The organism is Novosphingobium sp. SG707, assembly GCF_012275515.1.
Classification (GTDB): domain Bacteria; phylum Pseudomonadota; class Alphaproteobacteria; order Sphingomonadales; family Sphingomonadaceae; genus Novosphingobium.
The window spans coordinates 112,292-201,149 of the sequence record NZ_JAAZQL010000008.1; the positions used below are offsets into that span (position 1 = coordinate 112,292).

83 protein-coding genes and 1 tRNA gene (1 of these 84 only partly in view) are annotated in these 88,858 nt (G+C 63.3%); 44 read left to right on the forward strand and 40 right to left on the reverse strand.

What is annotated here, in order from left to right:
- From ahpF to aroC, 4 genes are all read right to left on the reverse strand, one after another.
- Positions 1–377, reverse strand: partial view of an alkyl hydroperoxide reductase subunit F gene (ahpF, locus tag FHW92_RS19975; RefSeq protein WP_168605043.1) — the 5' portion only. It extends 1,207 nt beyond the left edge of the window; 377 of the gene's 1,584 nt are visible here — the first part of the coding sequence; it begins with the start codon at positions 375–377; its stop codon lies beyond the left edge, outside the window.
- Positions 378–622: 245 nt separating this feature from the next.
- Positions 623–1,186, reverse strand: a complete 564-nt coding sequence (gene ahpC, locus FHW92_RS19980) for an alkyl hydroperoxide reductase subunit C (RefSeq protein ID WP_168605044.1) — start codon at positions 1,184–1,186, stop codon at positions 623–625.
- A 167-nt stretch (positions 1,187–1,353) separates the two neighbouring features.
- Positions 1,354–1,941, reverse strand: a complete 588-nt coding sequence (locus FHW92_RS19985) for a hypothetical protein (RefSeq protein ID WP_168605045.1) — start codon at positions 1,939–1,941, stop codon at positions 1,354–1,356.
- A 55-nt stretch (positions 1,942–1,996) separates the two neighbouring features.
- Positions 1,997–3,079: a chorismate synthase gene (aroC, locus tag FHW92_RS19990; RefSeq protein ID WP_168605046.1), complete on the reverse strand. Its 1,083-nt coding sequence runs from the start codon at positions 3,077–3,079 to the stop codon at positions 1,997–1,999.
- A 60-nt stretch (positions 3,080–3,139) separates the two neighbouring features.
- Between aroC and FHW92_RS19995 the strand changes: the two genes are divergently transcribed.
- The 4 genes from FHW92_RS19995 to FHW92_RS20010 all read left to right on the forward strand — a co-directional run bounded on the left by FHW92_RS19995 (position 3,140) and on the right by FHW92_RS20010 (position 4,953).
- Complete coding sequence (locus FHW92_RS19995; RefSeq protein WP_349237724.1) at positions 3,140–3,433, forward strand: antibiotic biosynthesis monooxygenase; 294 nt, start codon at positions 3,140–3,142, stop codon at positions 3,431–3,433.
- 66 nt (positions 3,434–3,499) lie between these two features.
- Positions 3,500–3,847 carry an arsenate reductase gene (locus tag FHW92_RS20000; protein ID WP_168605048.1) on the forward strand — a complete coding sequence of 116 codons (348 nt, stop codon included), beginning with the start codon at positions 3,500–3,502 and terminating at the stop codon, positions 3,845–3,847.
- Positions 3,848–3,850: 3 nt separating this feature from the next.
- Positions 3,851–4,438 (forward strand): nicotinamide riboside transporter PnuC, encoded by a 588-nt coding sequence (gene pnuC, locus FHW92_RS20005; protein ID WP_168605049.1) that lies wholly within the window; start codon positions 3,851–3,853, stop codon positions 4,436–4,438.
- Positions 4,435–4,953, forward strand: a complete 519-nt coding sequence (locus FHW92_RS20010) for an ATP-binding protein (RefSeq protein ID WP_168605050.1) — start codon at positions 4,435–4,437, stop codon at positions 4,951–4,953. The genes pnuC and FHW92_RS20010 overlap by 4 nt, the downstream gene beginning before the upstream one ends.
- A 185-nt stretch (positions 4,954–5,138) precedes the next feature.
- On the opposite strand, the gene ubiG is transcribed toward FHW92_RS20010, so the two are convergent.
- Positions 5,139–5,867 carry a bifunctional 2-polyprenyl-6-hydroxyphenol methylase/3-demethylubiquinol 3-O-methyltransferase UbiG gene (gene ubiG / locus FHW92_RS20015; protein WP_168605051.1) on the reverse strand — a complete coding sequence of 243 codons (729 nt, stop codon included), beginning with the start codon at positions 5,865–5,867 and terminating at the stop codon, positions 5,139–5,141.
- A gap of 94 nt (positions 5,868–5,961) precedes the next feature.
- Here ubiG and FHW92_RS20020 point away from each other — a divergent pair, with 94 nt between their 5' ends.
- Positions 5,962–7,200: an aspartate kinase gene (locus tag FHW92_RS20020; protein ID WP_172249357.1), complete on the forward strand. Its 1,239-nt coding sequence runs from the start codon at positions 5,962–5,964 to the stop codon at positions 7,198–7,200.
- A 266-nt stretch (positions 7,201–7,466) separates the two neighbouring features.
- Here FHW92_RS20020 and rnhA read toward each other — a convergent pair whose 3' ends face one another.
- The 3 genes from rnhA to ispH are packed head-to-tail and all read right to left on the reverse strand — an operon-like array spanning position 7,467 to position 9,868.
- On the reverse strand, positions 7,467–7,910 hold the full coding sequence (gene rnhA / locus FHW92_RS20025; protein ID WP_168605053.1) for a ribonuclease HI: 444 nt from the start codon (positions 7,908–7,910) through the stop codon (positions 7,467–7,469).
- The gene (thrB, locus tag FHW92_RS20030; RefSeq protein ID WP_168605054.1) at positions 7,907–8,881 is read right to left on the reverse strand and encodes a homoserine kinase; all 975 of its coding nucleotides are present in this window, start codon (positions 8,879–8,881) and stop codon (positions 7,907–7,909) included. The genes rnhA and thrB overlap by 4 nt, the downstream gene beginning before the upstream one ends.
- Before the next feature lie 12 nt (positions 8,882–8,893).
- A complete protein-coding gene (ispH, locus tag FHW92_RS20035; protein WP_168605055.1) occupies positions 8,894–9,868 on the reverse strand; it encodes a 4-hydroxy-3-methylbut-2-enyl diphosphate reductase in 975 nt (324 codons plus the stop codon).
- Positions 9,869–9,962: 94 nt separating this feature from the next.
- Between ispH and FHW92_RS20040 the strand changes: the two genes are divergently transcribed.
- The 9 genes from FHW92_RS20040 to tatC all read left to right on the forward strand — a co-directional run bounded on the left by FHW92_RS20040 (position 9,963) and on the right by tatC (position 17,575).
- Positions 9,963–10,616 (forward strand): hypothetical protein, encoded by a 654-nt coding sequence (locus FHW92_RS20040; protein WP_168605056.1) that lies wholly within the window; start codon positions 9,963–9,965, stop codon positions 10,614–10,616.
- Positions 10,617–10,692: 76 nt separating this feature from the next.
- A complete protein-coding gene (gene argS, locus FHW92_RS20045) occupies positions 10,693–12,450 on the forward strand; it encodes an arginine--tRNA ligase (RefSeq protein ID WP_168605057.1) in 1,758 nt (585 codons plus the stop codon).
- Positions 12,451–12,453: 3 nt separating this feature from the next.
- On the forward strand, positions 12,454–13,500 hold the full coding sequence (locus FHW92_RS20050; protein ID WP_168605058.1) for a hypothetical protein: 1,047 nt from the start codon (positions 12,454–12,456) through the stop codon (positions 13,498–13,500).
- Between the two features lie 44 nt (positions 13,501–13,544).
- Positions 13,545–14,561 (forward strand): beta-N-acetylhexosaminidase, encoded by a 1,017-nt coding sequence (gene nagZ / locus FHW92_RS20055; RefSeq protein WP_168605059.1) that lies wholly within the window; start codon positions 13,545–13,547, stop codon positions 14,559–14,561.
- Complete coding sequence (locus FHW92_RS20060; RefSeq protein WP_168605060.1) at positions 14,558–15,352, forward strand: ScpA family protein; 795 nt, start codon at positions 14,558–14,560, stop codon at positions 15,350–15,352. Before nagZ ends, FHW92_RS20060 begins: the two co-directional genes overlap by 4 nt.
- A complete protein-coding gene (gene scpB / locus FHW92_RS20065) occupies positions 15,349–15,942 on the forward strand; it encodes an SMC-Scp complex subunit ScpB (RefSeq protein ID WP_168605061.1) in 594 nt (197 codons plus the stop codon). The genes FHW92_RS20060 and scpB overlap by 4 nt, the downstream gene beginning before the upstream one ends.
- A gap of 101 nt (positions 15,943–16,043) precedes the next feature.
- Positions 16,044–16,289, forward strand: coding sequence for a twin-arginine translocase TatA/TatE family subunit (locus FHW92_RS20070; protein ID WP_168605062.1), 246 nt, complete (start codon positions 16,044–16,046; stop codon positions 16,287–16,289).
- 44 nt (positions 16,290–16,333) lie between these two features.
- Complete coding sequence (tatB, locus tag FHW92_RS20075; protein ID WP_168605131.1) at positions 16,334–16,780, forward strand: Sec-independent protein translocase protein TatB; 447 nt, start codon at positions 16,334–16,336, stop codon at positions 16,778–16,780.
- 3 nt (positions 16,781–16,783) lie between these two features.
- Positions 16,784–17,575, forward strand: coding sequence for a twin-arginine translocase subunit TatC (gene tatC / locus FHW92_RS20080; RefSeq protein ID WP_168605063.1), 792 nt, complete (start codon positions 16,784–16,786; stop codon positions 17,573–17,575).
- A gap of 232 nt (positions 17,576–17,807) precedes the next feature.
- Here the strand turns inward: tatC and FHW92_RS20085 are convergent, their stop codons facing one another.
- Together FHW92_RS20085 and FHW92_RS20090 are read right to left on the reverse strand one after the other, a co-directional pair.
- The gene (locus tag FHW92_RS20085; RefSeq protein WP_168605064.1) at positions 17,808–19,508 is read right to left on the reverse strand and encodes an amidohydrolase; all 1,701 of its coding nucleotides are present in this window, start codon (positions 19,506–19,508) and stop codon (positions 17,808–17,810) included.
- Entirely contained in the window at positions 19,505–20,413 is a 909-nt protein-coding gene (locus tag FHW92_RS20090; RefSeq protein ID WP_168605065.1) for an NAD(P)-dependent oxidoreductase, read from the reverse strand. Before FHW92_RS20090 ends, FHW92_RS20085 begins: the two co-directional genes overlap by 4 nt.
- A 138-nt stretch (positions 20,414–20,551) precedes the next feature.
- Here FHW92_RS20090 and FHW92_RS20095 point away from each other — a divergent pair, with 138 nt between their 5' ends.
- The 4 genes from FHW92_RS20095 to FHW92_RS20110 all read left to right on the forward strand — a co-directional run bounded on the left by FHW92_RS20095 (position 20,552) and on the right by FHW92_RS20110 (position 29,437).
- Positions 20,552–21,802, forward strand: coding sequence for a threonine ammonia-lyase (locus FHW92_RS20095; RefSeq protein WP_168605066.1), 1,251 nt, complete (start codon positions 20,552–20,554; stop codon positions 21,800–21,802).
- A gap of 213 nt (positions 21,803–22,015) precedes the next feature.
- On the forward strand, positions 22,016–22,927 hold the full coding sequence (locus tag FHW92_RS20100; protein ID WP_168605067.1) for an arginyltransferase: 912 nt from the start codon (positions 22,016–22,018) through the stop codon (positions 22,925–22,927).
- Complete coding sequence (locus FHW92_RS20105) at positions 22,878–25,217, forward strand: BamA/TamA family outer membrane protein (protein ID WP_168604945.1); 2,340 nt, start codon at positions 22,878–22,880, stop codon at positions 25,215–25,217. Before FHW92_RS20100 ends, FHW92_RS20105 begins: the two co-directional genes overlap by 50 nt.
- Complete coding sequence (locus FHW92_RS20110) at positions 25,217–29,437, forward strand: translocation/assembly module TamB domain-containing protein (RefSeq protein WP_168605068.1); 4,221 nt, start codon at positions 25,217–25,219, stop codon at positions 29,435–29,437. Before FHW92_RS20105 ends, FHW92_RS20110 begins: the two co-directional genes overlap by 1 nt.
- 336 nt (positions 29,438–29,773) lie before the next feature.
- Here the strand turns inward: FHW92_RS20110 and glnA are convergent, their stop codons facing one another.
- The 6 genes from glnA to FHW92_RS20140 form a co-directional block, all read right to left on the reverse strand.
- Entirely contained in the window at positions 29,774–31,183 is a 1,410-nt protein-coding gene (gene glnA / locus FHW92_RS20115; RefSeq protein ID WP_168605069.1) for a type I glutamate--ammonia ligase, read from the reverse strand.
- A 140-nt stretch (positions 31,184–31,323) separates the two neighbouring features.
- Entirely contained in the window at positions 31,324–31,662 is a 339-nt protein-coding gene (locus FHW92_RS20120) for a P-II family nitrogen regulator (RefSeq protein ID WP_168605132.1), read from the reverse strand.
- A gap of 340 nt (positions 31,663–32,002) precedes the next feature.
- Entirely contained in the window at positions 32,003–32,929 is a 927-nt protein-coding gene (argC, locus tag FHW92_RS20125) for an N-acetyl-gamma-glutamyl-phosphate reductase (protein WP_168605070.1), read from the reverse strand.
- Positions 32,926–33,258: an SH3 domain-containing protein gene (locus FHW92_RS20130; RefSeq protein ID WP_168605071.1), complete on the reverse strand. Its 333-nt coding sequence runs from the start codon at positions 33,256–33,258 to the stop codon at positions 32,926–32,928. Before FHW92_RS20130 ends, argC begins: the two co-directional genes overlap by 4 nt.
- A 39-nt stretch (positions 33,259–33,297) precedes the next feature.
- Complete coding sequence (locus FHW92_RS20135) at positions 33,298–33,747, reverse strand: hypothetical protein (RefSeq protein WP_168605072.1); 450 nt, start codon at positions 33,745–33,747, stop codon at positions 33,298–33,300.
- Complete coding sequence (locus FHW92_RS20140) at positions 33,744–35,162, reverse strand: leucyl aminopeptidase family protein (RefSeq protein WP_168605073.1); 1,419 nt, start codon at positions 35,160–35,162, stop codon at positions 33,744–33,746. The genes FHW92_RS20135 and FHW92_RS20140 overlap by 4 nt, the downstream gene beginning before the upstream one ends.
- A 110-nt stretch (positions 35,163–35,272) precedes the next feature.
- Here FHW92_RS20140 and FHW92_RS20145 point away from each other — a divergent pair, with 110 nt between their 5' ends.
- Together FHW92_RS20145 and map are read left to right on the forward strand one after the other, a co-directional pair.
- A complete protein-coding gene (locus tag FHW92_RS20145) occupies positions 35,273–36,100 on the forward strand; it encodes a DUF4163 domain-containing protein (RefSeq protein WP_246870307.1) in 828 nt (275 codons plus the stop codon).
- A 75-nt stretch (positions 36,101–36,175) separates the two neighbouring features.
- The gene (gene map / locus FHW92_RS20150; RefSeq protein WP_168605074.1) at positions 36,176–37,000 is read left to right on the forward strand and encodes a type I methionyl aminopeptidase; all 825 of its coding nucleotides are present in this window, start codon (positions 36,176–36,178) and stop codon (positions 36,998–37,000) included.
- 69 nt (positions 37,001–37,069) lie between these two features.
- On the opposite strand, the gene FHW92_RS20155 is transcribed toward map, so the two are convergent.
- Both FHW92_RS20155 and katG read right to left on the reverse strand, forming a co-directional pair.
- Positions 37,070–37,846: a sulfite exporter TauE/SafE family protein gene (locus FHW92_RS20155; protein ID WP_292691326.1), complete on the reverse strand. Its 777-nt coding sequence runs from the start codon at positions 37,844–37,846 to the stop codon at positions 37,070–37,072.
- A gap of 204 nt (positions 37,847–38,050) precedes the next feature.
- Positions 38,051–40,237, reverse strand: a complete 2,187-nt coding sequence (katG, locus tag FHW92_RS20160; RefSeq protein WP_168605075.1) for a catalase/peroxidase HPI — start codon at positions 40,235–40,237, stop codon at positions 38,051–38,053.
- Between the two features lie 195 nt (positions 40,238–40,432).
- Between katG and FHW92_RS20165 the strand changes: the two genes are divergently transcribed.
- Positions 40,433–41,437 carry a nitronate monooxygenase gene (locus FHW92_RS20165; RefSeq protein ID WP_168605076.1) on the forward strand — a complete coding sequence of 335 codons (1,005 nt, stop codon included), beginning with the start codon at positions 40,433–40,435 and terminating at the stop codon, positions 41,435–41,437.
- A complete protein-coding gene (locus tag FHW92_RS20170; RefSeq protein ID WP_168605077.1) occupies positions 41,437–41,772 on the forward strand; it encodes a hypothetical protein in 336 nt (111 codons plus the stop codon). Before FHW92_RS20165 ends, FHW92_RS20170 begins: the two co-directional genes overlap by 1 nt.
- Here the strand turns inward: FHW92_RS20170 and FHW92_RS20175 are convergent.
- The 4 genes from FHW92_RS20175 to FHW92_RS20190 form a co-directional block, all read right to left on the reverse strand.
- On the reverse strand, positions 41,769–42,152 hold the full coding sequence (locus FHW92_RS20175) for a hypothetical protein (protein ID WP_168605078.1): 384 nt from the start codon (positions 42,150–42,152) through the stop codon (positions 41,769–41,771). The two genes, FHW92_RS20170 and FHW92_RS20175, sit on opposite strands and share 4 nt — an antisense overlap.
- On the reverse strand, positions 42,152–42,571 hold the full coding sequence (locus tag FHW92_RS20180) for a cytochrome c (protein WP_168605079.1): 420 nt from the start codon (positions 42,569–42,571) through the stop codon (positions 42,152–42,154). The genes FHW92_RS20175 and FHW92_RS20180 overlap by 1 nt, the downstream gene beginning before the upstream one ends.
- Positions 42,568–44,145: an FAD-dependent oxidoreductase gene (locus FHW92_RS20185; RefSeq protein ID WP_168605080.1), complete on the reverse strand. Its 1,578-nt coding sequence runs from the start codon at positions 44,143–44,145 to the stop codon at positions 42,568–42,570. Before FHW92_RS20185 ends, FHW92_RS20180 begins: the two co-directional genes overlap by 4 nt.
- Positions 44,146–44,288: 143 nt before the next feature.
- A complete protein-coding gene (locus FHW92_RS20190) occupies positions 44,289–46,676 on the reverse strand; it encodes a TonB-dependent receptor (RefSeq protein WP_168605081.1) in 2,388 nt (795 codons plus the stop codon).
- 203 nt (positions 46,677–46,879) lie between these two features.
- Between FHW92_RS20190 and FHW92_RS20195 the strand changes: the two genes are divergently transcribed.
- Positions 46,880–47,413, forward strand: coding sequence for a MarR family winged helix-turn-helix transcriptional regulator (locus FHW92_RS20195; RefSeq protein ID WP_168605082.1), 534 nt, complete (start codon positions 46,880–46,882; stop codon positions 47,411–47,413).
- Here FHW92_RS20195 and FHW92_RS20200 read toward each other — a convergent pair.
- Positions 47,398–48,099, reverse strand: a complete 702-nt coding sequence (locus tag FHW92_RS20200; protein WP_168605083.1) for a nuclear transport factor 2 family protein — start codon at positions 48,097–48,099, stop codon at positions 47,398–47,400. The two genes, FHW92_RS20195 and FHW92_RS20200, sit on opposite strands and share 16 nt — an antisense overlap.
- Positions 48,100–48,187: 88 nt before the next feature.
- Between FHW92_RS20200 and FHW92_RS20205 the strand changes: the two genes are divergently transcribed.
- Positions 48,188–49,117: an SDR family NAD(P)-dependent oxidoreductase gene (locus FHW92_RS20205; RefSeq protein WP_168605084.1), complete on the forward strand. Its 930-nt coding sequence runs from the start codon at positions 48,188–48,190 to the stop codon at positions 49,115–49,117.
- 202 nt (positions 49,118–49,319) lie between these two features.
- Here the strand turns inward: FHW92_RS20205 and FHW92_RS20210 are convergent, their stop codons facing one another.
- Genes FHW92_RS20210 through FHW92_RS20225 form a run of 4 tightly spaced genes read right to left on the reverse strand, consistent with a single transcriptional unit; the run spans position 49,320 to position 53,673 of the window.
- Positions 49,320–50,111 (reverse strand): CmcJ/NvfI family oxidoreductase, encoded by a 792-nt coding sequence (locus FHW92_RS20210; protein WP_168605085.1) that lies wholly within the window; start codon positions 50,109–50,111, stop codon positions 49,320–49,322.
- 11 nt (positions 50,112–50,122) lie between these two features.
- Positions 50,123–50,620 carry a DUF3237 domain-containing protein gene (locus tag FHW92_RS20215; protein ID WP_168605086.1) on the reverse strand — a complete coding sequence of 166 codons (498 nt, stop codon included), beginning with the start codon at positions 50,618–50,620 and terminating at the stop codon, positions 50,123–50,125.
- A gap of 12 nt (positions 50,621–50,632) precedes the next feature.
- Entirely contained in the window at positions 50,633–52,810 is a 2,178-nt protein-coding gene (locus FHW92_RS20220) for a PQQ-binding-like beta-propeller repeat protein (RefSeq protein WP_168605087.1), read from the reverse strand.
- Positions 52,807–53,673, reverse strand: coding sequence for a hypothetical protein (locus FHW92_RS20225; RefSeq protein ID WP_168605088.1), 867 nt, complete (start codon positions 53,671–53,673; stop codon positions 52,807–52,809). Before FHW92_RS20225 ends, FHW92_RS20220 begins: the two co-directional genes overlap by 4 nt.
- Positions 53,674–53,824: 151 nt before the next feature.
- Between FHW92_RS20225 and FHW92_RS20230 the strand changes: the two genes are divergently transcribed.
- The 3 genes from FHW92_RS20230 to FHW92_RS20240 are packed head-to-tail and all read left to right on the forward strand — an operon-like array spanning position 53,825 to position 55,482.
- Positions 53,825–54,217, forward strand: a complete 393-nt coding sequence (locus FHW92_RS20230; protein ID WP_246870308.1) for a nuclear transport factor 2 family protein — start codon at positions 53,825–53,827, stop codon at positions 54,215–54,217.
- A gap of 15 nt (positions 54,218–54,232) precedes the next feature.
- Positions 54,233–54,712, forward strand: a complete 480-nt coding sequence (locus FHW92_RS20235) for a nuclear transport factor 2 family protein (protein ID WP_168605090.1) — start codon at positions 54,233–54,235, stop codon at positions 54,710–54,712.
- A gap of 14 nt (positions 54,713–54,726) precedes the next feature.
- A complete protein-coding gene (locus tag FHW92_RS20240; protein WP_168605091.1) occupies positions 54,727–55,482 on the forward strand; it encodes an SDR family oxidoreductase in 756 nt (251 codons plus the stop codon).
- Between the two features lie 85 nt (positions 55,483–55,567).
- On the opposite strand, the gene FHW92_RS20245 is transcribed toward FHW92_RS20240, so the two are convergent.
- From FHW92_RS20245 to FHW92_RS20255, 3 genes are read right to left on the reverse strand one after another with little or no spacing between them, the layout of a single operon-like run.
- Positions 55,568–57,058: an aldehyde dehydrogenase gene (locus FHW92_RS20245; RefSeq protein ID WP_168605092.1), complete on the reverse strand. Its 1,491-nt coding sequence runs from the start codon at positions 57,056–57,058 to the stop codon at positions 55,568–55,570.
- Positions 57,055–58,011, reverse strand: coding sequence for an SDR family oxidoreductase (locus FHW92_RS20250; protein WP_168605093.1), 957 nt, complete (start codon positions 58,009–58,011; stop codon positions 57,055–57,057). Before FHW92_RS20250 ends, FHW92_RS20245 begins: the two co-directional genes overlap by 4 nt.
- 3 nt (positions 58,012–58,014) lie before the next feature.
- Positions 58,015–59,529 (reverse strand): carotenoid oxygenase family protein, encoded by a 1,515-nt coding sequence (locus tag FHW92_RS20255; protein WP_168605094.1) that lies wholly within the window; start codon positions 59,527–59,529, stop codon positions 58,015–58,017.
- A gap of 194 nt (positions 59,530–59,723) precedes the next feature.
- Between FHW92_RS20255 and FHW92_RS20260 the strand changes: the two genes are divergently transcribed.
- Positions 59,724–60,599: a dienelactone hydrolase family protein gene (locus tag FHW92_RS20260; RefSeq protein ID WP_168605135.1), complete on the forward strand. Its 876-nt coding sequence runs from the start codon at positions 59,724–59,726 to the stop codon at positions 60,597–60,599.
- 41 nt (positions 60,600–60,640) lie between these two features.
- Here the strand turns inward: FHW92_RS20260 and FHW92_RS20265 are convergent, their stop codons facing one another.
- On the reverse strand, positions 60,641–63,151 hold the full coding sequence (locus FHW92_RS20265) for a TonB-dependent receptor (protein WP_246870309.1): 2,511 nt from the start codon (positions 63,149–63,151) through the stop codon (positions 60,641–60,643).
- A 212-nt stretch (positions 63,152–63,363) separates the two neighbouring features.
- Here FHW92_RS20265 and msrB point away from each other — a divergent pair, with 212 nt between their 5' ends.
- Both msrB and FHW92_RS20275 read left to right on the forward strand, forming a co-directional pair.
- A complete protein-coding gene (msrB, locus tag FHW92_RS20270) occupies positions 63,364–63,765 on the forward strand; it encodes a peptide-methionine (R)-S-oxide reductase MsrB (RefSeq protein WP_168605095.1) in 402 nt (133 codons plus the stop codon).
- 288 nt (positions 63,766–64,053) lie between these two features.
- Positions 64,054–65,985: a PBP1A family penicillin-binding protein gene (locus tag FHW92_RS20275; protein ID WP_246870320.1), complete on the forward strand. Its 1,932-nt coding sequence runs from the start codon at positions 64,054–64,056 to the stop codon at positions 65,983–65,985.
- 322 nt (positions 65,986–66,307) lie between these two features.
- Here FHW92_RS20275 and FHW92_RS20280 read toward each other — a convergent pair whose 3' ends face one another.
- The 3 genes from FHW92_RS20280 to FHW92_RS20290 all read right to left on the reverse strand — a co-directional run bounded on the left by FHW92_RS20280 (position 66,308) and on the right by FHW92_RS20290 (position 70,055).
- Entirely contained in the window at positions 66,308–67,837 is a 1,530-nt protein-coding gene (locus FHW92_RS20280) for a Do family serine endopeptidase (protein ID WP_168605097.1), read from the reverse strand.
- A gap of 146 nt (positions 67,838–67,983) precedes the next feature.
- A complete protein-coding gene (locus tag FHW92_RS20285; protein WP_168605098.1) occupies positions 67,984–68,856 on the reverse strand; it encodes a protease modulator HflC in 873 nt (290 codons plus the stop codon).
- The gene (locus tag FHW92_RS20290) at positions 68,853–70,055 is read right to left on the reverse strand and encodes a protease modulator HflK (RefSeq protein WP_246870310.1); all 1,203 of its coding nucleotides are present in this window, start codon (positions 70,053–70,055) and stop codon (positions 68,853–68,855) included. Before FHW92_RS20290 ends, FHW92_RS20285 begins: the two co-directional genes overlap by 4 nt.
- A 193-nt stretch (positions 70,056–70,248) precedes the next feature.
- Here FHW92_RS20290 and FHW92_RS20295 point away from each other — a divergent pair, with 193 nt between their 5' ends.
- From FHW92_RS20295 to hemH, 3 genes are read left to right on the forward strand one after another with little or no spacing between them, the layout of a single operon-like run.
- Positions 70,249–71,259, forward strand: a complete 1,011-nt coding sequence (locus tag FHW92_RS20295) for an Mrp/NBP35 family ATP-binding protein (RefSeq protein ID WP_168605099.1) — start codon at positions 70,249–70,251, stop codon at positions 71,257–71,259.
- Between the two features lie 7 nt (positions 71,260–71,266).
- Positions 71,267–73,534 carry a molybdopterin cofactor-binding domain-containing protein gene (locus FHW92_RS20300; RefSeq protein WP_168605100.1) on the forward strand — a complete coding sequence of 756 codons (2,268 nt, stop codon included), beginning with the start codon at positions 71,267–71,269 and terminating at the stop codon, positions 73,532–73,534.
- Between the two features lie 8 nt (positions 73,535–73,542).
- Positions 73,543–74,556: a ferrochelatase gene (gene hemH, locus FHW92_RS20305; RefSeq protein ID WP_168605101.1), complete on the forward strand. Its 1,014-nt coding sequence runs from the start codon at positions 73,543–73,545 to the stop codon at positions 74,554–74,556.
- Positions 74,557–74,574: 18 nt separating this feature from the next.
- Here hemH and FHW92_RS20310 read toward each other — a convergent pair whose 3' ends face one another.
- On the reverse strand, positions 74,575–74,766 hold the full coding sequence (locus FHW92_RS20310) for a DUF1674 domain-containing protein (RefSeq protein WP_168605102.1): 192 nt from the start codon (positions 74,764–74,766) through the stop codon (positions 74,575–74,577).
- A 54-nt stretch (positions 74,767–74,820) separates the two neighbouring features.
- Here FHW92_RS20310 and FHW92_RS20315 point away from each other — a divergent pair, with 54 nt between their 5' ends.
- Positions 74,821–76,047, forward strand: a complete 1,227-nt coding sequence (locus FHW92_RS20315; protein ID WP_168605103.1) for an RsmB/NOP family class I SAM-dependent RNA methyltransferase — start codon at positions 74,821–74,823, stop codon at positions 76,045–76,047.
- 9 nt (positions 76,048–76,056) lie between these two features.
- Here the strand turns inward: FHW92_RS20315 and FHW92_RS20320 are convergent, their stop codons facing one another.
- Positions 76,057–76,362 (reverse strand): hypothetical protein, encoded by a 306-nt coding sequence (locus FHW92_RS20320; RefSeq protein ID WP_168605104.1) that lies wholly within the window; start codon positions 76,360–76,362, stop codon positions 76,057–76,059.
- Between the two features lie 98 nt (positions 76,363–76,460).
- Positions 76,461–76,991, reverse strand: coding sequence for a peptide-methionine (S)-S-oxide reductase MsrA (gene msrA, locus FHW92_RS20325; protein WP_168605105.1), 531 nt, complete (start codon positions 76,989–76,991; stop codon positions 76,461–76,463).
- Between the two features lie 97 nt (positions 76,992–77,088).
- Here msrA and aguB point away from each other — a divergent pair, with 97 nt between their 5' ends.
- The 7 genes from aguB (at position 77,089) to FHW92_RS20360 (ending at position 81,002) form a co-directional block, all read left to right on the forward strand.
- Entirely contained in the window at positions 77,089–77,961 is an 873-nt protein-coding gene (gene aguB / locus FHW92_RS20330; RefSeq protein WP_168605106.1) for an N-carbamoylputrescine amidase, read from the forward strand.
- Positions 77,945–78,463: a 2-amino-4-hydroxy-6-hydroxymethyldihydropteridine diphosphokinase gene (gene folK, locus FHW92_RS20335; RefSeq protein WP_246870311.1), complete on the forward strand. Its 519-nt coding sequence runs from the start codon at positions 77,945–77,947 to the stop codon at positions 78,461–78,463. Before aguB ends, folK begins: the two co-directional genes overlap by 17 nt.
- Before the next feature lie 26 nt (positions 78,464–78,489).
- Positions 78,490–78,565: transfer RNA gene (locus FHW92_RS20340), tRNA-Lys, on the forward strand.
- A 179-nt stretch (positions 78,566–78,744) separates the two neighbouring features.
- The gene (locus FHW92_RS20345; RefSeq protein WP_168605108.1) at positions 78,745–79,035 is read left to right on the forward strand and encodes a type II toxin-antitoxin system RelE/ParE family toxin; all 291 of its coding nucleotides are present in this window, start codon (positions 78,745–78,747) and stop codon (positions 79,033–79,035) included.
- Positions 79,025–79,327 carry a HigA family addiction module antitoxin gene (locus FHW92_RS20350; RefSeq protein WP_168605109.1) on the forward strand — a complete coding sequence of 101 codons (303 nt, stop codon included), beginning with the start codon at positions 79,025–79,027 and terminating at the stop codon, positions 79,325–79,327. The genes FHW92_RS20345 and FHW92_RS20350 overlap by 11 nt, the downstream gene beginning before the upstream one ends.
- A gap of 110 nt (positions 79,328–79,437) precedes the next feature.
- Entirely contained in the window at positions 79,438–80,433 is a 996-nt protein-coding gene (locus FHW92_RS20355) for a hypothetical protein (protein ID WP_168605110.1), read from the forward strand.
- A 17-nt stretch (positions 80,434–80,450) separates the two neighbouring features.
- Positions 80,451–81,002, forward strand: a complete 552-nt coding sequence (locus FHW92_RS20360) for a hypothetical protein (RefSeq protein ID WP_168605111.1) — start codon at positions 80,451–80,453, stop codon at positions 81,000–81,002.
- Between the two features lie 213 nt (positions 81,003–81,215).
- Here the strand turns inward: FHW92_RS20360 and FHW92_RS20365 are convergent, their stop codons facing one another.
- The gene (locus FHW92_RS20365) at positions 81,216–81,446 is read right to left on the reverse strand and encodes a hypothetical protein (protein WP_168605112.1); all 231 of its coding nucleotides are present in this window, start codon (positions 81,444–81,446) and stop codon (positions 81,216–81,218) included.
- An 82-nt stretch (positions 81,447–81,528) separates the two neighbouring features.
- Between FHW92_RS20365 and FHW92_RS20370 the strand changes: the two genes are divergently transcribed.
- The 3 genes from FHW92_RS20370 to FHW92_RS20385 all read left to right on the forward strand — a co-directional run bounded on the left by FHW92_RS20370 (position 81,529) and on the right by FHW92_RS20385 (position 83,544).
- Positions 81,529–81,801, forward strand: coding sequence for a hypothetical protein (locus FHW92_RS20370; RefSeq protein ID WP_168605113.1), 273 nt, complete (start codon positions 81,529–81,531; stop codon positions 81,799–81,801).
- Positions 81,801–82,367: a hypothetical protein gene (locus FHW92_RS20375; protein ID WP_168605114.1), complete on the forward strand. Its 567-nt coding sequence runs from the start codon at positions 81,801–81,803 to the stop codon at positions 82,365–82,367. Before FHW92_RS20370 ends, FHW92_RS20375 begins: the two co-directional genes overlap by 1 nt.
- 577 nt (positions 82,368–82,944) lie before the next feature.
- On the forward strand, positions 82,945–83,544 hold the full coding sequence (locus tag FHW92_RS20385) for a hypothetical protein (RefSeq protein ID WP_168605116.1): 600 nt from the start codon (positions 82,945–82,947) through the stop codon (positions 83,542–83,544).
- Positions 83,545–83,698: 154 nt separating this feature from the next.
- On the opposite strand, the gene FHW92_RS20390 is transcribed toward FHW92_RS20385, so the two are convergent.
- Together FHW92_RS20390 and FHW92_RS20395 are read right to left on the reverse strand one after the other, a co-directional pair.
- A complete protein-coding gene (locus tag FHW92_RS20390; protein ID WP_168605117.1) occupies positions 83,699–84,799 on the reverse strand; it encodes a P63C domain-containing protein in 1,101 nt (366 codons plus the stop codon).
- Positions 84,800–86,788: 1,989 nt separating this feature from the next.
- Positions 86,789–88,858, reverse strand: a 2,070-nt coding sequence (locus tag FHW92_RS20395) for a hypothetical protein (protein ID WP_168605118.1), incomplete at its 5' end; no start/stop codon positions are given.

Here is an 88,858-nt window from a genome sequence, read left to right on the forward strand (position 1 = left end):
GAGAAATACATCTCGAAATTATGGGTGCTGGTCAGGCTTGTTACCTGATCCAGCACCTCTTGCGACACCTTGGGCGGGTGGCCGCCGGCCCAGAGCAATGCCAGGACCAGCGAAGTAAACTCATGCCCCATCGGCAGACCGGCAAAGCGCACGCGATTATGCGCATTCGCAACGGGGCTGATGGTGAAAGAAGGGACGCGCGCATTGGTTCCATCGAAGCGCGCCGAAACCTTGTCGGACAGCGCGGCGATGGCCTCGATCAATTCGCGGGTCTGAGCCGATTTGGCATCGTCGCCAAGGCTGGCGACAAGCTCAATCGGTTCACGCAGCATCGCGAGATATTGTTTGAGTTGGGCGGACAGGTTGGCGTCGAGCATCGGATTTGATCCTTCGGAATTTAGAAATACGAGGGGCGCGGCCCCTCGCGCTCCCTTTACGTCTCCCGACGAAAGGGCAGCTTATCAGGCAACGCTATGTATAAAAGGCCCCGCGGTGCAGCAGCCATAAAAGCCTCCGGCGGTGCGATCCAGCCGCTCGGGGGCTGCTAATCGCATATCTTTCGCCGGGAGACGTATTGGGGGTGAAGGGGGTGTAACACCCCCTTCGATAACCTACTTCAAAATCAGATCTTGCCGACCAGATCGATCGAGGGAGCCAGCGTTTCGGCGCCTTCTTCCCACTTGGCGGGGCAAACCTGACCGGGGTGTTCCTGCCAGTACTTGGCGGCCTTGATCTTGCGCACCAGTTCGGCAGCGTTGCGGCCCACGCCTTCGGGGGTCACTTCGACGAGCTGCACCACGCCTTCGGGATCGGTCACGAAGGTGCCGCGATCAGCCAGGCCCACGCCTTCGCGCAGGTTGTTGAACTGCTTGGTCAGGTCATGGTTCTGGTCGCCGACCAGGAAATATTCGATCTTGCCGATGGCGGGCGAGGTATCGGCCCATGCCTTGTGGCTGAAGTGGGTGTCGGTCGACACGCCGTACACTTCGACGCCCATGGCCTTGAGGTTGGCATATTCGTTCTGGAGGTCTTCCAGCTCGGTCGGGCACACAAAGGTGAAGTCGGCCGGATAGAAGAAGAACACCGACCACTTGCCCTTGATGTCGGCGTCGGTCACGTCGACGAAAGCGCCGGCCTTGTAGGCGGTGGCGGTGAAGGGCTGGATCGAATAGCCGATAAGCGACATGGGATAAGCTCCGTCGTTTGCCCAGTTTGTATCTGGGGTTGTTGAAACTGTTGAAGCGGAGATAGGCACTGATGGCGCAAATGCGAAGTGCGGATTCCCGATTAATCACATTGGGAATAGCGATAAGTCGGAGGCGATAGGTACGGTTTGATCGATTTATCCGATCATCAATCCTGCTTGCGCAGGTTCAGGTCCCAAGGTTTGTCGCCGCCCGATGCGCATTGCCCGGTCACCATGCGCCCATCGCCCGACAGCATGCCCGAGCAATCGCCGCTCTGGCCGTCGGCATCGACGACATAATGCCATGCGACATGCCTTCCCTCGATCCGGCCCTTGCCTGACCCGGTCCGGGCGCCATTCTCTATCGTGTCATAGGTCAGGGTCTGGCCCGTCTGGGCAAAGCGAAAGCTGAAACCGTCCCCGCTGCTCCACAGGCCGGTCATCGGGGCGGCGGCACCAGGGGATGGGGCCGGGGAGGATGGCAGCAGCGGCTGAGCCGTGGGGGCATTTTCCGGGGCGGGAGTATGATCCGGTTCGGGCGCATTGGCGGATGACTGCCCGGCCATCATCGTAGCCGTGCCAAACCCGACCGCCGAAAGCAGCAGTCCGCCAAACACCACCAATTTGATCGAATCGCCCGACCGCCGAAAAAAGCTGAGCGCGATCATGGCGATCACCAGCACCAGCAGAGAAAGCACGCCCAGCGGGCTGACCGCCGCTGCCGCGATCACTTTGGGAAAATCGAGATTGCCCATGGCGCATACCCCCGGCCCAAGACCGGGGGCAAGCTAACCCAGACAGCAGCCCGGCTCAAGCGCGGGGAGCGGAAACCTGTCCACGGTCGATCAGCTTCTGATCGGCCAACACCAGCGCCATCATCGCCTCGACCACCGGCACGCCGCGAATGCCGACGCAAGGGTCATGGCGGCCCTTGGTGCGGATTTCGGCGGCCTCGCCTTCGTTGTTGATGGTGGGCACCGGGATCAGGATCGAGCTGGTCGGCTTGAAGGCCACGCGCACCACGACCGGCTGGCCAGTGGAAATGCCGCCCGCGATGCCCCCTGCATGGTTGGCCTCGAACACGGGCCGCCCATCGGGGCCGGGGCGCATCGGGTCGGCGTTCTGTTCGCCGCGCAAGGTGGCGGCGGCAAAGCCATCGCCGATTTCCACGCCCTTGACCGCATTGATGCTCATCATCGCGGCGGCCAGTTCAGAATCGAGCTTGGCATAAAGCGGCGCGCCCCATCCGGCGGGCACGCCATAGGCCACGCATTCGACAACAGCGCCGATGGACGAGCCATCCAGCCGCGCCTGATCGACGATCGCTTCCCAGCGCTGGGCCGCTTCGGCATCGGGGCAGAAGAAGGGGTTGGCCCGGATCTGAGCCTCGTCGAAATTACCCATGTCGATACGGTCATCGCCGATCTGGCTGACATAGCCCACGATCCGCACCTCCGGGATCACCAGACGCGCCACGCCGCCCGCCGCCACGCGCGCGGCCGTTTCGCGCGCGCTCGACCGCCCGCCGCCGCGATAGTCGCGGAAGCCATATTTGGCGTCATAGGCATAATCGGCATGGCCGGGGCGGTAGGACTTGGCGACCTCGGAATAGTCCTTCGACCGCTGATCGGTGTTCTCGATCATCAGGCTGATCGGCGTGCCGGTCGTCTTGCCTTCAAACACGCCCGAGAGGATCTTGACCAGATCGGCCTCGTTGCGCTGGGTGGTGAACTTGCTCTGCCCCGGACGGCGCGCGTCGAGGAAGGGCTGTATCCACTCCTCGCTGATCTCCAGCCCCGGAGGGCAGCCGTCAACAACCGCGCCCAGCGCGGGCCCGTGGCTTTCGCCCCAGGTGGTGAATCGAAAAAGGCGGCCAAAGGTGTTCCAGCTCATGGCCGCGCTCTTTGGCGATTGTGGGCGGGAAAGTCCACTGTTACCCATGCGCCCATGTATATGAACGTGTTTCGCAGCCGGAAACGGGCTGATTACGACGCCGCCGCCTATGCCGCCGACGCTGCGCGCATGGACGAGTTGGCGCGGGCGCAGCCGGGCTTCCTCGATTACAAAAGCTTTGCCGCCCCCGATGGCGAGACGGTGACCATCTCGGTCTGGGAAAGCGTCGAGGCTGCGCGAGCATGGGCGCGCCACCCCGAACACCGCGAGGCACAGGCAAGGGGGCGGGAGGCATATTATGCCGAATACACGGTTTATTCCTGCGACGGGGCGGTCGAGCGTCGTTTTCCGTGAAGGAAAGCATTGCCAAACCCGCCGCAACGGTGCTTTGGCCCGGCTCTACTTATCCAAGGAATTTCCATGACCATCACCCTCTACGGTATCCCCAATTGCGATACCGTCAAAAAAGCGCGCAAGTGGCTGGAGGGTAATGGCGTCAGCTATGCTTTCCATGATTACAAGAAGGCGGGCGCCGACAAGGACAAGCTGACCAACTGGATCATCGAGGCCGGGCTGGACAAGATCCTGAACCGCGCGGGGACGACGTTCAAAAAGCTGCCCGAGGAAATCCGCGCGATGGTCGATGAAAATCTGGCTGTCTCGCTGATGGTGGAGAACCCCTCGATGATCAAGCGGCCCATCGTGGAATACAAGGGCGGCCTGCTGGTGGGCTTCAAGGCCAGCGAGTGGGAAACGGCGCTGCGGTAAATTATGGGCGAGAGCTGGTATTCAACCCTTGAATGGGTGGCCGCCGCGCTGGGGCTGGTCAATATCGTGCTGCTCGTCCGGCGCTCGGTATGGAACTATGCCTTTGGCATGGCGATGGTGGCGATCTACGTCTTTGTTTTCCTTGAAAAGCGCCTCTATGCCGAAAGCGGGCTTCAGGTGTTTTTCTTTGCTGCCCAAGGCTGGGGCTGGTGGCTCTGGGCCAAAAGCAGGCGAGCGCACAGCAAGGGGGAGAGGGACGAGGTGCCGGTCGGTTGGCTCAGCCCGTTCAGCCGCATCGTCTGGGCGCTGGTCACGGCCGCGCTCAGCCTCAACCTCGGCTGGGCGATGGCGCGCTTTACCAATGCGGCGATGCCCTTTGCCGATTCGGCGGTGACAGGGGCGAGCGTTGCCGCGCAGATCCTGCTCGGCCTGCGCCGGACCGAAAACTGGGTGCTGTGGATTGCGATTGATGTGGCTTCGGTGGCGCTCTACATCAATCGCGGGCTCTATCCCACGGCGGCGCTCTATGTCGGCTTTCTCGTCCTTTCGGTGCTGGGCCTGCGCGAATGGATGAAGGCCGGGCGGGCATGATCCGCATCTGCTTCCACGGCGCGGAAAGCACGGGCAAATCGGTGCTGGCCGAGAGGCTGCGCCAAAGGTTCGGTTGGCCATGGGTGACCGAATATGGCCGCGAATATGCCGAGACCCACGGCACGGATTTCACCATGGACGACCTGCTCGCCATGGCACGGGGTCAGAACGAAGCCATGCTGCGCGCCAGCGAAGCGCGGCCCCCGGTGCTGATCCTCGACACCGATCCGTTGATGACCGCCGCTTGGGCGCAAATGCTTTTCGGTCGCGCTCCGCAAGAACTCTTCGCCTATCCCAAGGCCGACCTCTACCTCCTCTTCTCGCCCGATGTACCATGGGTGGCCGATGGCACGCGCTTTTTCGGCACCGATGAGGCGCGGGCGCGTTTCGCCGCCGTCGCGGAGGAGATGCTGGTGCGGGCCGGGGTGCCCTATGCCCGGATTGAGGGGGATTGGGAGGAGCGGGAGGCGCAGGTGGTGGAGGCGGTTAAGGTTAGGATGCCTCCGGCGGGTTAAGGGCGGGGCCCTTAACAATCCCGATACTGTCTATGTCGCGCCATGGGTTCGGCCTTGCGCCACGCCGCCGCGCCGCAGGCTATAAAACCGCTTTGCGGAACAGCGCTCCGACGCCAATATGGCGCCACCCAGTAATGGGATTGCAAAGGGATCGAGTCCCTTTGCCCGCCGGAGGCAAAACTCCCTTAAACCGCCTTCTTCGCCGTCAGAATATAATTCAACGCCATATCATCCGACAGATGCAGACCCTTCAAAGGATTCCACGCGATCCCCATCGGCTGGCCCACCTGCATGCCCAGATCTTCCAGCATCAGCGCCAGTTCGGGGGGCGTGATGAAGTCCTCCCAATGGTGGGTCCCGCGCGGGACCATGCCGAGACGCTCGGCCGCCTCGATCATCAGCCATTTGGACTGCGGCGTGCGGTTGGGGGTGGACAGGATCATCAGCCCATCATCCGCCATCGCCCCGATCAGCGCGCGCAGGAAGGCGGGCTTGTCGGCGACATGTTCGATCACCTCCATGCTGGTGACCAGATCATAGCCCGACAGGCCCAGCGCTCCGACATCGCCGCAGACGTATTCGATGGCCAGCCCGCCGCCCGCCGCATGTTCGCGCGCGGCGGCAATATTTTCCGCCGCCGCGTCCACGCCTGTTACGGCCGCGCCCAGCCGGGCCAGCGGCTCGCACAAAAGCCCTGCGCCGCAGCCCACATCGACCGCCCGCCGCCCCGCCAGAGGGCGCACAGAACGCGAATCGGCATGGAAATGCGCATCCACCGCATCGCGGATAAACCGCAGCCGAACCGGGTTCAGCCGGTGCAGCATGGCCGAGGAACCCTTGGGATCCCACCACTGAGCGGCCAATTTGCCGAAATGGGCGGCTTCCTCGGGGCGAATAGTCGTTGCATTGCTCATGGGACCTACCTAAAGCGCCAGCCCCAAGCGGGGCAAGTGCCTCGCGTGTAATTTTGTTTCAATTAAGGAGCCTGTGACCGTGGCCCGGATCGTCATGAAATTCGGCGGCACCTCCATGGCCGGCACCGAGCGCATCCGGCGCGTGGCGGGCATTGTGCGCCGTCAGCAAGAAGCCGGGCATGAGGTGGCGGTGGTGGTGTCGGCCATGTCGGGTGAAACCGACCGACTGGTAAACTTCTGCCGTGAAGCCAACGCGCTGTATGACCCCGCCGAATATGACGTGGTGGTGGCCAGCGGCGAACAGGTGACCAGCGGCCTTTTGGCGCTGACGCTGCAATCCATCGGCGCCAAGGCGCGTTCGTGGCTGGGCTGGCAATTGCCGATCCGCACCGATGACGCGCACGCCAAGGCACGCATCGAATCGATCGACACCGACGAGATCCTGGCCAGCATGGCGCGCGGCGAAATCGCCGTGATCCCCGGCTTTCAGGGCCTGACGGCGGACAATCGCATCACCACGCTGGGTCGTGGCGGTTCGGACACCTCGGCCGTGGCCGTGGCGGCGGCGCTCAAGGCGGATCGCTGCGACATCTACACCGACGTGGACGGCGTTTACACCACCGACCCGCGCATCGTCGCCAAGGCGCGCAAGCTCAAGAATGTCACCTATGAGGAAATGCTGGAATTGGCCAGCGTCGGCTCCAAGGTGCTTCAGACCCGCTCGGTCAGCCTTGCCATGAAGGAAAAGGTGCGCGTTCAGGTGCTCTCCTCCTTCATCGACGAAAACGCTCCTGCTGCTGATACACTGCCCGGCACGATGATCGTGTCCGACGAAGAACTTGAGGGCCTGGATATGGAACGCCAACTCATCACCGGCATCGCCGCCGACAAGAATGACGCCAAGGTTATCCTGACCGCCGTGCCGGATCGCCCGGGCGCCGTGTCGTCGATCTTTGGCCCGCTGGCCGAAGCCAACATCAACGTGGACATGATTATCCAGAACGTTGGCCGCGCCGATACGGACACAGACGTCACCTTCACGGTGCCCGCTGCCGACCTCGACCGCACCGTTGCCGTGCTGGAGGAAAACCGCGAAACCATCCGCTACGAAAAGCTCTCGACCGACCCCAAGGTCGCTAAGATCTCGGTCGTGGGCGTCGGCATGCGCAGCCACGCGGGCGTCGCGGCCATGATGTTCAAGGCTCTGGCCGATCGCGGGATCAACATCCAGGCGATCTCGACCTCGGAAATCAAGGTTTCGGTGCTGATCGATTCGGACGAAACTGAACTGGCCGTGCGTCTGCTGCATACGGCTTACGGGCTGGATGGGTAATCTGGTCGCTATGGGGCATTGATCGCTGCGCGATGGATGCCTCCGGCGGGCAAAGGGTCTTGGTCCCTTTGCAATCCCGTTACTGAAAAGCGCTCCTGCGGAAACGTGGGGGCGTTTTTCGTTGGGGGTAAGCCGCTTCGCGGGAAGAAAAGCGGGCGCCGCAGGCTTTAAAATCGCCACCGTGCGCCCGACACAAAACGCCAAACCACATGCACCCACGCAGACAGTAACGGGAGCGCGAGGGACGAGTCCCTCGCATTCATCCCTTACTTCTTCTTGCTCACCTCAACCGCCGCATCACTGGCCAGCTTATCCACGCGCTCATTTTCCGCATGGCCATTATGCCCGCGCACCCATTGCCAGTCGATCTTATGCGGCTTGGACACCAAAAGCATCTCGCGCCACAGGTCCTCATTGGCCACGGGCTCTTTCTTGGCATTGACCCAGCCGCGTTTCTGCCAGCCAAAGACCCATTGGGTGATGCCGTCGATCACATATTTGCTGTCGGTGCAGAGGCGCACCTCGCAAGGCTGGTTCAAGGCCGCCAGGGCGCGGATCACGGCGGTCATTTCCATGCGATTGTTGGTGGTCTGTGCCTCGGCGCCCACCAGTTCCTTTTCCCGCGCGCCCATGCGCAATAGGGCCGCCCAGCCGCCGGGGCCGGGGTTGCCCTTGCAGGCCCCGTCCGTAAAAATCTCGACTTGCTTCATGCCCCGAACACGCCCGGATTGGCGGCATAGAATTGCAGACGGCGGGCAAAGGCCATCGGGTCCTTCTTCACCACCAGCGCATCGGGCGGGGTGTTGATCCAGTCATAGGCGCGGGTGGACAGGAAGCGCATCGCCGCCCCGCGCGCCAGCACCGGCAAGGCGGCGATTTCGGCATAGGAGAGCGGACGCACCGATTCGTAACCGGCCAGCAGCGCTTCGGAAATGTCCGAGTTGAATTCCCGCCCGTCGCCCGAAAAACACCATGCCGCATGGGTCACCGCCACGTCATAGGCGATGATGTCATGGCACGAGAAATAGAAGTCGATCAGGCCCGTCACCTGATCCCCCAGCATCAGCACATTGTCGGGGAACAGGTCGGCATGGATGATCGAGCGGGGCAGGTCGGTGGGCCACTCGCCCTCGATCACGGCCATTTCGCGCGCCACAAGGCCCGCCAGAGAAGGATCGATCGAGGCCAGCCCCTCGACCCCGCAACCGTCGATCAGCCCGCGCCAACCTGCGAGGCTGAGATCATTGGCGCGGCTTTGCGGAAAATCGGCGGCGGCCAGATGCAGTCCGGCCAGCGCCGCGCCCACCGAGCGAGCCTGTCCGGGCGTGGGCTCGGACACCGAAACGCCGGGCAGGAATTCGATCAGCGTGACGGCCTTGTCGTCGATCCAGCGAAAGCTGGCGCCGCTGCGGTCATGGATCGTGCGCGGCACCGGGCATTTCTTGTCGGCCAGATGGTCGAGCAGGCCCAGGAAGAAGGGCAGTTCGGCCACTTCGGTCCGGCCCTCGAACATGGTCAGGATGAAGCGCTGCGGCCCCGATCCGGTCCCGGTGGTTTCGATCAGCCAGTTTGAATTGGACACGCCCTCGGCAATGCCCTTGGCCGAAACCAGCTCGCCCACGGAAAATTCGCCGATCAGCGCGGCCAGCGCTTCGGCGCCCAATTGTGTATAAACCGCCATTGCCGCCTCTATTCAGCCAGCCAGTTGGCGCGGCAGTTTGAAGATCATGTTTTCTTCGGTGGTGACCACCGTTTCCTCTTCGACCTGACGCCATTGGCCGATGCGGGCGATCACCTCGCGCACCAGTTCCTCAGGCGCGCTGGCGCCCGCCGTCAGGCCCAGCGTGTTCACCCCGTCGAGCCAGGAAACGTCGATTTCATCGGCGCGCTGCACCAGCCGCGAGGGCGTGCCGCTGCGGTCCGAAACTTCGACCAGACGCATCGAATTGGACGAATTGGGCGCGCCGATCACCAGCACCAGATCGCATTGCGGCGCAATCGCCTTGACGGCGGCCTGACGGTTCGATGTGGCGTAGCAGATGTCTTCGGCGCGGGGCGCGTGGATCTGGGGATAGCGGGCCTTGAGCGCCTCGATGATCTCATGCGTGTCATCGACCGAGAGCGTGGTTTGCGTAAGGAAACCAAGCGTGTCCTGCGTGGTGAAGGGCAGCTGCGCCACATCCTCGACCGTTTCGACCAGTGTCATGTGGCCTTCGGGCACCTGACCGAATGTGCCGATCACCTCGGGGTGGCCCTTGTGGCCGATGAAGATGATATGGCGGCCCGCCTCGATCTGGCGTTCGGCCTGACGGTGGACCTTGGATACCAGCGGGCAGGTCGCATCGAGCCATTCCAGCCCGCGCGCATCGGCCGCCGCCGGCACCGCCTTGGGCACGCCATGCGCCGAAAAGATCACCGGCACGCCATCGGGCACTTCGTCGAGTTCCTCGACAAAAATCGCGCCCTTGGCCTTCAGCCCGTCGACCACATAGCGGTTGTGGACGATTTCATGGCGCACATAGACAGGAGCACCATATTTGCGAATCGCCCGCTCGACAATTTCGATTGCGCGATCAACACCGGCGCAAAATCCGCGCGGCGCGGCAATCAACAGCTTGAGCGGCTGCAAAGAAATGGAATCGGCGGGGGCGGGAAAGGCGGTGTTCATACACCCGCCTCTAGCGCTTTGCGCCGCGCGCCGCTAGGGCAGCGAACAGGAATGTTGAAGGAACGAGTCTGTCATGCCCTTTCGTACACGCCGAATGAATGCCAAAGTTGCTTGCGGGGCGGGGCTGCTGGGCGCCATGGCTTTGCTGGCCGGGTGCAAGACGACTGGTGAACTGGTGGTGCAGGATGGCGTGGGCATCACGGCGGTGCGCTCGACCTGCCCGGCGGTGGGCATTGCCGATTACACGGGCGATATCACCACATTCCGTATCGGCGGCGGCCAGACCGCCGGCGCCATCGACCTGACCGGCGCGATCACCGATGTGCGCGGTCATTGCGACCCAAAAAGCAATCCGGTTGAGGCCAATGTGACCTTCAAGGTTCTGGCCACGCGCGCCGATGGGCGGGGCGAACGGGTGGTGAACCTGCCCTATTTCGTCACCGTGGTGCGCGGCGGCAATGTCGTGATCGCCAAGCGTTTGGGCACCGCGACGGTGCATTTCGCCGATGGCCAGACGCGCGGCGAGGTGATGGCCTCGGGCGGGGCGACGATCAACAAGGCCGACGCCACGCTGGACAGCGCGGTGCGCGCGCGTCTGCTCAAACAGCGCAAGGCGGGCGAGGCGGATGCCGCCATCGACCCGCTGACCGATCCCGAAGTACGCGCGGCGGTGGCCAAGGCTACCTTCGAGGTGCTGGTGGGCTTCCAGCTCACGCCTGAACAGCTTCAGTATAACGCCACGCGCTGATTTCCGGGGGGGCTTGGCGGCTCCCCTTATTTTTGCGGCCTTTCGTTTCCGGCGTAAATTCGCTAGGCGCGCTGGCATGACACAGCAAGCCGATAGCCAAGCCCCGATCTTTCACGCCTTTGCGGGCCATGTCGCCGCCGCGCTCGATGCGCTGGTGGCTGCTGGCCAATTGCCGGAGGGGCTGAACCGAGGCGCGGTGACGGTGGAAAGCCCGCGCGATCCGTCGCATGGCGATCTGGCCACCAATGCGGCCATGGTGCTGGCCAAGCCTGCGGGCACCAATCCGCGCGCGCTGGCGACCCTGCTGGTGGCCGAGCTGGAAAAGCTGGAGCAGGTGAAAAGCGCCGAAATCGCCGGGCCGGGCTTTATCAACCTGCGCCTGTCGGATGCGGCATGGCTGGGCGAACTGGCTCTGATCGGGGCGCAGGGCGGCGATTATGGCCGTTCGGCCGTGGGTGCGGGCACGACGGTCAACGTCGAATATGTCTCGGCCAACCCGACTGGTCCCATGCATATGGGCCATTGCCGCGGCGCGGTGGTGGGCGATGCGCTGGCCTCGCTGCTGGAATGGGCCGGGCATAAGGTCATCCGCGAATATTACGTCAATGATGCGGGCGCGCAGGTGCAGGTTCTGGCCCGCTCTGCCCATGTCCGTTACCGCGAGGCGCTGGGCCATCAGGTGGGCGAGATCCCCGAAGGGCTCTATCCGGGCGATTATCTGGTGCCGGTGGGTCAGGCTTTGGCCGAGGAATTCGGCGATAAATACGTCGAGGCGCCCGAAGCCGAGTGGCTGGCACTGTTCCGCGTGCGCGCCGTGGCCAAGATGATGGACATGATCCGCGACGATCTGGCGCTGCTGGGCATCGAACACGATCTTTTCTCATCCGAAGCGGAGCTTCAGGCGGCGGGCAAGCCCGAGGAGGCCGAGGCCTGGCTGCGGTCTGTCGATCTGGTCTATGACGGCGAGCTGGAAGCGCCCAAGGGCAAGCTGCCCGACGATTGGGAGCCGGTGGCGCTGCCCTTGTTCCGCAGCACCAAGTTTGGCGACGATCAGGACCGCCCGATCAAGAAGTCGGACGGTACGTGGACCTATTTCGGCGCCGATCTGGCCTATCACTATCAGAAGGCCCAGACCGCCGATGCGCTGGTCGATATCTGGGGTGCGGACCATGCCGGTACGGTCAAGCGCATCAAGGCCGCCGTGGCCGCGATGACCGGGCGCGATGGCGCGGCCAAGCCCTTCGAGGTCAAGCTGGTGCAGATGGTGCAATTGCTGCGCGATGGCGAACCGGTGAAAATGTCCAAGCGTTCTGGCAATTTCGTCACCCTGCGCGAGGTGGTCGAGGAAGTCGGCAAGGAAGTCGTGCGCTTCACCATGCTGACCCGCAAGCCTGAGGCGATGATGGATTTCGACTTTGCCAAGGTGGTCGAGGCCAGCAAGGACAATCCGGTGTTCTATCTGCAATATGCCCATGCGCGCATCTGTTCGACGCTGCGCAAGGGCGCGGCGGAAGGCTTTGCGCCTGCCGCTGCCGGGCTGGACCTGCTGGGCGAGGAAGAGCTGGCGCTGGTGCGCACGGGGGCGCAGTTCCCGCGTCTGGTCGAGGCCGCCGCGGCGGCGCGCGAGCCGCACCGCATCGCCTTTTTCCTGGCCGATCTGGCCGCCGCCTTTCATGCCTATTGGAATGTCGGCAATGACCGGCCCGACAAGCGGTTTATTGTGTCCGAAAACGGTACGCTTACGGGCGCGAGGCTTTTCTTGGCCTCGCAAATCGGGCAGATCATCCGCAACGGCCTTGCCATCCTTGGCGTGACCGCTGTCGAGGAGATGTAAGTCATGGCGAACGGTCAGGATGGGTTTGGGAGCCGGGGTAACGGGTTTGCCCAGCCGCCAGTCCAGCCATGGACCGATGCGGCGGGCGACGCGCAGGCGCGGGCCAGGGATCTGATCGGCCGCGCGCGCGATGCGGCTCTGGGCGGTGTGGGGCTTGGCGATGGGGCAACGCTGGCGGACAAGGCCGGCGTGCTCTCGCAAGAGGCCAGTGCCCATATGCAGGATGCCGAAACCCGCGCCCGGCAATGGTATCAGGACGCGCGCGAGGCTGTGCCCGGACGCGACGATGCCGCGCTGCATGGCGTGGACGAGGCGCTGGGCAATGCGCATTTTGATGACCATGACCGCCTGCCCTGGCTCGAATCGGACGATGACGAGGAATATGAGGGCGTCGACAGCAAGCGTGTGGCGGTGGCGGTTGCGGCCGGTCTGGCGCTGACGGTGGCGGCGGTCGGCGGCTTTTGGTATTTCACCCATCGCCCCGACAATGGCGTGCCTGTGGCCGATGGCAGCGTGATCGCCGCGCCCGCCGAAAGCTATAAGGAAGCGCCCAAGGATCCGGGCGGCAAGCAATTTGCCGGGACGGGCGATTCCAGCTTTGCCGTTTCGCAGGGGCAGGAACGCCCGGCGCAACTGGCGGGCGGTGATGCTGCGGCAGCAGCAGGCGCCAATGCGGCCGAGGCGGCGGCCTCGACGGCGGCGGCGGCCGGGGCCAGTTTCGCGGGCGGCGCGCCCGTGGCGGGCAAACCGGAAGCTGTGGCGGCGGCCAAGCCCGTGGCCGCGCCCAAGCCTGCGGCGGCGGCTGATAATGGCCCCACCGGCGGCGTGGTCCAGATCGCGGCCTATACCAGCGAGAGCGCGGCGGTGGCCGGGTGGAACCGGCTGGTGCAGGGGCATGAGATCCTGAAGGGCATGAACCACCGCGTGGTTTCGGCCAAGATTGATCTGGGCACGGTCTATCGCCTGCAACTGGTGACCAATGCCGGGGGCGGGGCGGGTCTGTGCGAACGGCTGAAGGCCGATGGTCTGCCCTGTCAGGTAAAGCACTAAGCGGATCTTGCGCGCAGGCGCCGTTACGTGCAACGGATGGCCGCATGATACCGGCGATTTTCGGCCTTTCCGGCCTGACCCTGACTGATGATGAGCGCGCTTTCTTTCGGGATTGCGACCCGGCGGGATACATCCTGTTTGGCCGCAATGTGGAGAGCCGCGCGCAATTGCGGGCGCTGACCGATGAATTGCGCGGCCTGCACGGGCGCGACGATCTGTTCATCAGCATTGATCAGGAAGGTGGACGGGTCGCGCGGATGAAGCCGCCGGTCTGGGCCAAGTATCCGGCCGGTGAGCCTTTTGCGCGGCTCTATGATGCGGCCCCTTCCAGCGCGATTGCCGCCGCGCGCGCCAATGCCGAGGCGCTTGGGCTCGATCTGGCGCAGGCGAGGATTACGGTCGATTGCTGGCCCTGCGTGGATGTGCGCGAACCGGGCGCGCATGATGTGATCGGCGACCGCGCGCTGGGCGAGGAGCCGATGCGGGTGGCCGCGCTGGGCCGCGCGATCCTTGAAGGGCTGGAGGCGGCAGGCGTCGCGGGCGTGATCAAACATATGCCCGGCCATGGCCGCGCCGGGGCCGACAGCCATCAGGAATTGCCCACCGTCCATGCCGATGCCGAGGCGCTGGAGCGCGATATTGCCCCTTTCCGCGCTCTGGCCGCGCGGGCGAAGATCGGGATGACGGGGCATATTCTGTTTCCCGCATGGGACGCTGATGCGCCCGCCACACAATCGCCGCGCATTATTTCGGACATTATCCGGGGGGCGATCGGCTTTGACGGTCTGCTGTTGACCGATGATATCGACATGCAGGCGCTCTCGGGCACGATTCCGGAACGGTCGGCGCGGGCGCTGGCGGCGGGCTGTGATCTGGTGCTCAATTGCTGGGCGCGGATGGACGATATGGTGGGGATCGCGCGGGCCTGCCCGACCATGGGCGAGCAAGGCGCGGCGCGTCTGGCGCGGGCAATGGAGGGGACTTTCCTTTCGCCCGCTTTGGCGCAGGAGCGGCAGGCCGAATGCATCGCCATGCGCGATGCGTTGCTTGGTTTGGTATGAACGAAATCGCGCTCCCGCCGGGCGAGGGCGCAGACTTGTTCACGGCACCGGCACGAGACGCGCTGATGCTGGAAATCGAGGGCTGGGAAGGGCCGCTTGATCTGCTGCTCGATCTGGCGCGACGGCAAAAGGTCGATCTGCGGCGGATATCGATCCTCGAACTGGTCGATCAATATATCGCCTATGTCGAGGCCGCCGAGGCGCTCAAGCTGGAGCTGGCCGCTGATTATCTGGTGATGGCGGCGTGGCTCGCTTATCTCAAATCCGCGCTGCTCTTGCCGAAGGAGGAGCAGGAAGAGCCAAGCCCTGAAGAACTGGCGCTGCGCCTGCAATTGCGGCTGCAACGACTGGCCGCGATGCGCGAGGCGGCGGCTAGACTTTTGGCGCGGGATCGGATCGGACGCGATGTGTTTCTGCGCGGCGCGCCGGAGGGGCTGCGCATTGGGAAAAAGGCCGTTTGGCAGGCCGATCTTTATGATCTCATCGCCGCCTATGGCCAGGTCAAGGCCCGCAACGCGCCGGTGGTCCATATCGTGCGCGACCGCAAGGTGATGACGCTGGATTCGGCGCTGGCGCGTATGTCGGCGATGCTGGGGGTGACGCTGGACTGGGTGGAATTGCGCGAATTCCTGCCCCCCGCGACGCAGGCGGAATGGAGCGATGAGCGCTTGCGCCGTTCCGCTTTGGCCTCCAGCTTTGTCGCCGCGCTCGAGCTGGCGCGGCAGGGGAGGGTGGAGATCGTGCAGGACCACGTGTTCGGCCCCTTGCGTTTGCGGAGTTTGAACGCATGAGCCCGCTGATCCGCGCGCTGGAGGCCGCGCTCTTTGCCGCGACCCAGCCGATGAGCGTCGAGGCGATCGCGCGCCATCTGGGCCAAGGCGAAGCGGCGGTGCGCGAGGGATTGCGGGAACTGGCCGCCCATTATGCCGGGCGCGGGGTCGAGCTGGTCGAGCGCGGCGGGCGCTGGCATTTCCAGACCGCGCCCGATCTGGCCCATCTGCTGCGCCCCATGCATGAGGAACCGCGCCGCCTGACGCGGGCCGCCACCGAATGCCTTGCCATCATCGCCTATCATGAGCCGGTTAGCCGGGCCGAGATCGAGGCGATTCGCGGCGTTCAGACCGCCAAGGGCACGGTGGACGTGCTGATGGAGGCCGGATGGGTGCGCATCGCCGGCCGGCGCGAGGTGCCGGGCCGCCCGGTGATCTATGCCACCACGCCGACCTTCCTTGCCGAGTTCGGTTTGGGCAGCCGACGCGACCTGCCCGGAATCGAGGAATTGCGCGCTACCGGCCTGCTCGATCCGGTCGATGAGGCCTATGACGCCCTGATGGGGCAAGGGGCGGTCGATCCGAACAGTGAGGAAGCGCTACGTCAATAAGCGGATGGGCTGGCGCAGCTGAAAGAAAGGGCCTAGATAGTATACAAATGCCCGCGTCGATGCATGAATCTTGGCTCGGCGGGTCACAAGGAGTTGGTATCATGGGTTTTGGGTCTGTCTGGCACTGGGTCATCGTTTTGCTGGTCGTGCTGGTGCTGTTTGGTCGCGGCCGCGTTTCGGACATCATGGGCGATTTCGGCAAGGGTATCAAAAGCTTCAAGGAAGGCATGGCCGACGAAACCGACCGTCCCGCAACGCCGCCCCCGGCCCAGATCGAAAGCAAGGGCGAGCCGGTCAAGCCTGCTTCGAGCCCGGTTGGCACCGAAGAAAAGACCGGCCAGAACTGAGCCTTTCTTACCTGTTCCTCGCAAGATTGGCCTGACGCACTGTGCTGTTTGACATTGCCCCTTCGGAATTTCTGCTGACGGCGGTGGTCGCCGTGGTGGTGATCGGCCCCAAGGATATGCCCCGCGCCATGCGCACGATCGGCAAATGGATGGGGACGGTGCGCCGTGTCTCGGGCCATTTCCGCTCGGGCATCGAAACCATGATCCGCGAGGCGGAAATGGAGGAGATGGAGAAGAAATGGCGCGAGCAGAATGAGGCGATCATGAAGGCCAATCCGCCAGAGGCTCTGCCCTTGGCGGCTGTGCCGCCCGAAGTGATCGCCCATGCGCCCAGCGAGCCTTTGGCGGAGGGCGAATTGCCGAGCGCCCAATTGCCGGGCGCCGAATTGCCCGTCGATCCCCATTCGGCCAGCGCGCGCGAACATGCCGCGCATCATCCGGCCCAACCCCACGATGGCCATGAACAGGTCGAAAAGGCCAAGGGCGAATAAGCGATGGCGTTTGAAATCAAGGATATCGACGAATCGCAGGCCCCGCTGATCGAGCATCTGGTCGAACTGCGCTCGCGTCTGCTCAAATCCATCGCGGCCCTGTTCGTCGCCTTTGGCATCTGCCTCTATTTCGTGAACCCGATCCTGGCCTTTCTGGTGCAGCCGCTGCGCGATGCGGCGGGCACCGGGGGCAAGCTGATCTATACCAAGCTCTATGAAGCCTTTTTCGTCGATCTGAAGGTCGCGCTGTTCGCCGCCTTCATGCTGGCCTTTCCGGTGATCTCGAACCAGATGTGGGCCTTTATCGCGCCGGGCCTTTATGCCAAGGAAAAGAAGGCTTTTCTGCCCTTTCTGATTGCCACGCCGGTGCTGTTCCTGTCGGGTGCGGCGCTGGCTTATTATGTGGTGATGCCCACAGCCTTCCGCTGGATGCTGGGTTTTCAGGGCAATCGCGGCGGGGTCCAGATGGAGGCGCTGCCCAGCGTCGGCGATTACCTCGGGCTGGTGATGCAGTTCATCCTAGCCTTCGGAATCAGCTTTCTGCTCCCCGTTCTGCTGTTGCTGCTCAACCGCGCGGGGATCGTGACGCGCCAGCAGCTTTCGGGCGCGCGGCGCTATGTGATCGTCGGGATCACGGTGCTGGCCGCCGTGCTGACGCCGCCGGACGTGGGCTCGCAATTGATGCTGGCCGTGCCGCTGATGATCCTGTTCGAAGGTTCGCTGGTGGTGATGTGGTTTGGGGAAAAGCGCGCGGCCAAGGCTGAGGCTAAGGGCGAGGTTGAGGTCGCGGGGTAAGAAGGTTTGCCTCCGGCGGGCAAAGGGCGGGGACCCTTTGCAATCCCTTTATGGGGTGCGTCGGGTTTGCAGACGTAGTTTTATGGTTTGAAAGCCTGCGGCGCGGAGAGGTCATTCCTATCCACGCCGCAGGCTTTATTTTTCAACGCTGCGTCCGACACTCAACGCCGAAGCCCATGCGCAACGAAGACAGTAACGGGAGCGCGAGGGTCTAGACCCTCGCATTCATCCCTTACTTCTTCCCCAACTCCCAAACAGGCTTACCCGCCACCCACGTCTGCAACACCCTGGTCCGCCGGATCATGTCCGCACTGTCGGTCATGGGATCAACATCGACCAGCACGAAATCCGCCTGCCAGCCCGGCCTCAACTGGCCCAGCTTCCCTTCGGCGAACCCGGCAAAGGCGGCGCCTGTGGTATAGGCGGCCAGCGCCTGCGTGCGGGTGAGTTTTTCCTGCGGCTGCCATCCACCGGCGGGCTGGCCGTCGGCGCCTTCGCGGGTGATGGCGGCGGCCATGCCCGCAAAGGGATCGGAAACCTCGACCGGCGCGTCCGAGCCAAAGGCCAGACGCGCACCGGCCTTCAGCATCGAGGCCCATGCATAGGCCCCGTTCAGCCGGTTCGGCCCCAGCCGCGCTTCGGCCATGATGCGGTCGCTGGTCTGGTGGATGGGCTGCATGCTGGCGATGATGCCGTTGCGGCCAAAGCGGGGGATGTCGGCGGGATCCACGATCTGGGCGTGTTCAATGCGCCAGCGCCGGTCGCCCTGATAGGTCTGCGCCACATCCTCGATGGCCGAGAGCAGCGTGGCATTGGCCGCATCGCCGATGGCGTGGACGGCCACCTGAAAATGATCCATGGCCGCACGGCTCATCAGGTTTTTGAGCTGCGTCTCGGTCAGGAAGGGCAGCCCGCTGGTCGCCGCATCGGCATAGGGCGCTTTGAGCCACGCCCCGCGCGAACCCAGCGCCCCGTCCAGATAGAGCTTCACGCCATTCAAGCGCAGCCGGTCGCCATAGAGCCAGGGCGTTGGCCCCGGCCCGCCGATCAGCACCGTGTTGGCGATGCCGTCGCCATAGGCCATGACGCGCATCTTCAACCGCGCCTCATCGCCCGCGCGGCGCATCGTCTGCCAGTCCTCGATGGAGGTACCCATGTCCGCCGCCGTCGTCACCCCGCGCGAAAGGAACAGTTCCTGCGCCTTGGCCAGCGCGGCATCGCGGTCTTCGGGCCGGGGGGGCGGCACGATCTTGGCCACCAGCGCCATCGCCCCATCGACCAGCACGCCGGCGGGCCGCCCTGGCGCCGCCTGAGCCTTGCCCGCCGGTCCCTTTTTGATGGCCGGGGACGCGGGCAGGCGTTCGATCCGCCCGCCGCTGGGGTCTTTCGTGGCCGCCGTCACGCCCGCGGCAGCAAGAGCCTTGGAATTGGCCCAGCCCGCATGGCCATCGACCCGCTCCAGCCAGACCGGGCGGTCATCCACCGCCACATCCAGCTCCGCCGCCGTGGGGAAGCGGCCCAATTGCCACAATTCCTGATTCCACCCGCGCCCGATGATCCATGGGCGGCCGGGAAATTGCGCGGCATAGGCGCGGATCTTGCCCTGCGCCTGCGCCAGCGAAGTGGTGTCCGACAGGTCGAGCGTGAGCGCCGCGATCCCCACACCCATCACATGCGCATGGGCGTCGATCAATCCGGGCAGCAGCACCGCCCCGCGCCCATCGGCGGCGAAATCCAGCCTTGTCGGGCGGGGATCATCCTCGTGCAGCAATTGCAGCACGCGGCCGTCGCGGTCGATGACGATGCCGTTGAAGCGCTCGACATTGCCCGCCGCATTGAGCGTCAGGCCCCGAACGTGATCGACCAGCGTATCGGCATGGGCCGACCCGGAGCACAGCAATCCCGCGACCAGCGCGGCAAAAGATAATCTCATCGAACCCCTCGTTTGGGCAGGCGGCGAAGAATGGCGCTGGTGTCCTGACGCCCGCCGCCCATGGCCTGAATGTCGGCATAAAGCTGGTCGATCAGCGCGGCCACCGGGAAGGACAGGCCCAGCCCGCGCCCTTCATCCAGCGCCAGCCCCAGATCCTTGCGCATCCAGTCGATGGCAAAGCCGAAGTCGAACCGCTCCTGCGCCATCGTGTGCCAGCGGTTGTCCATCTGCCAGCTTTGCGCCGCGCCCCCGCTGATCGCCTCATAAACCTTGTCGAGATCGAGATGCTCGGCCTGCGCCAGACGGAAGGCTTCGGCCAGCGCCGCCGTGACGCCCGCCAGCGCGAGCTGGTTGACCATTTTGGTGGCCTGTCCGGTGCCTGCCTTGCCGATATGCACGATGCGCCGGGCATAGGCGCTCATCACCGGGGTGGCGGCGGCCACGGCATCGGCCCGCCCGCCGCACATCAGAGTCAGCGTGCCCGCCTCGGCGCCCGCCTGCGCCCCGGTCATCGGCGCATCGACACAGCGGATTTCCTTGTCGCGCGCCTCCACCCCGATTTGCCGGGCGATGCGCGCCGACACCGTGGTGTGGTCGATAAACAAGCCTCCGGGATGAAGCGTGGTGAACACGCCCTGCGGCCCCAGCACCACCTCGGCCAGATCATCGTCATTGCCAACGCAAGTGATGACCACATCCGAACCATCGGCGGCGTCGGCGGCGTTGTTGGCCTCGCGCACCGGTATGTCGGGGTTGGCCTCGCGCCACAGCGCGATCCGTTTGGGGCTGCGGTTATACAGGGTCAGACTGTGTCCGGCATGGCCCAGATGGCGGGCAATCGGCCCTCCCATCACACCAAGTCCGATGACGGCAACGCGGCGAGGAGCAGAAGCAGGGTCGGTCATGCAGGCCGTATTAGCCGGTTTGTGCGCGAAGGGAATAAGGGAAGTGCAGCGCCGCACGATAAAGGCGGGGGGTGAGGCAAAATCCGCGCATAAACGCGGTTTCTTGGGAAAGGTTTTTCGGCTAGGGGCCCAAGGATTATGACTGAGGCAAACATCACGCAAATCGGCGCCACCGCGCCCCTGCTCACCATCGATGATATCCGCGCCGCCGCAGGGCGAATTGCGGGCCATGTGGTGCGCACCGACATGGACCATTCGCGGACCCTGTCGAAGATTTGCGGCTGCGAAGTCTATCTCAAGTTCGAAAACCTCCAGTTTACCGCCGCCTATAAGGAACGCGGCGCGCTCAATGCCCTTTTGCATCTGACCCAGGAACAGCGCGACCGGGGCGTTATCGCCGCCAGCGCGGGCAATCATGCCCAGGGCCTGTCCTATCACGGCAGCCGTCTTGGCGTGCCCGTGACGATCGTCATGCCCAAGACCACGCCCACCGTGAAGGTGATGCAGACCGAGAGTGTGGGCGGCAAGGTCGTGCTCGAGGGCGAGACGTTCGACGAGGCCTATGCCTATGCGCGCAGCATGGAGAAGCAGTTGGGCCTGACCTTTGTTCATCCCTTCGACGATCCGCTGGTCGCCGCCGGACAGGGCACGGTTGCGCTCGAAATGCTGGAGGACCAGCCTGATCTCGACATGCTGGTGATCCCGGTGGGCGGGGGCGGCCTGTCGACCGGCATGGGCACGGCGGCGCGCGCGATCAAGCCGGGCATCGGCCTGATCGGGGTCGAGGCCGAGCTGTATCCTTCGATGTACAACCTGCTCAAGGGCACCAATTACCCCATCGGCGGCGACACGCTGGCCGAGGGGATTGCGGTCAAGGAGCCGGGCGAGTTCACCTCGAAGGTGCTGGCGCAATTGCTCGACGATTTCGTGCTGGTGTCGGAAAGCGAGTTGGAACATGCGCTGTGCCTGTTGCTCAACATCGAAAAGACGGTGGTCGAGGGCGCGGGCGCGGCGGGTCTGGCCGCGCTGATGGCACATCGCCATCTGTTCAAGGGCAAGAAGGTGGGCATCGTCCTGTCGGGCGGCAATATCGACCAGCGCCTGCTGGCCAATGTGCTGCTGCGCGATCTGGCGCGTTCGGGCCGTCTGGCGCGTCTGAAGCTGACGCTGCAGGATCGCCCAGGCGCGCTGTTCAAGGTGGTCGAGGAATTCAACCGCCATCAGGTCAATATCATCGAGGTCTATCACCAGCGCATCTTCACCCATCTGCCCGCCAAGGGGCTGACGGCGGACATCGAATGCGAGGCGCGCGACGGCGAACAGATCGACGCATTGGTTAACGCCCTGCGCGCCAAGGGCTATGAGGTGGTGCAGGCCGAAGTGAGCTGAGGAAACCCACAGGGGGTCGGTTAACGCGATCCTGACCCCCTGTGCCTATATGGGGCAATGGATGAAATTAGCGCCAAAATAACGGTTAAACGCTTTGACGCCATGAACCAGCGGGGCATAAAGTCGGCCTATGGCGCGCAATGACCGAAAGCGGGAGCCAACCCGCCGGTTAACAGACAAAGCGTCTTGGCCAGTTTAAGGATCGCAAAAACAGTGACCGCCCCCGTTCGCTTTCCCCGGTTTTTCGTGACGGCGCCCGCGCCATGCCCCTATCTGGCGGGCCGGACCGAACGCAAGGTGTTTACCGAACTCAAGGGCCCCCATGCCGATGCGCTCAACGATGCGCTGGGCCGCATCGGTTTCCGGCGCAGCCAGACGGTGGCCTATCGCCCCTCTTGCGTGGATTGCAGCGCCTGCGTTTCGGTGCGCGTGGTCACGGGCGAATTTGTCCCCAATTCGGCGCAGAAGAAAAACCTTAAACGCAACAGCGATCTGGTCGCCTCGGTTTGCCACCCCTGGTCCACGGCCGAACAGTTCGCCTTGCTCCAGCGCTATCTTGCCGCACGCCACCCCGGCGGGGGCATGGCGACAATGGACGAGGTGGATTATGCGGATATGGTGGAACATACGCCGGTCACCAGCTATGTGATCGAGTATAGGGAGCCCTCGACCGGTTCTCAGCCGGGCCGTCTTGTGGGGGCCTGTCTGACGGATCGGCAGGGCGATGGGTTGTCGATGATCTATTCCTTCTATGACCCAGAACATGCGACACGGACCGGGCTTGGCAATTATATCATCCTTGATCACATCCGCAGGGCGGCCAGCGAGGGCCTGCCCTATGTGTACCTCGGCTATTGGGTCGATGGGTCCGAAAGGATGCAATATAAGGTCCGGTATCGTCCGCTCGAAAGGCTGGGGCGTGACGGGTGGATGCGCCTGTCCGATGATGAACAGGATGCGCTTATCCGCGCCACCGCAGGTCGCAGCGGGCCTGCCGAACCCGCCACGCGCGATCCTGCCGCTGAGGGGCGGGAAGACGGGAGCGCCGAACCCGGCAAGTTTGACGCGGGCAAATTTGTCGAGCGCGATCCGCAGGATCTATGGAGCCGCAGCAGCCGGTTCTAAAACCGACTGGCTGTGCGGGGCCGCGCTGGCGCTGGTGCTGGCCGGGGGGGCGCCGCTGGCCGCGCAGCAGCGCCAGACCGATGATGACCTGCGCGCGCTGATTCCCGATGCGGCGCTGAGTGATCCCGAGGGCTGGGCCAAGGCGCAGGCGGCCAAGAAATCGGTGGCCAAAGAGGCGCCGCCGCCCGTTGCGGTTGCTGCGCCTGCGGTCTCCGCCCCGCCGGTCAATCTGGCCGCGCTGATCCCTGATTCGCCGATGGATGTGATCGCCGGGCTCGACCTGCCCTGGCCCGAACCGGGCAAGGAGGAAGCCACGATCCCGATCCCTGCCGCTCTGGCCGCGCAGGAGGATGGCGAAACACTCGCCGCCGCGATGGAGCGTGTGCCGCCGCCGGGCGCGGCGCGTCTGGCTGCGCGCAATCCGGCGGATGCCAAGGCGCAGGGCAAAGAGCAAGCCAAAGAGCAAGAGCGCGAGACGATACTGGCCTCGGGCCGGGCGCGGCTGGTGTGGCCCGCCGATGCGGCCGCCATGCCCGAGCGCGAGGCGTTCGAGCGCCGTTTCCGCGATCTGTCCGCGCTGCAGGGGCTGGGCGCGCATGATGCCGATGCGCTGGCGCAAGTGGTGGTACGCGGCAGCAGCGACCGCAAGCTGCTGGAAAAGCTGCTGCGGGTCTATGGCTATTACGATGGCGAGGTAACACAATCGCTGATCGGGCCGGATCCGGGCGCCGATGGCACGCCGGGGTCAGGCACCGCCGGCGCCGGCGCGCCGCCCACCGGGGTGCGTTTCGATATGGACCCGGGCGCGCGTTATCACATCGGGGCGATCACGACGGGGCGGCTGGACGATACGGGCAAGGATGCCGCGCGGTTGCGCGCCGCGCTGGCGATCAAGACCGGCGATCCGCTCGATATGGACGCGATCACGGCGGGCACGAATGATCTGGCCAAGGCGCTGGGCGAGGCGGGCTATCCCTTTGCCAAGGTGCCCCCGGCCTCGCTGACCATCGACCATGCCCGCGACGAGGGCGATGTCGATGTGGCGGTCGAACCGGGCGGGCCATATCGCTATGGCGCGATCACATCGGCGCTGCCGCGAGTGATGTCGCCGAACCATCTGGGCGATATTGCGCGGTTCAAGCCGGGGCAGGTGTGGAACCAGAAGGACGTTGAGGACCTGCGCCGCGCGGTGCTGGCCACGGGCCTTGTCGCGGGCGTCAATGTCACCCCGCGCGAAACCGCCCCGCCCAAGGATGGCCAGCCCGGCGTGGTGGCGCTGGATGTGGCGATGAGCCGGGCACCGGTCCACACCATTGCCGGCGAGATCGGTTATGACACCGGGCAGGGCGCGCGCGTCGGGGCCAGTTGGGAAAACCGCAATCTGTTTCCGCCTGAAGGCTCGCTGAAACTGCGCGGCGTGGTGGGCACGAACGAGCAGTTGGCCGGGGCCACCTTCCGCCGCGCCAATTTCCTGGGCCGCGACCGGCAATTGACGGTCGATCTTTATGCCACGAACACCACGCTGATCTCCTATGCCGCGCGCAAGGTGGCCTTTGCCACCAGCTATGAACGGTTGACCAACCTGTTGTTTCAAAAGCCCTGGACATGGTCGATGGGGCTGGAAGTCGAAGCGTCGGAGGAGCGCGAGGGCGTGCCGAGCGGCGTGACCACCGGGCGTATCCTGTATATCACCACCGCGCTGCCGCTGCGCGCGGGGATCGACAGCACCGACAATCTGCTCGACCCGACCAAGGGGCACCGCGCCTCGCTGCGCATTTCGCCCGAACAGAGCTGGGCGCGCGAAACGCAGTCGCGCTATGCCCGCATTCAGGCCGATGCCAGCTTCTATCGCTCGTTCGACAAGGTTGTGCTGGCGTCGCGCGTGCGGCTGGGAACGATGCCGGGTTCCGACATCGACTATGTTGCGCCCTCTCGGCGGTTTTATGCGGGCGGCGGGGCCTCGATCCGGGGCTATGGCTATAATCTGGTCGGCCCGCGCAACGCTCTGGGCGAGCCCAAGGGCGGGCGCTCGCTCTATGAATTCTCGATCGAGGCGCGGGTCAACACGCATTTCTTTGGCGGTGCGCTGCAACTGGTGCCCTTCCTTGACGCGGGCGGGGTCGAGGCGGGCACGGTGCCCAAATTCAACGACTGGCGCTATGGCGCTGGTCTGGGTATCCGCTATCGCACCGGCTTCGGCCCGATCCGCATTGACGTGGGCACTCCGCTCAATCCAAGGGCGGGGGACAGCCGGATCGGCGTTTATGTCGCACTGGGACAGGCGTTCTGATGACGCAGGGGGCGGACATTCAGGAACAGCCACAGCCGGAAGCGCCGCAGCAGGACGCGCCCCGCGTGCGTGGCGGGCTGGGCTGGCGCAAATATGCGCTGGGCCTGCCGTTGGGGATTGTGGGCGCGGCGGCGGCCTTGCTGGTCGGGCTGGATACGCCGATCGGGCATCGCCTGATTGCCGATATTATCGCGGCCAACGAACTGGACAATGGGCTGCGCGTCTCGATCGGGCGGATCGAGGGGTCGATCTATGGCCGGGCGCGGCTATCGGGCATCGTGCTGCGTGATACGCATGGCATTTTTCTGCGCGCGGGCGAGGGCGTGTTCGACTGGCGCCCGATCAACTGGTTCTCCTCGGGGCTCGATATTCGCGAGGTGGTGCTGCGCCGCGCCACGTTGCAGCGCGTTCCCGAATTTCGCGCGACGGCGGCCGATGGGCAATTATGGCCCGATTTCGATGTGCGGCTCGACCGGGTGGCGCTGGAAAAGCTGGTGATTGCCAAGCCGGTGCTGGGGGTGGAGCGCCGGATCGATGCGCAGGGCAGCCTGCGCGTAGCCAAGGGTCTTGCCGCGATCCGGCTGAACGGCAGGTTGGGGGGCGAGGATCGGCTCTCGCTGGTGCTGGACGCGCAAAGGGCGCAGGATCGGTTTACTCTCTCGCTGGACTATAACGCGCCCAAAAACGGGCTGCTGGCCGCGCTGACGCGCAGCCGCGCCGCGCGCGAGGTCCGCGCCGAGGGCCGGGGAAGCTGGAAGGTCTGGTCGGGCTGGGCCAAGGCACAGCAGGACGGGCGCAATGCCGTGGCGGTCAATTTCGCCAACAGCGAAGGCGCGGTCCGTTTCGACGGCAAATTGTGGAGCGATCCGGTGCTGTCCGAAGGGCAGCGCCATACGCTGGGCGGCGGGGTGATCGCGCTGGCGGGCAAGGGCGTGGTGGCAGATCGGCGCTTTACCGGCGATCTGTCGGCCCGCGCGCCCAATCTGAGCGCGCAGGGCAAGGGCGTGCTGGATCTGAGGCGGCAGAGTTTTGTCGACTGGGTGCTCAATCTCAAGGGCGGGCCGCGCCTGCCTTTGGGCAAGGATGACGAATTCGCCGGGCTGGAGGTCCGCGCGCTGATGAACGGGGCCTTTGCCGCCCCGCGCGCGCATATCGTCGCCCGGACCCTACGCTGGCGCAGCCAGACCACGGTGTTTGAGGGCATGACGGCGGATGGCAATTTGCGCCGCGAGGGCGCGCGCTGGGTCCTGCCCGTGCAATTGACCGCCGCGCAGATCCGCACGAAAGACGGCAGGTTCGATCCCGAATTGCACCATGTCCGCGCGGCGGGAACGCTGGCGCTCGAGGGCATGCGGCTGACCAGCGCGGACGTGGCGCTGGCCATTCCCCATGGCACCGCGCGGGCCAGTCTGAACGCCGATCTGGCGCGGGGTGACTGGGTGGTGCAGGGCAAGGCGGGGCTGCATGGCTGGCCCCTGTCGCTGGGGCCTGCCGATGCGCAGGGAAAGGTGCGGGTCAGCGGGGCGCGGGGCGCGCCGTGGCGGGTCGCGGCCGATGTGACGGGCGCTATCGCCCAATTGAGCAGCCATAGTCTGGAAAATCTGACGGGCGGCGCCTTGCGCTTTGCCGGCCATGTCGATGTGGCGCAGGGCAACCATCTGGCCGTCACGCGCGGCCGGATCGATGCGCCTTCGTTGCAGATGGTACTGGAGGGCGGGCGCGACGGCGATGGCCGGATCGCGTTGAATGCGCGGGGGCAGCAGGAGCGCTATGGCAGCTTTGCCGGTGAACTGAGCATTGGCGATGACGGCCCGCGCGGTCAGGTTCGTTTGCAGGACCCGCTGCCGACCCTGGGTGTCAAGGATGTGCTGGTGGTGCTGACGCCGGAGGCCGAAGCGCTGCGGATCGAGGCGCGGGGCGATTCAACCGTCGGCCCCTTTACCGGGACGGCGGGTTTGATCGTGCCCAAGGGCGAGGGACGCACAAGGCTGGAATTGCGCGATTTCCTCTTGTCCAGCACCCATGTCACCGGCTCGGTGATGCTTGATGACGAGGGGGCCGACGGGCATCTGACGGTATCGGGCGGCGGGGTGGCGGGGCTGATCGCTCTGGCGCCGCGCGGGGGCGGACAGAGCGTGGATGCCTCGCTGGACGCGCGCAATGCCCATTTCGAGGGCGAGCGGCCGCTGACCATCGCGTCCGGGCGGCTCAAGGTCAGCGGGCAATTGCTGAAACAGCATACGACGCTGTCGGCGGATCTGTTTGCGCAGGGGATCGGCAAGGGCAAGCTGTTCATCGGGCGGCTGGGGCTGGCGGCGCGGCTGAACGATGGCAATGGCACGGTCAATGCCACGATGGGCGGGCGCAAGGGCAGCCGTTTCGATCTTCAGGTGAGCAGCGATATCGCGCCGGGCAAGGTGTCCGTGCTGGCCGGGGGCAGTTTTGCCGGGCAGAAGATCGCCATGCCGCGCCGTGCCCTGTTCACGGTGGAAAGCCGCGATGGAGCGCCGGGTGTATGGCGTCTGGCGCCCAGCCAGATCGACTTTGGCGGCGGGCGCGTGGTGGCGCAGGGGCTGATCGGCAATGGTTCGACCGAGCTGGATCTGGGGCTGGTTGCGATGCCGCTTTCGCTGGCCGATGTGGTGGTGCCCGACATTGGCCTAGGGGGCAAAGTGTCGGGCAAGCTGACCTATGTGCAGCGTCGCGAGGCTCTGCCCGAGGGCGAGGCAAGGGTGATCGTCAAGGGGCTGACGCGTTCCGGGCTGATGCTGACCTCGCGGCCGGTCGATGTGGCGGTGGTCACGCGGCTGGGCGCGCGGGCGCTCGATCTGCGCGCGGTGGCCAGTGAGGGCGGCGCGGCGCGCGGGCGTTTGCAGGCGCGGATCGACCAATTGGCCGACACGGGCGCGATCAATGAAAGATTGGGCGCGGGAAGGTTGGCGGCGCAGATGCGCTATGCCGGGCCTGCGGATGCGCTGTGGCGGTTGATGGCGCTGGATGCGTTTGACCTGTCGGGGCCGGTGGAGATCGCCGCAGATATGAGCGGGACGCTCGACGATCCCAGCATCCGCGGGTCGCTGGCGGGCAAGGGGATGCGGTTGCAGAGCGCGGCCTCGGGCACGGACATTGGCAATGTCGATGTCAAAGGCGATTTCGACGGCTCGGCGCTCAGCCTCAGCACGCTGTCGGGCGTGGCGCCGGGCGGTGGGCTGGTGACGGGCAGCGGCCGGGTCGATTTCGCCCAGATGGGGCCGGGGCGCGGGCCGTCCATCGACGTGGCGTTGGCGGCGCGGCGGGCGCAATTGATCTCGCGGCCCGATATGGCGCTGAGCGCGTCGGGGCCGATCCGCATCATGTCCGATGGCATGACCGGCACGATCGCCGGGCGTCTCTCGATTGATTCCGCCCGCTGGCGGCTGGGTCAGGCGAGTTCGGCGACGGATCTGCCCAGTCTGCCCACGCGCGAGATCAACCGGCGCGCCGATATCGCCCCGGCCTCCGAGCGCGATATGCCCTGGCGGCTGATGGTCGATGCGTCGGGTGGGAATATTCGCCTGTCCGGGCTGGGGCTGAACAGTTTGTGGAACGCGGATCTGAAATTGCGCGGGGCCTTGCAGGAGCCCGCCATCAGCGGGGTGGCCACGCTGGTCGAAGGCAGCTATGATTTTGCCAGCAAGCATTTCGACCTGACGCGCGGGCGGATCAGCTTTGATGGATCGACCCCGGTGGACCCCAGGCTGGATATGGCCGCAACCGCCACGGTCAACAATCTGACCGCGACGGTGACGGTGCGGGGCACGTCGCTGCGTCCGGAAATCGCGTTCTCCTCGGTGCCTGCGTTGCCGGAAGAGGAATTGTTGTCGCGCATTCTGTTCGGCGATTCGATCACCCAGATTTCCGCGCCTGAGGCCCTGCAACTGGGGGCGGCGCTGGCGGCGCTGCATGGCGGGGGCGGGCTGGACCCGATCAACAAGCTGCGCAGCGTGATCGGGCTCGACCGGCTGCGGTTCGTGTCCGCCGATGCCACCATCGGGCGGCAGACGGGCGTGGCTGTGGGCAAATATCTTGGGCGGCACATCTATGCCGAGATCGTGACCGACGGGCGCGGCTATTCGGCCACCAATGTCGAGTTTCGTCTGACCAGTTGGCTGGCGTTGCTCGGCACAGTGGCGAGTACGGGGCGGCAGAGTGTGAATGCCAAGGTGTCGAAGGATTATTGATTTTTGAGCGGGGTTTATGCCTCCGGCGGGCAAAGGGCGGGGGTCCTTTGCAATCCCGTTACTGTCGGTGTTGTGTGTGGGGGCGGCCTTTTGCGTCGGACGCGGCCTTGAAATTTTAAAGCCTGCGGCGCTGATCGGCGCTAGGCCGCCGCGCCGCAGGCTTTCTAACCTACTGCCTTTACCACCCCGCTGCCGACCATACGCAACCCTATAATGGGATTGCAAAGGGACGAGTCCCTTTGCCCGCCGGAGGCAACTGCCAACCCCTAACGCAACAAAAAAGGCGCCCGGTTTCCCGGACGCCCTTCTTGTGCCTTGCAGCGATCCTGAGTGAGATCAGGCGCTGTAGTACATGTCGAACTCGACGGCCGACGGCGTGGTTTCCCAGCGCAGCACTTCGGGCCACTTGAGTTCGAGGTAGGAGTCGATCTGGTCCTTGGTGAACACGCCGCCTTCGAGGAGGAAGTCGTGGTCAGCAGCCAGCGAGTCCAGAGCTTCGCGGAGCGAACCGCAAACGGTGGGGACTTCGGCCAGCTCTTCGGGCGGCAGATCGTACAGGTTCTTGTCCATGGCTTCGCCGGGGTGGATCTTGTTCTTGATACCGTCAAGACCAGCCATCAGCAGAGCGGCATAGCACAGGTAGGGGTTGGCCATCGCGTCGGGGAAGCGGAATTCAACGCGCTTCGCCTTGGTGCCGGCGCCGTAGGGGATGCGGCACGAGGCCGAACGGTTACGGGCCGAGTAGGCCAGCAGAACGGGGGCTTCATAGCCCGGCACCAGACGCTTGTAGCTGTTGGTGGTCGGGTTGGTGAAGGCGTTCAGGGCCTTGGCGTGCTTGATGACGCCGCCGATGAAGTACAGGCAGGTGTCCGACAGACCGGCGTAGCCGTTGCCGGCGAACGTGTTCTGACCCTTATCCCAGATCGAGATGTGGGTGTGCATGCCGCTGCCGTTGTCCTTCATGATCGGCTTGGGCATGAACGTGGCGGTCTTGCCATAGGCATTGGCGACCTGATGCACGACATACTTGTAGACCTGCATGCGGTCGGCGGTGGTCACCAGCGTACCGAAGGTCAGACCCAGTTCGTGCTGAGCCGAGGCCACTTCGTGGTGGTGCTTGTCGCAGGGCAGGCCCATGTCGAGCATGGTCGAAACCATTTCGCCGCGGATGTCGACCAGGCTGTCGACCGGAGCCACGGGGAAGTAGCCGCCCTTGGCGCGCGGACGGTGGGCGAGGTTGCCGCCTTCATACGACTTGTTTGAGTTGGTCGGCAGTTCGATGTCGTCGATCGAGAAGCCGTTGCCATTGTAGCCGTCGTAGAACTTCACGTCGTCAAACACGAAGAATTCGGCTTCGGGGCCGACATAGACGGTGTCGCCAAGGCCGGTCGACTGCACGAAACCTTCGGCGCGCTTGGCGGTCGAACGGGGGTCGCGGGCATAGAGTTCGCCGGTCGAGGGTTCGACGATGTCGCAGACCAGGATCAGCATCGGGGTGGCCGAGAACGGATCGACATAAACAGCGTCGAGGTCGGGCTTGAGGATCATGTCCGACTCGTTGATGGCCTTCCAGCCTTCGATCGACGAACCGTCGAACATCAGGCCGTCTTCGAGTTCGCTTTCACCCAGGACCGAGGCGACCATGGTGAGGTGCTGCCACTTGCCCTTGGGGTCGGTGAAGCGCAGGTCGACCCACTCGATTTCCTCATCCTTGATCCGCGCAAGGATGTCTGCTGCAGTTGCCATTCCGATAGTTCTCCGCATTATGGCCGGGGTCGACAGGTTCGAACCTCCGGCAAAGATTTCAAATTGCTTATGTAGGGCGGCCCGCCCGCAATGCCTGTGCCCTGCGCCCGATCCCTGACGGGGCAGGGACGGGCAAGGGATCAGACCGCGTCGTTGTCGCGTTCGCCGGTGCGGATGCGCAGGGCGTTGTCGACGGGGATCACGAAGATCTTGCCGTCGCCGATGCGGCCGGTCTGTGCCGCGCCTGCGATGGCTTCGACCACGCGTGCGGCCAGATCGTCGGCCACAACCACCTCAAGCTTCACCTTGGGCAGGAAATCGACGACATATTCTGCGCCGCGATACAGTTCGGTGTGACCCTTCTGGCGGCCAAAACCCTTGGCCTCGGTCACCGTGATGCCGGACACGCCCACTTCGTGCAGCGCTTCCTTCACCTCATCCAGCTTGAACGGCTTGATGATCGCCTCGATCTTTTTCACGCCTGCACCATCCCTCATTGGCGGGGCCAAAACAGCCACCGCAGTGCGCAATTACGCCAGCATCCGGACCGCGATGGCCGGACCTGATGCGGTTGACGCTGGTAAGGATCTAACAAGATTCGTGCCAGAGTCGATTGGGAAGGGATAGGACAAAGGAAGCCTGAGGAAAACCTCTGAAATGCGGCTTTGCACGAAAGATTTTCCGGAAAACCGGGGGTGTGCGGGCAGGATAATGACTCAAACTGCCAATTTTGCGATCATTTTTTAGGCAGTGCTGCCTACATTTTGGGCATGGGTGCCCAAGGGGCTCTTTCGCGCCGGAAAGAGCCCCCAAAAGAGATCAGAGTGCGAGGCCCGCCGTCTCGGGCAGACCCGCCATCAGGTTGAGGCTTTGCACTGCAGCGCCGCTGGCGCCCTTGCCCAGATTGTCGAGCACGGCGACGAGGCGCGCCTGCGTACCATCGGCGCTGCCGAACACATGCAGCGTGAGCGCATCGGAAGGCGCCATCGAGGCGCGCAGCAGCATTTCGGCAGGCGTTCCCGCCTCGGCCACGCGCACGATCGAGCCACCGGCATAAAAGGCCGCCAGCCCTTCGCGCAGCGCATCGACCGAGGCCGCGCCCGGAATTGCGGCCAGAGGCAGCGGCACTTCGACCCACATGCCGCGATGGGCCGGGATCACGCTGGGGGCAAAGACCGGGGCATGGGCAAGCCCGGCATAGCGCGTCATTTCGGGTACATGCTTATGCCCCAGCCCCAGTGCATAGGCGCGAAAGGCAATGTCGCGATCTTCTTCAAACCGTTCGATCAACGCCTTGCCGCCGCCCGAATAGCCCGACACGGCATTGGCGGTATAGGGCCAATCCGCGGGCAGCAGGCCGCCACGCACTAGCGGTGCGAGCAGCGCGATAAAGCCCGTGGAATAGCAGCCCGGATTGGACACGCGGTCAGAATTCGCCACGGCATCGCGCCCGGAAATCTCAGGAAAGCCATAGACCCAGCCCGGCGTCACGCGATGGGCGGTGCTGGCGTCGATGATACGCACTTTGGCCCCCTGCGCCATCTCGACCGCCTCGCGCGCGGCGTCATCATGCAGGCACAGGATCGCGAAATCGGCGGCATGCAGCGCTTCCTTGCGCGCGGCGCTGTCCTTGCGGCGCGTGTCATCCAGGATAATCAGGTCGAATTCCGACCGCCCGCCCAGCCGGTCGGCGATCTCCAGGCCCGTGGTGCCTGCGGCACCATCGATGAACACGCTCAGGCTCATGCCAGTTTCTCCAGTTGATCGGCGGCAATATAGCCGACCATGCCGCCGGGAATCTCGCCCCACGCATGGCCGCCCGCCAGATCGAGCACATCAAATTGCGCGCCCGCATTCAGGCTGGCGATGGCCTCGCCCCCCGGAGCGCGCAAAACCTCGGTTTCGCCCATGGCGCGATGCGGCATGGGCACCACATAATGCGGCACAAACACCTGTCCCGCCAAGCGAATATGCGCAACATCGCCGCGCACGGGGACGCGGGCCGGATCGGGTTTGCCCACAGGGCCGCTCAACGCGAAGGATGCGCCCAAAGCCGGAACCTGATTTTCAAACATAGATAAACTCGCCTGCCCCCGACACGGAAAGGCGGGCGCTTAGCCGGAAGGGGGGGATTCTGCAAGTTTTGCGCTCATTCCCTGGCCGTCAAGCCGAACCAGCACCAATAGGCAGGCCAGATTGACTACGGCGGAAGCCAGCCACAGATAATAGCCTGCCCGATAGCTGGCGATCTTTTCGATAATTCCTCCTTCGTTCATCACCGCATCGGGATCAACCAAAGGGATCAGGCAGAAAATGAGAGCGGCGCCGGCGGCTCCAGCAGCGGAACGGTATTTCCATTGCAATCCCATCACCCATGAAATCAACAGCATGGGGTTTGCCCACCAGCCGATATTGGCGGGCGCCGCAAAGGGGGCCATCCAGCCGAAAAGCAGGATGCCATAGGCAGGCCATCGCGAACAATCAAAGTTGCCTGTGCAGACGGCCCGCATCGGCAGGCAGGCGAAAAAGAGCAGCGGGCTGAGCAGGAGAAGCAAGCGCTTCACCCAAACCGCGCCTTCACCATTGCCCATGCCGCGCGCAGGCCCAGTGCATCGCCGCCCTTGGGGCGTCCGGGCTTGGCGGTGGGGCGCCATGCGAAAGTGTCGAAATGGGCCCAGTCGATGCCTTCACCCACGAAACGGTCGAGGAACAGCGCGGCGACGCTGGCCCCGGCAAAGCCGCCTGCCGGGGCGTTGTTCATATCGGCAATGTCGGATTTCAGCCATTCGCGATAGCCGTCATACAAAGGCAGCCGCCAGACCGGATCGTCGCAGGCCAGTCCGGCATCGAGCAGAGCCTGCGCCGTACCGTCGGTCCTCGCAAACATCGCGGGCAGGTCCGGCCCCAGCGCCACCCGCGCCGCCCCCGTCAGCGTGGCGAAATCGAGGATCAGGTCCGGCTTGCCCTCGCTGGCCCGCGTCAGCGCGTCGCCAAGGATCAGGCGCCCTTCGGCATCGGTATTGCCGATTTCGACCGAGATCCCTGCCCGGCTGCGCAGCACATCGCCGGGGCGGAAAGACCCGCCCGACACCGCATTCTCCACCGCCGGGATCAGCAGGTGCAGCCGCACCTTCAACCCGGCCTCCATCACCAGCCGCGCCAGCGCGAGGGCATGGGCCGCCCCGCCCATATCCTTCTTCATAATCAGCATGGCCGAGGACGGCTTGATATCCAGTCCGCCCGAATCGAAACACACGCCCTTGCCGACAATGGCGAGGCGAGGGGCCTTTTCATCGCCCCATTCGATCTCGATCATGCGCGGCGCGTGGGATCGCGCGGCGGCGCGGCCCACCATATGGACCATCGGAAAATCATGCTCCAGCGCCTCGCCGCGCGTGACGCGGAGCGTGGCGCGATGGGCCTTGGCCAGCAATTCGGCCTCATGCTCCAGTTCGGCCGGGCCCAGATGTTCGGCGGGCGTGTTGACCAGATCGCGCACCAGCGCCACCGCCCCGGCCTCGGCCAGAGCGGGCGCGATGGCCTTGACCTCGCCGGTCAGCAGGACGCGCGGCGCTTCGCCATTGCCATCCTGACGATAGCGATCATAGCGATATTGCCCCAGCGCCCAGCCGATGAAGGCTGCCCCGGCGCTGCACGGACCGGCAGGCACAAGGCGATAGAAACCGCCCGGCAGAACATCGCCCAATTTACCAAGGCACCAACTGCCCAGCACATCGAGGCGCGCCACGCCCGCCGCCACGGCAAAGCCGTCGCCATCGGGGATGACCGCATGGCTGCCCGCCTCGCCCTTGAACTTCTGCCCGGCCAGAGCGGCGCGCTGCGCCGGCGTTCGGCCTTTGAGCCATTCCTCATAGGAAGCCTTGTCCACCAGATGGATCGGCGTTGCGGCCTGCCGGCGGTCGGGCTGGACCAGATCCGGCAGGGAAGGGTCGGCGGCGGTGCTGTGGGTCTTGGACATGGCCCCTTATGGACCCAGGCGGGGGGGCGCTTCAATCCAGATAATCATCCAGCTTGCATGGGGGCGGGGGCGCTCTATCCTTGGGCGCGAATGGTATGGAGTTGGCAGGCATGATGAAGGCTCGGGCGATTGTGACGGCAGGACCGGTCCTGTCTCTTGCCCTTTTCTCTGCGGCCTGCGGCGGGGCGGGCGATGCGCCCTCGCAAGGCGCCAGCGCCGCCTCGGGCGCGGTGCCCACCCATGCCGCCGCGTCCAGCCCGACCCCGGGCGAGGCGCGCAAGGTCAAGATCGCCAATGACTTCTTTGAATTCGACTACAGCTATCCGGCCGCCGCCGCTGGCATACCGGGCCTGAAAAGCTGGCTGGAGGCCGATATGGGCAAGCAGCAGTCGAGGCTGGCCAAGGAGGCGCGCGCGGCGGCCAAGGAGGCCAAGACCGACAATTTCCCCTTTCGCCCATGGGCCAATGGCGTGGAATGGAAAGTGGTGACCGATCTGCCCGGCTGGCTCAGCCTGTCGGCGGCGGTCTATGAGGATTCGGGCGGCGCGCATCCCAACCATGGCTATACCGCGCTGTTGTGGGACAAGGACGCGGGGCAGCAGCGCAAGGCCGAGGACCTGTTCACCAGCAAGGCGGCGCTGTCGGCGGCAATCCGCGAACCGTTTTGCGCCTTGCTGGATAAGGAGCGGGCCAAGCGGCGCGGCGAACCGGTGGTGCGGTCAAGCGAATGGCCCAATGATTGCATCGACCCGGCCGCCTCCACCGTCATTCTGGGCAGCAGCGATCACGCCCATTTCAACCGCATCGGCATTCTGGTCGGGCCCTATGAGGCCGGGCCCTATGCCGAGGGGGATTATGAGATCACGCTGCCGGTGGATGCGCGGGTGATGGCGGCGGTGCGCCCGGAATATCGCGCGGCCTTTGCGGCGGGCAAATGAGGCCCCGCCCCCAATAAGCACATCCCCAATAAGCACACCTCTGTCATTTTTCGCGCGCTTTGCTATATGGAGGCCATGACACAATATCAGATCGTCGCCGATGGCGACACCGTGCTGCGCGACGGCACGATCAAGCTGCATGGTCCCGCCGCGTTTGAAGGGATGCGCCGCGCCGGTCGTCTGGCCGCCGAGATCCTTGATGCGCTGACCGAGGTGGTCAAGCCGGGCGTCACAACGGGCGAAATCGACGACATCGTGCGCCAGATGACGCTGGATGGCGGGGCTGTTCCGGCAACACTGGGCTATCGCGGCTTTGCGCATAGCTGCTGCACTTCGATCAACCATGTGATCTGCCATGGCATTCCGGGCGACAAGGTGTTGAAGGACGGCGACATCGTCAACATCGACGTGACCCCGCTGCTCGATGGCTGGCATGGCGATTCCAGCCGGATGTATTTGGTGGGCGATGTGCCGTTGAAGGCGCGGCGGTTGGTTGATGTGACCTATGAATGCCTGATGATTGGCGTCGAGATGGCGCGTCCGGGCGTACGCCTTGGCGATATAGGCCATGCGATCCAGCGCCATGCCGAAGGGCACCGCTATGGCGTGGTGCGCGATTTCTGCGGCCATGGCGTGGGCCGCCTGTTCCATGATTCGCCCGAGGTGGTGCATGTCGGCACGCCGGGCACCGGGCCGGAGCTGAAGCCGGGCATGTTCTTCACCATCGAGCCGATGATCAATCTGGGCAAGCCGGGGGTCAAGATGCTCGACGACGGCTGGACGGCGGTGACGCGCGACCGCTCGCTCTCGGCGCAGTTCGAACATTCGATCGGCATCACCGAGGATGGCTGCGAGATCTTCACCCTCAGCCCCAAGGGCTTGCACAAGCCGCCCTATTGAGCGGTTTGCAGCGGACGATAAAAAGGGGGCGGTGCCTTGGATGGCGCCGCCCCTTTTTTATGCCCGGGATCAGGTCAGCGCCTTGTAGATCGCAAAGGAACTGGTGGCCATCAGCACGATGCTGACCATAATGAGCAGATGCTTGGGCGCGATGCGCTTGGCAAACCATGCGCCAAAGGGCGCGGCCAACAGCCCGCCCACCAGCAAGCCGCCGGTGACGGTGGTGAAGGCCGAAAAGCCCGAATTATAGATGAAAGTGGCCGAAACCGCGAAGGTCAGCACGAATTCGGCGGTGTTGACCGTGCCCACGGTCTTGCGCGGATCGGTGCCTTGCAGCAGCAGGTTGGAGGTGACCACCGGCCCCCAGCCGCCCCCGCCCGACGCATCGAGAAAGCCGCCGATCAGCCCCAGCGGCATCGTGATGCGCGCCTCGTCATGCAGCTTTTCCGAAGGGTAGTGGAACGCCTTGTAGAACAGGTAAAGCCCGATCAGCGCCAGATAGGCCATCACAAAGGGCCGCGCCACCGAAGCATCAATATGCGAAAGCACCGTGGCCCCCGCCACACCGCCGATCACCCCCGGCACGGCAAGCCGCCCGAACAGTTTCCAGTCCACATTGCGATGCAGGATATGGCTGAGCCCCGAGGCGCCCGTGGTGAAGAATTCGACCAGATGCACCCCCGCGCTGGCCCGCGCGGGCGGCACGCCCATCGCGCTGACGAGCAGCGTGGAGGAGATCACGCCAAAGGCCATGCCCAGCGCGCCATCCACCAATTGCGCGGCAAAACCGATGCCGATGTAGGGCAGAAGCGCTTCAAGGCTGAAAGAGGCGAGGCTGAGGGACACGAAAGGCTCTCTTCTGTCTGAAAGGCGCCCGGTTTGGCGCTGCGCCGCATGGAAAACAGATTAGCGCATGTCTTGCAGCAAAGAAATTCTATCAAAGTGGTGGAGATTATGATTTTCATGCAAAACCCCTCTTCCGGCTGTGCCGAAAGAGGGGTCGCGGGGCCGGCCGTGAGGGGATGGAGCCAACCCGTGGATAAAAATCTATCAGAGATCGAAGCGGTCGGCTTCCATCACTTTGGTCCATGTTTTTGCGAAATCGGCCACGAAGCGGGGCAGGGCGTCATCGGTGGCGTAATATTCGGCCAGCGCCCGCAATTGCGCGTTCGAGCCAAAGATCAGATCGACACGGCTGCCATGCCGCTTTGCATCGCCACTGGCGCGGTCATGGCCGGTGAAGCTGCCATCCTCGTTCTGCGTCCACACCAGCGCCGTGGTGGCGCCCAGCAGGTTGCGGAAGAAGTCGTTGGAAAGCACGCCTTCGCGGTCGGTGAACACGCCCAGCTTCGAACCCGCGCTGTTGGCGCCCAGCACGCGCAGGCCACCCACCAGCACCGTCATTTCCGGCGCGGTCAGGCCGAGCAATTGCGCCCGGTCCACCAGCAGTTCCTCCTCCGAACGCGCCAGTTCGCCGGAACGGAAATTGCGGAAGCCATCGACCTTCGGCTCCAGCACGGCAAAGCTTTCGGCATCGGTCTGCTCGGCCGTGGCGTCGGTGCGGCCCGGGTGGAAGGGGATCGAGAGCGCAACGCCCGCCGCCTTGGCCGCCGCCTCGACCGCCGCATCGCCGCCCAGCACGATCAGATCGGCAAGGCTGACCTTCTTGGGCGCGTGGGCCTCGTCGAACCCGGCCTTGATCGCGGCGTAAACCGTCAATGCGTTGGCCAGTTCCTCCGGATCGTTCACCGCCCAGTCGCGCTGGGGTGCCAGAGCGATGCGCGCGCCATTGGCCCCGCCGCGCCGGTCCGACCCGCGATAGGTGCTGGCCGAGGCCCATGCCGTGGCCACCAGCCGCCCGATCGACAAGCCCGAGCCAAGGATCGCGACCTTGAGCGCCGCCACATCGCCCGCATCCACCAGCGGGTGGTCGACCGGCGGCACGGGGTCCATCCAGATGCGCGGCTGCGCGGGAACCTCGGCGCCCCGATAGCGGGTGATCGGCCCCATGTCGCGGTGGGTCAGCTTGAACCACGCCTCGGCAAAGGCATGGGCCAACTGGTCGGGGTTCCGGTGGAAATTCTCGGATATGGCGCGATAGGCCGGATCGGTAATGAGCGCGATATCGCTGGTGAACATCATCGGGGCGTGGCGCTTTGCCGGGTCATGGGCATCAGGCACGGTGCCCGCGCCCGCATCGCCCTTGGGTTTCCACTGATGCGCGCCCGCCGGGCTCTTGGTCAGTTCCCATTCAAAGCCGAAAAGCGTGTCGAAATAGCCATTGTCCCATTGGGTCGGGTTGGGCGTCCATGCGCCTTCCAGACCGCTGGTGATGGCATCGACGCCGCGCCCGCTGCCATGGGTGCTGATCCAGCCCAGGCCCTGCGCGGTGATGTCGGCGGCCTCGGGATCGGGGCCGACCAGGGCGGCATCGCCCGCGCCATGCGCCTTGCCGAAAGTGTGGCCGCCCGCGATCAGCGCCACGGTTTCCACGTCATCCATCGCCATGCGCGCGAAAGTTTCGCGGATGTCGCGCGCACTGGCCAGCGGATCGGGTGTGCCGTTGGGCCCTTCGGGGTTTACATAGATGAGGCCCATCTGCACCGCGGCCAGCGGGCTTTCCAGTTCACGGTCGCCGCTATAGCGTTCGTCGTCCAGCCACTTGGCCTCACGGCCCCAATAGACGTCGTCTTCCGGCTCCCAGATGTCCTCGCGCCCGCCGCCAAAGCCGACGGTGGGCAGGCCCATCGATTCCAGCGCGCAATTGCCGGTCAGGATCATCAGATCGGCCCAGCTCAGCGCCTCGCCATATTTCTGCTTGATCGGCCAGAGCAGCAGGCGCGCCTTGTCAAGGTTCACATTGTCGGGCCAGGCGTTGAGCGGGGCAAAGCGCTGGTTGCCGGTCGAGGCGCCGCCGCGTCCGTCAAAGGTGCGGTAGGTGCCCGCGCTGTGCCAGGCCATGCGGATGAAGAGCGGGCCGTAATGGCCGTAATCGGCGGGCCACCAGTCCTGCGACCGGGTCATCAGGGCAAAGATATCGGCTTTCACCGCCGCCAGATCGAGCGCTTCAAAGGCTTGCGCATAGGCGTTCCGGCCCTTGGGCGCGACCTTTTCGCTGTGCTGCGAGAGGACTTTCAGGTTCAGCCGGTTGGGCCACCACATGTCATTGGTGAGCGCGGCCACAACGGCGGTGCGGCTGGCTTTTGCGTGGAAAGGGCATTTCGATTCAGCGTTCATGGTGCATCCCCTTTGGTTTGCCTGATGGCCAAGAATTATTCCATGTTTACTTATCGGCGAAGCTGCATGATTGTATTACAGTGATCGAATTTGGCGATTATGGTGCGCAAGGCCGCTTGCCTGATCCGCGCGGGGGCCCTAAGGGCGCGCATCAGATTTTGCGCAGGCCGCGCCATGATGCAGGAGGAATTGCCGATGCCCACCAAGACCGAAACCCTGATGGCGCGCGGCAAGGCATTTCTGGGCAGTGAATATGCGATCCTGTGCGGCGCGATGAGCTGGGTTTCGGAACGCAATCTGGTCTCGGCGATCAGCAATGCGGGCGGGTTCGGCGTGATTGCCTGCGGGGCGATGACGCCTGAACTGCTGGATGCGGAAATCGAGGCCACCAAGGCGCTGACCTCCAAGCCCTTTGGCGTCAATCTGATCACCATGCACCCCAAGCTGTTCGAACTGATCGAGGTTTGCGCGCGCCATGGCGTGACCCATGTCGTGCTGGCCGGGGGGATTCCGCCCAAGGGCAGCGTCGAGGCGATCAAGGCTTTCGGCGCCAAGGTGCTGGTCTTTGCCCCGACGCTGGCGCTGGCCAAGAAGCTTCTTCGCTCTGGCGCGGATGCCTTGGTGATCGAAGGGTCTGAGGCAGGTGGTCATATCGGGCCCGTATCAACGTCTGTGCTGGCCCAGGAGTTCCTGCCCGCACTGGCCGAAGATTATCTTGTTTTTGTCGCGGGCGGAATTGGGCGCGGCGAGGCTATTGCCTCCTATCTGGAAATGGGCGCGGCGGGCGTGCAATTGGGCACCCGCTTTGCGGCGGCGAGCGAGTCCATCGCCCATCCCGATTTCAAAAAGGCCTTCTTCCGCGCCGCCGCGCGTGAGGCTGTTGCCAGCGTGCAGGTCGATCCGCGCCTGCCGGTGATCCCGGTGCGTGCGCTGAAGAACAAGGGCACCGAGGAATTCACCGCCAAGCAGCGCGAAGTGGCCGCCAAGCTGGATGCGGGCGAGGTGGACATGCATGACGCGCAATTGCTGATCGAGCGCTACTGGGCGGGCGCGCTGCGCCGCGCGGTGATCGAGGGCGACGTGGAAAACGGCTCGCTGATGGCGGGGCAGTCGGTCGGCATGGTCACCAAGGAAGAGCCGGTGGCCGATATCATGGCCTCGCTGATCGCGGAATGCGAAGCGGCGCTCAATAAGCGCTGATGGCACGCGCCGATCGTCTGGAGCGGCTGGAGGCCCAGCGCGAGGAGGCAGAGGCCGAGTATCGCGCGGCGCTGATCGCGGCGCTTCGGGTTACGGCGGCGGGTCAATGGGGCCTGTTCGATCATCAGCAGGACCGCCATGCGCGGGCGAAAGCCGCGCCGATGCTGGCCGAGCTGAACGATCTGGCCGAAACCATTGACGGTATGCGCGAAAAACTCGGCATGGAGGCGTTTGCGCTCCATGCCGAGTTTCTGGCCGCGCGCGGGCCGGTGCGGTCCGACGCGGTCGGAGAGCCCAAAAAGGCCGCCGCATGGTTGCAGCGGCTGGGCGCCTAACCCCAGCGGTTGATTTCCGGCTCCCTGCCCAGCGACCAGCGGAACAGGTGGTCGCGGGTGGAAATCGACGGCGGCAGGCGCCGGTCATCCTGACGGCGCATGCCCTGCAGGCGCAGGGCGAGCGACAGGGCGACATAATCGCTGTGCCGGGTCAGGCCCTCCATGCGGCTGACGGCGGCGATCCGGCGCGGGTCGATGCGCCCCTGCGCCAGATCATGGCGCGACGGATTGTGCGAGGCAGCAGCAAAGGCGGCGCTTTCGGGAATGCGGCTGTCATAGATCAGCAGGGCAGGGGCGGAGGCGGCCAGCGCCGGTCGCGCCGCGATCAATCCGGCCGCGCCCGCGCCCTGCAACAGACGGCGGCGGGAGAGGCGCAGCATCACTTCTTCCCTCCCTTTGGCCCCGGCTTTTGCGCCAGATAGGCCGCCACCGCGTTCAATTCCGCATCGGTGAGGTCCACGCGGGTCTGGGCGGGCATCGCCCCCTTGCCGCCGCGCACCACCGCCTTGACGTAATCGGCGGTCAGATCCCGCCGATTGGCCAGCAGGCCATCGGAGGGCGGGCGTTTCATCATCATCATCTGCTTGGTCAGCAGATTGCTGCCCATGCCGCCCGCCAGATGGCAATAGCCGCAGGAATGCTCAAACACCGCCTTGGGGTCGCGTCCCGGTTGCAGGCGGTCGCCCGCAGGTTGGGCCGCGCGCATCTGATAGGGCGGCAATTCGGGGACGCCGCCCGGCGCGGCCGCCATGGCCGGGATCGGAGCGAGCAGCGCGAGGGCGATCAGGAACCGGCTCATTCCGCGCCCTCCTTCTGCAAGGCGCGATAGGCCGAGGGCCAGATGCCCTGTTTGCCCGGCGCAATGATGCCATTGGGGTCCAGCGCGTCCTTCACCTTTTCGCCAAAGCGGCGCAGCGCGTGGTCGTTGAAGTCGAACGTGTCCATCACCCGGTCCATCCAGCCCAGATGGGTGCGATATTCGCCGTAACCGGCCTTGGCGGTCTCGGTGATAAGCGCGTTGAACAGTTTTTTCATATTGTCGACCTGCGCCGCATTGTCGCGATCATACATCAGCATGTTGACATTGTTGGCAAAACGACCGCCGATGGTGAAGCTGGCATAGAAGTCCACATCGTGATCGGCGATGATCTTGCGGCTGCGCTTCAACTGTCCCATCACATGTTCGGACGTGGCGGGCACCACCGGCGAGAAGCCCAGATGCGCCCCGCGGCCGCCCACCCAGTCCGACATCTGCAACGGCACCGCCGAGGGTGTGCCCAGCGCCAGATCGAGCGGCGGCTTGGGATCGCCCTGACGCCACCACACCTCCATGGCCGGGGCGGCGAGGTGGCGCTTGAAGGCGGCCTTGATCACCTCGGCCTTGGCCTTGTTGACGCTCTCGTCGCCATAGAGGCGGATCGAGACGCGCCAGTAGCCAAGCTGATATTGCTTGAGCAATTCCTTGACGCGCCATTCGGGCATGGCGGTCGGTTTATCCCAGAAATCCTTGCGCGTGCCCAGCACGACGATCTTGCCCAGCCAACTGGGGATGAACACGTTCTGGTCGATCACGCCCGCGATTTTCAGCGGCGTCACCGTGTCGATGACCCAGCCGATGTCCTCCTCCTCGGGGATATCCCAGGTCAGCTCAAGGCTGGTTTCAGGCGCGGGCTGCATCCACAGGCCCGCCTTGGTGACCACGCCAAGGTTCGACTGGCTGAAGGCCAAGTCCCAAGTCGGGCCGTAATTCATGGGGAAGAGGTGCCAGGCCGGATTGTCCTTCATCGCGCCCATGCCGGTGCGCAAAAGGTCGCCGTCGGGCAGCACCGCCTCGATCCCGCACAGGTTGCGCGCGTGCAACCCATAGGGCGTATAACCGATGCCGTGTTCGAGCGCATTGCCGATCACGCTGCCCCAGCCATTGCCGGGGACCGAGAGCCAAAGCGGCGCCTTTTGCCGCTCCACCTCGTCATGCAGGTCGAAAAAGCCCACGCCCGGTTCGACCACCGCATAGGCCAGCTTTGGATCGAGTTCGAGGATGCGGTTCATCCGCCCCAGATCCAGCACCACAGAGCCCGCCATGCGCGGCGCGGCGGTGCCATAGCCAAGGTTCTTGCCCCGCGCGACCGGCCAGAGCGGCACCTTGTATTCATTGGCGATGCGCACGATGGCGCGCACTTCCTCGACCGATGCGGGCGCGACGGCGGCCGATGCGGGCCAGCGCTCGGGCGAGCCGGGGGCATAGGCATCGGCATAGGCATCGCGGTCGGCATCGGATGACATCACCCATCCGGCTCCCACAACCCCGGCAAAAGCCTTGAGCGCGGCGTCAAAGGATTGCGGGCCAACCCGCGGCGGCAGGGTCAGTTTCACGGACCTCTTCCTCTCCAATTTTTATAACAATTGTTATGGATGATGCGCATCGCGCGTGCGCCTGTCAACCGGGAAAGTGACGCGCAGAAAAAAGGGGCGGACCTTGCGATCCGCCCCCCAAAGTCGGGTCAAAAATGCGCAGTTCAGAACGACTTGCGTACCGAAATCGCCCATTCACGCGGACGGCCCACATTGCTGTAAACCGTGCCTGCCGAGGCATAGAGCGCCTGGAAGCGCAGCGGCAGATAGTAATATTTGTCAAACAGGTTCGACACTTCAAAGCTGATCGCCAGATCCTGCTTGGGGTTCTTCCAGGTCAGGCGCGCATTGGCGAGCGCAAAGGCCGGGTTGTAATCCAGCGGGCTGGTCACGGTCAGGCGGCCGATCTGCTGCTTGCCGGTATAGACCAGGTCGAAACGCGGGGTCAGCGTGCCGTTGCTGCCGCCCAGATCGGCGGTGTACTGAATGCCCGCGCTGCCACGCCAGTTGGGCGAGGTGATCGGATCGGACAGTTTGATCGAGGTGACCTGCGCGCTGATCCGGTTCCATTCGCCATCGATCCAGCTCAGCGTGGCGTCGATGTTCAGGCCGTCAATCGGCGTGGCCGAAAGTTCGCCTTCAAGACCCCACATCTTGCCATCGCCCGCATTCTGAATGGCGGCGCAGGGATAGGGATCGGTGCCCGGCGCGAAGCCGTCGAGCAGCGAACAATCCGAGATCGGCAGCTGGATGTTCTTGTAGTCATTGACGAAACCGGCCAGGTTCAGGCGCAGACGACGGTCGAACAGATCGCTCTTGAGGCCCAGTTCATAAGAAGTGAGCGTTTCGGGGCGGAACGTGCCGTTGGTGGCCTGCGTCTTGGTGAACGGACGCGCCGTCACGCCGCCGCCCTTGAAGCCGGTGCTGACCGTGGCATAGGCCATCAGTTGCGGGCTGAAGCGATAGTCGGCCGAAATGCGCCAGTCGAGCTTGTTGCCGTCGTAATTAGCCACGCTGCCATTAAGCGCGCCCACGCCGAACGGATCAACCAGCGCGCCGCCCGACCAGTTCTGGCGGACAAAGGTGTAATCCTTGTGCTCGCTGGTATAGCGCAGGCCCGCCGTCACGTTGAGTTTGGAGGTGGGATGCAGGATCAGCGTGGCAAAACCGGCCTTGGAATTGGCCTTGACCGGATCGTTGCCCTGGAATTGCAGGTAGAAGCTGGGCACGTTCGGCACGATGTAGCGAATGTCCTGACGGGTGAAATAGACCGAGGTCTGGTCATTGTAGAAACCGCCGATGGTCCATTCGGCCAGGCTGCCGATCTTGCCGTTCAGGCGCAGTTCCTGGCTGAAGAAGCGGAAGGTAAGGTCATTGTAACCGGCCCCGCCTATCGGCCCATAGGGGGTGAAATCGTCGTCGGTGCCAAAGGTCTGGTGATACTTGCGATAGGCGGTGATCGACTGGAGGTTGAGATTGTCGCTGAGCGTGTACTTCAGATTGCTCGACACGCCCCAGCCGGTGAACATCGTGTTCATCGGCATCGTATAGGCCTGCCCTGCCTGGCCGCCGGCGGGCATGTAGAAATTGGCATAGGTGCAGAAATTGCCGCAGCGGAAATCGACCCCGCCGGTCTTGGCCGTGTTGTCCACGGTCAGCACACTGGCGGCATTGCTGCGGTTTTCGTAGGTGTAATCGCCCGAAACGATCCAGTCGAGCTTGTCATTCGGGTTGTAGCGGATCGAGGCGCGCGCGCCGGTGTAATTCTTCTCGCCCAGCTTGCCGATCACACAGCCCTTGCCGGTATTGGGATTGCCCGTGATGCCCAGCGAATTGCCGGGATTGGCGCAGCCATAGTCGATCATGTTCACATAGCCGTCCTGGCGCTTGTGAACGCCCGAAACGCGCACGAACAGCGAGTCAGTCAGCGCGAAATTCATGCTGCCGCGCAGGTCCAGACGGTTGCGCGCACCATAGGCAGCCTCGATATTGCCCGAATTTTCCGCGCTCGGCTTGGTCGAGAACATCTTGATCGCGCCGCCGATCGAGTTGCGCCCCGTCAGCGTGCCCTGCGGGCCGCGCAGCACTTCAACCCGGTCGAGGTCGAGCAGATCCATCACCGAGCCGGTGAGCGAGGCATAGTAAACATCGTCGATATAGATGCCCACGCCCGGTTCATAGGCGGGGTTGAAGTCATATTGGCCCACGCCGCGGATATAGGCCGCCATCGAGGAGCCGAAAGCGCCGCCCATTTGCGTGAGCTGAACGTTGGGGGCCTGGGCGGCAATCTGGCTGATGTCGGTCTGGTTGCGCGACTTCAAAAGGTCGGAGGTTACCGCCGTGATCGAAAGCGGCGTGTCCTGCAGCTTTTGCGAACGGAACTGGGCCGTCACCACGATTTCCTTCAGCCCATGCTCTGCGGCATCGGCGGGCGGAGCGTCAGCGGCTTCGGCGGCGAAGGCGGGCGCGGCGCTCAGCGCACAGGCCATCGCCGTGGTGGCAACCGCCTGAACCAGGCGCGCGCGAGTAAAGATGCCAATAGTCCTGGCCATGATTCCCTCTCCTATATCGGGCTGTTTCAGCCCTGACGTTTGTGAGTGATACATACGATTTTCAACTTGGCAAGCAGGCTTGGGGGTTTTTCTTGGGCGCGGCCTGCTTGATAGGGTTACTGATGCGAAAAGGTCACATTCGTTAATGTGAAAAGGGGAAAAAACTTGCCTTTCGCTCCCCGGATGTGGTTAGTTTCACCACCATGAACAGCAGTAACAGCATGCCCGCTTCCCCGCCCGAAGACGCCTCCCCTGAACCGGGTGCCGCCCCAGCCGAAGACGGTCTGACCGACCTGCTGATCAGCCTGCTCAAATTGTGCAGCCTGATCGGCGATCCGATGAAGGTCGGGGTATGCGATCCCTTCGCCGCTTCCACCAACGAGGTGAAGGTGTTGATGGCGCTGGCCGGTGAAGGACCGCTGGCCGGGCATGATCTGGTGCATATTACCGCCATGTCTGCGATGAATGTCAGCCGGGCAATCGCGGGGTGCAAGGCGCGCGGCTGGGTGGAGGATTTCAACGACCCGGAAAACCGCCGCCGCCGCCCGGTGCGCCTGACCGAGGATGGCGAGGCGACCTATCGCCGGATGCAGCCGATGCTGCACGGCGTGGCCGAAAGCCTGCTGGGCAAACTGACGGTGAGGCAGCGGCGGGAAATGGGCCATTTGACCGATCTGGTTCTGCGCCGCATCGCCGAATGGGAAGCGGCGCAGCCTCAGGATCAGGCCGGTTCCTGAACCTGTCCGGCGAGCAGGGCGCCGAAACGCGGATGGGCAAAATGCATCGGCACATCATGGCGATGGGGCCAAGTCTGGCGCAATTCGGCGGTGCGAATTTCGTCCGGGCCGATGGGGTTGGCCGGATAGCATTCGGTCAGCGGCTGAAGATGCGCGGTGGTCTTTGACCAGCCGGCTTCATAATCGCCCTGCCACTGCATCATGTAATCGAGGCGCTTGATCTTCCAGACGCCATTTTCCTTAACGTAATCATTCTCATAGATGCCTGCCTCCATAAATTGCAGCGGCAGGCCCTGCGGCTTGAACTCGCGGCTTTCATGGCTGCCGCCAAACAGCATGCCGCGGAAGCGGCCCTTGGCGGTCTGGCCATCGGGGGCGATGGTGATGATGTCCTGCATCTGGAAATGGTCGAGCAGGAAGCCATAGGCGGGGCCTTCCTCGCCGGGCGCAAGGAACAAAGATTTGAACCATGTGCCATAAAGACGATAGGCGCCCTCGCGGCCCTTGTAGATCCCCGAAAGAAAGATAACCTCGCCGTCTTCGGCAAAGAGATTGGCTACATCTTCGGCCCGGTTGAAGTCGATATAGTAACCATAGGCCCAATGCAGGCGGCGGATCGCGTTGATATCCTCCAGCTCCTGCACGCGCCGCTCCAGCGCGGCCAGACGGGCGTCTGTATCTGCCATGTCACTCTCCCATATTGCCAGCCCGATTCCTTGGGGCTATTTGTATGCTATACTAACAATCATAATGCTCTTGGCGAGAGGAAAATGCATGGGCGAGGAAACGAAAGACTGGGCAGGCCGGGTGGCCTTTATCAGCGGCGGCGTATCCGGGCTGGGCTTTGGCATCGCGCGGGCCTTTGCGCTGGCGGGGATGCGTCTGGCGCTGTCCTGGCGCAACGAGGATTACCGCAGCAAAGCCGCAGCATGGTTTGCGCAAAACGGTCTGGAGGAGCCATTGTGGGTGCGCCTCGACGTGACCGACCGCGAGGGATTTGCCCGCGCCGCAGCGCAGGTCGAAGAGCATTTCGGCGCGGTGCATGTGGTGGTCAACAATGCGGGCGTCTCGGTCTTCGGCAATACCGCCGAGGCATCCTATGACGATTACGACTGGATCATGGGGGTCAACTTTGGCGGCGTCGTCAATGGTGTGGTCTCCTTCCTGCCCGCGCTGCGCCGCGCCACCGGCCGCCGCCATGTCGTCAACATCGCCAGCATGGCCGCCTATCTCTCCGGCCCTCAGGCGGGGATCTACACCGCCAGCAAATTCGCGGTCCGTGGTCTGACCGAAAGCTTGCGCTATAATCTGGTGCCGCTGGGCATCGGCTGCTCGCTGGTCTGCCCGGCGCTGGTCGCGACCAACGCATGGGATTCCGCCTTTCGCCGCCCGGCCGAATTTGCCGACAGCGGCTTTGGCGAGGTGAACCGCGGCGCGCTCGAACATTTCGGCAAGGTCTTCTCGGCTGGCATGGATCCGCTCGAAGCTGGGCAGCGCATCCTGTCCGGCATGAGCGAGGGGAAGGGCCTGATCTTTACCCACCCGGAATTCGCCGAGGATTTCAAGGCGATCTATGAGGATAGTCTGGCTGCTCTGCCATCGGATGAAGCTCCCCCTGAACGGCTGGAGGTCGAGCGGATGCGGCGGGCGGCGAACAAGGCGGCGCTGGAGGGGCGGGAGATTACGATTGCGGATTTGAATTAAGAAGCGGGTTTGCCTCCGGCGGGCAAAGGGCGGGGGCCCTTTGCAATCCCGTTTTGGGGGTTGCGCTAAGATTTCCGCGCCGCAGGCAATATCTTAAAGCCTGCGGCGCGGCGACGTCACGCTTCGGGCGATATTGTGCACCACATAAATAGTAACGGGATTGCAAAGGGACAAGTCCCTTTGCCCGCCGGAGGCACCTATTCTATTCCCACCAATATGCCGTCGCCCGCATCTCAATACTCGCCCGCGGCGGCGCATCCCCCGGCGCGTTGGGATCGTTAAACGCGACATGGGGAATATGCCGCGCGGCGGCTTCGTCGCTGTCCTTGGTCTTGAACAGGATGGCCTCGCCCGCATGCATGTCGGGGTAGTAGAACCAGCGATGCCCCGGATTATGCGCGACGACCAGCCCTTCAAAGCCCCATTCACGCCCATCGGGTTCATCGAATATCGCATCCGCCACGATCAGATCTCCTGCCGCCACGCTGCGCGCATCGCACAGGGCGAGGGGCACATCCTGCGGCGCGGGCGAGAGGGCGCGCCAGATGTTGATCGCGGCATAGCGGCGAAAGGGCCGCCCGCCCGCGCCGCGCTCGGCCATCATGCGCGATGATCCATCGGCCACATCGATATGGGCAAAGCGGGCAGGGTGGGAATTGTTGCCGCTGCCCGCGAGGCCCGATTTTTCCGAAAAGCGCAGGATGCCGTGGGGCGTGACCTTCACCTCGTCAGCCCCGGTGACGCTTTGGACCAATGCCGCAATCTCGGCGGCATAGACGCCGGCGATCTGCGCCGGATCGCGCCAGTCCGAGACCGCGCTGTCATGCAGCGCCAGTGTAAACCCCTCGCGGTCGATGTCCGCATTCAGCCCTCGCGCGCTTTCCACGTGCATCGGGTGTGAAACAATGTCCAGCACATCGCGGTGATGGGCATTGGCGTAATAGCGGGGCCGTTCCACCCCGCGTCCGGAATAGGCGATCTGGGCGGTGGGCATCGCGGCCTCCTTTACGTCAGCGCGTAATAGCGCACATGGTTGCCATCCGGGCGGCGCTCGCCGATGCCGATGAAGATGTGGCGGGTCAGCCAGTCATGCTTGCCCTTGCTGGTTTCAAAGCTGGGCTGGGCGCGCAGGTAATATTCGGCATGGGGCACCGGATCGCCGCCTGCAAAGGCCCATTGACGCAGCCGGTCCATCACGCCCGGCTCGCGGCCCCAGAGGAACCCCTTGTTCTGCATATAGATCAGCGTGCCGTCTTCCTCCTCCAGCATATAGCGGGCGTCGAAACAGGCGGTGTCATCGGGGCGGAACAGCGCATAATCGCCGCCCGAATTGGGCACGGCGCGGCCGCGCAGGCGCGGGCCTTCAAACGTGCCCTCGTCCACATAGACCGCGCTGCGCATACCCCCCGATGGGATGTCGGGCACCATCTGGACCCGCGTGAAGCGCAAGGTGCAGGCGAAGGCGAATTCGAGGCGTGGGTTTTCGAGTGTGGAAAATTCCATGGGGTTCGGCCTCTAGTAATTGGAAAGAATGGTCAGCGCCGGTCCGTCGAGCGGCTTTTTCGCCTTCACCTTGGCCAGTTCCTCGACGCGGGTCTTGGATTGCAGGTCGATCAGATAGGCGTGGATCGCATCGGCGTCCGCTGGCGTCAGGATGTCATTCCAGCGCGGCATTCCGCCGGGCACCAGCAGGCCGTCGAGCAAGATCTGGCGGAAGGCCTCATGCGTGCCCGGCTGCATCCGGCGCAGGTCGGGCGTGATCGAGCGGTGGCGGTTGGCGTGGCAGATCGCGCAATTGGCGAAGAACAGCCCTTGCCCGCGCGCGATGGTCTCTGGCGTAACGCCCGGTGCCTGCGCAGGCGGTTCGGGCGCCACGGTCAGCGCGGGCAGGCGTGGCGGGGGCGTCATTCGCGCCTTGCCGTCCAGCTTGAACACCAGCAGGCGGTTGGCATTGACCCGGTTATAGGCGGCGGCATAGCGCGGCACAAAGGGAAAGCCCCCGCCGCCCCAGCCCGCCGCCACGGCGATATATTGGGTCTTGCCGATCATATAGGACATCGGCGCGGCAAGGATGCTGGTGCCGGTGTCGATGGTCTTGATGATGCGCCCATTGGCTGCATTGCGCACCACCAGTTGCCCCGCGACATTGCCATGCACCATGATCCCGCCCTCGGTCACCAAGGCCCCGCTGCGGTCCTGCCAGCCCTGCATGTCGGCGGCCCAGACGGTCTTGCCGGTCAGAGGATCGAGTGCGCGCATCTGCGCCGTGCCGGGGTTCTTCACCGCCTCGGCAAAGGCGGGCAGGGCTTTGACTTGGGCTGCCAGCGGCGGGGGCAGCGTATCGACCGCATCACCCACATCGGTGGTGAAGATCAGCGCGGCGTCATTGTTCAATCCCCGCGCCTTCAAAGGCTTCTGCCCCGGCGTCATGAAGATCAGATTGCCGATATCCAGCACCGCGCCATAATAGAGCCCAGTCTTGGGACTATAAGCCGCGCCATGCCAGTTGCGCGCGCCCGGCGTACCGGGAAACACGATCTTGGGCCCGGTGGTGTAGTCGGCGTTCTCCGGGGTCAGATTGGGCCGCCCGGTCTTCAGATCCACCCCGCTGGCCCAATTGACCCGCGCAATCGCATTGGCGCGCAGCAATTTCCCGTCGCGTCGGTCGAGCACATACATGAACCCGTTCTTGGGCGCATGGACGACAACCGGGCGGTCCTCTCCATCCAGTTTCACATGGGTCAGCACCATCGGTTGGGTGCTGGTGAAATCCCAGTTGTCGCCGGGTGTTTCCTGATAATGCCATTTCATCGCGCCGGTTTTGGGATCAAGCGCGACCACTGAGCCGATATAGAGATTGTCGCCGCCCGATGGGCTGCGCTTGGATGTGGCATAAGGCCCGCCATTGCCGGTGCCAATCAGCACCAGCCCGGTTTCGGGATCATAATGAATCGCATCCCAAGGTGCCCCGCCGCCGCCAATGTCCCAGCGGCTTTTCGGGTCCCATGTTTTCAGCGCAGCCTCAAGTTCTGACCTTTCCTGCGGCCCCAACGCCGGATCGCGCGGCACGACATGCCAGCGCCAGCGGATCTTGCCGGTCTTCAGGTCCAGCGCGGTGACATAGCCGCGCACGTCATATTCCGCCCCCGCCATGCCGATGATGACCACATCGCCTGCGACTTCGGGCGCGCCGGTGGAATTGTCGCCCTTGGCGCGGTTTTCGATAAAGTCGGTCTTCCACGCCACCTTGCCGGTTTTGGCGTCCAGCGCATACATCCAGCCATCGAGCGCGGCGATGAACACTTTGCCATCGGCCACGGCCAGCCCGCGATTGACCATATCGCAGCAGGCGGTGCGGTTGAGCTGCATATCCACCTGCGGCTCAAACGCCCAGAGCAGGCGCCCGGTGGCCGCATCATGGGCATAGGCCCGGCCCGCCACGCCAGCCGTATAGAGCACACCGCCCACCATCACCGGCGTCGCCTCCATGCCCCGCGTGGTGCCCAATTCGGCCATCCATGCAAGGCCGAGGCGCGGGGCATTGGCGGGGGTGATTTGGGTCAGGCGGCTATAATGGGTCTTGCCCGCATCGCCGCCGGGGTTGGTCCATTGCGCGCCTGCGCCCTCCGGCTGGCCCGCAGCCAGTTGGGTGGCGATGGCGGCGATGGCCAAAGCGCCGATCAGCCGCTTCATGGCAGTTCCTCCTGCGGCCACGGACTGGGCATGCGATAGGGCACGGTGATGAAATTGGCCTCGATCTGACAGATCATGCCGTGGTCGATCTTGAAGAGTTCGGAAATGTAGAAGGAATGCGGGCGGCGCACCGGGCTGTTGACCCAGCGCCCGTCGGTCAGTTGATAGCGCTCGAGCTTGCCCGAATGGTCGATGAAGCCGAAGGCCAGTACGAGGCCGCGCTCCTCATCCACCAGCGGGAAGCGGCGGGCGCGCAACTCATCGTCATAGCGGTAATTGCCCATGCGGAACTGTTCCTCACAGCCCAGCGCGGAAACGGGAACGATTTTGGCAAAATCGGGGTTGCGCGTGGTCTGCACGCCATTTTCCACCCGGTTGCAATCGGGGTGAAAGCGTGTGTGGATCGTGCCGTCATTCAATTGCAGCGTGTCGAAATAGCCGTTCGACAGGCGCACCATTTCGGTGCGGTCCACCGGGGCCTCGGCATCGCTTTCAAGGATGGGCTTGGTCCAATAGCGCGGGTTTTCGAATTTGATGCCCGAATCGCTTTGTCGCACGATGCACATTTCGCATTGCGTGATCTGGCCCGCCGCGTTGACGGCAAGGCGCAGGGTAAAGCCCGATTCCTCGATCGCCTCGATGATCGTGCCGAAATAGCCGACCTGGCCCGTGCGTGTGTCGGCAAAGCGGAGCTGGTATTCGCCGATGCCCTGGATGGTGTTCCACACGCCATCGCCGGGGTCCAGCATGACGTTGTTTTCGGAAAATTGCGCATCGGGCGCCCAATCGAGCGCGCCCGCATCGCGCGCCGCCAAAGCCGCCAGAAACCTGTCGAGCACGCCATAAAGCGCGGTCCGATCCATAACCTCTCCCCAATTATCTGGCGACAGGGGAGTGAGGGGTATGGTCCCTGTCGCTGGTTGTATCCTGTCTGGCATATGCTATCAATTGTTACAATAGCCATTGCGCGGACAGGCATGTTCATCGCGCAAAAACAACAGGCAGGGGAGAGAGATGATGGCGCGGACTGCGCAGGAAGAGGCCAATCTGCGCCTCGTGATCGAGATGTATCACAAGGTTTTGATCGCGATGGATTCGCAGGCCGTCGACCACTATATTGCGCCCGATTATGTGCAGCATTCCTCGCTGGCCGAGCCGGGCGTGGAGGCTTTGAAAGCGTTTCTCGACAAGGTTCGCGCAGAGAGCCCCGATGCGCGCCAGACCATCCATCGCACCTTGGTCGATGGCGACATGGTGGCGGTGCATGTCCATGTCGAACGCTTTCCCGGCGATCCGGGGCTGGCCGTGGTGGATATCTTTCGTGTGGCGGGCGGCATGATTGTCGAACACTGGGATGTGCTGCAGGAAGTGCCCGCGAATCCCGTCAATCCCAATTCCATGTTCTGAACCAGGGAGAGTGTCATGCTGCGTTTTTCGATGGCCGCCTTCATGTTGCTCCTGGCCGCGCCGGTCGGGGCGGCGCCTGCCAAAGGGCCTGCCAAAGGGGGTGTTTGCACAATGACGCCCAAGCAGGTCGTGGCCCGGTTCATGGACGAGTTTTACATGAAGAAGCAGGTGCGCTCATCCTTTGAGCGCTGGGTCGATCCCAGCTATATTCAGCACAATCCCTATGCCGCGACCGGGCGCGATGCCGCGATCACTTTCCTGGAAAAGTTTGTCAATGAAAACAAGGGGCAGCATACCAAGATCCACCGCATCATCGCCGACGGCAATCTGGTCGCGGTCCATTCGCACGGGTGGAACGAGGGCGGCGATGCGGCGGCCCAGCGCGGCTTTGCGGTGGTCGACATCTTTCGCGTCAAGGGCTGCCGGGTGATGGAGCATTGGGATGTGATCTCGCCCGTGCCGGAACATTCGGCCAATACGAACACGATGTTTTGACGGAGGCCTGAGCGATGGTGTCGATTTCGGGCGAATTTGTTGACCGCTGCGTGGTGGTGCTTGGGGGCACGGCGGGGATCGGCCTTGCCGCCGCCCGCCGCTTTCGCGAGGAGGGCGCCAAGATTGCCGTGACCGGGCGCAATCAGGCGATGCTGCGCGAGGTGGCCGAGGATCTCGACGCCTTGGCCATCCGCAGCGACATGGCCGATCCGCAGCAAAGCGCGGGCGCGATGGCCGAAATCGAGGAGGCGCTGGGCGGGATCGACGTCTTGTTCGTCAATGCGGGCGTGGGCGGTTTTGCCCCGGTCGAGCAAGTCACCGAGGAATTCTGGGACCAGATCCATGATGTGAACTTGCGCGGCGCGTTCTTTGCGATTCAGCGCGCCCTGCCGCTGATGCGCGATGGCGGCTCGATTGTCATTACCGGCTCGATCGGTTCGCTGGCGGCCGTGCCGGGCAATGTGGTCTATGCTGCGGCCAAGGCAGGGCTGCGGGCGATGGCGCGCATTCTGGCCAAGGAATTGCTGCCCCGCCGCATCCGCGTCAATATGGTCAGCCCCGGCCCCACCGACACCGAAATTTTCAAGCGCGATGCAAGCCCGGAAACTATCGCCGAAATGAAGGCAATGATGGCGGGAGTGGTGCCAATTGGTCGCATGGGAAGCTCAGAAGAGCTTGCCGAGGCTGTGTTGTTTCTTGCCAGCGCGCGCGCATCGTTTATCAATGGCGTCGACCTATTCGTCGATGGCGGCTGTATCGAGCTGCGTTGACCCGACATCACGAACTGTGAGAGGGGAAGGGGGCGTCGCCGTAATCTGGCCGGCGCCCCCTTTCGGGTTTTGGCCCTTTCGGGATTTAAAGCGCCGATGGCATCCCATCGAGCAGGATGGTCTTCAATTCCGTATAACCCAGCAGCCCCTCGATCCCGCCTTCGCGGCCAAGGCCCGATTGCTTGAAGCCGCCAAAGGGCAGGCCGAAATCCATGCGGAGCCCGTTTTGTCCGACCGCGCCCGTGCGCACCGCCCGCGCGATGCGATAGGCCGCATCGACATCCTGCGTCAGCACCGAACCATTGAGGCCGAAGCTGGAATCATTGGCGATGCGGATGGCGTCGGCCTCATCCTCATAGGGGATCAGTGCCAGAACCGGGCCGAAGATTTCCTCCTGCGCAATACGGCTGGCATTGTCGACATTGGCAAACAGGGTTGGCTCGATGAAATAGCCCTTGGGCAGATGCGCCGGACGGGCGCCGCCATGGACCAATTGCGCGCTGCGTTTGCCTTCCTCGATATAGCTCTCGATCCGCTCCAACTGCCGCTTCATCGCTACCGGGCCAAGCTGGGTCGTCGGATCGTCGCTGTGGCCGATCTTCACTTGCGCCATTTCGGCGGCAATCGCGGCGGCCAGTTCGTCATGGCGCGCCTTGCTCACCAGTACGCGGCTCAGCATCGCGCAGACCTGTCCGCTCATCATGCAGATGGTTCCGGCAAAGATCTTCGCCGCCACCTCAATGGGGAAATCGTCCAGCACAATCGCCGCCGATTTGCCGCCCAGTTCCAGCGTGCAGCGCGCAATCCGCTCGCCGCAGACCTGCGCGATGCGTTTGCCCGCCACGGTCGATCCGGTGAAGCTGACCTTGTCCACGCCCGGATTGCAGATGAGATGATCCGACGCCTCGCGGTGGCCCGTCACCAGATTGACCACGCCTGCGGGCACGCCCGCCTCCTGCGCCGCCTCGGCGATGATATAGGCCTCCAGCGGGGTTTCGGGACTGGGCTTCATAATCACGCAGCACCCGGCGGCCAGCGCATAGGCCACCTTGTTGAGCATGATGCCATAGGGCCCGTTCCATGGCGTAATCGCGGCCACCACGCCCACCGGCTCATAGGCGACCAGCCCCACCGCCGCGCCCACCGTGGGGCGCTTTTCGACCCAGTCGAACCCTTCGGCCATGGCGATGATGCCGTCGAACGTGGCATTCGATCCGCCCTGCATGATGCCGGAAAAGCTGGCGAGGCCACCCATCTGCATCGACCATGCCCGCGCCGTTTCGCCAACGCGCGCGTGCAGGATCGCGGACATGCGCTTCATCACCGCGAAGCGTTCACCCGGCTGCATCCGGGGCCATGGGCCATGGTCAAAGGCATGGCGCGCAGCGGCGACGGCGGCATCCATATCCGCCTCATCGGCCTCGGCCACGGCGGAGACCACTTCTTCGGTATCGGGGCTGATCTGTTCGATCATGCGACCCGAATGGGCGGCCACCCACGCGCCGCCGATGAACAGGCGGTCCTTATGGGCAATATTGGGTTCAACCGGGGTAATCTGGGGGAAGGGGGCGTTCATTTCGCATGTTCCATCGGTTGGGCGGCCGCGCGCAGCATGTCTGCATGGGCCTCGATCAGGCTGCGCACGCTGCGGGCCGGGCGGCCGGTGAGTTTTTCAACGTCATCGCTGCAAATGGCCAGAAAGCCCTCGCGGATCGCGGCGCCGAATGTCACCATGTCGTCGCTGTTCCACGGGATGCCGTTGACGCTTTGGTCGTCGACCGGGCGGCGCGGGATGCCCATCGCGTCAAAGATCGCATATTGCGCCTCGTCCGAGACGGGTGTGTAGGCCAGCGGCACGCCGGTGACCTGCGAGAGGATCGCGGTCACTTCGGCAAAGCTCTGCAACTCCGGCCCGGTGATGTTGTAGATCCGGCCCGCATGGTCGCGCGTTCCGGTGGTAATATCGCGCAACACCGCCACCGCGCTTTCCACGCAATCCTCGCGCCAGACCATCGCCTCGCGCCCGTCGCCCGCGTTCGAGATCCATTGGCCGCTGCTCATCACGCCGGGCCCGGCCATCACGATCATCGCATCGGCATAATGCGCATCGCGCAGCATGGTCCAGTCCATGCCGCTCTCGCGGATCAGGCGCTCGGTTTCGATGTGATCGTGGCGCACCTCGGCGGGGTTGGCCGGATCGTCGATGCCGATGAAGCTGGTGTAGAGGATATGGCGAACCCCCTGCGCGGCGGCGGCATCAATCGCGGCCTTGTGCTGAGCCACGCGTGCGCCCACCCGCGTGCCGGAAATCAGCAGCATGGTGTCCGCCCCCGCCACCGCATCGCCCAGCGTTTCGGGCCGGTCGAAATCGCCATAGCGGATGGCGGCGCCCTGAGCCTCGCGGTCGGCCAGTTTGGCGGGGGTGCGGGAGATCAATACCAGCTGATCCCCCAGACCCGCCGCGATCAGCCGGTCGGTGACGCCGCGACCATATTGGCCGCTGGCGCCGGTGATAACGATCCGGCCCATCGCTTAAACTGCCGCGTCCAGAGCGCCCTGCGGCACCCACCAGCCATGGACCTGCGGTCGCAGGCGGGCGGGGATGGCGACCTTAGCCACAGGGCCTTTGTGCAGCGCGCCCGCATCCAGCACCCATGCGGCATGTTCGAACTGGTTATCGCCGGTCTGATGATCGACGATGGTGACGATATAGCCCAGATGGTCGGGATCATTCGACGGCACATGGACCGGCTCGTTCAGGCTCCACCCCACCGGCAGCGCCAGCGCATCGAGCACCTGACCGGCCGCGCCCGCGACATCGAGGCGGATGATCGTGTTGAACATCGCCCCCACCGGACCACCGGCCAGCGGCGGCCCCTTCATCTGCGGGTCCATGGTCAGCATCCAGCCATAGGGGTTGGGCCGCCCCTGCATCTGCGCCGGGATCAGGGGGAAATCACCCGGAGGCCCGACCACGCTTTGCGTCACGTCTGTCGCGTCGCCCTTGGGGGCCACGCTCCAGCGGGTCAGCGCGCCTTGCACCTCCCACGGGGCCATATGGATGCCCGAAGCCTCGCGGATGAAGGGGAAGGCGTTGGTGTTCGACAGGCACTGGTCGAAATGGATGATGCCGTTGGCATCTTCAAAGGCGTTCATGAAGTGATAGGCCGAAACCCCCTTCGGTCCCTTGAACCAGCGCATGTCCGAGACATTGCCATAGCGCGGCATGATGCCCAGCCAGCTGTCGGTTTCCTGTTCATGCACCCAGTGATCGCCGCCCGCTTTCAGGCGTTCGAGCGAACAGGTGGTGGGATAGATCGGGAACAGCGCGTAATTTTCGGTGATCGCGAAATCATGCATCATCGCGCAATAAGGCGCATCGAACCACTGCTCGCTGGTCAGATGGCCGTCCTTGTCGACGATCAGATAGGCGATCTTGGTGCTGGCCTCGCCATCGGCCTCATAGCCATAGAGGAACATCTCGCCGGTCGCGGCATCGATGCGGACATGGGCGGTGACGGTCTTTGATTTCAATTTGCCGCCAAAGTCATAGGAGCCGAGCGTTTCCAGCGTGATCGGGTCCATGCGATAGGGGCGGCCATCCTCCTTGGTCATCAGCAGACGTCCGGCGTGCCACACCGGCGTGGTGTTGGCCACGGTGCGATCAACGCCCGCCACATCGGCATCGTCGGTGAAGGGGTTGCGATAGCGGCCAAAGCGGGCATGGCCTTTTTCTTCCTCGGCCAGCCAGCGCGCGGTGCGGACATAGCGGATCGCGTAATCGACGGTGTTGTCGGCGTTGAAGGAAACGCGGCTGATCATGCCGTCGCCCGAGAGCACATTGTCGTCATCGAACTTGGGCGCGAAATGCGGGTCGGGCACGGCGCGATAGAAGCTGCCCAGCACCTCGGGGGGCAGGGTGCCTTCGACCTTCAGGCCCGTGAGCGTAAGTTCCTGTCCGACCGGCTGATTAAGGCCGATAAAATGCGGCGTTTGCGGGAATTGCCTTGCGTTTGCGGGCGCGTCGGCCCCTGCGATTGTTGCCATGATCCTCACCTTTTTATCGTAACGTTTGTTAGCATCTTATGCGCTTTGCGGCCTCATGCAATCCCCTTTCGACGGCCGGGCGCGCAAATTGTATCGCCCGATTGGGCGTGGTTGAATTATCTCCGTTTCTGCGCCAGCTTTGCGCCGGAAAAACGGCGGGCCGCGCGGGCCTGTCCATCAAGGAGAGCATTCCCATGTGCGACGAACTCACCATCGCCGATGACGATGCCAATGCCGCCACGCGCGGCCTATCGCGCCGCCAGTTTGCCGCCGTGAGCGCAGCAGGCGCCGCCGCCGCCATGGCCGGGGCGCAGCAGGCGATTGCCGCAGGCGCGGCGCTCAAAGAAAACGCGGTGGCCATCACCACGCCCGATGGGCAATGCGACGCTTTCTTTGTCCACCCCGCCACCGGCAAGCATCCGGGCATTATCGTGTGGCCCGACATTGCCGGTTCGCGCGACGCCTATAAGGTGATGGCGCGCCGTCTGGCCTCCGATGGCTATGCGGTCCTGCTGGTCAACCACTACTATCGCACGGCCAAGGCGCCGCTGCTGAACAGCCTTGCCGAATGGCGCACCCCGGCGGGCGGCGAGAAGCTGAAGCCCGCCATCGCCGCGATCACCACGCCGGGCATCATCAGCGATGCCAAGGCTTTCGTGGGCTGGCTGGACAAGCAGGCGGCGGTGGATACCAAGCGCAAGATCGGCTCGGCGGGCTATTGCATGACGGGCGGCTATACCGTGCGCACGGCGGCCGCCAATCCCGACCGCGTGACGGCCTGCGCCAGTTTCCACGGCGGCGGACTGGTGGGCGATGCGGCCGACAGTCCGAACAAGCTGATCGGGGCGACCAAGGCGGGCTTCCTCTTTGCCATCGCCAAGAATGACGATGCGCGCAGCCCCGGCGACAAGGATGCGCTCAAAGCCGCCGCTGCGTCCGCCGGGCGTCCGGCCGAGGTCGAAGTGTACAATGCCGATCATGGTTGGTGCACGCTGGACGCGCCATCCTATGACAAGGGCGAGGCGGACCGCGCCTATGCCCGCCAACTCGCGCTTTTCGCCAAGCTGTAAAGAGAAAGGGGGAGGTTTTCGGCCTCCCCCTTTCCCATCCTTTAGAAGTCCTTCTTCAGCGTCACCGCCCATGTCCGCGGCAGGCCGGGCGCGCCCGACACGGTGCCGATCGACACGTAATTCGCGGTCATCGAGGTGAAGTAGTATTTGTTGAAGATGTTGCGCACCTCGACGCTGGCGGTCCAGCCATCGGCGGCGCTCTTCCATGTGATCCGGCCATTGCCCAGAAAATAGCCGTTGATCCGGTTGGTCGCCACCTGCGTCGCCAGCGATCCGCCGCCGCCATTGGTGGCCGTGCTGGTGGAAACCACGGCGCTGTCGACATTGGTGGGGTCGACATAGATGTGCGACTGGTAATTGCCATCGGCGCGCAGCGACAGCGTGCCCTTCAGGACATCGGGGATGTCATATTGCACGCCCGCGTTCCACTTCCACTGGGGCGTGTAGGGCGGAACCATGCTGGCGGTCACGCCGGTGCTGGCCGTGTCCACGGTGGTATATTTGAAATCGAGATAGGACAGCGAAGCATCGAAGGTCAGCCCGGCGGTCGGGCGGATCATCGTTTCGATTTCAATGCCCTTCACATGGGCCGAGCCGACATTCTTGGGTTGCAGGCAAGGCGTCGAGGGGAAGCCCAGATTGTTGGGGCAATTCAGAACGGTCAGGATGATGTTCTTGTAATCATTATAGAAGGCCGACACGTTGAAGCGCAGCTTGCGATCAAACAGGTCGGTCTTGAAGCCCGCCTCATAGGCCACGATGGTTTCGGGCTGGAAGGACTGGGCCTGGTTGATATAGAAGGGACGCGGATTGACGCCGCCCGCGCGATAGCCGGTCGAAACCTGAGCATAGACCATCAGTTCGGGGCTGAAGCGATAGTCGCCCGCGATGCGCCAGTCGGTGCGCTGCTTTTCGAAATGGGCGTTGAGGCCGTTCAGAGCGGCAATCGCGCAATTCGCAGGCTGGCCCACGGTAAAGGGATAGCCGGTGCAGGGCAGGATCGTCGAACCATCGGGATTATGCCGCGAATAGGTGTAATCCTTGGTGTCCCAACTGGCGCGCACGCCGCCCGTGATGGTCAGCGCCTCGGTCAGCTTGCCCGAGACATTGGCGAAAACCGCCTTGTTGGTGGCAGGCGTCGTGTCCGGTCCGTGCAGGAAGTCGATGCCTGCATAGTTGAGGTCGATGCGCCCGGTATAGGTGCCCTTGGCATGGAAATAGAAGCCGCCCACCGTGTAATCCAGACGACGGTTGAGCGCCTTGCCGGACAGGCGGATTTCCTCGCTCCACTGGGTATTGGCCTGCGCCTGCTCCAGCATCGAGGGCTGGACCGGGGCGCCTTCGGCAAAGGCCCATGAGGAAGTGTAATGGCGATAGGCGCTGATCGATTTGAGCGCCAGATCCTCGGCGATCGTCCAGTCGATGGTCCCGGCAAAGCCATAATTGTCGAGGTTCGAATGCGGGTTCAGCGTCAGCGGCTTGTAAGGCATCTGGCTGTCGGATGCGGCATTGTCGAAGAAGGTGGCATAGGAAACATAGCGCCCGTCATAGCCTGCGGGCACCGTGTCGCAGCTGTTCACGCCGCTGGCGACAAAGGCGCAGTTCAAGGGAATCGGGGCGCCATTGGTGCCGCGCAGCCATGGGCGGGCGGGCGACTTGCTGACGGGCGAACCGGCGAATTGCGCGATGGAATTGCCATAGATCAGCACGGTCGCGCCCGGCTCGTCGCGCTGGCGGGTGTAATCGCCCGAGACATTGACCTCGACATTGCTGGCCGGTTGCCAACGCAGCGCGACCTTGCCCGCGGTAAAGCTGGTGCCGCCCAGCGTGCCCAGCACCGGACTGTCGCCGGTGGCCTGCGTGGGCACATTCGATCCGGGGTGGGTCTTGGCGTAATCCAGCCGCTTGACATAGCCGTCGCGGTTCTTGGTCGCGCCCGACACGCGCAGGAACAGATTGTCGGCCAGTTTCAGGTCGAAAAAGCCGCGCATGTCGATGCGGTTGAACGAGCCGTAGGTGCCTTCGACCATGCCCTTGCCATTGCCCTGCGGCTTGACCGAATAGAGCTTGATCGAACCGCCCAGCGAGTTGCGCCCGGAAAGCGTGCCCTGCGGCCCGCGCAGCACTTCAACCCGGTCAAGGTCCATCAGGTCGAGCAGCGAGCCGGTGAGGGTGGGCAGGTAAACGTCATCGATATACATGCCCACGCCCGGTTCGAGCGCGAAATTGGGGTCTGTCTGCCCCACGCCGCGGATAAAGGCGATGATGCCCGGCCCGAGATAGGCGTTTTGCGGGGTCAGCGTGACATTGGGCGTTTGCGCGGCCACTTCGGCCACATTGGTCTGTCCGCGCGCGGCCAGCGAGGCCCCGGTCATGGCCGTGATGGCCAGCGGCGTGTCCTGCAGCTTCTGGCTGCGGAATTGCGCGGTGACAACGATTTCGCCTGTGGTAACGTCCTTTTTGGGCTGCTCGGTTTGAGCATGGACGGTGGTGGCGGTTGCGATCATCGCAACGCAGGCGCCAGACAGGTAAAGCCCCCGAATACCGATCATGATGCATCCTCTCATAGGTGCGCGGCGAATCCCTAGCACGCCGCGTCAACGCCTGTTTATCGCGTTTGTGAAAATTTCAGCAATGTGATTGTTATTCCCAATCCCATTTTCACCACCACCGCGACATTCTTGCCGCAGTGGCCCCAGAGCCGGGGGCTTGCCGCGATGGAGCGCGCGCCCCATATGTCTGGAGAGCAAAGGAGAACCCCCCCATGGCCGACCCCCATATGCCCCAGACCGAGGAAGAATGGCGCGCGCGTCTGAGCCCGATGCAATATCATGTCCTGCGCGAAGGCGGCACCGAACGCGCCTTTACCGGCGAGTATGAAAGCAACAAGGCGGCGGGCGAGTATCTTTGCGCGGGCTGCGGCGCGCCGTTGTTCTCATCGGACACCAAATATAATTCCGGCTCGGGCTGGCCCAGTTTCTATGCCCCCGAGGGCAGCGACGCTGTTCTGGAGCACCGCGACATGTCGCATGGCATGATCCGCACCGAGGTGCGCTGCGCACGCTGTGACGGCCATTTGGGCCATGTCTTTCCCGATGGTCCGCAACCCACCGGCCTGCGTTATTGCATCAACAGCGCCAGTCTGGATTTCGAACCCAAGGATTGATCGCCCGATTTTGCGCACAAGCCAGCAATTTCAGGTTAACCAAGGACGCTCTATCGCCTATGCGGATTTGACAGGGCGCACGGGGATCCATTTCGTGCGCCCATGGTTTGTGCATGATTGGCGCGGCGTCGGCTTTCTCCCGCGCGCGCAGCAGGGGTTGGCATTTCGATGGCAAGGCAGAATAGGCGCGGTTCGGGCGATTCCGATAAAGAATCGAGTTCAGGCCTGCGTGGGTTTTTGAAGAAAATTGCCATCTGGACCGGGGCCTTTGGCCTGCTGGTGCTGCTCATGGCTTTTGCCGCTGTCTGGTTCGAAGCGCAGCAATTGCCCGATTTCGACACGATGAAGACCAGCCAGAACGGCCAGACCATCCTGGTGCGCGCACGCGACGGCAGCGAATTGTTCGCCATGGGCCCCAGCTATGGCAAATGGCTGTCCTATCAGGACATTCCCTCGGAGATGAAGGCGGCCATCGTCGCCACCGAGGATCGCCGTTTCCGTGACCATATCGGCATTGACCCGATAGGCGTGCTGCGCAGCTTTTATGTGCGCGCGCAAAAGGGCAAATGGCGTCAGGGCGGCTCGACCCTGACCCAGCAATTGGCCCGCACGATTTTCCTCAACAATGACCGCACGTGGAACCGCAAGGCCCGCGAGGCGCTGATCGCGCTGGCGCTGGAGTTCAAGTTCTCCAAGGATGAGATCCTCGAACTCTATCTGAACAAGGTCTATTTCGGCGGCGGCGCCTATGGCGTGGACGCGGCCGCGCGCAAATTCTTCGGCCATGAAGGTCGCCAGCTCAGCCTTGGCGAGGCCGCGATCATCGCCGGTCTGGTCAAGGCCCCCAGCCATTATTCCCCCACCGCCGACCAGCAGGCCGCGATCGACCGCGCCAAGGTTGTGCTCGAGGTGATGGTCGATGCCGGCGCGATCACCCCGGCGCAGGCCGACAGCGTCGATCTGCAATCCGTCAAGCTGGCCGCCGAAGCTTCGCAGAGCACGGTGCGCTATTTCACCGACTGGGCGCTGCCGCAGCTCGATGTGCTGCTGCCTGAAACGCGCGACCCCAACAATCACGACAATCTGGAAGTCTGGACCACGCTGGATCCCAAACTCCAGAATGCCGCGACCTCGGCCATCAAGGGCTATACGCCCAAGGATTCGCAGGGCGCGCTGGTCAGCATGGACCGCGACGGCGCGGTGCTGGCGATGGTGGGCGGGCTGGATTACGTGACCAGCAATTACAACCGCGCGACCAACGCCCTGCGTCAGCCCGGCTCGGCGTGGAAGCTGTTCGTCTATATGGCGGCGCTGGAGGCGGGCGTGAAGCCTGACGATCCGGTGGTTGACCAGCCCGTCACCATTGATGGGTGGAGCCCGCGCAATTCGGGCGGCACCTATGCGGGCCAGATCGACGTGCGCACCGCCTTTGCCTATTCGAAAAACACCGTGGCCGCGCAATTGGGCCAGCAGGTGACGTTTGACGCCGTGGCCGCCATGGCGCGCCGTTTCGGCATCAGCACGCCGATCTCGACCAATCCCTCAATGGTACTGGGCAGCAATGACGTGCGTGTGATCGACATGGTCAAGGCCTTTGCCGCCGTTTCGGCGCGGGGCACATCGGTTGAGCCCTATGGCATCGTCAAGGTCGTCGCCAGCGATGGCCGCGTGCTGTATGAACATGCCCAGAAGCAGGGCCAGACGCTGGTCGCGCCCTTCGTTTCGGCCGGGATCACCGATCTGCTTCAGACGGCGGTCAACATCGGCACCGGCCGCGCGGCCCAGATCGGCCGCCCTGTCGCAGGCAAGACCGGCACCACCAGCAGCAACAAGGACGGCTGGTTCCTCGGCTTCTCCAGCGGCGTGACCACGGGCGTGTGGATGGGCCGCGACGATGCCAAGGCGGTGCCCGGCCTGCAGGGCGGCACGGCCCCGGCGCGCGCCTTTGCCCAATATATGAAGGTCGCCGTGGCGCAGCGTCCGGTCGAACCTTTCGAAACCCAGTTGACCCTGCCTGACTGGCAGCTGGAACCCGACGATATCGCCAACCTGAGCGGGCCGGACGCCTATGTGCCGACCGATGAGGGCGCGATCCCCGATGGCAACAACCCCACCGACAATCAGCCCGCGCCTGCGGCCAATCCCGACTTTCTGGACAATGCCACCGGGCGGCAGGGGGATAATACCCGCAAGCGGGCGCAGCCGGGCGTGGGGATTTAAGGGGAAGGGATAAGTGCGAGGGTCTAGACCCTCGCGCTCCCATTACTGCCTGCGTTGCGTTACGGGTTCGATGTTCGGTGTCGGACGCAACGTTTGAATTTATAAAGCCTGCGGCGCGGCGAGCGATGAGCTTACCGCGCCGCAGGCCTTTATCCTATGCCCCAGTCTGCAACGTCGCCCACCTAGCGCCACCCCATAATGGGATTGCAAAGGGACCGAGTCCCTTTGCCCGCCGGAGGCACAAAACCCGCGACCTCACAAAACAAAACCCCCGCCAGCCTGACGCTGACGGGGGCTTGTTCATGCCCAATGGGCCAAGCGATCAACGCAGGCGGATGCCCACATAAATCGGCGGTTGACCGGGGCGCATCCACTGCACGCCGATGGCGGTGCGGCCTGCGGACTGCGCCGCGCGGATGCTGTTTTCGATCTCGCCCACGCTGGTGATCGGGGTGTTGTTGACCGAGAGCAGCACGTCGCCGCGTTCAAAGCCCTTGGCGCCCGCGTCCGACGAGGCATCGACGCCCGCCACGACCACGCCCTTGGTATCCTCGGGCAGGCCGAGCTGGCGCGCGATCTGCGGATTGAGCGAGAGCAGCGAGAGGCCGAGTGCCTTTTCGGCAAGGCCGGTCCCCTTGGTGGGGGCCTTTTCGAAATCGTCGCCGCCCTTCTTGCGGTCAAAGGTCTGCTGGGCCAGTTCCTCGTCGGTCGGACGCTTGGACACCGCGACGTTGAGCGTCAGACGCTGGCCGCCGCGCAGCACTTCGAGCGGGATCTTGGTGCCCGGCTTCACGTTCGAGACGAGGAAGGAGAGGGTCTGGTCGCGGGTGACTTCCTTGCCGCCCACCTTGAGCACCACGTCGCCCGCCTTGACGCCGCCCTGATCGGCGCCCTTGCCGGGCTCGACCGCCTGGATCAGCTCGCCGCGATTATGGGGCAGGCCCATCGAATCGGCATAATCGGTGGTCACAGGCTGGATCCGCACGCCAAGATAGCCGCGCTCGATGGTCTGACCCTTGATGAGCTGATCGACGATCGGCGCGGCGGTTTCGGCCGGGATGGCAAAGCCGATGCCCACGCTGCCGCCCGAGGGCGAGAAGATCGCGCGGTTGATGCCGATCACCTGGCCCTTCATGTCGAACATCGGGCCGCCCGAATTGCCCTGGTTGATCGCGGCGTCGGTCTGGAGATAGCGGTCATAGGCGCCGCCCTGACCCGTGTTGCGATAGACCGCCGAGATGATGCCCGCCGTTACCGTGCCGCCAAGGCCGAAGGGGTTGCCGATGGCCACCACCCAGTCGCCCACGCGCGAGGCGCGGCTGTCGCCGAACTTCACGAAGGGCAGCGGTTTGCCAGCGGTGATTTTCAGCACGGCAAGGTCGGAAGCGGCATCCTTGCCGATCAGCTTGGCCGGATATTCGCTGCCGTCGGGCAGGGTGACGGTGATCGATTCGACCACGCCTTGCCCCTCGGGCGTCACCACATGGTTGTTGGTGACCAGATAGCCGTCGGCCGAAACGATGAAGCCCGAACCCAGCGATTGCGCCTCGCGGGTCTGGGGCTGGCCCTGACCATCTCCGCCGCCGAAGAAGCCCTCAAAGGGGGTGCCGGCAAAGGGATTGGCCCCGCCTGCCACGCGCACCTTCTGGCGGGTGGAAATGTTCACCACCGCCGGCTGCAACTGACTGGTAAGATCGGCAAAACTGGACGGCGCGCCCACGCGGGGCGTGATCGCCTGAATGTTCTGCGCATCGTTTTGCGCCACCTGCGCCCCGGCGGGAAGTCCGGTGAGGAGCGAGAGGGTCGCACCCCCAAGAAGCAGCGCACTGGTCACTCCATAAGCGTATCGCACTGGGCATAGTCCTTGTTGTGTTGCCCGGACCCGGTTGCACCGGGGGCGGGGGCCGGTCTCCGTCCGGCCATGGGTTATTCACGCGGGATATTTACGCGCCCTTGTCCTGAATGGAAATTGAATAGGCGCGTGCCGGTTCCATGGCCCTATTGGCCCTTTTGATTGCGGAACTGGCGCAGATAGTCATTGTCCGGCGTCAGCACGATGGTGGTCGATGACTTGTTGGCCGGATTGGCGAAGGTGGTGCGATAACTCTCCATCGCGCGATAGAAATCGTAGAAGCTCGGGTCCTTGCCATAGGCTTCGGCATAGATCTTGGCAGCGGCCGCCTCGGCGTCGGCGCGGATGATCTGGGCCTGTTTCTGGCCCTGCGCGCGGATGGCGGTGGCCTCCTGATCGCGGGCGGCCTCCATCCGGGCAAAGGCGCGCTCCAGTGGCGTGCCGTCGGGAAGATCGGCGCGCTTGATGCGCACGTCGATGATCTGGGCGCCATATTCGCGCGCCTCGATGTCCAGCGCCTTGCGGATCTGCTCCATCATCAACCCGCGCTCGGGCGTCAGCAGCGACTGGAACGTATAGGAGGCCAGCCCCTGACGCAGCACGCTGGTCAGGATCGGCTGCAACTGTTCCTGCACCCGCTCGCTGGTGCCCGCCGTGCGGACCATCTTGACCGGGTCGATGATGCGGAAACGGGCATAGGCGTCCACCTCCAGCCGCTGCTGGTCGGAGGAGTTAACCTGCTGGCGCTCCATATCCAGATTGAGCACGCGCCGGTCCACCCGCACCAGCGTTTCAAGGAAAGGCACCCGCAGCGACAGTCCTGCGCCGGTGTTGCCATAATCCACGCCCGGCTTGTAACGGTTGATGACGCGTACCGGATCGCCCAGCCACATCACCACCGCCTGCTGGCTTTCGGGCACCTCGACAATGGCCGAAAAACCCACCAGCGCCGCCGCGATCAACCCCGCCACCGCCAGTTTCGCGCGCGGGGCGATGCCGTCCTGAAACAGCCCGCTCATGGCTTCACCACCGTGGTTTCCTCGGAAGGCTTCTTCTGAATCGCGGGCAAAGGCATATAGGAATTGAAGCCGCCGGCAGGGGCGATCACCTTGTCATTCTGCGACAGAACCTGCTCCATCGTGGCGTAATACATGCGGCGGCGCGTGACTTCGGGCGCCAGCTTGTATTGATCATAAACCTTGTTGAAGGCGGTGGCGTCGCCCTCGGCGCGCTGGGTCACCTGTTCGGCATAGGCGCGCGCGTTCGACATGTCGCGGTTGGCGTCCTGCTGGGCGGCCTGTACGCGCTGAAAGGCATCGTTGACCTTGGCGGGCGGATCGGCCTTCTTGATATCCACACCCTGCACTAGAATGCCCGAATGATAGGCGTCCAGCACGGCCTGCATCCGCTGGCGCACATTGCTCTCGATCTCGGCGCGGCGGGTGCCCAGCATCACATCGTTGAGCTTCACCTCGGCCACGCTGGCGCGCATCGCGGCCTCGGCCACTTCGCGCACGGTGCCCTTGGGGTCTTCCAGCTGATAGGTGAACTGCTTGAGATTACGGATGTTCCAGCGGATGATATAGCTCAGATCGACCAGGCTCTGATCCCCCGTCAGCATCAGCTTTTCCATCTCGCCATCGGGCACATTGTCGCGCCGGATCGAGGTCACATCCTCCACCCGCACGCGCTGGATCGGCCATGGCGCGGTGAAATTCATGCCCGGTCCGATGGTGGAGGTATATTTGCCAAAGGTGGTGACGATGCCCTGCTCGTTCGAGGAGAGCTGATGCCCGGTGGAAAAAATCAGCCAGACCAGCGCCACCCCGCCCAGCACCATGGGGGTCCAGCTCTTGCCGTCGGGGCGCTGGGGAATGCGGAAATTGGGGCCGGGGGGGATGGGGCCGGGTCCGCCGGGGCCGCCATTCTCGCGCCGGGCGCGGAAAATGTCCTCAAGGCTGCTGGCGCGGCGCGGGCCGCCGCCCTTGCCCGCGTTGGGGCCGCTGCTGGGCGGCTGCCACGGGTTGCGCGGGCCGCCGCCGGGCTTCTCGCTGCCCGGCCTGTCGCCCTCGGGCTTTTTGCCGCCGGCATCGCCATCATCCTGCTCGGCGCTGAATACCGGGGGCAGGGCAGGGGACATGTCCCAGACCCGATCCTGTTTCCGGCTCTGAAACCGGCGTTGAATTTCCTGCGCTATCCGCTCGGCCACTTGCTTCATGGTGTTATCTATAGGTGCCTCCTTGCGAATTAACAGGGGGCGATTGAAGCCCTGCGCGCAAATTTCCCCAAGGATCGGCACTTTCGGATGTTTCCCCTTGGGGGCAAAATGCTCTAGGGCGCGGGGCGCGCCTGTTTTTTGGCCCCTTTTGTTGCCCTGATTTGTTACCCTGTTTTGCTGCAAGGAAACCGTGATGACTGCCCAGCCTGCCGATGATCTGCGCCAACTTCTGCCTGCCGATATGGCCGCGCGGGTGCAATCGCTGCGTCTGGCCGACGGGGTGGTGACGCTGGTGCTGGACGGGGCGGGGCTGGATGGCGATAGCCGCGCCGCGCTGGAGGCCGAGGCCAAGGCGGCGCTCTCGGCCGCGCCCGGCGTATCCGAGGTGCGCGTGGGCATTGTGGCCGACCGCGATGCGCCTCCTCCGGCTCCCAAGGGGCCGCTGATCCTTGCCGTGGGTTCGGGCAAGGGCGGCGTGGGCAAATCCACCCTCTCGGCCAATCTGGCGGTGGCCTTGTCGCGGATGGGGGTGCGGGTCGGGCTGGTCGATGCCGACATCTATGGCCCGTCACAGCCGCGCCTGCTGGCCAATGAGGGCAAGAAGCCCGAAGCCAAGGACAGCAAGATGTTTCCCGTGCCCAGCCCTTATGGCGTGTCGGTGCTCTCGATGGGCCATTTGATCGAGGATGGGCGCGCGATTGCCTGGCGCGGGCCGATGGTGTCGGGCGCGCTGGGGCAATTGATCGACGCGTGGTGGGGCGAAACGCAGGTGCTGGTGATCGACCTGCCCCCCGGCACGGGCGATGTGCAATTGACCATGGTGCAGAAGCACAAGCCCGCAGGCGCCGTCATCGTCTCGACCCCGCAGGATCTGGCGCTGATGGATGCCAGTCGCGCGCTCAACCTGTTCGAGGCGGCCCATGTGCCGGTGCTGGGGCTGGTCGAGAATATGGCGGGCTATGTCTGCCCCCATTGCGGCAATGTGTCGGACCCCTTCGGCTGCGGCGCGGTCGAGGATGCGGCTAAAAGGCTCGATATGCCCTTCCTTGGCCGCGTGCCTCTGGACATGGCGATCCGGCTTGGCTCGGACGCGGGCGAGCCGCCCGCGGCGGGCGAAGGTCCGCAGGCCGAGGCTTTTGCCGCCATCGCCCGCAAGCTGCTGCCGTGGCTGGCCACGCAGGGTGTGACCCCGGAAAAGGGCTAAGCCGCAGATGGCCATCACCCGGCGGCAATGGTTGATCGGCGCGGCGGCGGGCGGTGGCCTTGTGGTCGGGTGGAGCCTGCTGCCCCGGCATTACGCCTATCCCTTTCCGGCTGAGGAGGGGGAATATCCCTTCGACGCATGGCTGCGCATCGGCAAGGACGGCGTGGTCAATGTGGCGATCCCCCAGCTCGAAATGGGGCAGGGGGTGATGACCGTGCTGGCCCAGATCGCGGCGGTCGAACTGGGGGCGGATTGGCGACAGGTGGCCGTGACGCCCGCGCCCATTGGGGCGCAATTTCCCAATCTGCCGCTGGCGGCGCATTGGGCGCCGCTCTGGGCGCCGATTGTCGCGCCGCTGGTCGCGGACAGGCACAGCTGGATGGTGCGCCGCTGGGCCGAGGATCACCGCTTTATGGCCACGGGCGCGGGCACATCGGTGTCGGCCTATGAGGAACCCCTGCGCAAGGCGGCGGCGGGCGCCCGGGCGGTGCTGGCCATGGCGGCGGCGGCGCGCTGGAATGTGCCTTGGGAGCAATGCGAGGTGTCGGGCGGGGCGGTGCGCCATGGCGCCCGCTCATTCGGCTTTGGCGCGCTGGTTCAGGATGCGGCCGGCCTGACCCCGCCCGATCCGCCGGTGATGCGCCCCACGCCGCCTGCGGAAAGCCCTGCGGCATTGCCTGCCGGGGCGGATCTGGCCTTTCCCCGACTCGATGCTCCGGCCAAGGTTGATGGATCATGGCCCTTTGCGGGCGATATCCGCCTGCCTGACATGCTCTATGCCGCGATCCGCCATGCGCCGCGCGGCGAGAATATCGCTCTGGGCGCGCATGATGCGGGCCGGGCGCGCGGGGTTTCCGGCTTTGTCCGCATGGTTGAAGGGCCGCGCTGGGTGGCCGCTGTGGCCACCGACTGGTGGGCGGCGGAACAGGCGCTGGCCAAAATCGCGCCGGGCTTTGCGGTGGAAAAACCGCTGGAAAGCGCAGGCGTCACCAAGGCGTTGGATGATGCGCTGAAGGGCGATGACACCCACCGCATGGTGTCGCAGGGCGATGCCGACGGCATTCTGGGCGCGCATCCGCAATTTTCCGCGCGCTATGATATTGCCCCTGCAATGCATGCCGCGCTGGAAACCGCCACGGCCACGGCGCGCCTGCGCGATGGCAAGGTCGAGGTCTGGGCCGCGGTGCAGACGCCCGAACGGGCCAGACTGGCGATTGCGCGCGATCTGGCGGTGCCCGCGCATCATGTCATGCTCTATCCCGCTGCCGCCGGGGGCAGCTTCGATGCCCGTCTGGACGCCCGCTTTGCGATTCAGGCCGCCGCCATCGCGCAGGCGGTGGGCAAGCCGGTGCAATTGATCTGGAGCCGGTGGCAGGAGCATGTTGCCGGTCTGCCGCGCGCGCCCATGGCCGCCCATGTCGAGGCGCGGGCCGATACGGCGGGCCATGTCGCGGCCTGGCGCGCCAAAATCGCCATGCCCGCCACGATGCGCGAATTCGGCCTGCGCATGCTTTCCGCCGCCAGCCCGACCAAGGCGGCCAAGATGCAGGACCGCAAGGACATTATGGCGATGGAGGGCGCCAATCCGCCCTATGCCATTGCCCATGTGGCGGTCGATCATGCCCCGGCCGCCATTGGCCTGCCCACGGGCCAGATGCGCGGGGGGCCGTCTGCGCTGCACGCCTTTGTCATCGAGAGCTTCATGGACGAGATCGCCGCCGCGCTGGGGCGGGAGCCTTTGTCCTTTCGCATGGGCATGTTGGCGGACGATGCGCGGATGGCGGCCTGTCTTCAGCGCGTCTCGGCGCTGGCGGGGTGGAACGGCGGCAAGGATGGCAGCGGGGCGGGGCTGGCCTGTCACCGCATGGGGGCGGTGGCCGACGGCGGCTGCATCGCGGCCATCGCCACCGCGCGGCGCAGCGATGCGGGCGTCCGGGTGGACCGCATCACCGCCGTTGCCGACATTGGCCGCATTATCAACGCCGACATTGCCCGCCAACAGATCGAGGGCGGGCTGATCTATGGTATCGGCCTTGCCCTTGGCGCCAGCACGGGCTGGGAGAAGGGGCTGCCGGTTTTATCGCGACTGGGTCAACTGGGTCTGCCCTTGCTGGCCGATTGCCCCGAAGTCGAGGTTGAATTGATCGCCAGCGGGGCCGATCCGTTTGATCCCGGCGAGTTGGGCGTGGCGGTGGCCGCGCCTGCGATTGCCAATGCTCTGTTTTCCGCCACGGGCATCAGGCTTCGCCGCCTGCCTCTGGCCTCTGACGATTAGGAATGATGATGAAGCGCCCTTCCGATCACCCGCCTGTGGCCGCCCCGCGCGTGGGGGTGATGCTGGTCAATCTGGGCACACCGCAGGCGCCCACGGCATCGGCGGTGCGCACCTATCTGGCCGAATTCCTGTCGGACCGACGCGTGGTGGAAATTCCGCGCGCTGTGTGGCTGCCGATCCTGCATGGCATTATCCTGCGCACGCGCCCGGCCAAATCGGCCCATGCCTATGCGCAGGTATGGACGGACCAAGGCTCGCCTCTGGCCGCGATCACGCAGGCGCAGGCGCAGGATCTGCAGGTGCGGCTGGGCGAAACGGTGATGGTCGATTGGGCGATGCGCTATGGCGCGCCCTCGATCCCCGATGTGCTGGAGCGGATGAAGGCGGCGGGTTGCGAGCGTATTCTCGTCGCCCCGCTCTATCCGCAATATTCAGGCGCGACCACGGCCAGCGTGATGGACCGGCTGGGCGAGGGGCTGGCGGCGATGCGCTGGCAACCAGCGATTCGCACCCTGCCGCCTTATTATGACGATCCGGCGCATATCGAGGCGCTGCGGGCGGATCTGTCGGCGCAATTGCGCGGGCTGGCTTTTGTGCCGCAGGTGCTGCTGCTCTCGTTCCACGGCATGCCGGAGCGCACGCTGCATCTGGGCGACCCCTATCATTGCCAATGCCGCAAGACCGCGCGCCTGCTGGGCGAGGCGCTGGCGGGGGAATTTCCGGGGATACGGGTGGAAACCTCGTTCCAGTCGCGCTTTGGCCGGGCCAAATGGCTGGAGCCTTCGACCGAGGATACGCTGGCCCGTCTGGCGCGCGAAGGTGCGGCGCAGGTGGCGATTGCCGCGCCCGGATTTTCCGCCGATTGCGTCGAAACGCTGGAGGAACTGGCGATCCGCGGGCGCGAGGTGTTCGAGGAAGCGGGCGGAAAAGACTATGCCGTGCTGGAATGCCTCAATGCAGGCGCCGACGGCATGGCGATGCTGGAAGCGCTGGTGCGGCGGGAATTGCTGGGCTGGGTCTGAGCCTTCAGAAATCCGCCCTTAAAAATCCCAAGCAATCCCCTTGCGGGTGAAATCGCCATAGCGCGTGGGCGAGAGGCCCTCGGGGTCTTCCTCATCTTTCGGCGGGGCCGGGGTGGGCACGGGATCGTTGGTCCAATGCTGCGGCTTGGTGAAAGTGCCGGGGCGCTGGGTGGCGCGCTGGATCGGCCGGGGGGTGGCATCGTCGGTCATGGCCTTGCCATGCGCCTGCTGGCGCTGGAATGCAATATCCCCTAAGGGCTGCCGATGAACCAACGCAACACCGCCGAAACCGTCCCCGGACTTGCTCCCCGCCGTGCCGCTTTGCGCCTGATGGATGCGGTGCTGCGCCGGGGCGAAACACTTGATAATGCGGCCCATGCCGCTACGCAGGGCCTGCCCCAGAATGACAAGGCGCTGGCCCGCGCGCTGGCGGGCGAGGCGATGCGCTGGATGGTGGATCTCGACGCGCTGATCGATTCGGCCACCAAGCAGATTCTGCCCGAGGATGCCAAGCCGCGCGCTGTGCTGCGTATGATGCTGGCGGGCTGGCTGCGGTTGGAAACGCCGCCCCATGCGGTGGTGGCCACCGGGCTGGAACTGCTTCAGGGCGGGCCGCGCCGCTTGGCGCATGGCGTGTTTTCCGCGCTGGTCAAACAAGGCGTGGCTTTGCCCGACGTGCCGACCTTGCCCGAGGCTGTGGCGGAGCGCTGGGGCGAGCGGGGCGAGGCTATCGCGGCGGGTCTGGCTGTGCCGCCGCCGCTCGATCTGAGCGTGAAAGCGGGCAAGGAGGCGCCCGAGGGTCTGTCGCTGATGCCTGGCCATGTGCGCCTGTCGCGCGGGGATGCGGTGGAAAGCCTGCCCGGTTTTGCCGATGGCGACTGGTGGGTTCAGGATCTGGCCGCCTCGATCCCGACGCGCCTGATTGGCGCGGGAACGGGCCGCGTGCTGGACGTTTGCGCGGCGCCGGGGGGCAAGACGATGCAACTGGCCGCCGCCGGTTGGGATGTGACCGCGCTGGACAGCAGCCCCAAGCGGATCGAGCGGATGCGGGCCAATCTGGCGCGCACCGGGCTGGAGGCTGATCTGATCGCGGCCGATGCGCTGAAATACGCGCCGGAAGAATTGTTCGATGCCGTGCTGCTCGACGCGCCCTGCACGGCGACCGGCACATGCCGCCGCCATCCCGATGTGCTGCACCGCATCGGCCCGCGTCAGATTGCCGAGATGGCCGAATTGCAGGAGGCTTTGCTCGCCCGCGCTGCGGAATGGCTCAAGCCCGGCGGCGTGCTGGTCTATGCGGTCTGCTCGCTGGAGCGCGAGGAGGGCGAGGAGCAGGCGGCCAAGGTGGGCCTGACCGCCGATCCGATCCGGGCCGAGGAATTGCCCGCAGGTCTGGCGCCCACGCAGGAAGGCTGGCTGCGCACCGATCCGGGGATGCTGGGCGAGGTCGGCGGGCTTGACGGGTTTTTCGTGGCGCGTTGGCGCAAGTAGACCGGGCGGTCAGAGAATCAGCGTGGCGGATTTGTCCGCCGCCTGCGCCATCAGGCTGAGCGCCTGATGGCCGCGCCCGGTGAGGCAATAGCGCCCCTCGACCATCTGTTCGACCAGCCCTTCGGAACATAGCGCCGAGAGCCAGAGCAGCGCCGTGGCCACGCCCTCAGGCCCCAGATCGGCCAGATCGCCGGGGCCAAGCCCTTCAAACCCGACCACATCGAGCCGCATCAGCAGGTCGATCCCATCGACCGGAAACATCCGGTTATGCAGAATGCGCGCTGCGGTGATGATGTGATGCAGGATAGCGAACATGGGACCGGCCTCTCTTTGGGGTGAGGCCTGATCCCATGGAATGATAAATCGGAAAATCGATCAAAGATGATTTTTGCAATCGCCTTTATCGATTGGGCCTACCCCTTCAACCTGTCCCCAAATCCCTTCTTCAGCTTGGCCAGCTTGGGCGGGATCACGGCCAGACAATAGGGGTTACGCTGGCCTTCGCCCTCCCAGTAATCCTGATGGTAATCCTCGGCCGGATACCATGGGGCGATGGGCTCGATCGTGGTGACGATCGGGGCGGGCCAATCCTTTTGCGCGCGCAGCTTGGCCGTTTCCGCCTCGGCGCTTTGCACCGCGTCGAGCGGGAAGATGGCGCTGCGATATTGGGTGCCCACGTCATTGCCCTGACGGTTGAGCTGCGTGGGATCATGCGTGGCAAAGAACACATCGAGCAGCGCGCCATAGGACAGGACCGCCGGATCAAAGGTGATGCGGATCGCCTCGGCATGGCCGGTCGCGCCGCTGCACACCTGCTTGTAGGTGGGATTTTCCACCGCGCCGCCGATATAGCCGCTTTCCACATTCCTGACCCCGGCCAGTTGCCGAAACACCGCTTCGACGCACCAGAAACAGCCGCCTGCGACAATTGCCTGCTGGGCCATGTCTATTCTCCAATCTTTCGTGAATGGCCCCTAGATAGGGACAAAAGCGCCGCCTGCAATGGTGGACATATTTCCGCCCCCGACATAGGAAGCCGCCATGACCGAACGCACAATCACCGTCGCCGCGCTGCAACTGGCGCTGGGCAGCCAGGATGAGGCGCAGAATATCGGCGCGACTGTCGCGCTGGTTGAACAGGCCGCCGCGCAGGGCGCGCAGATCATCCTGCCGCCCGAACTGTTTTCCTCGCCCTATTTCTGCACGGTCGAGGATGAGGCGCTGTTTGCCCTTGCCCGCCCGGTGGCGGAGCATCCCAGCGTGACCGCGATGCAGGAACTGGCGCGCAAGCTGAAAGTGGCGATCCCGACCAGCTTTTTTGAGCGCGACGGGCACCATTATTACAATACGCTGGCCATGATCGACGCCGATGGGCAGATCATGGGCACCTATCGCAAGAGCCACATTCCCGACGGGCCGGGCTATGAGGAAAAGTACTATTTCCGCCCCGGCAACACCGGTTTCAAAGTGTGGGACGTGTTCGGCACGCGCATCGGCGTGGGCATCTGCTGGGACCAGTGGTATCCCGAATGCGCGCGGGCGATGGCTCTGATGGGCGCGGAAATGCTGTTCTATCCGACCGCCATCGGCACCGAGCCGTATAATGCCGATCTGGACACCAGCCGCATGTGGCGCCGCGCGATGCAGGGCCATGCGGTGTCGAACTGTATGCCCGTGATCGCCGCCAACCGCATCGGGGCAGAGGCAGCCTATGGCGGGCCGGAGCAATCCTATTACGGCCACAGTTTCATCAGCGACGAATGGGGCGATCTGACGGCCGAATTTGGCGCGGGCGAAACCGGCGTGCTGGTCCAAACGCTCGATCTGGCGCGGGCGGCGACGCACCGGGCCGGGATGGGCTTTTTCCGCGACCGCAGGCCCCAGCTCTATGGCCGCCTTGCCCAGGACATCTGACCTTTATGTGATCGCGCTCGGCTCGAATGTGCGCCATGCGCGCCATGGCGGGCCAGAGCGCGTGTTGCGGGCCGCCGTGGGCGCGCTGGCGCAGGCGGGGCTGGGGATCGAGGCGATGGCGCCGGTGATTCGCAGCGCGCCGCTGGGGCCATCCTTGCGGCGCTATGCCAATGGGGCGGTGCTGGTGCGTTCGGATCTGTTGCCGCCTGCGATGCTGGCCCTGCTCAAATCCATCGAGCGCGAATTTGGGCGGCGTGGCGGAAAACGCTGGGGTTCGCGGGTGCTCGACCTTGATATCGTGCTGTGGAGCGGCGGGGAATGGCACTCTGCCGGGCTTTGCGTACCCCATGCCGCTTTTCGGCTGCGTGACTTTGTTTTGCGCCCGATGGTCGCACTTGTCCCCAGCTGGCGCGATCCGCGCACAGGTTTTAGCATCAAACAGTTACACAGCCGCTTGACCCGGAGCCTCCGCGCCCCTAGGGAACCGCGACCCGAAGCCTGAAGCACCGACTTCAGCCGCACATATGGGGGCCCATAGCTCAGTCGGTAGAGCAACTGACTTTTAATCAGTAGGTCGCTGGTTCGAATCCAGCTGGGCTCACCACCAATTCAATAACTTAGACGTGGTGGTGAGGATGCGCGGGGCAAGGTTATGTCCGTCAGGCATCAGATAGGCATCAGGTGGGGCGATTTGGCGTTTGGCAGGGCGTTGACCTCGTTCGCGCACATCGCGTGTCAAGCATGGCTTGACGGATTGCATGTGTGTCATGTATAACGTGACACATGGAGATCGAGAGCATCACCGACAAGGCGCTGCGCCGATTCTTCGAGACCGGCAATGCAAAGGGTCTGGTTGGCGACGTGAACCGCCTGCGCAAGATGCTGGCCTTCATCGTCGCGGCTGAGTCACTGGAAGAGCTGAGTGTGCCGCCAAACTATGGTTTGCACCCGCTCACAGGCGACCGGGCAGGCACTTGGGCAATGACGGTGACGCGCAACTGGCGGATGACCTTCGGCATCAATGACGAAGGCGCGCTGATCGATCTGGATCTGGAGGACTATCATGGCGCTTAAGATGCATACTTCGCTCGCCGTGCATGTCGGCGATTGGCTCAAGACTGAGATCGTCGAGCCTTCGGGTCTGTCGGTGAAGGCATTGGCCCAGCACTTTGGCGTGTCCCGGCAGGCGCTCAGCACCTTGCTTAATGGCCATGCGAACCTGTCACCCGACATGGCGATTCGCTTTGAGAAGGGCTTTGGCGTCAAGGCTGATACGCTGCTGCGGATGCAGGCGGCCTATGAGCTTGCTCAGGTGCGCGCGCATGAGGATGAGATTCAGGTCGAGCGGCTGGTGCTGGCGGCTTGATCGCCTTCACCAATCCCCAACCTATTGCGCAGGACCAAAGCAACTAGAAAAAAACCTAGACTCATTCCAATAGCTATGCTGGCTTCCGGATACTTAAAGGGAGGCTGTCAGTGGCGAAGGCGACTATCCAGTATCGGCAACTTAAGACTGAAGGACTCTGGCCCGAAATTGACCTGAAGGCGATGATTGTAGATGTATTGAGGCGCCGCGGCTGGGCTGATAACGCCAAAACACGCGTCATTGATCTCGACCAAGATCAAAGTTTCGTCATCCTTAACAAGGTAGCTGCGCCTGACACGTGGGACGGACCAGTCTTTGCAGGACAGCTTATACAACTTCAAGCCGGTACTGATGTCCATGCGGTCATGCAGTCTCTGGAGGAAGATACTGCAGAATATGTCGTCCAAAGCCTGAGTGTCGGCGAGCGAGTCAAGGTGGTGAAAGGCGTGTTGTATTTCGTCCTGGCTGGAAATCACCTTGGGGTCATCGAAGGCCAACAGGTACGGGGGCGGTTGCTGGAACGCTATTTCACCGCCTTGCTCCAAAGGGCTGGCGAGTTAGAGCCGGGGCAAGCTATCATTTTGAACAGCAAGTTCCTTGCCGGCGATGGCAAAGAGCTTTCCGAGTCCAGCGAAATTCAGATTGCCGCAGCTTCGGCGAATCGAGACGGTGGGCGGCACGAGCAGAATATACCGCCGAGAATCGAAGAGCGTGAAGCTGGTGCAGCACGTGAACATGAGCAAGCAACGGTGTTTGAGGTGCTCCGGATGCTGGGATGGAACGAGGATGCGCTTGAGCGCCTCGGTGCCGATATTCCTGAAGGAGGCTGGATCGAAGGCTTTTTCAAGGTATTCATCAAGCAAAGGCGCAAACGCAAACCAATTTCCCGAGCCACAATCAACGAAGCGCTTCGGAATATCGACCCTGCTGATCTGGGCTTGAAGGGGAATGGATCGGAGCGGGGAGGCATTGTAAAAATGTCGATCCAGCGTGACATTCGCACCATTGGCTCGCTTCTGGACCCGACTGATGCTATTGAACAGATTACGAACGCTCTTCGAGATTGGGCGACTGCTGGGAAGATAGATTGCAACTTCGAACGGTAGAGCGCTGGTGCCTGCCCATGGCTTTCATAATGGGCCTGGCGGTGTCTCCCGGTGTAATCACGGGCGACACCGGGCGTATGCTTGTTACCTTTCTGGGCTTGGTCTCGGCCAGCATATTGCCAACAATCTCCCTCTTGGTGAACAGCATGACAGCAAGCGGACGCTCGGTTCTTGCGATCAATGAATTGAATGATGAATTGCAAGCCGGAATCGACGCGCTGCTGCAGATCTTTATGTATGTTGCTATTGCCGTGGCCGGACTTCTATCCCTTTCAATGTCGCCACCAATTCTTTTTTTCAAAGTTCCACATCTCACTAATGATATCCTGCCGCGGCTAGGTCAGGCGGTTGTCATAGCGTTCTCGGTAATCACGGTAATAAAGTCAGGAACCATTCCGGCAATCTTGCGGAGATCTTTGGCAGTCCGTCACAAAATTGCCGCCGAAGAGGCTCGCAGAAAAACACTGGAAAAGGCACCTCCACAGTCAGCCGCACAGTCGTCATTTCCGACGCATCCAGATTTTGGCAAAGTGACTGATCTCGAAGATGTTATTAGACGCGGGCGCTGACCATAGAGCGCCATAGAGTTTTGAAAAACACATAAGTTGCTATGAGTTAACCGGCAAGCAAAGCGCGGCAAGGTTTCAGCTTGAAGCAGCGTACTAATTTTGAAGCAGCGTACTAATTCGCCGCGATAGCGCCAAATAACCGTAATCGCCCACCCAACCCTCGCTCAGCGGCCTCTCTCTGCGCGCGTTCGCAGGCATAATGGCCGCATGTGGCTAATTTCGCCAAGTCTGTTCAAGCTCTTCGTCGAACCATTGTTCGGCATCGTACAGTGGACCGGTCGATGTGCGGAAATTCAGATAGTGGGAATAACCCTTCTGGCCCAGCCATGTGCAAAACGCGCTGAAGGACGGCAGGTCAGTTTGCCCGCGCTGGATACCGTTCTCTCGCGCCCAATTGGTTGTCAGACTTCGGATGGCTCGTTCGCAGTCGGCTTTCTTTTCCATGAAACCACCGTAAGTTATGCCTCGACCGGGATCGTAGCAAATTGCATTGCGCTCACAAGATCATGAAGAGGGCCACTGGGTCATGACCGCACACTCGATTGCCCAGAAATTCCGCCGCGCTTTGCGACATAGGGGCGGCTGCGCGTTTTCCTATGACCAACTGGTGGAACTGGCGGCGATGGGGGTTTTGGATCTGCTCTCCAAGGCAGAGGATGCAGAGCTTTGCGCAAATGCTGGAGTGGCGCCTCTGGCGAGCAGTGATGACCACGTTTCGGTCCCGGCTGCCCCTATCCCGGCAGCGAAGACTAGAAAACGTGAAAGCTTGAGCACCGCGGAACTGTCAAAGGGGCTATAATGATAGGGACTGCCATTTTCGCACTTGCTCTGGCTGCGGCGAACAGCAGCGCTGGCAAGGTACCCTCCAACCCCATTGCGGCCATGAAGGCGGCTGGCATCATGCCTACGCGTGAGGTGGCGTCAGATCTGTGCTTGCCTGCCACGGCCGATGAATACGAGGCGTTGGGCAAGAACGGGGTGCTGCGCTTGGAGGCCGCAAGCCTCCTGTCACCAGAATTGCCCCTGCGCCGCATCTACATCGTGGTAAAGGGACTGCGCATCCCGCTTCGTCAGGTTGCCGAGTTCGATAAGCAGCAAGATGCCGCGCCAGCGAAGGGGCAGCAGCAAGCCTATTGGCGGCAGGTTTCATACTATCTGGTGCCGCTCAACCTGGTCAAAGCAGGCGCGAAACTCACGGTCGACTTTTCCGGCCAGAGGTCGGGCTTTTTTGTCAGCGACCTGACGCTTTCCCAAGGATCCCCGGCATTCGCGCGACTGGACGAATACGACACGCCGGGGGAGCCTGACGATGAAGCGCTTGCGGGGCTTTTGGCGCGCGAATATCCGGATGACTTTCGCTCTTAAATGTGGGTGCCGTGGAGATGCTGGCAGGTGCGATCTTAATTTGGACAATGCAACAATCGCAGCTACCGTGAAACAGCACGGAATTAAGAGCGGAGTTCATCGATGAAATGGTTCGCAACTGTCGTCCTCGCCGCGTCACTGGTCTTCGCGCCAGCCGCAGATGCGCGACACCGGACCTATCACCGTGCAAGTCAGTCCTACTATGGGCCCAGTGAGGGGCGGCACTACGTCAATTCGGATGGCAATCTGGTGCATAGTCCGATGCGTGCTGATCGCCGCCCGGCTGGCGCAACTGCTCGGTGTCGCGATAGATCATGGAGTTTCAGCCAGCACGCGCGCGGGACTTGCTCGCACCACGGCGGCGTAGCGGAATGGATGTGAGGCCAGCGCCAGATGAAAGCGAGATCACCCGAGATTGAGGATTCAAGTCGGAATTATATAGTTATTTCAATGACGAAGAATGGATTTAACCTTCTCAAAAATTACGCAATCTGACCATAAATAAACTTCTTAATCACAGACTTCCCGCTAGATACGTATTTGCGCGATTCACTCGCGTGAAAATTGCAGGGGGCTTATGTTTAAGTATGTTGTTTCAGCAGCGGCGCTGCTTCTGTCTAACAATGCGTTTGCGCAGACTGGGGAAATGCGGGCCATCACATTGGCGCCAAACACCGAAGTTGTCGTGACGCCGAACGACACGCTGACTACCAAATCGCTCAAGGTTGGCGACAAGTTCAAGATCGCAACGGTGTTCGACGTGATGCAGGACGGCTATGTTCTTATCCCGCGCGGCACGCCGGGTGAGGCAACGGTGAGCTATCGCACCGGCAAGGGCGCATTTGGCAAGTCGGCCAAGATGGAAGTGACCTTCAATTGGCTGAAGCTGGGCGACCGTCAGATCCCACTGAACGGCACCTATCGCCAAGAAGGCCAGGGCAATGCTGGCGCTGCAGTGGGGGCCGTGGTCGCAGTTGGCGTATTCGGGGCTTTCGTCACCGGCCACTCGGCGACCATTACAAATGGCCAGCAGTTGCGGACGCACACGGCTGAAACCATCTCGTTCAACGTTCCGGCAGGGGCTGCCCCGATTCAGGCGGCAATCGTAGCTCCGGCCGCACCAGTTGCGACCTTGCAGGTCACACCAACTGCGGCTGTTGTGCCAGCAGCCCATTAATCTAAATTGGGCGGCGTTGGCGAAGGTCTGGCGCCGCTTCAAACCGGGTACGAGGACTGCATAGTTGGACGAACCCATCCCCCTCTCGAGCTAGCCGCCCACGCCCTGTGCCGACTCGCAGGGCTGCAGGAGAACACGCAGTTCGAGGGGCGGCCTATGTGGGAGAGCTTTGTTCCGCAGGCGAGGGTGGTGCTGGAGGCTGTGGGGCTTGCTCGAAAAGCGGTAAAGGCGTCGTGGGAGAGCGAGATGGAAGGCTAGGCGGCATCATGGTCGGCATGACCAACTCCAATTCGCCTTGATCACCGAAACGCTGCGCAATCTTATATTCGTAAGAAGCCGCATCCGGCGACGACTCCGCCATTTCAAGAACGCGGCCCAAGTGCATCCGAAGTGCGCGGGCGCCAACTTCGTTCAAGAACTGAAACAATTTCTTTTTTCGCCCGTCATCTCCTGACTGTAAAGCTCTAAGCAATTTGAGCAACTTCCCACTGCTTTTTGCAAGAGGGTGATAAATATGGCGCACAGTTAGGTGCTTGAAGTGCCAAGGCCTTCCTCTATCTGGAACTGGTATTTGGTATAGACGATGCCATTGCATATACAGTTCTGGAGGAAATTCAGGTTCGTATTTTTTCGCCTCTTCTTGAACGTAAAGCTTGAATGCTGCGATCACTTCTTCGGTAGAAGGGCTATAACCAGCTAGGGCGTATACAAGCTGGCGGATGCCATTTTTGGCGGATGCCCCAAGAATGACCTGCGCCTGATTAATCAATGTCTGATAGCGCGCAGCCTTCAACGAACCTGCCGTCGCTGCCGCGCAAATAGCGTTGCAGACATCAATCAAAATTGCGGCATCCAATCCATGAATAGTTGCCTGGATGGACTCGCCGCCACCTAAACCCCATTGAAATTTAACGGGATTTTGGATTTTTTCGCGAAGTTCCCCGCCAACGAAATTTTCCATGGCTTTGGAATTTATAAAACTTGGAAATGAGTTGCCGCGCGGTGAAAGGCCAAGCACTCTTGCCATCCCGATCTGACTTATTACCGCAGTTTTTTCGAGATCTCCGAGCACATAGCAGTCAACATCGATGCCAAATTGGTCGCTGAAATTCCCGCGGTGGATTGCTTTGGGCGATTTTCCCCACCGGGCCGCCGCGCCAGCACGCGCAATATCACTACGGCGCATCGGCGGTAGGGCCTCTGCCCGAGCCTTTCCCGCCGCTACCTTTACAGGGTTCTTCTCCTGCTTACCCATGCAAGCATACTCCAAAATTATATGCTTGCAGATTATCTCGCTCACAATCATCGTGCAAGCATCATTTTATGTAGATGCTTGCACCCCGCCCAGCCCCGTGATCGGCGGGGTTTTCTGTGCGCGGACACGGTGCTGGTGTTTGGGGTTCTGGGCACCAGTCGGCGCGTTGCTCCTTTCGCGGACCTACCCGTTTCGGCTTCATCGCCCGCGCGCTCGAGGCGTTCAGCCTAAGTGGGCGCCAAGGTTGGTGGTTTTTCTTGATCTGGCGTCGTTGCGGTCTGCTGACTGCGGATCCACAACCCCGGTGGATTCTCGCCGATAGCGACCGAGCGAACAGGCGGCCCACACCATTGAGGTTAAGGCTACGAGCGGCACACCAAGCCCGGGCACGCATTCTCGTGGCTTTATTTTCTGATAAGTGATCCCTGGCGATGATCCTTATAAAAGACACCGAGGACAGTTGTGAAAGTGAGCGTATGGGTGAGCAAAGACGCAAGAGCTTGAGTGCCAGAGTTATTCTGGCAAGTGAAAATCGTTGTATTTATTGTGAAAATCCTCCAGCCTCCTTAGAGCATATGCCCCCTAGGGCAATGTTCCGGGATAAATATAGGCCGAGCGGTCTGGAGTTCGCCGCTTGTGGGCCTTGTAACTCCGGCACCAGCAACGCCGACTTAGTAGCCTGCTTTGTAGCGCATTGCAGCCCCGTCGACCCAAAGGGGGAGTGGGAAGCTGAGGCCTTTCAGCGTTTTATCAAACATATGCGACGCAAAACTCCAGAAGTAATGCGGGAGATTAACAATCCCACAGGCGCAACCCGAGAATGGGTTATGACACCTGGAGGCTTGTTGCGCCAAATCCATAAGATGCACTTTGATGGTCCAACTCTACGTAGGCACCTGGATGCCTTCTCATCAAAGTTAGCCATGGCGTTGTATCGTGAGCATGTTGGCAGTCCATTGCCGATGGAAGGTGCTATCTATACTAAATGGTATCTTAATGGGGGGCTTGCTTAGCAAGAGGCAGATTCAATCCTTTCGCTTCTCCCGGCTTGGGGTTTTTTGAAGCAGGGAAATGTCCAGCCGACAGAGCAGTTCGCCTATCGGTACAACACGGATGAAAAAACCATCATTATGGCTATGGCTGGGTTTCACAGCAATTTTCACGTCTGGATGACTGCTTGTTCGTCGAGTGATCAGTTCGATTTGTTGACGAAGTTGCCCTTAGTTCTGAAGTCGCGCCCGGGTACGTTGGCCGCAATTTTAGCCGGACAGCCGAGATAATTAATTCTTTCTGGAGTTGGCAATTTCGGACGTACTTTGCCGGGCAAGTGCTCCTCTACCCGCTGTCGCGATTCAAGTGCCCCCTTCACCATCGTATCCTGAGATTACACCCGCGCATTTGCGGGCAATCAGGAGCGTAGGACATGAAGATCTGGAACTGCCCGGGATTACTGAAAGCGGTCAGCGGATGTTGCGATGTGGCCAAAGCCATTGCCGTGGCGGCCATTATTCACTGGCTCGGTTTCGGCTCGTGATATGCCGCCCAAGTCGGGGCTGAAAAGTCGCCTTTCGTGCTGTCGGCTGGCGGATTCAAGAAGACTTGGCTCATCGCGGCAAGCAGGCATAGATAATTCCGGGCGGGCCATAAATGGCCCCATTCGGCGCGGGATCACCCGCATCGGGCCCCTTCACGTAAGCGCGAGCCTTTTCGCATTGATCCATTGTCTTATATGTTATGGTCTTGATCATTTGATGATTTGAAATGACCATTGTGGCGGGGCGCCGGTCTGGCTTCGGGATGAGATGCCGAAATGGACCCCAAGGATCCGGCTTGCTGGTTGCAGCCCCGGCGAGCAACAATAAAGCGGTTATTCCCATGATCTGCCCTCCATAAGTTCGTCGCCTGTGACTTAGCCAGACTAGCCTATCCCGTCACTTCTGGCGTGGAGATAGAGTTAAACTTAGAACCCTTCGAGAGCACTATTCTATCTCATTTTTGCAACTTACCAGGCTTTTCAACCTTTCCAGCGTCGAGCTTCGACATCAGATAATTTTGTAGTCCCTCGATATCGCCCAATGCGCCGCCTTCTGCTGCTGCGATGGATGATAGCTTGCGAATGTAATTCGGCATCGCACTAGGCTTAATCTGGGACAGGCGCGCCAACCATCGGGCGAATGCCGGGGATGCGAGAAGTCGGCCACCGCCATATTGCGCCAGAGCGCCGCTGATTGTCAGGAATGGATGCGTGATGATCCCGGTTGCCGCCGCACCACTTGTGGCAAGGCCAAGAGCGGAACCGGTATTGGGAAAATTAGCAAAGCGCTGCGCTTCTTTCGTGCCGCCAGCAACCTTAGCCAAATCATCCAGAGACGAGCGAATGTCAGCACTGAACAAACTGCGCTTGGCCCCTGGTGTCATGGCGTTCCACTGATCTAGAAATTTTATCAGGCTAAATTGGGTATTATCTGCATCTTTCGACGCCGCCCCCAAACGCGAGATCACAGTGGCCCGCACGGTTGCCGCATCCTCTGCCGGGAGGGAGTTCAGGAAGCGTCCAAGCCGCGCGTTGTTGCGCTGTGTGGCCGAATTGAGTGCGGCCATAATCTCTTCGCCTGATCGCGGCGCAGATCCTTTAGCACCGATAATAGGGGAGAGAACCGTATCGATCAGTTGCACGCGCTCCTTATGCGCCGCTGCGGCATCGGCATAGGCAGTTGCCGCTTTGGCCTTCCCTGCGGCATTCAGGCTGTCAACAATGTCAGTTTCCGCCGCATCAAGCACTGTGCCGATGCGCCGTTCCAGATCAGAACCGCGCAGACCATCTTGCATGAACTTGTCGCGCAGTTGGGTGCGCATGTTTTTCACGCCTTCAACGGGATAGGCTTGATCGAGCTGAGTGCGCAGGGCCTTGAGCTCAGACAATCCCGCTGCGCCGCCCGGTGTCTGTTCCAGTTCAGCGATATTGCGATCAAGCGCCGCGCGGGCATTGACCAAGTCGACAGGCTCTTGCCCGCCAAGCTGGCGCGCCTTATCGTAAAGCGCGTTCACTTTGCTGCGGCTGCTCTGGATGAACTTTTGCGCACCGGTCAAGGCCGCTTCGCCTGCCGTCTCCAATTCGGTGGGCTTGCCAACCAAAGAGGCAATCGCATCGCGTGCCTTTTCGGCCTCTTGCGTGACCTTTTGCGCGCCCTTAACGATGGGCTGGGCAGAAAGCGGGAATTTCGCCGCGCCTCCGGTCACGTTTCGAATGCCGGGGCCTGCTACATCGGCAGGCATGGGATTGATGGATGTTCCAAGCTTTGCATTCAGATTATCCGCAGCCTGAATGACCTGCGCCCCATCACTGGCTGGCGCAGCGGCACGGGAAGCCTGACGAGCCAAAGCCATATCCGTCAGCTTTTGACCACCAGCACCAAGAGCCGCGCCAAGCCCGGCGCCAGTTGCGGCGCCAAGAGCCGATCCGCCCAAGCCTTGGCCATAACCATAGCCAGCGATACCCCCAAGAGTAGCACCAGTCTTGATAGCAGATCCCGCCCCGCCAGTGGCCAAGCCGGGGACAAGGCCGCCACCGAACTCCGTAGCATAGCCAAGCAATCCCTGTTTCTGGCGTGCCTGCTCCTGAGCAAGCCTTGCGGTGTCGCGGGCCTCGATGTACCCGGAAGCTAGCCCTTTGTCAGAAAGAGCATTTTTGACGGCCCCGCCGATACCCTCAATTTCATCAGACAGGCCAAGCTCGGCACCGGTCAATGCGCGGCTTGCATAAGCCCCTGCACTGGTCGGGTTATAGCCTTCCTTGTCGAGGTTCATCTGAAGCTGGTTGAGATACGCCTTTTCGGCTTCACTCGTATCGATAGGCTGGAACTGCACGCCTTTTTGCGCATCCTGCGCCATGCGATCCAGATCGGCTTGGGTGGGGGCAGGAATGCCATTCTGCTGATACCATCCCTTGATGGCGTCAGGAGTAAGGCCGGGATTGCGCAGATTGGCATTCAGGAAGGCAAGGGCTTTCGCTTCCTGATCGGCATTGATGCCGAAATTCTTCTGAAGGTATTCCTCGCG

Bases quoted from the DNA above. Each gene is read 5' to 3' on its own strand.
- FHW92_RS20320 (WP_168605104.1), bottom strand. From the start codon at position 76,362: ATGTTCGCTATCCTGCATCACATCATCACCGCAGCGCGCATTCTGCAT.
- aguB (WP_168605106.1), top strand. From the start codon at position 77,089: ATGACCGAACGCACAATCACCGTCGCCGCGCTGCAACTGGCGCTGGGC.
- FHW92_RS20205 (WP_168605084.1), top strand. From the start codon at position 48,188: ATGGGCGAGGAAACGAAAGACTGGGCAGGCCGGGTGGCCTTTATCAGC.
- FHW92_RS20170 (WP_168605077.1), top strand. From the start codon at position 41,437: ATGGCACGCGCCGATCGTCTGGAGCGGCTGGAGGCCCAGCGCGAGGAG.
- katG (WP_168605075.1), bottom strand. From the start codon at position 40,237: ATGAACGCTGAATCGAAATGCCCTTTCCACGCAAAAGCCAGCCGCACC.
- FHW92_RS20175 (WP_168605078.1), bottom strand. From the start codon at position 42,152: ATGCTGCGCCTCTCCCGCCGCCGTCTGTTGCAGGGCGCGGGCGCGGCC.
- ispH (WP_168605055.1), bottom strand. From the start codon at position 9,868: ATGAACACCGCCTTTCCCGCCCCCGCCGATTCCATTTCTTTGCAGCCG.
- FHW92_RS20220 (WP_168605087.1), bottom strand. From the start codon at position 52,810: ATGAAGCGGCTGATCGGCGCTTTGGCCATCGCCGCCATCGCCACCCAA.
- FHW92_RS20360 (WP_168605111.1), top strand. From the start codon at position 80,451: ATGGCTTTCATAATGGGCCTGGCGGTGTCTCCCGGTGTAATCACGGGC.
- FHW92_RS20070 (WP_168605062.1), top strand. From the start codon at position 16,044: ATGGGTTTTGGGTCTGTCTGGCACTGGGTCATCGTTTTGCTGGTCGTG.
- scpB (WP_168605061.1), top strand. From the start codon at position 15,349: ATGAGCCCGCTGATCCGCGCGCTGGAGGCCGCGCTCTTTGCCGCGACC.
- FHW92_RS20265 (WP_246870309.1), bottom strand. From the start codon at position 63,151: ATGATCGGTATTCGGGGGCTTTACCTGTCTGGCGCCTGCGTTGCGATG.
- FHW92_RS20090 (WP_168605065.1), bottom strand. From the start codon at position 20,413: ATGACCGACCCTGCTTCTGCTCCTCGCCGCGTTGCCGTCATCGGACTT.
- FHW92_RS19995 (WP_349237724.1), top strand. From the start codon at position 3,140: ATGAACGTGTTTCGCAGCCGGAAACGGGCTGATTACGACGCCGCCGCC.
- msrA (WP_168605105.1), bottom strand. From the start codon at position 76,991: ATGGCCCAGCAGGCAATTGTCGCAGGCGGCTGTTTCTGGTGCGTCGAA.
- FHW92_RS19985 (WP_168605045.1), bottom strand. From the start codon at position 1,941: ATGGGCAATCTCGATTTTCCCAAAGTGATCGCGGCAGCGGCGGTCAGC.
- nagZ (WP_168605059.1), top strand. From the start codon at position 13,545: ATGATACCGGCGATTTTCGGCCTTTCCGGCCTGACCCTGACTGATGAT.
- FHW92_RS20210 (WP_168605085.1), bottom strand. From the start codon at position 50,111: ATGCCCACCGCCCAGATCGCCTATTCCGGACGCGGGGTGGAACGGCCC.
- FHW92_RS20240 (WP_168605091.1), top strand. From the start codon at position 54,727: ATGGTGTCGATTTCGGGCGAATTTGTTGACCGCTGCGTGGTGGTGCTT.
- FHW92_RS20130 (WP_168605071.1), bottom strand. From the start codon at position 33,258: ATGTTTGAAAATCAGGTTCCGGCTTTGGGCGCATCCTTCGCGTTGAGC.
- FHW92_RS20275 (WP_246870320.1), top strand. From the start codon at position 64,054: ATGGCTTTTGCCGCTGTCTGGTTCGAAGCGCAGCAATTGCCCGATTTC.
- FHW92_RS20295 (WP_168605099.1), top strand. From the start codon at position 70,249: ATGACTGCCCAGCCTGCCGATGATCTGCGCCAACTTCTGCCTGCCGAT.
- thrB (WP_168605054.1), bottom strand. From the start codon at position 8,881: ATGGCGGTTTATACACAATTGGGCGCCGAAGCGCTGGCCGCGCTGATC.
- FHW92_RS20245 (WP_168605092.1), bottom strand. From the start codon at position 57,058: ATGAACGCCCCCTTCCCCCAGATTACCCCGGTTGAACCCAATATTGCC.
- pnuC (WP_168605049.1), top strand. From the start codon at position 3,851: ATGGGCGAGAGCTGGTATTCAACCCTTGAATGGGTGGCCGCCGCGCTG.
- FHW92_RS20385 (WP_168605116.1), top strand. From the start codon at position 82,945: ATGTTTAAGTATGTTGTTTCAGCAGCGGCGCTGCTTCTGTCTAACAAT.
- FHW92_RS20230 (WP_246870308.1), top strand. From the start codon at position 53,825: ATGATGGCGCGGACTGCGCAGGAAGAGGCCAATCTGCGCCTCGTGATC.
- FHW92_RS20050 (WP_168605058.1), top strand. From the start codon at position 12,454: ATGGCGAACGGTCAGGATGGGTTTGGGAGCCGGGGTAACGGGTTTGCC.
- FHW92_RS20190 (WP_168605081.1), bottom strand. From the start codon at position 46,676: ATGGCCAGGACTATTGGCATCTTTACTCGCGCGCGCCTGGTTCAGGCG.
- ahpC (WP_168605044.1), bottom strand. From the start codon at position 1,186: ATGTCGCTTATCGGCTATTCGATCCAGCCCTTCACCGCCACCGCCTAC.
- map (WP_168605074.1), top strand. From the start codon at position 36,176: ATGACACAATATCAGATCGTCGCCGATGGCGACACCGTGCTGCGCGAC.
- FHW92_RS20315 (WP_168605103.1), top strand. From the start codon at position 74,821: ATGAACCAACGCAACACCGCCGAAACCGTCCCCGGACTTGCTCCCCGC.
- ubiG (WP_168605051.1), bottom strand. From the start codon at position 5,867: ATGAGCAATGCAACGACTATTCGCCCCGAGGAAGCCGCCCATTTCGGC.
- FHW92_RS20345 (WP_168605108.1), top strand. From the start codon at position 78,745: ATGGAGATCGAGAGCATCACCGACAAGGCGCTGCGCCGATTCTTCGAG.
- tatC (WP_168605063.1), top strand. From the start codon at position 16,784: ATGGCGTTTGAAATCAAGGATATCGACGAATCGCAGGCCCCGCTGATC.
- FHW92_RS20200 (WP_168605083.1), bottom strand. From the start codon at position 48,099: ATGGCAGATACAGACGCCCGTCTGGCCGCGCTGGAGCGGCGCGTGCAG.
- FHW92_RS20060 (WP_168605060.1), top strand. From the start codon at position 14,558: ATGAACGAAATCGCGCTCCCGCCGGGCGAGGGCGCAGACTTGTTCACG.
- FHW92_RS20375 (WP_168605114.1), top strand. From the start codon at position 81,801: ATGATAGGGACTGCCATTTTCGCACTTGCTCTGGCTGCGGCGAACAGC.
- FHW92_RS20300 (WP_168605100.1), top strand. From the start codon at position 71,267: ATGGCCATCACCCGGCGGCAATGGTTGATCGGCGCGGCGGCGGGCGGT.
- FHW92_RS20180 (WP_168605079.1), bottom strand. From the start codon at position 42,571: ATGAGCCGGTTCCTGATCGCCCTCGCGCTGCTCGCTCCGATCCCGGCC.
- rnhA (WP_168605053.1), bottom strand. From the start codon at position 7,910: ATGAAGCAAGTCGAGATTTTTACGGACGGGGCCTGCAAGGGCAACCCC.
- FHW92_RS20260 (WP_168605135.1), top strand. From the start codon at position 59,724: ATGTGCGACGAACTCACCATCGCCGATGACGATGCCAATGCCGCCACG.
- FHW92_RS20250 (WP_168605093.1), bottom strand. From the start codon at position 58,011: ATGGGCCGGATCGTTATCACCGGCGCCAGCGGCCAATATGGTCGCGGC.
- FHW92_RS20010 (WP_168605050.1), top strand. From the start codon at position 4,435: ATGATCCGCATCTGCTTCCACGGCGCGGAAAGCACGGGCAAATCGGTG.
- FHW92_RS20095 (WP_168605066.1), top strand. From the start codon at position 20,552: ATGACTGAGGCAAACATCACGCAAATCGGCGCCACCGCGCCCCTGCTC.
- FHW92_RS20390 (WP_168605117.1), bottom strand. From the start codon at position 84,799: ATGGGTAAGCAGGAGAAGAACCCTGTAAAGGTAGCGGCGGGAAAGGCT.
- FHW92_RS20000 (WP_168605048.1), top strand. From the start codon at position 3,500: ATGACCATCACCCTCTACGGTATCCCCAATTGCGATACCGTCAAAAAA.
- FHW92_RS20140 (WP_168605073.1), bottom strand. From the start codon at position 35,162: ATGTCCAAGACCCACAGCACCGCCGCCGACCCTTCCCTGCCGGATCTG.
- FHW92_RS20290 (WP_246870310.1), bottom strand. From the start codon at position 70,055: ATGAAGCAAGTGGCCGAGCGGATAGCGCAGGAAATTCAACGCCGGTTT.
- FHW92_RS20255 (WP_168605094.1), bottom strand. From the start codon at position 59,529: ATGGCAACAATCGCAGGGGCCGACGCGCCCGCAAACGCAAGGCAATTC.
- FHW92_RS20370 (WP_168605113.1), top strand. From the start codon at position 81,529: ATGACCGCACACTCGATTGCCCAGAAATTCCGCCGCGCTTTGCGACAT.
- argS (WP_168605057.1), top strand. From the start codon at position 10,693: ATGACACAGCAAGCCGATAGCCAAGCCCCGATCTTTCACGCCTTTGCG.
- FHW92_RS20110 (WP_168605068.1), top strand. From the start codon at position 25,217: ATGACGCAGGGGGCGGACATTCAGGAACAGCCACAGCCGGAAGCGCCG.
- hemH (WP_168605101.1), top strand. From the start codon at position 73,543: ATGAAGCGCCCTTCCGATCACCCGCCTGTGGCCGCCCCGCGCGTGGGG.
- FHW92_RS20020 (WP_172249357.1), top strand. From the start codon at position 5,962: ATGAAATTCGGCGGCACCTCCATGGCCGGCACCGAGCGCATCCGGCGC.
- argC (WP_168605070.1), bottom strand. From the start codon at position 32,929: ATGAGCCTGAGCGTGTTCATCGATGGTGCCGCAGGCACCACGGGCCTG.
- aroC (WP_168605046.1), bottom strand. From the start codon at position 3,079: ATGAGCTGGAACACCTTTGGCCGCCTTTTTCGATTCACCACCTGGGGC.
- FHW92_RS20040 (WP_168605056.1), top strand. From the start codon at position 9,963: ATGAATGCCAAAGTTGCTTGCGGGGCGGGGCTGCTGGGCGCCATGGCT.
- FHW92_RS20235 (WP_168605090.1), top strand. From the start codon at position 54,233: ATGCTGCGTTTTTCGATGGCCGCCTTCATGTTGCTCCTGGCCGCGCCG.
- FHW92_RS20085 (WP_168605064.1), bottom strand. From the start codon at position 19,508: ATGAGATTATCTTTTGCCGCGCTGGTCGCGGGATTGCTGTGCTCCGGG.
- FHW92_RS20365 (WP_168605112.1), bottom strand. From the start codon at position 81,446: ATGGAAAAGAAAGCCGACTGCGAACGAGCCATCCGAAGTCTGACAACC.
- FHW92_RS20195 (WP_168605082.1), top strand. From the start codon at position 46,880: ATGAACAGCAGTAACAGCATGCCCGCTTCCCCGCCCGAAGACGCCTCC.
- FHW92_RS20165 (WP_168605076.1), top strand. From the start codon at position 40,433: ATGCCCACCAAGACCGAAACCCTGATGGCGCGCGGCAAGGCATTTCTG.
- FHW92_RS20350 (WP_168605109.1), top strand. From the start codon at position 79,025: ATGGCGCTTAAGATGCATACTTCGCTCGCCGTGCATGTCGGCGATTGG.
- FHW92_RS20310 (WP_168605102.1), bottom strand. From the start codon at position 74,766: ATGACCGACGATGCCACCCCCCGGCCGATCCAGCGCGCCACCCAGCGC.
- glnA (WP_168605069.1), bottom strand. From the start codon at position 31,183: ATGGCAACTGCAGCAGACATCCTTGCGCGGATCAAGGATGAGGAAATC.
- FHW92_RS20285 (WP_168605098.1), bottom strand. From the start codon at position 68,856: ATGAGCGGGCTGTTTCAGGACGGCATCGCCCCGCGCGCGAAACTGGCG.
- FHW92_RS20145 (WP_246870307.1), top strand. From the start codon at position 35,273: ATGATGAAGGCTCGGGCGATTGTGACGGCAGGACCGGTCCTGTCTCTT.
- FHW92_RS20225 (WP_168605088.1), bottom strand. From the start codon at position 53,673: ATGGATCGGACCGCGCTTTATGGCGTGCTCGACAGGTTTCTGGCGGCT.
- msrB (WP_168605095.1), top strand. From the start codon at position 63,364: ATGGCCGACCCCCATATGCCCCAGACCGAGGAAGAATGGCGCGCGCGT.
- FHW92_RS20215 (WP_168605086.1), bottom strand. From the start codon at position 50,620: ATGGAATTTTCCACACTCGAAAACCCACGCCTCGAATTCGCCTTCGCC.